This is a genomic window from Paenibacillus sp. FSL H3-0321, assembly GCF_038002865.1.
Classification (GTDB): domain Bacteria; phylum Bacillota; class Bacilli; order Paenibacillales; family Paenibacillaceae; genus Paenibacillus_AQ.
The window spans coordinates 692,057-807,399 of the sequence record NZ_JBBODH010000001.1 but is presented as its reverse complement, the minus strand read 5'-3'; the positions used below and the strand labels follow the sequence as shown (position 1 = coordinate 807,399).

117 protein-coding genes and 1 pseudogene (2 of these 118 running past the window's edge) are annotated in these 115,343 nt (G+C 48.0%); 84 read left to right on the top strand and 34 right to left on the bottom strand.

What is annotated here, in order from left to right:
• The 12 genes from mutL to glnA form a co-directional block, all read left to right on the top strand.
• A protein-coding gene (gene mutL, locus MHI45_RS03420; RefSeq protein ID WP_341118896.1) for a DNA mismatch repair endonuclease MutL crosses the window boundary here: on the top strand, positions 1–766 show its end. The gene continues 1,343 nt to the left of window position 1, outside the view; 766 of the gene's 2,109 nt are visible here — the last part of the coding sequence; the start codon falls outside the window, past its left edge; the stop codon is at positions 764–766.
• A 108-nt stretch (positions 767–874) separates the two neighbouring features.
• Positions 875–1,654: a class I SAM-dependent methyltransferase gene (locus MHI45_RS03415; RefSeq protein ID WP_340897906.1), complete on the top strand. Its 780-nt coding sequence runs from the start codon at positions 875–877 to the stop codon at positions 1,652–1,654.
• Positions 1,644–2,624 (top strand): tRNA (adenosine(37)-N6)-dimethylallyltransferase MiaA, encoded by a 981-nt coding sequence (gene miaA, locus MHI45_RS03410; RefSeq protein WP_340897907.1) that lies wholly within the window; start codon positions 1,644–1,646, stop codon positions 2,622–2,624. Before MHI45_RS03415 ends, miaA begins: the two co-directional genes overlap by 11 nt.
• Positions 2,625–2,643: 19 nt before the next feature.
• Entirely contained in the window at positions 2,644–2,883 is a 240-nt protein-coding gene (hfq, locus tag MHI45_RS03405; protein WP_019910673.1) for an RNA chaperone Hfq, read from the top strand.
• A 141-nt stretch (positions 2,884–3,024) separates the two neighbouring features.
• The gene (locus tag MHI45_RS03400) at positions 3,025–5,658 is read left to right on the top strand and encodes a transglycosylase domain-containing protein (protein WP_341118895.1); all 2,634 of its coding nucleotides are present in this window, start codon (positions 3,025–3,027) and stop codon (positions 5,656–5,658) included.
• A 218-nt stretch (positions 5,659–5,876) separates the two neighbouring features.
• Complete coding sequence (locus MHI45_RS03395; RefSeq protein ID WP_038593019.1) at positions 5,877–6,431, top strand: DUF402 domain-containing protein; 555 nt, start codon at positions 5,877–5,879, stop codon at positions 6,429–6,431.
• 3 nt (positions 6,432–6,434) lie between these two features.
• Complete coding sequence (locus MHI45_RS03390; protein WP_076109497.1) at positions 6,435–7,091, top strand: YdcF family protein; 657 nt, start codon at positions 6,435–6,437, stop codon at positions 7,089–7,091.
• Positions 7,092–7,192: 101 nt separating this feature from the next.
• On the top strand, positions 7,193–8,164 hold the full coding sequence (locus tag MHI45_RS03385; RefSeq protein WP_076109498.1) for an AAA family ATPase: 972 nt from the start codon (positions 7,193–7,195) through the stop codon (positions 8,162–8,164).
• A gap of 63 nt (positions 8,165–8,227) precedes the next feature.
• A complete protein-coding gene (gene hflX, locus MHI45_RS03380) occupies positions 8,228–9,514 on the top strand; it encodes a GTPase HflX (RefSeq protein WP_076109499.1) in 1,287 nt (428 codons plus the stop codon).
• Positions 9,515–9,670: 156 nt separating this feature from the next.
• On the top strand, positions 9,671–10,924 hold the full coding sequence (locus MHI45_RS03375; RefSeq protein WP_076109500.1) for a methionine gamma-lyase family protein: 1,254 nt from the start codon (positions 9,671–9,673) through the stop codon (positions 10,922–10,924).
• An 83-nt stretch (positions 10,925–11,007) separates the two neighbouring features.
• Positions 11,008–11,418: a MerR family transcriptional regulator gene (locus MHI45_RS03370; protein ID WP_036656080.1), complete on the top strand. Its 411-nt coding sequence runs from the start codon at positions 11,008–11,010 to the stop codon at positions 11,416–11,418.
• Between the two features lie 30 nt (positions 11,419–11,448).
• Positions 11,449–12,777 (top strand): type I glutamate--ammonia ligase, encoded by a 1,329-nt coding sequence (gene glnA, locus MHI45_RS03365; RefSeq protein ID WP_038593006.1) that lies wholly within the window; start codon positions 11,449–11,451, stop codon positions 12,775–12,777.
• A gap of 135 nt (positions 12,778–12,912) precedes the next feature.
• On the opposite strand, the pseudogene MHI45_RS03360 reads toward glnA, so the two are convergent.
• From MHI45_RS03360 to MHI45_RS03350, 3 genes and pseudogenes are all read right to left on the bottom strand, one after another.
• Positions 12,913–13,641 (bottom strand): annotated as a pseudogene (locus MHI45_RS03360) (tyrosine-type recombinase/integrase).
• Between the two features lie 230 nt (positions 13,642–13,871).
• The gene (locus MHI45_RS03355) at positions 13,872–14,189 is read right to left on the bottom strand and encodes a hypothetical protein (protein ID WP_076109501.1); all 318 of its coding nucleotides are present in this window, start codon (positions 14,187–14,189) and stop codon (positions 13,872–13,874) included.
• Between the two features lie 13 nt (positions 14,190–14,202).
• Entirely contained in the window at positions 14,203–14,421 is a 219-nt protein-coding gene (locus MHI45_RS03350; protein WP_083675496.1) for a helix-turn-helix domain-containing protein, read from the bottom strand.
• A gap of 126 nt (positions 14,422–14,547) precedes the next feature.
• On the opposite strand from MHI45_RS03350, the gene MHI45_RS03345 reads away from it, so the two are divergent.
• From MHI45_RS03345 to MHI45_RS03335, 3 genes are all read left to right on the top strand, one after another.
• Positions 14,548–14,751, top strand: coding sequence for a hypothetical protein (locus tag MHI45_RS03345; protein ID WP_076109502.1), 204 nt, complete (start codon positions 14,548–14,550; stop codon positions 14,749–14,751).
• A gap of 20 nt (positions 14,752–14,771) precedes the next feature.
• Positions 14,772–14,945, top strand: coding sequence for a hypothetical protein (locus MHI45_RS03340; protein ID WP_179091688.1), 174 nt, complete (start codon positions 14,772–14,774; stop codon positions 14,943–14,945).
• Positions 14,946–15,007: 62 nt separating this feature from the next.
• A complete protein-coding gene (locus MHI45_RS03335) occupies positions 15,008–15,685 on the top strand; it encodes an HNH endonuclease signature motif containing protein (RefSeq protein WP_076109503.1) in 678 nt (225 codons plus the stop codon).
• A 939-nt stretch (positions 15,686–16,624) separates the two neighbouring features.
• On the opposite strand, the gene MHI45_RS03330 is transcribed toward MHI45_RS03335, so the two are convergent.
• Together MHI45_RS03330 and MHI45_RS03325 are read right to left on the bottom strand one after the other, a co-directional pair.
• Complete coding sequence (locus MHI45_RS03330; protein ID WP_076109505.1) at positions 16,625–16,825, bottom strand: DUF6199 family natural product biosynthesis protein; 201 nt, start codon at positions 16,823–16,825, stop codon at positions 16,625–16,627.
• 88 nt (positions 16,826–16,913) lie between these two features.
• The gene (locus MHI45_RS03325; RefSeq protein WP_179091689.1) at positions 16,914–17,054 is read right to left on the bottom strand and encodes a hypothetical protein; all 141 of its coding nucleotides are present in this window, start codon (positions 17,052–17,054) and stop codon (positions 16,914–16,916) included.
• Positions 17,055–17,152: 98 nt separating this feature from the next.
• On the opposite strand from MHI45_RS03325, the gene MHI45_RS03320 reads away from it, so the two are divergent.
• A complete protein-coding gene (locus MHI45_RS03320) occupies positions 17,153–17,284 on the top strand; it encodes a hypothetical protein (protein WP_256718041.1) in 132 nt (43 codons plus the stop codon).
• A gap of 16 nt (positions 17,285–17,300) precedes the next feature.
• On the opposite strand, the gene MHI45_RS03315 is transcribed toward MHI45_RS03320, so the two are convergent.
• Complete coding sequence (locus tag MHI45_RS03315) at positions 17,301–17,501, bottom strand: hypothetical protein (protein WP_144024247.1); 201 nt, start codon at positions 17,499–17,501, stop codon at positions 17,301–17,303.
• Positions 17,502–17,613: 112 nt separating this feature from the next.
• On the opposite strand from MHI45_RS03315, the gene MHI45_RS03310 reads away from it, so the two are divergent.
• From MHI45_RS03310 to MHI45_RS03295, 4 genes are all read left to right on the top strand, one after another.
• Entirely contained in the window at positions 17,614–18,420 is an 807-nt protein-coding gene (locus tag MHI45_RS03310; protein ID WP_076109506.1) for a hypothetical protein, read from the top strand.
• 121 nt (positions 18,421–18,541) lie between these two features.
• Positions 18,542–18,961, top strand: coding sequence for a hypothetical protein (locus MHI45_RS03305; protein WP_076109507.1), 420 nt, complete (start codon positions 18,542–18,544; stop codon positions 18,959–18,961).
• Positions 18,962–18,964: 3 nt separating this feature from the next.
• Positions 18,965–19,297, top strand: coding sequence for a hypothetical protein (locus tag MHI45_RS03300; protein ID WP_076109508.1), 333 nt, complete (start codon positions 18,965–18,967; stop codon positions 19,295–19,297).
• Positions 19,281–19,514: a hypothetical protein gene (locus tag MHI45_RS03295; protein WP_076109509.1), complete on the top strand. Its 234-nt coding sequence runs from the start codon at positions 19,281–19,283 to the stop codon at positions 19,512–19,514. Before MHI45_RS03300 ends, MHI45_RS03295 begins: the two co-directional genes overlap by 17 nt.
• A gap of 113 nt (positions 19,515–19,627) precedes the next feature.
• Here the strand turns inward: MHI45_RS03295 and MHI45_RS03290 are convergent, their stop codons facing one another.
• Positions 19,628–19,819: a hypothetical protein gene (locus tag MHI45_RS03290; RefSeq protein WP_076109510.1), complete on the bottom strand. Its 192-nt coding sequence runs from the start codon at positions 19,817–19,819 to the stop codon at positions 19,628–19,630.
• A gap of 422 nt (positions 19,820–20,241) precedes the next feature.
• Here MHI45_RS03290 and MHI45_RS03285 point away from each other — a divergent pair, with 422 nt between their 5' ends.
• Positions 20,242–20,454, top strand: a complete 213-nt coding sequence (locus MHI45_RS03285) for a YopX family protein (protein ID WP_083675497.1) — start codon at positions 20,242–20,244, stop codon at positions 20,452–20,454.
• Between the two features lie 335 nt (positions 20,455–20,789).
• Here MHI45_RS03285 and MHI45_RS03280 read toward each other — a convergent pair whose 3' ends face one another.
• Entirely contained in the window at positions 20,790–21,551 is a 762-nt protein-coding gene (locus tag MHI45_RS03280; protein WP_083675498.1) for a hypothetical protein, read from the bottom strand.
• 382 nt (positions 21,552–21,933) lie between these two features.
• On the opposite strand from MHI45_RS03280, the gene MHI45_RS03275 reads away from it, so the two are divergent.
• Both MHI45_RS03275 and MHI45_RS03270 read left to right on the top strand, forming a co-directional pair.
• Positions 21,934–22,341: a hypothetical protein gene (locus tag MHI45_RS03275; protein ID WP_076109512.1), complete on the top strand. Its 408-nt coding sequence runs from the start codon at positions 21,934–21,936 to the stop codon at positions 22,339–22,341.
• A 194-nt stretch (positions 22,342–22,535) separates the two neighbouring features.
• Positions 22,536–22,670 carry a YjcZ family sporulation protein gene (locus MHI45_RS03270; RefSeq protein ID WP_218642517.1) on the top strand — a complete coding sequence of 45 codons (135 nt, stop codon included), beginning with the start codon at positions 22,536–22,538 and terminating at the stop codon, positions 22,668–22,670.
• 457 nt (positions 22,671–23,127) lie between these two features.
• Here MHI45_RS03270 and MHI45_RS03260 read toward each other — a convergent pair whose 3' ends face one another.
• Positions 23,128–24,486, bottom strand: a complete 1,359-nt coding sequence (locus MHI45_RS03260; RefSeq protein WP_179091691.1) for a hypothetical protein — start codon at positions 24,484–24,486, stop codon at positions 23,128–23,130.
• Between the two features lie 272 nt (positions 24,487–24,758).
• Between MHI45_RS03260 and MHI45_RS03255 the strand changes: the two genes are divergently transcribed.
• The 3 genes from MHI45_RS03255 (at position 24,759) to MHI45_RS03245 (ending at position 25,652) form a co-directional block, all read left to right on the top strand.
• Positions 24,759–24,956, top strand: a complete 198-nt coding sequence (locus tag MHI45_RS03255) for a hypothetical protein (RefSeq protein ID WP_179091692.1) — start codon at positions 24,759–24,761, stop codon at positions 24,954–24,956.
• A gap of 85 nt (positions 24,957–25,041) precedes the next feature.
• The gene (locus MHI45_RS03250) at positions 25,042–25,248 is read left to right on the top strand and encodes a hypothetical protein (RefSeq protein ID WP_144024248.1); all 207 of its coding nucleotides are present in this window, start codon (positions 25,042–25,044) and stop codon (positions 25,246–25,248) included.
• Positions 25,249–25,262: 14 nt separating this feature from the next.
• Positions 25,263–25,652: a hypothetical protein gene (locus MHI45_RS03245; RefSeq protein ID WP_083675499.1), complete on the top strand. Its 390-nt coding sequence runs from the start codon at positions 25,263–25,265 to the stop codon at positions 25,650–25,652.
• A 746-nt stretch (positions 25,653–26,398) separates the two neighbouring features.
• Here MHI45_RS03245 and MHI45_RS03240 read toward each other — a convergent pair.
• The gene (locus MHI45_RS03240) at positions 26,399–26,866 is read right to left on the bottom strand and encodes a hypothetical protein (RefSeq protein WP_076109514.1); all 468 of its coding nucleotides are present in this window, start codon (positions 26,864–26,866) and stop codon (positions 26,399–26,401) included.
• Positions 26,867–27,718: 852 nt separating this feature from the next.
• Here MHI45_RS03240 and MHI45_RS03235 point away from each other — a divergent pair.
• Positions 27,719–28,225: a hypothetical protein gene (locus tag MHI45_RS03235; protein WP_076109515.1), complete on the top strand. Its 507-nt coding sequence runs from the start codon at positions 27,719–27,721 to the stop codon at positions 28,223–28,225.
• A 233-nt stretch (positions 28,226–28,458) separates the two neighbouring features.
• On the opposite strand, the gene MHI45_RS03230 is transcribed toward MHI45_RS03235, so the two are convergent.
• The 6 genes from MHI45_RS03230 to MHI45_RS03205 all read right to left on the bottom strand — a co-directional run bounded on the left by MHI45_RS03230 (position 28,459) and on the right by MHI45_RS03205 (position 35,260).
• On the bottom strand, positions 28,459–28,911 hold the full coding sequence (locus MHI45_RS03230) for a hypothetical protein (RefSeq protein WP_144024249.1): 453 nt from the start codon (positions 28,909–28,911) through the stop codon (positions 28,459–28,461).
• A 96-nt stretch (positions 28,912–29,007) separates the two neighbouring features.
• Complete coding sequence (locus tag MHI45_RS03225; RefSeq protein WP_076109516.1) at positions 29,008–31,548, bottom strand: ABC transporter permease; 2,541 nt, start codon at positions 31,546–31,548, stop codon at positions 29,008–29,010.
• Positions 31,545–32,222, bottom strand: coding sequence for an ABC transporter ATP-binding protein (locus MHI45_RS03220; protein ID WP_076109517.1), 678 nt, complete (start codon positions 32,220–32,222; stop codon positions 31,545–31,547). The genes MHI45_RS03225 and MHI45_RS03220 overlap by 4 nt, the downstream gene beginning before the upstream one ends.
• Positions 32,223–32,331: 109 nt before the next feature.
• Positions 32,332–33,249: a sensor histidine kinase gene (locus MHI45_RS03215; RefSeq protein ID WP_076109582.1), complete on the bottom strand. Its 918-nt coding sequence runs from the start codon at positions 33,247–33,249 to the stop codon at positions 32,332–32,334.
• On the bottom strand, positions 33,246–33,923 hold the full coding sequence (locus tag MHI45_RS03210) for a response regulator transcription factor (protein WP_076109518.1): 678 nt from the start codon (positions 33,921–33,923) through the stop codon (positions 33,246–33,248). Before MHI45_RS03210 ends, MHI45_RS03215 begins: the two co-directional genes overlap by 4 nt.
• 596 nt (positions 33,924–34,519) lie before the next feature.
• Entirely contained in the window at positions 34,520–35,260 is a 741-nt protein-coding gene (locus MHI45_RS03205) for a hypothetical protein (protein ID WP_076109520.1), read from the bottom strand.
• Between the two features lie 301 nt (positions 35,261–35,561).
• On the opposite strand from MHI45_RS03205, the gene MHI45_RS03200 reads away from it, so the two are divergent.
• Together MHI45_RS03200 and MHI45_RS03195 are read left to right on the top strand one after the other, a co-directional pair.
• A complete protein-coding gene (locus MHI45_RS03200) occupies positions 35,562–36,113 on the top strand; it encodes a TetR/AcrR family transcriptional regulator (protein ID WP_256718042.1) in 552 nt (183 codons plus the stop codon).
• A complete protein-coding gene (locus MHI45_RS03195; RefSeq protein WP_076109522.1) occupies positions 36,114–36,491 on the top strand; it encodes a DMT family transporter in 378 nt (125 codons plus the stop codon).
• A gap of 416 nt (positions 36,492–36,907) precedes the next feature.
• Here MHI45_RS03195 and MHI45_RS03190 read toward each other — a convergent pair whose 3' ends face one another.
• On the bottom strand, positions 36,908–37,246 hold the full coding sequence (locus MHI45_RS03190; RefSeq protein ID WP_076109523.1) for a L,D-transpeptidase: 339 nt from the start codon (positions 37,244–37,246) through the stop codon (positions 36,908–36,910).
• 174 nt (positions 37,247–37,420) lie between these two features.
• The gene (gene lexA, locus MHI45_RS03185; protein ID WP_038592979.1) at positions 37,421–38,047 is read right to left on the bottom strand and encodes a transcriptional repressor LexA; all 627 of its coding nucleotides are present in this window, start codon (positions 38,045–38,047) and stop codon (positions 37,421–37,423) included.
• 293 nt (positions 38,048–38,340) lie between these two features.
• Here lexA and MHI45_RS03180 point away from each other — a divergent pair, with 293 nt between their 5' ends.
• The 19 genes from MHI45_RS03180 to MHI45_RS03090 all read left to right on the top strand — a co-directional run bounded on the left by MHI45_RS03180 (position 38,341) and on the right by MHI45_RS03090 (position 56,848).
• The gene (locus MHI45_RS03180; RefSeq protein WP_076109524.1) at positions 38,341–38,754 is read left to right on the top strand and encodes a LysM peptidoglycan-binding domain-containing protein; all 414 of its coding nucleotides are present in this window, start codon (positions 38,341–38,343) and stop codon (positions 38,752–38,754) included.
• 110 nt (positions 38,755–38,864) lie between these two features.
• Positions 38,865–39,074, top strand: a complete 210-nt coding sequence (locus MHI45_RS03175) for a DUF896 domain-containing protein (RefSeq protein ID WP_038592973.1) — start codon at positions 38,865–38,867, stop codon at positions 39,072–39,074.
• A 50-nt stretch (positions 39,075–39,124) separates the two neighbouring features.
• A complete protein-coding gene (locus MHI45_RS03170) occupies positions 39,125–39,652 on the top strand; it encodes a hypothetical protein (RefSeq protein WP_076109525.1) in 528 nt (175 codons plus the stop codon).
• A gap of 35 nt (positions 39,653–39,687) precedes the next feature.
• Positions 39,688–40,473, top strand: a complete 786-nt coding sequence (locus MHI45_RS03165; RefSeq protein WP_076109526.1) for an HAD family hydrolase — start codon at positions 39,688–39,690, stop codon at positions 40,471–40,473.
• Positions 40,474–40,709: 236 nt separating this feature from the next.
• Entirely contained in the window at positions 40,710–41,132 is a 423-nt protein-coding gene (locus MHI45_RS03160; protein WP_052092139.1) for a FixH family protein, read from the top strand.
• A gap of 179 nt (positions 41,133–41,311) precedes the next feature.
• Entirely contained in the window at positions 41,312–44,689 is a 3,378-nt protein-coding gene (gene metH, locus MHI45_RS03155) for a methionine synthase (RefSeq protein ID WP_439823155.1), read from the top strand.
• Positions 44,690–44,894: 205 nt separating this feature from the next.
• Positions 44,895–45,857, top strand: coding sequence for a ribonuclease Z (gene rnz, locus MHI45_RS03150; RefSeq protein WP_076109528.1), 963 nt, complete (start codon positions 44,895–44,897; stop codon positions 45,855–45,857).
• Positions 45,858–46,107: 250 nt separating this feature from the next.
• Positions 46,108–46,896, top strand: a complete 789-nt coding sequence (locus MHI45_RS03145; protein WP_076109529.1) for an HAD-IIA family hydrolase — start codon at positions 46,108–46,110, stop codon at positions 46,894–46,896.
• Positions 46,897–46,943: 47 nt separating this feature from the next.
• Positions 46,944–47,759 carry an Fpg/Nei family DNA glycosylase gene (locus MHI45_RS03140; RefSeq protein ID WP_038592956.1) on the top strand — a complete coding sequence of 272 codons (816 nt, stop codon included), beginning with the start codon at positions 46,944–46,946 and terminating at the stop codon, positions 47,757–47,759.
• Positions 47,749–48,612: a deoxyribonuclease IV gene (locus tag MHI45_RS03135; protein ID WP_076109531.1), complete on the top strand. Its 864-nt coding sequence runs from the start codon at positions 47,749–47,751 to the stop codon at positions 48,610–48,612. The genes MHI45_RS03140 and MHI45_RS03135 overlap by 11 nt, the downstream gene beginning before the upstream one ends.
• Positions 48,612–48,953 carry a cyclic-phosphate processing receiver domain-containing protein gene (locus MHI45_RS03130; protein WP_076109583.1) on the top strand — a complete coding sequence of 114 codons (342 nt, stop codon included), beginning with the start codon at positions 48,612–48,614 and terminating at the stop codon, positions 48,951–48,953. The genes MHI45_RS03135 and MHI45_RS03130 overlap by 1 nt, the downstream gene beginning before the upstream one ends.
• The gene (locus tag MHI45_RS03125) at positions 48,950–49,282 is read left to right on the top strand and encodes a thioredoxin family protein (RefSeq protein ID WP_256718043.1); all 333 of its coding nucleotides are present in this window, start codon (positions 48,950–48,952) and stop codon (positions 49,280–49,282) included. The genes MHI45_RS03130 and MHI45_RS03125 overlap by 4 nt, the downstream gene beginning before the upstream one ends.
• Positions 49,283–50,059, top strand: coding sequence for an ABC transporter ATP-binding protein (locus MHI45_RS03120; protein WP_038592948.1), 777 nt, complete (start codon positions 49,283–49,285; stop codon positions 50,057–50,059).
• 1 nt (position 50,060) lies between these two features.
• Complete coding sequence (locus tag MHI45_RS03115) at positions 50,061–51,128, top strand: SAM-dependent methyltransferase (protein ID WP_076109532.1); 1,068 nt, start codon at positions 50,061–50,063, stop codon at positions 51,126–51,128.
• Positions 51,129–51,299: 171 nt separating this feature from the next.
• Positions 51,300–52,805 carry a serine/threonine-protein kinase gene (locus MHI45_RS03110; protein WP_076109533.1) on the top strand — a complete coding sequence of 502 codons (1,506 nt, stop codon included), beginning with the start codon at positions 51,300–51,302 and terminating at the stop codon, positions 52,803–52,805.
• 144 nt (positions 52,806–52,949) lie between these two features.
• Positions 52,950–54,503, top strand: a complete 1,554-nt coding sequence (locus MHI45_RS03105) for an ABC-F family ATP-binding cassette domain-containing protein (RefSeq protein WP_076109534.1) — start codon at positions 52,950–52,952, stop codon at positions 54,501–54,503.
• A gap of 81 nt (positions 54,504–54,584) precedes the next feature.
• Positions 54,585–55,655 carry a ThiF family adenylyltransferase gene (locus MHI45_RS03100; RefSeq protein WP_076109535.1) on the top strand — a complete coding sequence of 357 codons (1,071 nt, stop codon included), beginning with the start codon at positions 54,585–54,587 and terminating at the stop codon, positions 55,653–55,655.
• Positions 55,656–55,673: 18 nt separating this feature from the next.
• Positions 55,674–55,976: a Dabb family protein gene (locus MHI45_RS03095; RefSeq protein ID WP_038592937.1), complete on the top strand. Its 303-nt coding sequence runs from the start codon at positions 55,674–55,676 to the stop codon at positions 55,974–55,976.
• 122 nt (positions 55,977–56,098) lie between these two features.
• Positions 56,099–56,848, top strand: coding sequence for a winged helix-turn-helix domain-containing protein (locus MHI45_RS03090; protein ID WP_076109536.1), 750 nt, complete (start codon positions 56,099–56,101; stop codon positions 56,846–56,848).
• A gap of 141 nt (positions 56,849–56,989) precedes the next feature.
• Here MHI45_RS03090 and MHI45_RS03085 read toward each other — a convergent pair whose 3' ends face one another.
• The gene (locus MHI45_RS03085; protein ID WP_076109537.1) at positions 56,990–57,499 is read right to left on the bottom strand and encodes a C40 family peptidase; all 510 of its coding nucleotides are present in this window, start codon (positions 57,497–57,499) and stop codon (positions 56,990–56,992) included.
• Between the two features lie 282 nt (positions 57,500–57,781).
• Positions 57,782–58,423, bottom strand: coding sequence for a thiamine diphosphokinase (locus tag MHI45_RS03080; RefSeq protein WP_144024252.1), 642 nt, complete (start codon positions 58,421–58,423; stop codon positions 57,782–57,784).
• A 170-nt stretch (positions 58,424–58,593) separates the two neighbouring features.
• On the opposite strand from MHI45_RS03080, the gene MHI45_RS03075 reads away from it, so the two are divergent.
• Positions 58,594–59,058 (top strand): low molecular weight protein-tyrosine-phosphatase, encoded by a 465-nt coding sequence (locus MHI45_RS03075; protein WP_076109585.1) that lies wholly within the window; start codon positions 58,594–58,596, stop codon positions 59,056–59,058.
• Positions 59,059–59,205: 147 nt separating this feature from the next.
• On the opposite strand, the gene MHI45_RS03070 is transcribed toward MHI45_RS03075, so the two are convergent.
• Complete coding sequence (locus tag MHI45_RS03070) at positions 59,206–59,937, bottom strand: alpha/beta hydrolase (RefSeq protein WP_076109539.1); 732 nt, start codon at positions 59,935–59,937, stop codon at positions 59,206–59,208.
• Between the two features lie 276 nt (positions 59,938–60,213).
• Here MHI45_RS03070 and pdhA point away from each other — a divergent pair, with 276 nt between their 5' ends.
• The 9 genes from pdhA to MHI45_RS03025 all read left to right on the top strand — a co-directional run bounded on the left by pdhA (position 60,214) and on the right by MHI45_RS03025 (position 70,400).
• Complete coding sequence (gene pdhA, locus MHI45_RS03065; RefSeq protein WP_038592926.1) at positions 60,214–61,281, top strand: pyruvate dehydrogenase (acetyl-transferring) E1 component subunit alpha; 1,068 nt, start codon at positions 60,214–60,216, stop codon at positions 61,279–61,281.
• 15 nt (positions 61,282–61,296) lie between these two features.
• On the top strand, positions 61,297–62,274 hold the full coding sequence (locus MHI45_RS03060; RefSeq protein ID WP_038592923.1) for an alpha-ketoacid dehydrogenase subunit beta: 978 nt from the start codon (positions 61,297–61,299) through the stop codon (positions 62,272–62,274).
• A 152-nt stretch (positions 62,275–62,426) separates the two neighbouring features.
• Positions 62,427–64,067: a 2-oxo acid dehydrogenase subunit E2 gene (locus MHI45_RS03055; protein ID WP_076109540.1), complete on the top strand. Its 1,641-nt coding sequence runs from the start codon at positions 62,427–62,429 to the stop codon at positions 64,065–64,067.
• A gap of 3 nt (positions 64,068–64,070) precedes the next feature.
• On the top strand, positions 64,071–65,483 hold the full coding sequence (lpdA, locus tag MHI45_RS03050) for a dihydrolipoyl dehydrogenase (RefSeq protein ID WP_038592917.1): 1,413 nt from the start codon (positions 64,071–64,073) through the stop codon (positions 65,481–65,483).
• Between the two features lie 290 nt (positions 65,484–65,773).
• Positions 65,774–66,268, top strand: a complete 495-nt coding sequence (locus MHI45_RS03045) for a hypothetical protein (RefSeq protein WP_256718044.1) — start codon at positions 65,774–65,776, stop codon at positions 66,266–66,268.
• Positions 66,240–67,214, top strand: a complete 975-nt coding sequence (locus MHI45_RS03040) for a S66 family peptidase (protein ID WP_076109542.1) — start codon at positions 66,240–66,242, stop codon at positions 67,212–67,214. The genes MHI45_RS03045 and MHI45_RS03040 overlap by 29 nt, the downstream gene beginning before the upstream one ends.
• 130 nt (positions 67,215–67,344) lie before the next feature.
• Positions 67,345–68,139, top strand: a complete 795-nt coding sequence (locus tag MHI45_RS03035) for a thymidylate synthase (protein WP_076109543.1) — start codon at positions 67,345–67,347, stop codon at positions 68,137–68,139.
• Between the two features lie 48 nt (positions 68,140–68,187).
• Positions 68,188–68,679, top strand: a complete 492-nt coding sequence (locus MHI45_RS03030; protein ID WP_038592908.1) for a dihydrofolate reductase — start codon at positions 68,188–68,190, stop codon at positions 68,677–68,679.
• Positions 68,680–68,912: 233 nt separating this feature from the next.
• Positions 68,913–70,400, top strand: coding sequence for a glutamate synthase subunit beta (locus MHI45_RS03025; protein ID WP_076109544.1), 1,488 nt, complete (start codon positions 68,913–68,915; stop codon positions 70,398–70,400).
• A 118-nt stretch (positions 70,401–70,518) separates the two neighbouring features.
• Here MHI45_RS03025 and MHI45_RS03020 read toward each other — a convergent pair whose 3' ends face one another.
• Positions 70,519–72,522 carry a methyl-accepting chemotaxis protein gene (locus MHI45_RS03020; RefSeq protein ID WP_076109545.1) on the bottom strand — a complete coding sequence of 668 codons (2,004 nt, stop codon included), beginning with the start codon at positions 72,520–72,522 and terminating at the stop codon, positions 70,519–70,521.
• 573 nt (positions 72,523–73,095) lie between these two features.
• Here MHI45_RS03020 and MHI45_RS03015 point away from each other — a divergent pair.
• On the top strand, positions 73,096–74,811 hold the full coding sequence (locus tag MHI45_RS03015; RefSeq protein WP_076109546.1) for a proline--tRNA ligase: 1,716 nt from the start codon (positions 73,096–73,098) through the stop codon (positions 74,809–74,811).
• Between the two features lie 85 nt (positions 74,812–74,896).
• On the opposite strand, the gene MHI45_RS03010 is transcribed toward MHI45_RS03015, so the two are convergent.
• Entirely contained in the window at positions 74,897–75,346 is a 450-nt protein-coding gene (locus MHI45_RS03010; protein ID WP_076109547.1) for a hypothetical protein, read from the bottom strand.
• Positions 75,347–75,462: 116 nt separating this feature from the next.
• Positions 75,463–75,702 (bottom strand): tyrosine-type recombinase/integrase, encoded by a 240-nt coding sequence (locus MHI45_RS35095; protein ID WP_083675502.1) that lies wholly within the window; start codon positions 75,700–75,702, stop codon positions 75,463–75,465.
• Between the two features lie 177 nt (positions 75,703–75,879).
• On the opposite strand from MHI45_RS35095, the gene MHI45_RS35090 reads away from it, so the two are divergent.
• Positions 75,880–76,089: a DUF2577 family protein gene (locus MHI45_RS35090; RefSeq protein ID WP_368665124.1), complete on the top strand. Its 210-nt coding sequence runs from the start codon at positions 75,880–75,882 to the stop codon at positions 76,087–76,089.
• 338 nt (positions 76,090–76,427) lie between these two features.
• Here MHI45_RS35090 and MHI45_RS03005 read toward each other — a convergent pair whose 3' ends face one another.
• Positions 76,428–77,396 (bottom strand): helix-turn-helix transcriptional regulator, encoded by a 969-nt coding sequence (locus MHI45_RS03005; RefSeq protein ID WP_076109549.1) that lies wholly within the window; start codon positions 77,394–77,396, stop codon positions 76,428–76,430.
• A gap of 461 nt (positions 77,397–77,857) precedes the next feature.
• Between MHI45_RS03005 and MHI45_RS03000 the strand changes: the two genes are divergently transcribed.
• The 3 genes from MHI45_RS03000 (at position 77,858) to MHI45_RS02990 (ending at position 81,984) form a co-directional block, all read left to right on the top strand.
• Positions 77,858–79,117, top strand: coding sequence for a DNA polymerase IV (locus tag MHI45_RS03000; protein ID WP_076109550.1), 1,260 nt, complete (start codon positions 77,858–77,860; stop codon positions 79,115–79,117).
• On the top strand, positions 79,114–79,587 hold the full coding sequence (locus MHI45_RS02995; protein ID WP_076109551.1) for a hypothetical protein: 474 nt from the start codon (positions 79,114–79,116) through the stop codon (positions 79,585–79,587). Before MHI45_RS03000 ends, MHI45_RS02995 begins: the two co-directional genes overlap by 4 nt.
• 114 nt (positions 79,588–79,701) lie before the next feature.
• A complete protein-coding gene (locus MHI45_RS02990) occupies positions 79,702–81,984 on the top strand; it encodes a type IA DNA topoisomerase (protein WP_076109552.1) in 2,283 nt (760 codons plus the stop codon).
• Positions 81,985–82,080: 96 nt separating this feature from the next.
• Here the strand turns inward: MHI45_RS02990 and MHI45_RS02985 are convergent, their stop codons facing one another.
• From MHI45_RS02985 to MHI45_RS02975, 3 genes are all read right to left on the bottom strand, one after another.
• Positions 82,081–82,809, bottom strand: a complete 729-nt coding sequence (locus MHI45_RS02985; protein WP_076109553.1) for a DsbA family protein — start codon at positions 82,807–82,809, stop codon at positions 82,081–82,083.
• Between the two features lie 97 nt (positions 82,810–82,906).
• On the bottom strand, positions 82,907–83,659 hold the full coding sequence (locus MHI45_RS02980; RefSeq protein ID WP_038592873.1) for an HAD family hydrolase: 753 nt from the start codon (positions 83,657–83,659) through the stop codon (positions 82,907–82,909).
• 106 nt (positions 83,660–83,765) lie between these two features.
• Positions 83,766–84,689, bottom strand: coding sequence for an ArsR/SmtB family transcription factor (locus MHI45_RS02975; protein ID WP_076109554.1), 924 nt, complete (start codon positions 84,687–84,689; stop codon positions 83,766–83,768).
• A gap of 267 nt (positions 84,690–84,956) precedes the next feature.
• Here MHI45_RS02975 and MHI45_RS02970 point away from each other — a divergent pair, with 267 nt between their 5' ends.
• From MHI45_RS02970 to MHI45_RS02950, 5 genes are all read left to right on the top strand, one after another.
• Positions 84,957–86,135, top strand: a complete 1,179-nt coding sequence (locus tag MHI45_RS02970; protein WP_076109555.1) for an MFS transporter — start codon at positions 84,957–84,959, stop codon at positions 86,133–86,135.
• A gap of 90 nt (positions 86,136–86,225) precedes the next feature.
• A complete protein-coding gene (locus tag MHI45_RS02965) occupies positions 86,226–86,951 on the top strand; it encodes a phosphonate ABC transporter ATP-binding protein (RefSeq protein ID WP_076109556.1) in 726 nt (241 codons plus the stop codon).
• A 35-nt stretch (positions 86,952–86,986) separates the two neighbouring features.
• Positions 86,987–88,270: a hypothetical protein gene (locus MHI45_RS02960; RefSeq protein WP_144024253.1), complete on the top strand. Its 1,284-nt coding sequence runs from the start codon at positions 86,987–86,989 to the stop codon at positions 88,268–88,270.
• A complete protein-coding gene (locus MHI45_RS02955) occupies positions 88,263–88,961 on the top strand; it encodes a response regulator transcription factor (RefSeq protein ID WP_038592865.1) in 699 nt (232 codons plus the stop codon). The genes MHI45_RS02960 and MHI45_RS02955 overlap by 8 nt, the downstream gene beginning before the upstream one ends.
• Positions 88,958–90,394, top strand: a complete 1,437-nt coding sequence (locus tag MHI45_RS02950) for a sensor histidine kinase (protein WP_076109558.1) — start codon at positions 88,958–88,960, stop codon at positions 90,392–90,394. Before MHI45_RS02955 ends, MHI45_RS02950 begins: the two co-directional genes overlap by 4 nt.
• A 121-nt stretch (positions 90,395–90,515) precedes the next feature.
• Here MHI45_RS02950 and MHI45_RS02945 read toward each other — a convergent pair whose 3' ends face one another.
• On the bottom strand, positions 90,516–91,745 hold the full coding sequence (locus tag MHI45_RS02945) for a glucose-1-phosphate adenylyltransferase (protein ID WP_076109559.1): 1,230 nt from the start codon (positions 91,743–91,745) through the stop codon (positions 90,516–90,518).
• 216 nt (positions 91,746–91,961) lie between these two features.
• Here MHI45_RS02945 and glgB point away from each other — a divergent pair, with 216 nt between their 5' ends.
• Entirely contained in the window at positions 91,962–93,887 is a 1,926-nt protein-coding gene (gene glgB / locus MHI45_RS02940; protein ID WP_076109560.1) for a 1,4-alpha-glucan branching protein GlgB, read from the top strand.
• 35 nt (positions 93,888–93,922) lie between these two features.
• A complete protein-coding gene (gene glgA / locus MHI45_RS02935) occupies positions 93,923–95,350 on the top strand; it encodes a glycogen synthase GlgA (protein WP_076109561.1) in 1,428 nt (475 codons plus the stop codon).
• A gap of 146 nt (positions 95,351–95,496) precedes the next feature.
• Here the strand turns inward: glgA and MHI45_RS02930 are convergent, their stop codons facing one another.
• Complete coding sequence (locus MHI45_RS02930) at positions 95,497–97,242, bottom strand: alpha-glycosidase (protein ID WP_076109586.1); 1,746 nt, start codon at positions 97,240–97,242, stop codon at positions 95,497–95,499.
• 415 nt (positions 97,243–97,657) lie between these two features.
• Between MHI45_RS02930 and MHI45_RS02925 the strand changes: the two genes are divergently transcribed.
• The 4 genes from MHI45_RS02925 to MHI45_RS02910 all read left to right on the top strand — a co-directional run bounded on the left by MHI45_RS02925 (position 97,658) and on the right by MHI45_RS02910 (position 101,631).
• A complete protein-coding gene (locus MHI45_RS02925; RefSeq protein ID WP_076109562.1) occupies positions 97,658–98,479 on the top strand; it encodes a transporter substrate-binding domain-containing protein in 822 nt (273 codons plus the stop codon).
• 136 nt (positions 98,480–98,615) lie between these two features.
• Positions 98,616–99,275 (top strand): amino acid ABC transporter permease, encoded by a 660-nt coding sequence (locus MHI45_RS02920; RefSeq protein WP_038592845.1) that lies wholly within the window; start codon positions 98,616–98,618, stop codon positions 99,273–99,275.
• The gene (locus MHI45_RS02915) at positions 99,262–99,984 is read left to right on the top strand and encodes an amino acid ABC transporter ATP-binding protein (RefSeq protein ID WP_038592842.1); all 723 of its coding nucleotides are present in this window, start codon (positions 99,262–99,264) and stop codon (positions 99,982–99,984) included. Before MHI45_RS02920 ends, MHI45_RS02915 begins: the two co-directional genes overlap by 14 nt.
• 117 nt (positions 99,985–100,101) lie before the next feature.
• A complete protein-coding gene (locus MHI45_RS02910) occupies positions 100,102–101,631 on the top strand; it encodes a Ppx/GppA phosphatase family protein (protein WP_076109563.1) in 1,530 nt (509 codons plus the stop codon).
• On the opposite strand, the gene ppk1 is transcribed toward MHI45_RS02910, so the two are convergent.
• Positions 101,579–103,693: a polyphosphate kinase 1 gene (gene ppk1 / locus MHI45_RS02905; protein WP_076109564.1), complete on the bottom strand. Its 2,115-nt coding sequence runs from the start codon at positions 103,691–103,693 to the stop codon at positions 101,579–101,581. The genes MHI45_RS02910 and ppk1 overlap by 53 nt on opposite strands.
• 385 nt (positions 103,694–104,078) lie before the next feature.
• Here ppk1 and MHI45_RS02900 point away from each other — a divergent pair, with 385 nt between their 5' ends.
• Complete coding sequence (locus MHI45_RS02900; RefSeq protein ID WP_038592833.1) at positions 104,079–104,741, top strand: 3D domain-containing protein; 663 nt, start codon at positions 104,079–104,081, stop codon at positions 104,739–104,741.
• 146 nt (positions 104,742–104,887) lie between these two features.
• On the opposite strand, the gene MHI45_RS02895 is transcribed toward MHI45_RS02900, so the two are convergent.
• Positions 104,888–105,775, bottom strand: a complete 888-nt coding sequence (locus MHI45_RS02895; protein ID WP_076109565.1) for a polysaccharide deacetylase family protein — start codon at positions 105,773–105,775, stop codon at positions 104,888–104,890.
• Between the two features lie 189 nt (positions 105,776–105,964).
• On the opposite strand from MHI45_RS02895, the gene MHI45_RS02890 reads away from it, so the two are divergent.
• From MHI45_RS02890 to mobB, 9 genes are all read left to right on the top strand, one after another.
• Positions 105,965–107,005, top strand: coding sequence for an NADH:flavin oxidoreductase/NADH oxidase (locus MHI45_RS02890; protein WP_076109566.1), 1,041 nt, complete (start codon positions 105,965–105,967; stop codon positions 107,003–107,005).
• Positions 107,006–107,091: 86 nt separating this feature from the next.
• Positions 107,092–107,796, top strand: a complete 705-nt coding sequence (locus tag MHI45_RS02885; protein WP_076109567.1) for a dihydroorotate dehydrogenase electron transfer subunit — start codon at positions 107,092–107,094, stop codon at positions 107,794–107,796.
• On the top strand, positions 107,789–108,721 hold the full coding sequence (locus MHI45_RS02880; protein WP_038592824.1) for a dihydroorotate dehydrogenase: 933 nt from the start codon (positions 107,789–107,791) through the stop codon (positions 108,719–108,721). The genes MHI45_RS02885 and MHI45_RS02880 overlap by 8 nt, the downstream gene beginning before the upstream one ends.
• 88 nt (positions 108,722–108,809) lie before the next feature.
• Positions 108,810–109,142: a prenylated flavin chaperone LpdD gene (gene lpdD, locus MHI45_RS02875; protein ID WP_076109568.1), complete on the top strand. Its 333-nt coding sequence runs from the start codon at positions 108,810–108,812 to the stop codon at positions 109,140–109,142.
• Between the two features lie 76 nt (positions 109,143–109,218).
• Positions 109,219–109,887: a PspA/IM30 family protein gene (locus MHI45_RS02870; protein ID WP_038592818.1), complete on the top strand. Its 669-nt coding sequence runs from the start codon at positions 109,219–109,221 to the stop codon at positions 109,885–109,887.
• A 126-nt stretch (positions 109,888–110,013) separates the two neighbouring features.
• On the top strand, positions 110,014–110,424 hold the full coding sequence (locus tag MHI45_RS02865; RefSeq protein WP_076109569.1) for a DUF350 domain-containing protein: 411 nt from the start codon (positions 110,014–110,016) through the stop codon (positions 110,422–110,424).
• Positions 110,425–110,448: 24 nt separating this feature from the next.
• Positions 110,449–110,955, top strand: a complete 507-nt coding sequence (locus MHI45_RS02860; RefSeq protein ID WP_076109570.1) for a DUF4178 domain-containing protein — start codon at positions 110,449–110,451, stop codon at positions 110,953–110,955.
• Positions 110,956–111,178: 223 nt separating this feature from the next.
• The gene (locus MHI45_RS02855) at positions 111,179–112,459 is read left to right on the top strand and encodes a molybdopterin molybdotransferase MoeA (RefSeq protein ID WP_076109571.1); all 1,281 of its coding nucleotides are present in this window, start codon (positions 111,179–111,181) and stop codon (positions 112,457–112,459) included.
• Between the two features lie 64 nt (positions 112,460–112,523).
• Positions 112,524–113,237 (top strand): molybdopterin-guanine dinucleotide biosynthesis protein B, encoded by a 714-nt coding sequence (mobB, locus tag MHI45_RS02850; RefSeq protein WP_083675503.1) that lies wholly within the window; start codon positions 112,524–112,526, stop codon positions 113,235–113,237.
• Positions 113,238–113,378: 141 nt separating this feature from the next.
• Here mobB and MHI45_RS02845 read toward each other — a convergent pair whose 3' ends face one another.
• Together MHI45_RS02845 and xerS are read right to left on the bottom strand one after the other, a co-directional pair.
• Positions 113,379–114,251 (bottom strand): pentapeptide repeat-containing protein, encoded by an 873-nt coding sequence (locus MHI45_RS02845; RefSeq protein ID WP_076109572.1) that lies wholly within the window; start codon positions 114,249–114,251, stop codon positions 113,379–113,381.
• Positions 114,252–114,356: 105 nt separating this feature from the next.
• A protein-coding gene (gene xerS / locus MHI45_RS02840; RefSeq protein WP_340899802.1) for a tyrosine recombinase XerS crosses the window boundary here: on the bottom strand, positions 114,357–115,343 show its 3' portion. 96 nt of this gene lie beyond the right edge of the window; only the last 987 of its 1,083 coding nucleotides appear in the window; the start codon falls outside the window, past its right edge — the gene reads right to left on this strand; it ends in the stop codon at positions 114,357–114,359.

Below are 115,343 nucleotides of genomic sequence, written 5' to 3'. Positions count from 1 at the left end.
TCAGAGCGCAATGCCGGTGGCCCGGGAGTCTGCTGCGGCATACAGCGGCAGTACTTCTTCATTGCCGCGTGAAGGGACTGGCGGCAGCTACCGCCAGCCTGCCGGGGCAATGCCGCCCCGGGGAGGGATGCCTTCAGCAGAGGAGCTGTACGCTCCAACCGGCAGTGAAGATCCTGCGCTTCCTCAGTTCCCTGAGCTGAACTACATCGGCCAGCATCACGGGACATATCTTATTGCCCAGAATGACAGCGGGCTTTATCTGATTGACCAGCATGCGGCACATGAACGGATTAATTATGAATATTATTATGAGAAATTCGGGCGTCCCGAGGATGCTTCGCAGGAGCTTCTCCTGCCGATCACCCTGGAATTCACCCCTTCGGAGAGCCGCCAGCTCAGTGAAAGGCTGCATTGGTTCGAACAGGCAGGTGTATTTCTTGAGCATTTCGGAGGGCAGACTTTTCTGGTACGTTCCTTGCCGTACTGGTTCCCTGAGGGAGATGAGAAGGCGGTCATTGAGGAAATGGCGGAATGGGTGCTGAGCGAACGTTACATCGACCTGGCCAAACTGCGTGAGAAATCCTCCATTCTCTGCTCCTGCAAGGCGTCCATCAAGGCCAACCAGAAGCTTACAGAGCAGGAGGTAGAGGTTCTGCTGTCCAGGCTGGCAGCTTGCCGCCAGCCATATACATGTCCGCATGGACGACCGATCGTGGTTTCTTTCTCTTCTTATGACCTGGAGAAGCTGTTCAAACGTGTCATGTAAGTGCAGCTGCACTGCATATGAGGTAAGCCAGCTCACTTACAGCTCTTGATCTGCAATCTGTTCATTTCTATTTTTTAGCGCTCTAATGCGTACCAGATCGGAGGCATCATGATTATAACAACGGGTTTTGACCCGATACCGGAAATAGTGCTGCGGGCTGAGCAGCTTGCTGAACGCACGGGCGCATCTTATGTGCCGAGAGCTAGGTTCTCCATGCCAAAGCTGGCGGAACGTTACGGGGATGAGGAGATTCTGGTAGTTCTGCAGGAGGCGGTACGGCTGATCTCACCGGGTTTGCCACCGATGGAGTTTCATCCCAGTATGGGCTTTGTCCGGGCGAAACGCATCCTGAAGGGCGAATCTGATCCCATGCTGGAAGCTGCCGGAATGCTGCCGGGAGACAGTGTGCTGGATTGCACGGCGGGTCTTGGCAGCGATTCTCTGCTGTTTGCCGTCCACGGCGGAGAAGATTCCGTGGTGACTGCGCTGGAAAGCTCCTTGCCGCTGTATGCGCTGCTGCTTGAAGGCATGAGCCAGTACATTTCCGGCCAGCAGAAAGTAAACGAAGCGTTGCGCCGCATCCAGGTTGTGCACAGCGAACATCTGGGGTACTTGCGGGAACAGCCGGACAATAGTGTCGATATCGTCTACTTCGACCCGATGTTCCGGGTTCCCTTGACGGATTCTGCGGCGATATCCCCCTTGCGCCGTTTCGCTAACACAGCGGCCTTGACCGGGGAGAGTGTCGCTGAGGCAGTCAGAGTAGCACGCAAGGCTGTCCTGCTCAAAGAGAAGGCCTTAAGCGGCGAATTCTCACGGCTGGGCTTTACCGAACAGCTGCGCAGCAGCTCCAAAACATCGTACGGGGTGATACACATTGACAACTGAGATTAAACATAAGGTTCTGGTACTGCTGGGGCCGACCGCAGTCGGCAAAACAAGGCTTAGCCTGGAGCTCGCGGAGACGTACGGTGCAGAGATCATCTCCGGTGATTCCATGCAGGTCTACCGCGGTATGGATATCGGTACAGCCAAGATCACACCAGCGGAGATGAAGGGGATTCCACATCATTTAATTGATATCCATGATCCGCAGGATGCTTATTCTGCCGCTGAATTTCAGGTGCAGGGCGTCCGGCTGATCGAGGAGATCAGCGCCAGGGGTAAGCTTCCATTTATTGTGGGCGGAACGGGACTGTATATTGAATCCCTGTGTTATGGTTTCCGCTTCTCTGAGGCCGTGGCGGATGAGGCGTTCCGCAGCGAGCAGGACGCCTTTGCCGAAGAGCATGGAGCAGAAGCTCTGCACGCCAGACTGGCGGCTGTAGACCCTGCCAGCGCTTCCAGATTGCATCCGAATGACCGCCGCAGAATCATCCGTGCGCTGGAAATTCATCACCAGACAAAGGTTACGCTTTCGGCGTCCCATGAGGCTCAGAAGAAGGAGTCTCCATATGAGTTATGCCTCATAGGTTTGACAATGGACCGGAAAATACTATATAAACGTATTGAAGACCGAATCGATCAGATGCTGGCGGAAGGTCTCGTCGCCGAGGTGAAAGGACTGCTGGATCATGGCTACAGCAGAACTCTTGTGTCCATGCAGGGATTGGGCTACAAGGAAATTGCCGCTTATCTCGCGGGAGAAACGACGCTGGACGAGGCTGTGACACTGCTGAAGCGCGATACCCGCCGATTCGCCAAACGACAATTGTCATGGTTTCGCCACATGAAGGAAATCCAGTGGATCGACGATTTCAACGAGCAAAACTTTTCAGAGAATTTTGCAAAAATACGTGCTATAATAGCAGGAAAGTTTCTCTCAGGTCTTGAATATACTTCTGAACAATCTAATTGAACCATTGGGGGTACGTCATATGAACAAGTCCATTAACATCCAAGATACGTTCTTGAACCAGCTGCGTAAAGAGAATATCCCTGCCACAGTATATTTGACCAACGGCTTTCAAATCCGGGGAATCATCAAAGCATTTGACAATTTCACAATTGTCATCGACAGTGACGGACGCCAGCAAATGGTGTACAAGCATGCCATTTCCACCTTCACGCCACAGCGCAGCGTATCGCTGATGCAGGACAGCGGAAGCGAAGAATAACATTTTTTACAACTTTGTAGTGAAACCTTTTTGTTTATAAAGCGTTTGAATAGAGAGTGCGAGAGAGCAACCTGTGAAGGTTGTTCTTTTCATTCGTGTATACAATTTCAAGATGTTTCCGAAAGGGAGTCAGGAGGCAGCATGTCTAGAGACGATTTTTCCAGGACGAACCGCAATAGAGACAGGGGCACCACCCCTGCGAGTCCCAAAGGGAAGCCGAAGAAAAAGAAGAAGTTTCTAACCAAGAAACGCGTACTGTGGAGTTTGTTTTTTGCAACAGCGCTGGCGATTTTTTGTGCGCTTGGCGGTTACCTGTTTATTATGCTGAACGGGCAGAAGCTGCTGAATGAGAACAAGGATAAATTAACCGTGAACCCGCCGACACAGATTTTTGACCGCAATGCGAATTTGATCGGTGAACTGTCACTGGAAAAAAGTGACCCGGTAGAGTATGAAGATATTCCGAAACAACTGATCGAGGCTTTTGTTGCTACAGAAGATAAACGTTTTTTTGAACACTCAGGTGTGGATTTATGGTCGATCGGCCGCGCGGCCGTCAAGGATATCGCAGCACGCAGCATGGTTGAAGGCGGCAGCACGATCACCCAGCAGCTTGCGAAGAATATCTTCCTGACACGCGATAAGACGTTTTTCCGTAAAGCGACCGAGGTTTCCATTGCGGTTGCGCTGGAGAATGAGAACACCAAAAATGAGATTATTACGTTATACCTGAACCGGATTAACTTTGGCGGCACAGTCTATGGCATCAAGGCAGCGTCTATCCGTTATTTTGGTCAAGGCGATCTGAACAAACTTAAGCTGTGGCAAATCGCCACTTTGGCTGCAATGCCGAAAGGGCCGTCCCGTTACAATCCGCTGCGCAATCCAGAGCTGTCGAAGGAACGCCGCGGCGTAGTGCTACAGCTGATGTATGAACAGGGTAAAATCACTGAACAGGAGCGGGCTGAAGCCGCTGCGGTCAATTACAACTACAAGCCGCCGGAAAGCAAACAACGTTATCAGGCCTTTATTGATTATGCTATAGACGAGGCGGAAGATAAGTTTGGATTAACCGAAGATGATCTCAACATCGGCGGATACAAAATTTATACAACGATGGATAAAAACGCCCAGCAGACGGTAGAAGATGCTTTTGCCGACAGCGACAATTTCGAAAAAAGTGTGGATGAGGAGCTGGTGCAGGGTTCGATGACCATCATCAACCAGGAGAATGGCAGCATCGTTGCGCTGATGGGCGGACGGAATTATGAGAAGAAGGGCTACAGCCGTGTGAACGGCAGCCGGCGTTCTCCGGGTTCCTCCTTCAAACCGTTGGTTTCTTACGCTCCTGCTCTGGAGTCGGGGAAATTCTCAAGCTCCTCAATGCTCAGCAATGAAAAGCAGTGCTTCGGTAAATACTGTCCGAGAAATCTGCATGGCTACTCATCAACGATCAGCATGAGTCAGGCAATAACGAAGTCGGAGAACATCCCGGCGGTCTGGCTGCTGAATGAGATTGGTGTGGATACCGGCTTCCAGTTTGCGAAGAAGCTGGGGATCAGCCTCAGCGATGAAGACAAGAACCTGTCACTCGCCCTCGGCGGGATGAGCAAAGGAACCAATACGCTGGAAATGGCTCAGGCATACAGTGCTTTTGCCAGCGGTGGTGAACTGCGTGAGGCGTATTCGATTAAATCGATTGCCAACAGCGACGGGGACATGGTCTATAAGGCTAATACAAAGCCTGAGCGGGTGATGAGTGAGGATACAGCTTATCAAATGACCGAAATGATGCAGGACGTTGTACAGGACGGTACAGGTAAAAAAGCGAGAATCAACCGTCCGGTTGCCGGCAAGACCGGTACTACCCAGAGCGGGTACGACGGGATCAAATCCAACCGTGATGTGTGGTTTGTCGGTTATACACCGGAATGGACCGCAGCAGTGTGGATGGGATATGACAAGCCGAGCAAGACACATCTGCTCAAGAACAGCAGTCCGCTTGCAGCGGCGTTCTGGGGTAAAGTTATGGAGAAGGCTCTGGAGGGGATTCCAGAAAAGTCTTTCCCTAAACCGGAAGGTGCGAGTGCGCCTGAACCAACGGCTACTCCGGAAACGGTACAGCCTGTCACGGGTCTATCCGCTGAATATGATCCTTCAACATTGACAGTGAACCTTGGCTGGGAAGCGGCTCAGGTTGCAGGAGTGGAATACCGGATTTACCGCCGGGAAACCTCGGAGGCGGAGTTCACTTCACTTCTCAGCACAAAGTCTCTCACAATGGGTGATATTAGCGCCATGCCTGGACTGACTTACGAATATTATGTAACAGCTTATTATCCTGAACTGGATGTGGAGAGCGAGCCATCGGGCACCGTTACCGTAATGGTTCAGGATGAACTGCAGACACCAGAACCGGAAGCAACGCCTGATCCGAATCTTCCGACAGATGATCAAGGCAACGGACAGGGTAACGGAAACGGCGAAGGCAACGGCAATCCCGGTGGAAACAATGGGAATGGCAACGGCAATGGTAACGGGAATGGAAATGGGAACGGCAACGGCAATGGCAATGGCAATGGAGGAGGCAACGGCAATGGGGGTGGAGTTGTAACCCCGCCGGAAGCAACCACTACTCCGCCTCCGCCAACCCCGCTCCCAACTAGTTCACCTGTTGAAACCTCCGGTTCAGGAAACGCAGGTACGGATAACAGTACTGAGGCAGGAACGGTTCCGGAGAACGGATTTTCAAATGAGGGCCAATCTCCTCAATAACAATGGTGATTGTCTTTGATCCAAAGGACTATCCTTTACCCATCCAAGATGGGAAAGGATAGTCCTTTTTTTTGAATGGACCTTTAAATATTTCCTTTAATCCAGAAGCTGTAACCTTTGATTACGTTGCCGGCAGTTCTGTTTTTTTACGGGATGTTTTGAGTGTGTCTCTTAAATGTGTTAAGCTGAAGACACCATTTCTTGAGAGGGTAATTCATATGAAACGTAAATTCGGAGACCGGGCCAACTGGCGCCGGATTACGCGCCGACATTTCGCCTGCCGCTATGTGGAAACCCGGGAATTCAGCGGTTATATCACTCTTTATACGATTTACGGGCTGAAGGAACCACTGTGGAAGAGCTATGGAAGGCATACATACCGCATAGCGGACAAAGGATATTCTTGGCTGCAATATTTTCCCAAGGATAGCCACTATATTGTGACGGCTATGTTCGACGAACGACAGAATATCGTACAATGGTACATTGACACCTGCAAAGTTCAAGGCGTCACGGATCAAGGCGTTCCATGGTTTGATGATTTGTACCTGGACGTTGTGGTGCTTTGGAACGGAGAGGTGTTTTTGCTGGATGAGGATGAACTTGAGGAAGCGCTGGAAAGGGAAGACATTACGGACAGCGACTATAATCTGGCCTGGGCAACAGCCAAGAGCATTCTACGCAGTATTGACGCACATGCCTTTCCTTATTTCTCTCTCTCACTGAAGCATCGTGCCGAATTGTTCCATCACGGAGAATTCAGGAGGAAATAAAAAATGGAATGGTACGTTTACCAAAGAGGTTCATCTCCAATACGCAAAGTGTCCAGAAAACGCCGCTCCCGGCGTAAGCGCAACTTGCTTATTGCAGGTATAACGATTGTGGCAGCAGGCCTCCTATGGTGTGCAGTTGTGTTTAATAACATTAACAGTGCAGCTACAACATCACCCATGGCGAAAGCGGATGCAGGTATTATTCTCGGCATGTCCATGTGGGGGGATAAGCCAAGCCCCGGCCTGAAGGAACGGCTGGATTACGGGCTAAAGCTCTATCGGGAGGGAATGTTCAGCACCTTTATTGTTTCGGGGGGGCTGGACGATCCGGACTACAAATTTACCGAAGGTCAAGGAATGCGGAATTATCTGGTGGAGCAAGGTGTGCCGGAAGAAGATATCCTTATGGAGAACAAATCTACCAGCACGTACGAGAATCTGCTGTTCAGCCAGGAAATTATGAAGCGTGAGGGGATGACGTCTTCGGTTATTATTACGCATACTTTTCATGGACAGCGGGCGCAAGAAATTGCCAGAGAATTGGGCTATGCTGCACCTGAGCTGGGGCTTACCGAGTCAAAGGTGATGTCGATGGCCAAGTATAAATCCCGTGAAATCCTGGCCTACACCAAATGGAAGCTTCAGCAGTTATTTCTGTAATTCATCTGCCAAGTATAAAAATCCTGAAACTGCTAATAAGACCTCATGTACCGGAATAGACTTACTTAGAGCAGTCAGCCCTGGATAATGAGGTGAATAAGGTGAACGGACGCGTAGCGGCAGCAAGCGGGCGGGAGGAAGGCAGACCGTCAAGGCAAATCAATATTGTGCTGCGGAATCAAGATCCCCCTCCGATGAGCAGTGCGGTGAGCGACAGCAGCAGTGGAGCCGCGCTCCCCAAAAATCACGGCCATAGCGGACTGTTCCAGGAGTTAAGCCGGGAACTTGATGGTCTTGTTGGCTTGGATAATATCAAGGAGCTTGTATTTGAGATATATGCGCTTCTGCAGATCGCCCAGATGCGCAGCGAGGCAGGGCTTGCCAGTGGCGGCCAGGCTTACCATATGGTCTTCAAGGGTAATCCCGGAACCGGTAAAACGACGGTAGCGAGGATTGTTGCCAAGCTGTTCCAGCGGATGGGTGTATTAAGCAAGGGGCATCTGATCGAGGTAGAGCGAGCGGATCTCGTCGGCGAATATATTGGACATACCGCCCAGAAGACACGTGACCTGGTGAAAAAGGCGCTCGGAGGCATCCTATTTATTGATGAAGCCTACAGTCTTGCCCGCGGTGGAGATAAGGATTTTGGAAAGGAAGCCATCGATACGCTGGTAAAATCCATGGAGGATCACCGCAGCCAGTTTGTGCTGATCCTGGCCGGGTACTCCGGCGAGATCGATTATTTTCTGATGAGCAATCCGGGGCTGCCTTCTAGATTCCCCATACAGGTTGAATTTCCCGACTATACGATTGATCAGCTGCTGCAGATTGCCGAACTTATGGCCAAGGAACGCGATTATATTTTGATGCCGCAGGCGATACTCAAGTTAAAGCAGCATTTGCTGGTGGAGAAGACGGAGAGCCTTCATGCCTTTAGTAATGCGCGCTTTGTGCGCAATTCGATTGAGAAATCCGTGCGTGCACAAGCAGTACGCTTGCTGAACCAGTACGAGAGCAACAGCCCCGGCAAGCAGGAGCTGATGACACTGCGGGCTGAAGATTTTAAGCTGTAAAACAAAATATGATTAACGGATGATATACCTCAGTGGGGTATGGAGATAAGGAGCATTGAATGCATGACGACAACACATGATACACAAACAGATATCCAGGACCGGGCAATATTAGTCAGTTTGGTAACGGACAAAATTAAGCGCACCGGCATCGACCCGGAGCTTTCCCTGCAAGAATTGGTGCAGCTGGCGGAGACAGCCGGTGTCGAAGTGCTGGACGTGCTGCGCCAGAACAAGGAAACTCCTGATTCCAAATGGTTCATCGGCAAGGGGAAGGTAGAAGAGCTGCGGATGGCTGCAGATGGTTTCGGTGCGAATACGGCAATCTTTGACCAGGAGCTGTCCGGAGCGCAGGTGCGCAATCTGGAGGAAGCTCTGGATCTGAAAATTATCGACCGCACCCAGTTGATTCTGGATATCTTTGCCGGACGGGCGAAGACGCGGGAAGGTATTATTCAGGTAGAGCTGGCACAGCTCTCCTATCTGCTGCCGCGCCTCTCCGGGCAGGGTAAAAACCTGTCCAGACTCGGCGGCGGTATCGGCACAAGAGGACCAGGGGAAAGCAAGCTGGAGACGGACCGCCGGCACATCCGCAACCGGATTGATGAACTGAAACGCCAGCTCGACGAAGTGGTGAAGACCCGTGAGCTGCATCGTGAACGCCGCCGCAAGAGCGGTGCCGTACAGGTGGCCCTTGTCGGATATACAAATGCAGGCAAATCGACGCTGTTGAAGCAGCTCACGGATGCAGATGTATATATTGAGAATCAGTTGTTCGCTACACTTGACCCGACTTCACGTGTACTGCAGCTCCTGTCAGGCAAAGAGGTTGTGTTAACGGATACGGTTGGATTCATACAGAATCTGCCGCATGATCTGGTGGCATCCTTCCGTGCCACTCTGGAGGAAGTGAATGAAGCGAATCTGGTGCTGCATGTAGTCGACGCCTCTTCTCCAATGCGTGAGGAACAAATGGAGGTTGTCCAAGCCATTCTCACGGATCTGGGTGCTGCCGGGAAGCCGCAAATTACATTGTTCAACAAAAGCGATATCTGTCAGCCGGAACAGCTGGAGATGCTTCCTGCAGGTCCGGGATATTTAAAGATCAGTGCTTTTAACCCTGAAGATCTAACTCTGATCCGGGAGATCATCGAAGATTCGCTGGCAGGGGATACTCTGACCTTCCGGATTCCAGGTGACCGTGGTGACCTGTCTTCATTGCTCTACCGTGTAGGCGAGGTGTTGGAGCAGCAGTACGACGAGAATGATGTGCTCTACAATGTCCGCTTAAACAAAGAGGATTATGAGAAATGGGGCTACAAGTTAGCGGAGTTCGTAGTGCAGGAATAGACCATCATTTTGAGCAAGTCTCAAAATAAATTAAGGAATGCATTGAGTGTCCCCACAAAGCATGGATATCTCCTTCGGTCTTCGAAGCCGAATCCTACTGTGTGGGGCTAATTCTTGATGTTAAGTAAATGTAATGTAAGGGGAGAACAAGGGGAAATGGCTGTTTTTGCAGAGGATATTTTACATGCGGCAGAGGCTGCAGAACTTGAAATTGAAAGTGCGGTAAAAAAGCTGGACCGGATAGTGGACCACAATCAGTGGAAGGTTATTGAGGCGTTCCAGCGGCAGCAGGTGAGCGATTTTCACTTTGCGGGTTCTACCGGTTATGCTTATAATGACCGGGGCCGTGAAGTGCTGGATCTTGTATATGCCGAGGTATTCGGTGCGGAGGCGGCACTGGTTCGGCCTCATTTTGCTTCTGGTACGCATACCATCTCTACGGCGCTTTTTGGTGTACTGCGTCCAGGAGACGAATTGCTGTACATCACAGGACGCCCATACGATACGTTGCATAAAGTAGTTGGCAAGCCCGGTGACGGGACAGGCTCTTTGGCCGATTTTGGGATCGGCTACCGTGAGACCGCTTTAACCGGTGAAGGGAAAGTAGATTGGGACGAAGTAGCGCTCGCTATAAATGACCATACAAAAGTTATCGGAATCCAAAGATCGCGTGGCTATGATTGGCGTTCTTCCTTTACGGTCGCAGAAATCGGCGATATGGTAACAAAAGTGAAAAGGTTGAAACCGGATGTCATCGTGTTCGTAGACAACTGTTATGGAGAATTTACGGAAGAGCTTGAGCCTCCCCAGGTGGGAGCCGACCTCGTCGCAGGTTCACTGATCAAGAATCCGGGTGGGGGAATCGCTGAGACAGGCGGATATATTTGCGGACGCAGCGATCTTGTCGAGCTGGCGGCCTACAGGCTCACAGCACCGGGGATAGGCGGAGAAGTGGGCGCGATGCTGGGAACAACACGCGGACTCTACCAAGGGCTCTTTATGGCTCCACACACGGTGGGGCAAGCGCTCAAAGGCAGTATCTTTGCAGCTGCTGTCTTTCAGCGCTGCGGGTTTACGACCAAGCCAGCCTGGGAGGAACCGCGTACGGACCTGATCCAGGCGGTTGCTTTTGACGGGCCGGAGCATCTGATTGCCTTTGTGCAGGGGATTCAACGTGCTGCAGCCGTTGACAGCCATGTTGTGCCAGAGCCTTGGGATATGCCTGGTTATGAACATCCTGTCATTATGGCGGCAGGAACGTTCATCCAGGGTGGCAGCTTGGAGTTATCTGCGGATGCGCCGATCCGGGCGCCCTATATTGGCTATATGCAAGGCGGATTAACCTATTCTCATGTGAAGTACGGTGTGTTGATGGCGCTGCAAAGTATGCGGGATAGAAATCTTCTGTAAGAAAAACTCACACACCATTGACACGCGAAACCAGGAAATGTACAATGAGATGAGAAAAAGATCATTGGAAGGTTGGATGAGTCATGGGTGATGAAATCCGCAGAAATATGGCACTATTTCCTATAGGTATTGTAATGAAGCTAACCGATTTATCTGCCAGACAAATTCGTTATTATGAGCAGCACAGTCTGATTGTGCCCGCTCGTACCTCAGGCAATCAGCGTTTGTTCTCATTTAATGATGTGGAACGCCTGTTGGAAATCAAAGCATTAATCGAGAAGGGTGTTAACATTGCCGGCATCAAGCAGGTGATGAACCCAGTCACGAAGGAATCCGAAGAAGCTACGGTTATTACCCCTGATACAGAGGTTAGACGTAGAGAGTTGTCCGATTCACAGCTTCATCGTTTGCTGAAGCAGGAACTGGTTTCCGGTAAAAGACCGGGACAAGTCTCTCTTATTCAAGGCGAACTTTCCCGGTTTTTTAATAAATAACATAAAGAGACATGAAAGGGAGAGGGTATAGTGAGCTTTTCTAAAGAGGATATTATGCGCATCGCCAAGGAAGAAAACGTCCGTTTTATTCGCCTGCAATTTACCGACTTGCTCGGAACGATCAAAAATGTAGAGATTCCTGTTAGCCAGCTCGAAAAGGCGCTCGACAATAAAATGATGTTCGATGGTTCCTCCATTGAAGGTTATGTCCGGATTGAAGAATCCGACATGTATCTCTATCCCGACCTCAGCACATGGGTAATCTTCCCTTGGGTGACTGACAGCCGGGTTGCTCGTCTGATTTGTGATGTGTACATGCCTGACGGAACACCGTTTGCCGGAGACCCGCGTGGTATTCTGAAGCGTTGTCTGGAAGAAGCCGAAGAAATGGGTTATACCGCGATGAACGTTGGACCTGAACCTGAGTTTTTCCTCTTCAAAACTGATGAAAGAGGGAACCCAACTACGGAATTGAATGACCAAGGCGGATATTTCGATTTGGCGCCGATGGATCTTGGAGAGAACTGCCGCCGCGAAATCGTATTGACTCTTGAAGAGATGGGCTTTGAAATCGAAGCTTCCCACCATGAAGTTGCTTCCGGCCAGCATGAAATTGACTTCAAATATGCTGATGCCATCAAAGCTGCTGACCAAATTCAAACCTTTAAGCTTGTCGTGAAGACGGTAGCCCGCCAGCACGGCCTGCATGCTACTTTTATGCCTAAACCACTTTTTGGAATGAACGGATCCGGTATGCACGCTCACCAATCCCTGTTCAAAGGCAAAGAGAATGTGTTCTACGATGAGAGCGACACACTTGGCCTGAGCAAGACAGCCCGTTACTACATGGCAGGTATTCTGAAGCATGCCCGTGCGTTTGCTGCAATCACGAACCCGACAGTGAACTCTTACAAACGTCTGGTTCCCGGTTATGAAGCGCCTTGCTACGTAGCATGGTCCGCCAGCAACCGCAGCCCGATGATCCGTATCCCTGCTTCCAGAGGGCTGAGCACTCGCATCGAGGTCCGCAATCCGGATCCGGCTGCTAACCCTTACCTTGCACTTGCTGTAATGTTGAAGGCAGGTCTTGACGGCATCAAGCGCCAACTGGATCTTCCAGCTCCAATCGACCGTAACATCTATGTGATGTCAGAAGAAGAGCGGATTGAAGAAGGCATCCCTAGCTTGCCATCCGATCTGAAGGAAGCGTTGAACGAAATGATCCGCAGCCATGTCATCACCGAAGCCCTCGGCGAACATGCGCTGGCTCACTTCTATGAACTGAAAGAAATCGAGTGGGATATCTATCGCACCCAGGTTCACGAGTGGGAAAGAGACCAGTACATGACTCTTTACTAGAATACAGCAGCCCTTGGCGCTCTAAGCGCTGGGGGTTTTTCTTTTTGTGGGCGTGGGAGTAGTGAAGGACTCTTAAATTAATAGTGCCCACAAAATGCCCACAAATATTTTGAGGTGTCTATTCGAGGATGGATTTCATGTGGTTTCATACTTTTCCATACTGCTCGCTTCAATCTTTTTGGAAACGTGGGAATAGACGTCCGCAGTAATTCTCATGCTGCCGTGTCCCAATCGTTCTTGTACATACTTCATACCATTGCCTGCCTCTAGGAGTAGCACAGCATGGGTGTGTCTCAGAGAGTGGATCGGCATTGATGGAAGCTCTGCACGCTTAAGAATTCGCGAAAAGGAATTAAAGAGGGAAGACTTAGGGCCCCTCGCTTTAACTCTCCCTTTAATAGAAACCCCCCTGCATGGATTTTTATCCAATTTCCCGAGAGTAACTGCTTTTTCCAACGCACTGTTCATAGTGTTATGGGTAATTTCAACGGTGCTTTTGCTGTATTTTTCGCCAAGATGATTTAGAAATTTTTAATAACCAATCGGCTGTACTTTTCGGAACATGATAGCCTGAAAGTAAGGTTTGATATGGTTTTTGATATTGTTCTGATGCTGAATCAAAGTATTCTTCCGGACTGTACCAACCTTGTACTCCTGTACATATTGCTCCAGATAATCGACTAGAGGTAAATCTGTCTGTTCATAACCTTCTGATATTTTCCTCTCTGCGTTTGCCGCTGCAAGCTGGGCTTCCTTCTTGGTCTCAAAGCCGCGTTGCGACTTTTCTTTAAATTTCTGAGTTATGGGGTCTTTGTAACGAATACGATATTCCCAGCCTGTGCTTTGCTTCTTAAAACTTGCCATTTCACTCCTGCCAACAGAATGTTTGTTCGCTTTTTTGTGTATAGGAAATAGCCTTTCGGCTACGAATCCTCAAGATAAAGGTTTCATGCTGTGACCTATCCGACGAAGAACTGCAGAAATACCGTGAGATGCCGCAAGATACATTCTGGGATTATCATAGTAAGCCGCATATTACACCATCCAGAAAAACAAAAGGAGCATAGAGGATATATTCCTCTTGCTCCATAGAATTAACCTCTATTCCGAACTTTCCTAAAATGTCTTTTCACTATGGTTCTACCCGTTAATCTCTTAGATATTTTACGAACTTTTTCTCTATATTTTTCTTTTTCTTTTTCACTTATGGCATGCCTATTAATTTCATCAAAGAGATGGTCAAGACGAAGATTTATTTCCTCACCCAGGATCACTACAACATTGCTGAATTCATCATCAATCTGGGTTTCGAAATAATTAACTAACTCGTTCTTGTCTTCGAAATCCTTACAAATAACATCAAAGACTATTTTTTCTTTCTTGTAATTCCAAAAATGAGTTTGCTTAATCATTATTCATACTCTCCTAATCATTTTCTACATCAAGATGCATTAATTGTTCAATACTCGTGAGCCCTAAAGCTAAAACTATTTTTTCTAAATGTTCCCGATTTATTGAGGTACGCATGTTATTGCATATTTCGCTTATTGCAGCTTTGCGAATCCCAGTTTTCTCGGCCAAAGATTTTTGAGACATACCGCGTTCATCTAATAGTTCTTGGACTTTAATGGTTATCGACACCATGCGTTCTTCCACCTCCAATGAGTTGATTCTATCACAAGACACGAAATTACGCAATTTCGTAATTTATGTGTTGACGATACGGAATAACGGAATGTAGTAACCATTTAGTAAAGGGAGGGACAACTTGTGGATTTAATTACTCGACTTGAAGCCTATGTAAGAGATGAATTGCAGCCGAAGTATACATACCCTATTGGGCTGGTGCATACGAAGGCATTCGAAGAAGCAGGGAAGGGGCGATTGTATATTTGGATTGATAAGGGTGTGACGTTTGAGCACAAGTTCATTGAATTGCCAGAGAAACTATATACTTCAGGAAAAAACTCCTGACCCAGAGAAAGGAGATTCCTATGGATACAAAAACGGTCAACCTTGCAAAATTGGAGGATCAACCACAAGCAATTAGAGAAGCAATTGCCTTTTATGCAGCGCACAGTGTACTGCCAATTCACTTCACCGCAGCCGAACGTGAACGTCATTATTCAACATTAGAGAAGGCTGGTTACTTGGAACGAATTTCCTGAATCCCGTAGCGAAACCGGATAATTCAAGAAATAAAATTCATACATAGGAGGTGCAAAAGAGCATGGGAGAACACAAAACATTCTGGAAGCCCGAGAAGCAGATTAAAGAGAAAAAGACCTACGGCAGTCTGGGATCTAATAAACCAAAGACTAAGAAGGAAGTTCCAGAATGGAAGAAAGGTCTCCTTGCTCATCATCAAAAAGGCCAAAGTTCTAAAGATCGAGGCGAGTTTAATGACGATGTACTTGCTGAAATCATTGCCGAATCCAGTGGTACTTGTCCTATATGCAAATGCGCTCCATCAGACACAACTCATCATGTTATGCCCAAAGGACGGAAAGGTCGCGGTGTGAAGACCAATGGATTAAGACTGTGCTGGCCTTGTCATGATGCCATCCAAACGAATGAAGAAGCCTTGCAATACTGGATATCGGTATTCCGTGACAAATACGGGGATCACTTCTGGTTTGATGAAAAAGATTGGGACGAATACAATCATAAGCTTGCTGTTCAGCAACAGAAGGAACAAGAAAAGCAGCAACGTGAAAATCAGATACAACCAGTAGTAGATCTCTTATCTGCAGCAGCTGGCCGGAACTTGAAGGGGAAAGAGGTTTGCTTGCTCCAATTATTTGAGGATAAGGATATGGCAGTATTTGCAACGCTAATGGCGGATGTATTCGGCAGACCACTAGAAGAACCGAAGGTTTATAGCTATGGTGAACGCTTTGAAGATTAGGAGTTGATCGAAATGGCTAATGTTCGAGATACTGCTTATCGGCAGAATCTTACCAATAAAAGAGAAATGGGACCGATATTCGAATCCCATGAACTACAACTTTACAGAAAGTTAGAAGAGGTTGATTATCTCATCGCATGTATCTCCAGCGAAGCGACAACGTGTTGTGTAAGTTCAGACTATTGCAGAGAGTTCATTCGAACACAGGTAACAGACATGATCGATCAGATAGCTTAAAAACGGGAAAAGGAATGGAAGTCCAGATCTCGAAAAGCGAAGTGAAATTACAAATATTTCATATAACAACGAGAAAGAGTGCTAAATATGACTGAACTCAGCCCAGCAGCTAAGGAATTATGCGAGGACAATTACGCATCGAATTGCGGGCGTTGCCCACTCCGGCTTGCATGTGTACAGAATGTAGGTCCGGGGAGAGAGAGGCATATGACCGCTGTCAGGGAGAGGTGAACACCGAGGAAGAGATTTTAGTAAATAAATAAGCGCCGTATTTTCGGCGCCATTCAATAAATTTCATATCACTTGCGAGAATTTCTGCTCTTCACTGACATGAACGCTAAACCAGTAACAAGAATGATGAAAAATATGGTTAAATATTCCATGAATAGCACCTCACTATTCTGTTTTCTAATTCCAGATAAATTATACCATAATATGGATTATTCATTATTGCGAATAAATAAAGAGGCATAACACCGCCAGGAAGGAGATAACCCATTGATCCTACAAGGTGACAACATACAGAGAGGAGGATGCTTGTGATTCTTCAAGGCGACTGCTTGGAGATAATACCCACCATCGAAAGCAAAACAATCGACATGATTCTCTATCGGTATTGAGAAAGAACCGGAGTACGTCGAACTGTCTAAGCGGCGGACGGCAATTATACAGCAGCAGTTAATTTAAGGGATCAGCAAGCCCCTAACTAAAAATTAAAGGCACAAAGAATATGAGAAAGACAATAAGTACGATAACACTGCTTATTCTACTCATGATGAGATAGGCATCACTGGGTTCGGAGTCACCCTTTACCATCCATCCATAACGCATGTACCAACCCATTGCCGGAAAGAAAATATTCAGTATCGCAAGCAACATGAAAAGTATAGCGAAGACCACCATTTTTACCAGCTCCTTTATTAATATTACTCAGACTGAGCAAATGAGGTTGCACATTTAGGGGCTGTCATAGCCCCAGGGAGGGGGAAACTTACTTATCTTTAGGGGGCTTAGGTTTTTCCGCCTGATACATGGCTACTCCAAATACAATTCCTAATCCGCCACTTATTACAATGTTGTCGAAAACAATGGCAAAAGATAAAAAGTGCAGATAGCATTCTTTTCTTTCCATTCAACATACAACACCCTTTTTCAATTATTTAACAATTGTACGTGACTTATCAAGATTAGTTTCGAGAGGGCATAGGCTCATAAGGAGAGATGAACGATATGACAAAACAACCAAAGATGAAGAAATCTGGACTGAAGCCGGGCGACAAGGTGATCATGCACAACTGTTACGAGGTAGTGAGGCTTGAGGGATACGGCGGCGGCTTTGCTACTGAATATCTGAAGAAGTAGTCCGATCAACCTAAATCTAAAAAATGGATTTCAAAAAATTAGCAGTATCTTTGTCTACTTTTATTCTGACTGGTTCGCCATACCAAGAAAAAACTCTTTCATATTTCTTACCCGTCATACCTAAGCTTAACATTGCTCGTTCCATCAAATTAATACAGTCTTCATCACATGTTCTATTTCGGTGTAGATCACTACAGACAATCACTATTTTTTTCATAACGATCACCTCAGGACTAGGATTAACTCATTTTAGATTATACAACAGTTCATTAAATAAGTTAGTGTTTCAAAAAAAAATACATCATCTAACAACGAAGGAGACTTATATCATGACACCAGAACGGCAAGAAGAGAACAAGCTCAAGAAGGGTGACCTGGTTGTAATGCACACTTGCATTGAATCCGAGGAACACCCCGGAAAGATATGGACGTGCAAAACAGATCAGTTTACGCGAGGGAAGGGAGTAATCGCACAGGATTCTGTATTCCTCGAAGGCTACAGCGGATCGTTCGCACCTGAATTTCTGCAGAAGGTAATACTGCCGGCTGAGGACGAGCGCGCGCTGGCTACTCTAGAAGAGGCAGAGCAACAGAACAAGCGTCTGGAAGTTAAGCTTCAGGCGAGCCGGGACAGTGTATATCCCCTATCCGTTGAATGGGACGAATGCAAGGTTGAGTTGGCAGAGTCACAAACGAATTACAAATGCGTCCAGGAAACATTGGAATTTACAGCAGGAGCATTAAGCATTGTAACTGAGCAAAAGTTAGATCTGGAGAAGGCGCTGGCAGAGGCACAGCAGACCATTGATGCTTATAGGATCGCCGTAGGCAACTGCTACTCTGTAATGTCCAGACGGCACAAAGAGGTTTGGGAGGCACAACAGACCATAGCCCGGCAACGGGAGGAACTGACATGGCATGGGGATATTGGGAACTACGAGGTGGGAAATTACACGCTGATTGCAGATGACAGCCTTGATGAATGGGAATCATTTGTACTGCAGGATGTGGGGAAACGCGGTCGGGCAGCACTGGAAATTGAGCAATCGTCCTGCTGTTCCAACCCAAATGTGCAGACCGTTAATAATGAATTTGTGATTAACACCACCTGCTGCATGAATTGCGGACAACACTGAGGGATGAATTGTCTCGCCTCTGGTGTGGATGTGGGCAACCGGCTGTACATCAAGTACCAGATGAACCAACACACCATAGATTTCAGTGTGTTAAATGTAACGAAGGGTGGGAGACGCAGCCGTGACACAGATACAGACAATGACCAACCCGGAGCTTAACCGGGCGCTGGCGGAGTTGATGGGATGTAAGGTAGTCAAAGTCTCTGAGGGTGAATTTGCCTATGAGTTACAGGATTCATCGGGACATTGTATTAATACGGACGGAAGAGGCTGGGAAAGCGAACAATACGCATGGGCAGGCGCTTCTGACTACTGCACTGACCCTGCTGCCTCTCTAGAGGTACAGTCAGCAGCCATAGCTAAAGATGCTGATGCCTATGTGCAGAACCTTGCAATCGTCAAATGGGGACAGCCTGATGAAGACGTTGAGGACACAGCGGTTTGGAATAAAACGATGAGATATTCAATTGCCGAACTGCTTACCGCAAGACCCCGAGAGAGGGCAGAGGCGGCATATATCACGATGCAGGGGGTGAAATAGCATATGTACTATTTACGCAAGGAGCCGGAGGAAAAGACGATTCCGCCCATTCCTCTAACTAACGGTAACATCATACCGGAGCGGAAATTCATGAGCGAAGATCGGGCAGTATACAAGGCCCGCGAGTTCTCTCGCTTCTATCGCGGCGGATTTAAAGGAATTGTTGGGCGCTACCAAGGCATGAAGGTGTACACCTGCAAGACGCTTAAGCGAATCATTGAGCTGAGGGAAACCACGCTTAAGGCCTGCGGCGAGTTGTTTGATGTGTACGACGAGAACGGGAAGGTTGAGCTTCCAGATTATGAAGGAGGGTCACAGAATGAGCAGAATAGTTGAACCTAGATACGACACAGCAGGCAAGCTTATACAGGAGCATGACGTGCTGAAAGACGAAGAAACTGGAGAAATGGCGTTAGTCGTCCAAACGGAAAATAAAGCGGGCGTAAGAGGACTGGCAGTTCAGAATACGATTATTGGACTCGGGGACTGGCTGGACGTTTATCCAGATGGTGTCTGGACTGTCGTGGGTAACGCTGGAACTTTGATAGTATGATGCGCCGTACGAAACACCAGATCATTAAGGGAGTAGGAGTATCCCTCCTCTCCCAAAGGCAGAGTAGACGCAAACTGCTCACTGGCGATTTCCAAAAGAGCTCGTTTTAGGGTTTAAAATTTATCGGGATTTTTAATTCTAATTGAGGCTACTTCTCCGCACTTTTTACAAAATGTATACATAACCGGGGAGCCAAAAGAAAAAGTTTTACCGATTGGCATTACTCTAGCATCCACAGCGTTCACTTCACCTTTAGCAAAGGTAGTACTTCCACAAGCTTTACAAGTTAAGTTTTCTTGATTCATAATAACCATCCTCAATAAAATATTTAACAATTAATACGAATTGTACCAAAGGCAGGTTTCATTATTAAAAGTGCTATGTGACTTTCGGAAGACATAACGCAATAAACACAAATACGAAAGACGTAGTGAAAACGGCTTCTGAAAATGGTTCCATTAGATGATGCACAGTTCGAAGATACATGACATAAGGGGATAGAGGAGGTTACAGCCCTCCTCTCCCACCAAGGGAGGATAAGTAAGATGGACGTTCTACTTGACAAGGTAGTTAAAACACGGAAGCCTCATAAATGTTTGGGATGCAACGAAGTTATTCCTGAAAAAACGGAAGGCGTTAGGTTTGCAAATATGGCAAATAAAGGCAGTGTTTATTCCACTTATACGAGGCATTCGGAAACTTAGTAAAGACGCCATACGGACTATATATCATTCCAATAAATCTATTCTCAAATAGTTTACCGCAGTATTCGATTGATCCAAAGACAGTCGGTCAACACACCGGATTGAAGGACAATAATGATCGGGAAATTTATGAAGGAGACATCGTACAGATTCCGGATCTTTACGAGACTTCTGAGAACACCAGCACGACTTACCACACGGAAGTTATTGATTTCGAAGAACATGGATGGAGATAGGGCGGAAAGCGCATCATCGAAGATTACATCTACATCTCTGTTGAAGGTGAGATTGTTGGTAACAAGTATGATAATCTGGAATTGCTTGAACAGTCAGAGGTATAAGCGGGAGAAGAGGATATGAGCACCGATATTAAGTTTTTGCAGGATCTGCAGTCTGAACTGAACAGTCAGGACAATGATTCCCAGGCAGCCCAAGGTTTTGGACAGCGGGAGATTACCGTTGGGTAGAGTGTAACAATGGCAATCGGATTAGCGGTAGCCGCATGTTATAAATTACCGCCAATCAAAAGTAACAACCACGTCGTTAATGTGACCAAAAACTCATTATCGCGTTAATACCAGGTCAAGAATGCATCAACTTCAGCAATGGATAGATCATATTCCTTTTCGACTCCATTAATAAGGGTAATCGTGAGAATAGCTCTATCACCAGTCGGTTGTTCTGGTGTTGTTGTTGGTTTCGGAGTTATCGTGGCTGTAGGAGTTGGAGATGGTGTAGTAGTTGGTGTAACCGTTGGTGTTGGTGTAACTGTTGGTTCTGGTGTAGCCGTAGGTGTAGGAGACGGCGCTGTTGTCGGTGTTGCTGTAGGTGTTTCTGTTGGTTCAGGGGTAGAGGGAACTACCGAACCAAAAAAGTCAATTTCATAAACGCTAGCTCCACTCGTTGTTGTTACAACAATAGATTTTACCTCGGAATATGTAGTTCCTAAACTAGTCAAAACACCAATTGTAACAATATCAGAGTGTGTTGCTATAATTTTATTTTTACTATCCAAAAACTTGATTTCAAACTTATCAGAAGCTGCGAAAGATTTTAAGAAATATCCATTTATATTCGCTGTCTCTCGAGTTCCTAAGTCAAATTGAAAAGAGTTAAGTGTACCACCATTTGATAACCCCTTGCCAGTATTTAAATAATTATCAGTAATAGAGTTAATGGTTTCTCGGAAAGCATAAGTTTGAGTACGATAATCCCAATCTCCATGAGTCACAGCATAACCATTAAAAATACCACCAGTTTGAGCAAAGGCACCGTTTAAAGGAATTACAGTGAAAATTAGTAGAAACATAAGAACGATCTTCTTTCTTTTCATTTGTTTAGTTGCACTCCTTAGTATGTATTATAGTCACCTACTTTACAAAAATAACAAGGGTTGTCTAAACATATATGTATATATCTGCAATAAAGTGAGTGGATGAAGACATTTTCTTTTTTATTCCAGTTGGTGAATAAGTTACTTGCGAACTCGGCCCGGTAGGGGGCCATAAATTTTATTGATATAAAGAAGTGTATCCAACAAACACTAACATCAGGATATATTCCGAAATCGATTATGATTGCAGGCACCCATTTTGTGCGAGAACGATTTGAATTTAGAGCATACATAAAATAGGTTGAAGTTATCATCGTCTGTCCAATCAAAATTCCTCTCTTTGCATACTCTATGAGTATAAATAAAGAGGAGGTAGTTTAACATGGCACAAATCATAGATGTAGGAAGTAGTACTGCGACAACAGGAAGCCAAACGGTATCCATTCCCATTCTCGCGCCGGCTCAAAATTTAATCTTAGCTGAGTTTGGACTAGCTACCGTAGCAAGTGGAAGTGTTCAACTGGATACAACTATTGGTTTTCAAACGACATTGGGTGTTCCAAGTGTGATTTTCACTTTGTACAGAGATGGACAACCTATTTTCAATGTGGGAGCTAGTGGACTTTCGATTTCAGCAATTCAACCTATTACTATTTCATATTTGGATAGAAGCGTTCCAGAAGGGTATCATGCATATTCTTTAGGCGTGGCCAATAACAGTCTCAATATTTTACTGAATACTGCCAGTGTTACTGGACCGGTTACCTATTCTGGAATATCGATTGGATGAGTTTCAAAAGCCCGTCAACCTTAACTGGTCGGCGAGCTTTTTTTCTGTTTATATAAAAATACTCAGTAAACACTGGACTCCGCAACAAGCCAGTTTTGTGTTCATTCCCCCATAATTCGATTCCTATTTACCCAAGCACAGATAAAAATCCCACATATTCTAAGTTGTATCCAATTGCAGAGGAGGAATAACGAATGAGTGGAGTTGTTGGAGGATATGGCTGTGGACATGAAAAAGAAGTTAAATGTATTAGTCCTTTTACGTCGACAGGTGCAATCTTGGTACTCTTTATCTTGTTGGTCATCATTACAAAAGCCTGTATATTCTAAATTTTATTCAATTACAAAGGGGAGACTGTAATGGGTGAATTTGCTGGGGGATATGGTGGCTTTACTTCTACCACTGCAATTCTGGTTCTGTTTATCTTGTTGGTTATTATTCTTAGTACGTGCTTTATCTAAATGCATATCGTTTGGGAAAGTGAAAGCTTGTCAACCTAAACTGGTCGGCGGGCTTTTTCTATTTATACGATAAATTCTGTAAATACCGGACTCCGCAGCATGCCGGATTTGGTTCAGTTCCTCATAGCCGGGGCTCCGGATTTTCCCGGCCTCCTAGGAGAAAGTCAGCCGGTGTCCGTCTATCTTTGGTTCAAAATATAATCATTGTGGCTGAATGGACCAGCAGTAGTTTGTAATAACATTGGGAAAATAAACATAAAAAACCTCCTCTATCCAATTATAGCGCTTGGCTAAAAGGGAAAGAGGAGGTAAGTCCTGGGAAAGATTATTCGGAAGTTGTATACTCACTTACTTCATAGGTTAGTATTTTATCAAATACGACATAATCTTTACGCTTTTTGAAGGGGCCTTTGTTGTTGCTATGTTTATCAATTGCATACATCCCAGGGCCTCTACCTGCATCACGGGCATCATACCAGGTTAAAAATGCATCTACTTCAGCGATGGGGAGATCGTACTCCTTTTCTACTCCATTTGTCATCGTAATCACCAGTATAGCTCGATCACCTGGTTGTTCTGGTGTCGGAGTTGGTGCTGGAGTAACAGTTGGCTTTGGAGTCGTGGTTGGTGTAGGTGTAGCCGTTGGAACTGGCGTACTCGTAGCTGTAGCAGTTGGTGTAGGTGTCACAGTTGGCGTCGGGTTAGGCGTAGTAGTAGGTGTTGGGTCCGGTGTAGCTGTCGGAGACGGAGTTGTTGTCGGAGAAGCCGTCGGCGAAGGACTAGGTGTTGGAGAAACTGTTGGTTCAGGTGTAGCGGTTGGTAACGGTGTTGGCGTAGGTTGGTTTGTTAAATAACCATATACTTTAAAATCATATACTTTTAGATCATTACCCGCATTACCTAAAAAGATATAACGTACTTTGTCTACGTTTACGGAAAGTTCTTGTTTAGTTAATATTTCTCCTCCAATAACGCGTTGAGATAGTTTGATTTCAGTACCCTTTTCATCATAAAAATAGGCACTGAAAGCTTGATTTCCCCCATTTGCAAATTCTACTTTGAATTTCGAAATATAGTATTCTTCAGGTAACTTAATCCAGAATCCTGTAGTAGATGATTTGTAATTTCCAACTTGTCCAAATGTAGCCACATTTTCGTCTGTTAGTTTATCTGTAGTTATATTTCCTGTATTTATTCCACTACCAAGTGTGAATAATTTACCGAGTACGATATCGGTTGGTGTTGGTGTCACTGTCGGTGACGGCTCAACAGTAGGAGTTGGAGTGTTGGTTGGTTGTGGCACTTCAGTATTACTACTACTAACTGCTACGGATGCACCGGTTTTATCTCTTCCCGCATAAAGATACGGACCTGCAGACCATGACATTTTATCGGCTTGGTAATAAGTTTCTATCTTTGTGATTAATGTTGAAGGAATATTGAAATAGTGTGGATCTGTGGTTTTGAATACAGAATACTCCACATACTCAGTATCAGAAGTGTAGACCAGCATTTTATCAATCCCCCAGCTAGATATAAGGAAGATAGATTGAGTATTAAATGCTGGATTGAAAATTGATGTTCGTACCATTGCTTTCGATGCTGTTGCTGATGCAGCAGATCCTACAGATAAGGATGAGAAAACAAGTAGAATAATCAGAGCGAAAGTCCGTAATCTTTTCATTTGTTGTACCCCTTATTATGTATATTTTCTTCTTATAGAAATTTCATTCTGGTGTCTTAGCAACCCTGCCTTTCCTATAATTTACATGAGTGAATTTTAACGTTCATGGATGAATATGTCTAAACAAAAATACTTATATTTGGAATAATTAGATCATGTTCTATTAATGTACATAATTGTGGGAGCTGTGGAATATACTCATTATTGTTTAACGAACATTTGTTTGGTTATAATACAAACAAATGTTCTTATTTTATCGGAGGCGATCAATCATGAAGATGAGCATCGGCCAAACCATCGAAATCATATATCTGGACAAAGCGGGGAAGATCACTCAGCGCAAGATCGAAGTAAACGGCATTCGTGACGGACGTATTCGGGCTACATGCCTGACCACAGGCGCACCGCGAGTGTTCCTGGCAGCCAGTGTCTTATCATGGCAACCTGCGCAGGAACGGCGGCATGCTTGATGATACTCCGCGTAAGTTGCTGAGGATCATATTTCAGTTCCGGTATCATTTTAGACGGATGCCCAACATTAAGGAGCTGCGACGATTGAGCGGGCGGCGGCCTGCGGAGATAATCAAGGGGTTCAAAGCGCTGGCAGCGGAGCAATATATACTATGGGAGTCGTCTGCACCTATTGAGACGGCCGTAATAATTGAGGGGTGGGAACGTAACGTACCGTACGATACATCACCGCAGGGAGGCGCACAGAGCGCCGGGCGTGGACCTAACATAGATTACTGGATGAATCACTAAGGGGGCAGTACATAATGAGTAAATTGGATAGCAATGAGCGGTGGAAAACTAAGATGCTACTTACCGATCATGTGGATCAGTACGATCAGAGGGATAAGGACGAGGGAGCCGGTAGTAAGATGCTCACGAATGATGAGCGCGAGATGATCCGGGATCTCATTTTACTGCCACATATAGATACAATGGTGAGTAAGAGCCTTAAGGAGATCGAGCATTCCGGCAATGTCCTTCTAATGGCCGGGAAGGCAATACAGCGCCGGATCATGCAGGATACCTATCGACTGCAAAAAGAGCTGAAGCAGCGGAATATTAAATTTTTCGCGGATGAGCAAGATGAATTTATCTCTTATCACAAAATATTTTGCCGGGATACCAGGAACGATTCAGACTTACTCGCGATGTAATGCGACCTGAGATTAGCCTGCGGCTGACCAAGTATACAACTGAGCTCGGAGAAGTGTTAAAGGATCATCTTAAATAATGTGATAAAAAATAATCCCCGAAGTTTCCGGGGACACTACTTTGAACGATCATTATCCATTACCTGCTACTGCAATTCCACTGAAACTTCTTGCTCTTAGAGTTGCAGTCCTAATGGCTGATGCTAGAATGGTATATGAATTTGGCCTGTAAAGCACATCACTAGCCGGCGGGAAGTCAACAGCGGTTATTCCTACCATTTTGTATTGGGTCCCTTGTTTATTGATGTTTCCCGGGTACGTTGTACTAAAGATTAATGTATTATTGCGGTAGATGCTAAAAGTAACATCATTCTGAACTATAACGCTAACATCAACACTAAGCCTTACATAAGCATTTAAAGTGACCCTTACCAAGCTTGCATTTGCAGGTGTAACATTTGAGGTTTGAAGTCCAATGACACCAAACTAAATTAATACCTGGTGTATCAACTACACTATCCTGTGAGATGCGCATATCCAAAAACTGAATACTCATCATATTCACCTGACCTCTCTTAGTAGATGCCATATTTTGTGAGAGGAAGGGTCGATTGCTTGTGCATATTTAAAAAGAGTTAGTCGGTCTGCATAAACAAAGCCCCGTCAGTAATACTGGCGGGACCTTCAGTATTGGCCTGGGATAGGGCAGTCATTATTGAGGGCTGCCCTAGTTTCATTTTCTATATTTTTCAAGGATAATAAACAGCATAGAATGTGTAATCAAATGGGCTTCCAAAGCCTACCGGATACGCTCTCACACAATATAATTCCCCCTGGACTGGTACGAATCCAATCTTTTCGCTTGAGCTCGGTGCAATAATCTTTTCAACAATAGGGGGCTTTCCATTTATTAAATCAAAATAACGATAAACACTAAAGTTTAAGTAATTCATAGGGCTTGGCGAATCGTTCAAGATTGTAAGAGTTTGTTTGTAGTTCGACAAACCTGGAAAGACATAAAAATCATTATCGGCCGATGAAGAAATGGAGCCATGCAAAAAGAATTGCCCCTCAAGTTCGCCAACTTTCATGTTGGTTATAGCGCTAGCTTGAGCAGGGATGTTATTGGGTTCTGCTTCATCTTGCGCAAAGGCAGCGGTTGCGAAAGAAAGTGATACTACTACCGACAAAAGCGCGGACACAAACTTTTTTTTCATTTTCCTCTTCCTCCTATTTAATAAAAATGGGATACTTTACTATTTTAAAACAAATACGTGATAGGTGGAACTGTATTTATAAGGATAAATATGGCAAAATGATAAAATATTTGGTTATGACTTGATCAAAAAAGAATTGATTATAGATATGACTACATAATCAAAGCCCCGTCAGTTTACTGGCGGGGTATGGTATCTATAGTTCAGCCTCCTCATAATGGGAAGTGACAACATAATATATGCCCACAATAGCGCCCCCAAAACGCCCACATATAATAGAAAGAATGAAATACATTCTAAAAAACCTTTATTAGCAAGGTATTAAGTGGTGTTCAGACCATTATAAGCGACCTAAGTCATAAATCGCACCCAGGTTCACGAGTGGGAAAAAGATCAGTAAGTGACTCTTTACTAGAATGAAGGAGCTCTGCTTTAGGATCAAAGTTGCAGCAGCTACGATGATTATTATCATAATGGATATCCATGTAGTAGTAGTCAAGTAAACACCTCCATACTCCAAATACTACCATCTTAAGATTATATAACATGTGCTTTACTTAATAAGAAGGGGGATAGCCAGTATGAGCTGAAAACCGAAATACCGCGCGTGGAGAAAACGCATATGACATCTCCTTTGTAGATATGCATGTCTGGACCGTACTACGAATGCTTATTATTGAAGTAACCAGCAGGGGGATCTAATACATTTTCAGTAGAACGTCTTACATTCATTTGATGAAAATGTTATGATTATTAAATCAGTGTGTAGAGATATCGGTTTTTTTATTGACCGAAAATATATGTCTCATGATACGTCTGCCATCTGAAATATTATTCACGGAGATGACAAACATGCATGGAGACACAAGACTGCCTAGAAACGCAAAAGAAGGTATATTATTTTTATTGATTATTTCAATTATTTCAGTAAATACTATTGCTCCTATTATTGTGGGATTGGAACTTGGTTTCAGTAAGGAAGTGTATATAGATACACTAAAGATTATTCCGTTCATGTGGATAATCGTAGTTTTATTGGTAAGATTAGTTGCAGGACCGTTGGTTGGGAAAGTAATGCCAATATTCATGGGACAAACCGATGGATTTAATGCTAGGGTTCTATTGAATACTTTATTGAATGTCACAGTGTTATCTATTTTATTATCGATTATCGGTACATGGGTTGGGACCAAACAAATAAGCCTAGAACCGTTTAAAAACTTCCTTCACATCTGGCCAAGAAACTTTGGGATAGCATTTTGGATTGAACTGTTGGTTGCGCAGCCGATAGCAAGATTTGCAATGAAAACATTACATGCAAGTAAGGATCGTAAAACAGAAAGTGTAATGCCTAACTAGCTGAAATGGCGTAGACAAATAAAGAAATTTAGGGAACGTCCATGGCGGACGTTCTTTTTTTGCACATTTGGACCATGCTGCGCAGAAGCCACTCGTATCAGACGATTATTCTAAAGGGGAAATATGTTATCAATGTACCGGGGGGATTGGGGATTGGATCAAGATAGATGAGATTATAGATGTGACTAAATAAAATATCCCCATAGTCTCCGGGGATACACACTAAAAGATTATTACCCATTACCTGCTACTGCGCTCCCACTGAAGCATCTTGCTCCTAAAGTGATGCCATAATTAGTGACTACATAAATGGTATATCTGATTTGACCTGAAAGTACATCTGCAGCAGGAGAGTAGTCAACGGCGGTCAGTCCGCTCATTTCATAGATAGTCTCAAATTGCGTAGCTGGCTTTTGGTAGACGGTGGAAAAGACCGGAGTACCGTTTCGCAGTATGGTATAGGTAGCATTAGGGACGACAGTTGAACTTGAAGAAGCTGATAACGTTAGACGGGCATATGCATTTGATGTCACCCGGACCAAGCCAACATTTTCAGGGGAAACACTTGTTGTCTGTAATCCGATATCTCCAAACGTGTAGGGAAAAGAAGATGAACTTAACCCTAACGCTGGTGTATCAGACGTGCTATCTTGAGCAATACGCATATCTAAAAATTGAATACTCATATGATTCACCTATCCTCTCATAGCTAATACAGCTTATGAGACTGAATGATAGATTGTTTGTATCAAGATAAAAAAATAATAAGAGAAATTAGATATTTATTCAGCTGTCCGAAGCCGTTCCACAATACTTTTCCTGCCGCTCAGAGAATAGCTGGTGAGTGGAATACAGATTCCAAGTGCCAATAGAATAGGTAGCACAGCGAGCAAGGGCCAGATAATGAATTTATAACTCATGAACCACATTAAATGAGTGAAGGGTTTTGCAATCAAGAGTGAGGATAGACTTCCTAATAGGATGGAACATACACTGGTACCAAGCACGAAGTATAGCCCTTCATAGATAAGCATTGTTTTCAATTGTTTATTGGTCATACCAATACTTTGCAGGATGGCGAATTCCTGGCGTCGGGTCAAAATACTAGTTAATATCGCATTTGCAAAATTCAGCACTCCAATTAAACCAATAATTAAGCTAAGTGTTCCACCAATCACTACTACTGTATTTTGCATACCTGTGAATTCATTCTTTACAATAGATTTGGATTTGTAATGCATCGTCAGTTCAGTTGTTTCAGTGTACTTCTTCAAAAAGCTTTCCATCGAGTCCTCCTGACCGGTGGACACATTAAAGGCGTAACTCATCACAGCTGGCTGATGCACAAGTGATTTATAGATATCCGCAGGCAGGTAGAAGCTAGCGAAGTATGCGGCACTTGTACCGGAATTCGTGCTATTAATGCTTACATGACCAAGAATGGTGAATTCATGACTGGTATATTCTTGAGCCTGGGGATTATTGATTGAACCCATATAGTTATGAAGGGTTACCTTATCACCCACTTGATATTTAGTGTATTCCATCTGAGGGTTGTTATGATCATCCACTGGCGCTCCTTCCAGAATGTACTTTCCTGAAGCAAGCTTGTTAAAATCCAGCTCACCATCAATCAACTGCAGCCGGTGAAGAGGTAATTCTTCCAATCCATAAGTCACTGTAGGTAAATTGCCGCGAGCATCTGCTTCATACCCCTCACTATTGTCCTTATGCTCGATAGTGAGTAGATCCCTGCCACTATACAAGCGGCCGCCTTCTTCAAAACCTGGTTGTGCCTGTACGGCTTGAATATAGCTTTCCGTGGTCGCGTTATCAGAACCGGTGAAGTGTTCTTGAAAATATTCAGCATGACCAATAAGAAAGTCAGTATCATTAAATTTTGACAAGTATTTGTCCATGTCCATACTCTGAGATAACGTGAATGCAGTATTCAGGAGGATCAGACTTAAAGAAAGGCTGATCACCACCAGAGCTGTCCGCTTCTTATTGCGCCCCAGGTTGGCACGAGCCATGAGGGGCATTTTAGCGCCATTGGTTGACTTCCTCAGGTGGGCGCCACCCGTTCTCTTCGCACCTCCATCTGTGTATCTTGCAGCCTCGACAGGAGAAACGTTCGCGGCAATTCTGCCTGGTTTTAACGTACTGATAATGACGGTAATAACTGCAAATATAGCAGAACCGATAAAAATCCACGGGCTCGGGGATACGGATATCTCAGCATTTGCGTGCATGGATCTGTCCATTAGTAAAGGGACAAGTGATTTTCCGACAACAAAACCTATGAGTAAGCCGATGGGGACTCCAAGCACGGAGAGGAATAATGCCTGCCTGCGAATGATCCGGCGGATTTGCCTACTGCTTGTTCCGATAGTCTTTAGAAGTCCGTAAAAACGGATATCGCGCATGACTGATATTTGGAATATGTTATAGATAATCAAGTATCCGGTCAACATTATCAACAGGAGAGCGGCAGTTAGTGCAAGGATGGTTCCCGTATCCATAGCAAAATTGGTGGAGAGATATGACCAGTTAACATTACCGTCGAGATAGTTCGATGCTTTTTTATCCAGGGAATAACCGCTTTCCGTTATTACTTTATCAAGTTTTCCCCGGAGGTCAAAGCTGTTATCGAATTTTAAAAGAGCATTTATGACTCCGGTTTGATCAAAGTCCTGCTTATATGTGCTGCGCAATTCTTCGGCATTGGCATCTATATAAGCTCTGGAAGCAAAGATTTGCCCCACGTTAAACACGGGGTCACTTTTCCACCAGCCTGAGAGCACAAAGTCACGCTGAACCTCTTTGCCATGTATCTCAAGCTTCAGGTTAAATGGTGTCCCCTCTTTCAGGGGAACGTCTAGTAACTCCGCAGTCTTGGAGTCCATGATGACTTCATTTTCTGCAACAGGTTTATGCCCGCCTTCAAGCTCAATAAATCCGAATTTCAGACCAATATCGTCATAATACCAAAACTCCGCATGACGTTTTAACAATTCCTCGTTTGTTACTTTTTTGCTTAGTAAGCGGTCATAAGCCAGTTCCTTAATAAGAGGGTGGTCCTTGATGTGATTAAATTCCTCCTCGTTTAGATATTTGAGTGAGGCATGACCATCTCCACCTGCCTGCCGCATCATTGCCCGCTGCAGGCTTTCCGCCGTGCCGAGTCCCATAGTGAACAGGGTGGTAAATAACAACGAAGTTAAGGCGATAGCGATAATAGCTATGATATTGCGGGTTTTATTAGCCTTCAAAATATTAGTCGATAGATTACGGATTGCTTTATTGCTATTGACCTTGATCATCTGGCGCCACCGCTGACCATTTTGCCGTCCTCAATGCGGATAATCCGGTCGGCCATTTGGGCAATTTCCTCGTTGTGGGTTATCATTACGATCGTTTGGCCGAACTGTTGGCTGGAAACCTTTATAAGTCCAATAACATCAAGGCTAGTTTTGCTGTCGAGGTTGCCGGTTGGTTCGTCGGCCAAAATAATAGCCGGTTTCGACGCCAGCGCTCTGGCAATGGCTACCCGCTGCTGCTGTCCCCCGGAGAGATTACTTGGCAGATTGTATAATTTGTTTTCAAGCCCCAACGTATTCACAATTTTCGACAAGTAGGCTTGGTCTGGTTGTTTTCCGTCCAGTTCAATAGGCAGCACAATATTCTCGGATACGTTCAGGACCGGTACCAAATTATAATTCTGGAATACAAAGCCCATCTTCCGTCTGCGGAAAATGGTCAATTCCTCATCTTTCAACAAGGTAATATTTTTGCCATCGACCGTGACTTCTCCGCTGGTTGGCCGGTCTAGTCCTCCAAGCATATGCAGCAGGGTAGACTTACCGCTGCCGGATGTACCTATAATCGCGACAAACTCCCCATTTTCCACCTTTAGGTTTACCCCATCTAATGCATGAACCGCAGTATCTCCGCTGCCATAAGTTTTTTTTAGATCCTTGGTTTCTAATACTTGCAAGTTGTTCTCCTCCCACACCCCAAAATGTATGTACTTAATCCTCTACAGTACATACAATAGCTTAATAATCTTTCTACATTCTTTCTGAAATCTAACAGTGTTGAAAGAATTATTGATCCATAGGAAGAAAAATAGAGAAAGTAGAACCTCTTTCCTGTTGCGAAGATACCTTGATGTAACCTCCTTCGGCCGCGATGATTTCCCTTGCCAAAAAGAGGCCAATGCCCACACCTTCTTGCGTGTTAACAGCAGGGGAACGATAAAAACGCGTGAATATTTTACCCTGCTCTTCTTCCGCAATGCCTATACCGTTATCGGTAATATTAATTCGGCAAAATAATTCAAAAACATCTACACTAATGGAAATGCCTCCGTTGGTTTTTGTATACTTCACAGCATTATCCAAGATATTGTAGACAGCTTCGACCGTCCATTTTAGATCAAACCATGCCAGCGCTGCTGTACATTTTCTAGCAACCGTGATTTCTTTGCCCTTCGCCTTCGGCATAATTTGCTCCAATGCAAGATCCACCAGCTCTTGGACGGAGCCTTGTCTTGGGATTAGCTTGATAATCCCCGTTTCCAGGCGCGAAGTCTTCATCAAGGCGTGAATCAGGAAATGAAGCTTCTCAGCTTGTGTTGACAGGGCCTTTACACAAGTTGAACCATCTTGAGGTAATTCGTATTCACTGAGAATTTGAGAATATAGCAAGATATTCGAGATAGGTGTTTTCGTTTGATGCGCAATATCGGATATGAGTTCGCTAATTTTATTCTTTTCAGCAAGTGAATTTTTAGAAGATACTGAACAAAGAGCTAGAAAATGGGCGAGCTTTGCCTCTAACGCAGATATAACGGATTCGTCAAAAACCTTCTCTGAAAAGTTGCCGTCAATCGCAGTATCAATCATGTTCTCAAATGTTTTTATAGTTTTGTCGATGTTTTTGCGGTATAGCATAATCGCAGCAGCTGCTGCTATAAGTGCAATAACGGCAATTCCAATACATATATAGTTCGAGATTGTCATTTTATAGCCCATGTATAACCGATCCCATAGACGGTTTTGATGTACTGGGGGGCAGAGGGGCGCTTTTCGAGTTTATCACGCAGCCTTTTTATCGTCACAGACAGGGCATTTTCACCTACATATTCGGCTCCAACTGTCCAGATGCTGTCCACCAGACGATCACGGGAAACAGTAATCCCCCGATTGTCAATCAAGATACGAAGTAGTCTTTGCTCGGTTTTACTAAGCTCGACTGGATTACCATTGTTCAAAAATTTCATTTTATCAAATGAAAAGTAGAAATCGTCAACTTGAATGGTGTCGGGGTGCGGGTGTCTGGCTTTTTTTAGTTGAACTCCTACTCTTGCCCTTAATACCATAAGACTAAAAGGTTTAGTGATATAATCATCGGCACCCAGCTCAAAGCCAGTGACAATATCCGTTTCCAGATCATGAACAGTTAGAACAATAACTGGCACCGTTGTTGTTTGGCGTATGTAAGTTAAAAGATCCAGCCCGCTTCCATCCGGCAAATTAACATCTAGAATTACTAAATCAAAGGCAGTAGTATTTAATTGTTCTTTTGCAGAGGCAAAGTCATGCTTTTGCATGATGGTTATATGGGGCCCTTTGAGTGCAATGACAATACCATCGCTCAAGGCGATATCATCTTCAACTATTAATATGTTATTCATTATTTTTACTCCGATCCTGTCAGTTTTACTTAGCGCGATAACTAAAAAGATGTTTAGCCGGGTGTTATTAATCTACGCATTAACATCTCCCAAAAATAGTATAAAACAGAACTGGGAGGAGATGATGAAATGGCAGAAACATAGGGTGGAATTGAGGGCCATAATTGGTGTCTGGTAACTAATGTCTTTGATAATAATATAACACTTGAAGAATTGTTTGTTGAAACAGCGCCACTGGGTGTGCAAAACTATCAATTGATCCTTGAGAATCAGACTCCGGCTACTGTAACTGGAAAATAGTTCACCATCCTTTGACGAACAATACCCCGTCAGTGATTATAATGACGGGGTATTGATGTCTATGGTTTAAACTTTTCCCAGACAAGTGCCGAAAGTAAATATGGATTTTATGGAGCAAATGAAACATTCTGTACAATATATCGAATTACGAAGAACGCAATAATGAACAGGGAGGCGAATCCAAGTAAAAAGGAAATGATAGCTTTATCTGAACGCGTGAGTTTACTCATTGCGATCACTCCTAGTTAATATTTAGTAGATTATACAATTAATCGGTGCACATCACAAACTCCTTGTTAATTTACTTGGACGAACTGCTCAACGAATTGTTGCCGGTCTCTTTTGTTGAAGTGTGGCTTGCTAACATTCTCTCTCCACATTCCATTGGAAGCCAGTGTACTGAAGTCCACGTTATAAAATCGCTCAATTTCTCCTTGCGTGAGAGCTACGGAATAGATTTTCCCATCGTATGGAATCACCATGTCAATCGAAGCAGCTCCGTGGAATTGCGCGAATAATTGGCTTGTTTCTTCCATAAGAAGTTTGTTTATTTGGTCGCCTGTAGAAAAGTAATCGATGTAATCTTCGTTCGTAATGCCGGAGGTTGGGTTCGCTTCTTTATATGCTTGGTAGGTCTCAAAAAAAGTAACGGTTATATTGTCTGTCCCGACGATTACATCTTTTATAAAAGTTTTACCTGTAAGGTTGGCAGTAAAAGCTAGCACCTCGTCAGCAGATAAAGGTACTTGATCAGCAGACGTTGATTGAGTGGGGTTGGCAGTTCGTTCAGCTGAAGGTGAAGGGGTTGGGGCAGTTGCAGGTTCTGCTGTAGACTTAGTCGTTGGTTTTGTTGCTGGAGATGGACTTGATTCGGTTGTTGGCTTGGCAGTAACCATCGCTGTTGCTAGCGCCGTAATCGAAGCAGTATGATCATCTGACTTGTCCTCGTTCCCGGTGGTAACCAGCCCTATGATGCCGGCGGCTATTAAGACCACCCAGAACCACCAAATATTATAGAATGGTTTGTTCTTTTTCATCTTTTTCCTCCCGCCTGTAAGGGTGAATTCCTGTATAACTCTAGGATAGCCCATTCAGTCACCTTACATAAGTATGGATAAGACATATGCGCGTAACCAAACTTAAAGAGAACGGCCAATAGCGGAACGAATAGCTGATCTTCAAACTATATGGTATTTATTACCCATTTTGTGGGCATTGCAAGCGTATGGTGTATGCTCTTTATTTTATATTCTGCTTGCGGAAAAGCCAGGTTATTTATACTTATATTGGTTTGACAAAAAACCGTCCAGACGGTATAGTTGGGATCGGGGTGATAAGGTGACTATACATAACAACAGCTCCAAGAAAAAAATGATTTTGCAAGCGGCCTCCTCCATTGTTCGTGATCAAGGGGTGGAACACTTAACTCTGGAAGCTGTGGCTAAAGCGGCCAACGTGAGCAAAGGCGGTTTACTGTATCACTTTCCTAACAAGGAACAACTGGTTTCCGGTATGGTGGATGAGCTGACCCGAAACTTTACGGAAGATGTTCAGAGCCGTGTAGAGCATGACCAGCAACAAGCTGGTAAATGGAGCAGGGCATACATTGAATCTACTTTTTATGGTTTTGGAGAAGGCAGTGACATGAACTCGGTGCTGGCAGCAGCTTTATTTACGAATCCCGGCTTGTTGACAAACATGCAGGAGAAATATGCTGAATGGCAACATAATTTTGAAAATGACGGTGTGGATCCACTGCGGGCAACCATTGCCCGACTGGCGACCGACGGACTCTGGTTTGCGGAAAAGTTTGGACTGGCACCGCCAGATCTGGAGTTAAAAGAACGTATTTACAAAGAATTGATGGACGGAGTAAAGGAGGAGAAGTAAGTGCCGTATCTGTTTTTGGCGATATCCATTGCCAGCGAACTTGTAGGAACTTCGATGCTCAAAGCATCGCAAGGATTCACCAAAATAATCCCGGTAATCGTAATGCTGATTAGTTTCATTTGCTCGTTCTTCTTTTTGTCGTTGTCACTGAAGACTATTCCATTAAATGCGGCCTATGCAATTTGGTCTGGAATCGGAGTGGTAGCTACAGTTCTGATCTCGGTACTGATCTGGAAAGAAAAAATAAATACAGGCAGCGTAATAGGAATAACCTTAATCGTCATTGGTGTGATTGTGCTGAATTTGCTGGGTCCCGGTCATAGTTCTTCTGAAGAAGCTGCCGAAACACAACAAACCAGCCTTTCCGATAGAGCCTAAGACGAAGCTGTTGAAATAAAGATCATATACAATTTGTTCCATACAACAGTATAATGACGAAATAACAGTACCCTGCCAGAACGGTGGGGTATTTTCATATTCAAAAATACAGGGGAGTGAGTAAAAGTTGTCTGTGCATCGGGAGAATTTCTTCATTAATGGAATTGGCGTATTTAGCGTATTGATGTGGCTCATATCGGCTGTAGCTTGTATTTACGCATTCGTACTGTTGGTTAAACTTGCCCGTAGAGGAATAGTAGCTTTGGATTTGTACATATATGCTAAAAACCGTGAAATACGCGACCGTTATGAATCAGCAGACAGGAAGGACCCATATTAAGCACAATGAAAAACACCCTCAATCATTTTTTTGTGATCCTTTGGGTGTTTTTGCTTTTTGTCTGACCACCATACTGTTACTCCCTTATTGTAACCCGTGTTCCAATAGGTACGATTGCTGCAAGGGCCAGCACATCCTCATTGTACATGCGGATACAGCCATGGGAGACCATATGTCCGATGGAGGAAGGGTCATTCGTTCCATGAATGCCGTAATGTGGTTTGGATAGACCCATCCAGAATGCACCGAAGGGTCCGCCAGGCTTAGGCTGTTTGTTAATGATAGTGTATTCTCCCGCCGGTGAAACGGTAAGCATGGTGCCAATACCGACAGGGAACCCTCGGGTAACGATGTTATTGTCAAGCAAATAAAGCATGCGCTGCGACAGATCAACAATAATCCGATAATTAGGCATAGGTTCAGCACTCCTTTGATATCAGAATATGTGCGGAGTGCTGTTGCTGTTCGAAGGAAATGTTATTTAAGAGGAATAGAACAAATGTTCGCAATGAGTAAAATGACCATTTGAAAAGGGGAAAGGGCTGCTTCACTTGAAAAAGTGAAGCAGCCCTTAAATATGAACAAAATATTAATGGATATCGCGGAAGAGACCGATAACTCGTCCCAAAATCGTAACGCGGTTAAGACGGAGGGGTTCATAAGCCGGATTCTCCGGCTGTAGACGAATGTGGTCACGTTCTTTGTAGAATGTCTTGACGGTAGCTTCGTCTTCTTCAGTCATGGCAACGACGATATCGCCATTGTCAGCAGTCTGCTGCTGGCGGACGATTACGTAGTCACCATTCATAATACCTGCTTCCACCATGCTGTCACCGAGAACGGAGAGCATAAATACCTTGTTGTCTCCCACGTAGTGGGAAGGTAGTGGGAAGTAATCTTCGATATTCTCCGTTGCGGTAATCGGCACCCCGGCGGTGACCTTACCTACGACAGGAATACGGGTAACCGTCTGTACGAACTGATGTACATTCTCGGAATCTTCCTGGCCGAGCAGTTCAATTGCACGCGGTTTCGTAGGGTCGCGGCGGATAAGGCCTTTCTTCTCAAGCCGGTCCAGATGGCCGTGCACTGTGGAGCTTGAGGCTAGGCCTACAGCTTCACCGATTTCCCGGACGGACGGAGGATAACCCTTGCTACGGACTTCGTTACGTATAAATTCCAGGATCGCCAGTTGACGACTCGAAATCTTTGACATCGGAATCAACCCCATATAGTATGTTTGGGAAAATTATAACATAGAACTTCCGTTCGTACAAACATAAGTTCTAACAATCTGAGATTAATAGTGGAAATAGTAGCTTTTTACCATATTAGTATCTAATAACGGCTTGGAAATGGCGGGAAAAGGCAAAGCCGGTGCTGGAAACTGGCACATTTATGGATACGGAAAAAAAGCGAACAATTGTTCTAAAAAATCTATTGATCAAAACACATGTTCGTGTTATATTATTTTCGAAAGTAAGAACAAGTGTTTGGAGGACGATAACAATGTTAAAATACAGTACATACCGCAGCATCTACGAAGAGGCCGGTGATGTTAATACTACTAGAGGACAATCTGCTTCTAATCATATGAATGAAATGAAACAATCCGCCGCCGCTTTATTTGCAGAGATCTTAGGATTATGCCGTAAAGAATATCTGGTGAAGCTTGTGCTGGTTTTTATGCTTGTTGTATCCGGATTTACAGTTGTTGGAAATGTTTTTGCGAGTTCAGCATCATTAGTGAAGCAGGAGAAACGGGTAGTAGTTGAACGCGGAGACACGCTATGGAGTATCGCCCTTAAGAACAAACCAGCGGGTATGAAGACGGTCGTATATATAGAAGGAATTAAAAAAACAAGCGGTTTGAAGAACGGGAACATTCAGGCCGGAGATATACTGACATTGCCTGTGTATTAACTTCATCATAAGCAGTATAGACTGACGTAAAGAGCTTTCAGGGGGTAGACCTTGACAAGCTCTTTTTCTCATGGCAAAGTTAGAATGAATTTATAGGGGAGGGGAAAGCATTGAATATTGACGAATTGGTCGCACGCATCAATGAACTGGCACGCAAACAGAAGAATGGCGGCCTGAGTGAAGAGGAATTGGCTGAACGGGCCAAGCTCCGCGAGATTTATCTGGGCAACATCCGCAGCAACTTCCGGGCCCAGCTCGACACCATTGAAATCGTGGATAATGATGAGCATGAACAAGGCAACAAGGGACTCAAACATTAGTCCAGTGTGTCTTTTTCATAGATATTACAGGATGACTAGGGGGAACTGACATGGCCCGTTCTTGGGAAAGAATGGTTCAACGCAACACACAGCAGGTCAACAAGCAAAGAAAGAAGCAGGGCAAGGATTCCATTTATGCTTCTTCGTCAAAATCAGCTGCGAAAAACAGTGATATCTTTAAGGGCCGCAACATTGCATTTCCAGTTGTTCTAATGTTGCTTGGAATTATGTTCTGGGTGGTAGGCTCGATCGACGAGGCCAGAGGCAGCGGCATCCTTGCCAATTGGCTAGGCGTCGTTCTTTACTTTGCGCTGGCGGCACTTCTATTCTTCCGGCGTCCGTATCTGAAGGTTGAGCGCAACAGAGTGTCTACGATTAAGTATAACCGTGAACGCTGGCTGCAGGCTGGAGATATTGAGAAGATCACTTTGTCCCGTGGAGTGGTTGTGCTTAAATATAAGGGCAAGCGCAAACAGTGGATTTTCTCCAAGCTGATTAACCGTTATAACACTGAGGCTATGGGTGTACGCCTGGAGGAGTTCGGCAAAGCCAATAACATCGAAGTAGTACACGAGTAGGAAGATACAACAGCATAGGGAGAGGGAGAAATCTAATGCCAATTACCGCCGTACTATTTGATCTTGACGATACATTGCTCTGGGATGAACGGAGTGTTGAAGAAGCCTTCCGCAATGCATGTGAAGCTGCAGGTGACTCCATTGATCCTAAAGAGCTTGAAGTTGCCGTTCGCAGGGAAGCCAGGAATCTTTATGAGACTTATGAGACGTTCCCTTTCACAAAGATGATCGGGATTAATCCTTATGAAGCACTTTGGTCCAATTTCTCAGCTGGAGAACAGCCGGAGTTCCGTAAGCTCCAACAGTTGGCTCCAGTATACCGTAAAGAATCATGGCGGCGTGGTCTGGCCTCCCTCGGTGTCGAAGATGAGGTGCTTGCCGAAACGCTGGCAGACAGGTTTGCTGCCGAGCGCCGTAGCCTGCCTTACATGTATGAAGAGACGTTACAGGTGCTTGATGCGCTCCGTGGTAAAGTGAAGCTGCTGCTCCTCACGAATGGTTGCCCGTCACTGCAGCAGGAGAAGCTCGACGGAGTGCCTGAGCTTATCCCCTATTTTGATCATGTAGTCATCTCAGGCAGCTTTGGCAAAGGAAAGCCGGACAAGGATATCTTCCTGCATGCTCTTTCGCTGCTGGATGTAACCCCTGAACAAGGGATCATGGTCGGCGACAAACTCACGACGGATATTAAGGGCGGCTTGGCCGCTGGCTTGACTACTGTCTGGATCAACCGTACTGGCAAATTACCAAATCCTGAGATTCAGCCGGATTATAGAATCGGCCATCTCTCTGAGCTCCTCCCCCTGGTACAATCGCTATAGTGTAACCTTTGTGAAGCCGGTATCCCCTAATGGGATGCTGGCTTTTTTGCGCTCAAAGCAAGAGGTTGGTCAATTATAGGGAGAGAATCCATCTGTAAATGACTAACTTCACGAAAAAGGCGTGAAAGTTTAAGCAATCTTCTAAAATTGCGAATATGTTGTGTATAATAGTAAAAGAATGCAACCGCAAGCTGGAAATATCATTATAAATTCTACCTTGGTCGGGAGGACTCCGGATGATGAAACCCAAGAAGCTGATTGCTCTTTTTACGATTGCGGCGATGTCAATGATTGTAAGCTGTTCAGGTAATAATGGAGAATCAAGCCATATGCATGACGGATCAGAGCACTCTATGGAACCGATTCACGTCGAGCTGAGCTGGAATCCGGGGGACGTGTCGGTAAATCAAAAGGTAGTTTTTGAGGCTGTGGTTACCCAGGGCAGTGAAGCTGTGGATGATGCGAAGGCGGTGCTTTTTGAGATTGTGAATAAAAATAATGAAGAAGACAAGCAGGAGCTTGAAGGCAAGCTCTCCGGCAACGGTACATATAAAGCTGAGTCGATCCTGATGAAGGAAGGCAACTATGATGTGACTTCGCATGTAACAGCTAGAACACAGCACTCTATGCCGACTAAAGAACTTACAGTGCAGCCATAATGAAATAGAGATAGAGGCTGGCTATAAAGAAAAACTATTATGCAGAGTGGAAAGGAAGGCTTTTCGATTCCGCTTTATTCTGCTAAACTTACTCTAATGTTTTACTGGGGGGATATGAAGTGGATAAATACACACTTGCTGAAAGCTTGCAGCAGCGGATACTGATTTTAGACGGAGCAATGGGCACGATGATTCAACAGGTGCCACTTACCGGTGAAGATTTTGGCGGGGATGAGCTGGATGGCTGTAATGAGATGCTTGTGCTCACCCGTCCGGAGGTTATACAGACTATTCATGAACAATATCTTGAAGCAGGCGCAGATCTGATCGAGACGAATACCTTCGGCGCAACCTCGGTTGTGCTTGCCGAATACGATATCCCTCAGCGGGCCCGGGAGATTAACCTGGAAGCTGCGAGGCTGGCCAGAAATGCTGTTGACAAGATTGAGACGCCCGATCACCCGCGTTACGTAATTGGGGCGATGGGTCCGACAACAAAAACGCTTTCGGTCACCGGAGGCGTAACATTCCAGGAGCTGGTGGATAGCTACGAGGAGCAGGCTATAGCGCTGATTGACGGCAAAGTGGATGCCCTGCTGCTGGAAACTTCCCAGGATACTTTGAATGTGAAAGCCGGAAGCATCGGCATCCGCAACGCCTTTGAGAAGGCAGGCATCACTTTGCCAGTCATGATCTCGGGTACTATCGAACCGATGGGTACGACGCTCGCTGGACAGAATATTGAGGCGTTCTATATCTCGCTGGAGCATCTGAAGCCGATCTCCATCGGGCTGAACTGTGCAACCGGACCCGAGTTTATGCGCGATCATATCCGGTCGCTCTCGGCAATTTCTTCGGCAGCAGTTAGCTGCTATCCCAATGCCGGGTTACCGGATGAGAACGGGAACTATCATGAGTCACCGGATTCGCTTGCCCGCAAGCTGGCAGGTTTTGCCGAGAAGGGCTGGCTGAATATTGCCGGCGGGTGCTGCGGAACGACACCGGATCATATCCGGGCGATGGCTGAGACATTAGCGGTTTATCCGCCGCGCCAGCTGGAGGGAAGTCATCCGCCGGCATTGTCAGGCATTGAGCCTGTTTACGTTGAGAGTGACAACCGTCCTTATATGGTAGGTGAGCGTACGAATGTGCTCGGCTCACGGAAATTCAAGCGGCTGATCGTGGAAGGGAAATACGAGGAAGCCTCGGAGATTGCCCGGGCACAGGTCAAAAGTGGAGCTCAGGTCATTGACGTCTGCGTACAGGATCCGGACCGCGATGAGATCGAGGACATCAAGCTGTTTCTGGAGCTGGTAGTCAAAAAAGTGAAGGTTCCATTGATGATCGATACAACCGATCCCAAGGTTATTGATCTGGCGCTGCAATATTGCCAGGGCAAAGCGATTATTAACTCCATTAACCTTGAAGATGGTGAAGAAAAATTCGAACTGGTTACACCGCTGATTCATAAATACGGGGCTGCGATTGTCGTAGGCACGATTGATGAATCCGGACAGGCCATTAAAGCGGAAGACAAGCTGGAGGTTGCCAAACGCTCCTATGATCTACTGGTGAACAAATATGGGCTGGCGGCAGAGGATTTGATTTTTGATACACTGGTGTTCCCTGTTGGTACAGGGGATGAGCAGTATATCGGCTCTGCTAAGGAGACCATTGATGGCATCCGCATGATTAAGGAAGCCTTGCCTTCCGTGCATACGATACTGGGAATCAGTAATGTTTCTTTTGGACTGCCGGAAGCGGGCCGTGAGGTGCTGAACTCGGTCTTTCTGTATGAATGCACGAAGGCCGGACTGGATTATGCCATTGTGAATACAGAGAAGGTAGAGCGTTATGCTTCCATACCGGAAGAAGAGCGCCATCTGGCTGAGCAGCTGATTTACAATACGAATGATGAGACTCTGTCTGCCTTCGTTGCCGCTTTCCGTGAGAAAAAGGTTGAGAAGAAAGAGAAGATCTCCAATCTTTCGCTGGAAGAACGGCTCGCTTCCTATGTAGTTGAAGGAACGAAGGAAGGGCTAATACCTGACCTTAACGAAGCGCTGACCAAAAGTGGCCCGCTGGAGATTATCAATGGGCCGCTTATGGCTGGAATGTCCGAGGTGGGCCGGTTATTTAACAACAATGAGCTGATTGTTGCTGAAGTGCTGCAAAGCGCTGAAGTAATGAAGGCCTCTGTCGGCCATCTGGAGCAGTTTATGCAGAAGGATGAGACATCGGTGAAAGGCAAGATTATGCTGGCCACCGTCAAAGGGGATGTCCATGATATCGGTAAGAACCTTGTGGAGATCATTCTCTCCAACAATGGTTACCAGATCGTTAATCTGGGTATAAAAGTACCACCTGAAAATATCATTGAAGCCTTCCGCCGGGAGAAGGCCGATGCGATCGGCCTGTCTGGCCTGCTTGTCAAGTCGGCGCAGCAGATGGTCCTGACTGCCCAGGATTTGCGCTCAGCAGGTATTGATGTGCCGATCATGGTAGGCGGTGCCGCGTTGACCCGTAAATTCACTAAAAATCGTATCCGGCCTGAATATGACGGCTTGGTACTGTACGCTAAAGATGCGATGGATGGTCTGGATATCGCTAACCGGCTGATGAATCCGCTGGAGCGGGCCAAGATCGAAGAAGAGGTCCGCCTTGAAGCGGAGGCGGCAGTTGCGGTGGCTCCGCAGCAGGAGCTTCCGGTGCTGACCCGGGCCGTCCGGTCCAAGATTTCAGCAGATGCACCTGTATTCACTCCGCCGGATGTAGAGCGCCATGTATTGCGCAACTACCCGCTTGGTCATATCATTCCATATGTGAATATGCAGATGCTGCTGGGCCATCACCTGGGATTACGCGGTTCGGTGGAAGCACAGCTTGCCGCCGGGGATGCCCGCACAGTGGAATTGAAGGAGACAGTGGATGACATCCTGCATCACGCGATGCTGGAGGGCACCATTAAGCCTCATGCCATGTATCAATTTTTCCCGGCACAGTCCCAGGGCAACGATATACTGATCTATAACCCGCAGAACACCGCAGAGATTCTGCATACCTTTACTTTCCCGCGGCAGAATGTCGAGCCGTTTCTCTGTCTTGCCGACTTCCTGAAGCCAGTGGAGAGCGGAATTATGGATTATGTCGGGTTCCTGGTCGTTACCGCCGGTCACGGTGTCCGTGAATTGTCGACCGAACTGAAAGACAAGGGGGATTACCTCCGTTCCCATGCTTTGCAGGCAGTGGCGCTTGAGGTTGCTGAAGGGCTTGCTGAGCGTGTTCATCACATGATGCGGGATACCTGGGGCTTCCCGGACCCTGCAGATATGACGATGAAGCAGAGACATGGTGCGCGGTACCAAGGGATCCGCGTTTCCTTCGGATATCCGGCCTGCCCGGATCTGGAGGATCAAGGGCCGCTGTTCAAGCTGCTTATGCCTGAGGATATCGGTGTCCATCTTACCGAAGGCTTCATGATGGAGCCGGAGGCGTCAGTATCAGCGATGGTCTTCGCCCATCCAGAAGCGCAGTATTTCAACGTAGAGAAGCTGTAAGCTTCCCAATCCCCATGGACTGGTCTGAAGGTGGAAATCCTTCTAAGCGGAACCTCCCGTAATCGGGAGGTTTTTTGCTGGGAACGAAGCTGGAGCGGAAGAAATGCAGAGAAAGATGATTTCATTTCGTAAAAGAGGTAGAATGCATTTCATAGGTGTAAGGAAGATGTTTTTGTCTTTACAGAAAAAAGAGAGGAGGATTATTATGGAGGTTTATTTTCTGGGCACTAATGCAGGTGTGCCGACCCTACAGCGCAATGTTACCTCAATTGCCCTAAGGCTGCTTGAGGAACGGCGCAGTTTCTGGATGTTTGACTGTGGAGAAGCCACTCAGCACCAGGTCTTGCGTTCCCCACTGCGGCTGGGCAAGCTGGAGAAGCTGTTTATTACCCATCTGCACGGTGATCACCTGTTTGGCTTGCCAGGGCTGCTGTCGAGCCGCGGATATCAGGGTGGAACTGCTCCGCTGACCGTATATGGTCCGCCGGGCCTGAAGGCTTTTCTGGACATTTCATTATCCGTCAGCCAGTCCCGTATTCCATATAAGCTTGATATTGTCGAGCATACCGGAGGTCTCGTGTTTGAAGACGACAGCTTTAAGGTGGAGGCTGGCCTGCTGGAGCACCGGATTGACAGCTATGGTTACAGGGTAACAGAGAAAGACAGTCCGGGAAGTCTCAATACAGAACTGCTTCGAAGCTATGGGCTGAAGCCGGGGCCGCTTTACGGCAAGCTGAAGAAAGGTGAAGATGTCGTTACCAATGAAGGGACGCTCATTCGCGCTGCAGATGTGGTCAACGAGCCGAAAAAAGGACGCATCGTGACTATTTTGGGCGACACACGGCCCTGTAAGGGAAGTCTGCCGCTGGCACAGGGTGCTGATCTTATCGTCCACGAGGCAACCTTCGCCCATGACCTGGCGGATATGGCCTATCAATATCATCACAGCACTGCCCGGCAGGCGGCTATGCTTGCCCATGAAGCGGAAGGACGGGAACTGTTACTGACACACTTCAGCTCACGTTATATTTCGCAGGAAGAGCTTGCTCCACTGCTGAAAGAGGCGCAGGCGATCTTCCCGAATACACTGCTCGCAGAAGAGTTCTGCACCTTTCCGGTGTATCGGCGAAACTCCCTGAAGCCAGCGGGAAATGGCCCGGGGAATTGAATTATTTTCCGGGAAAGCGCAGGAAATGACACTGCACTGCCATAAAAAGACTAACAGGACAGCGGTTCGCTATCGTTCGACGATGTATGTTAAATTTTAAAGATTAGACTCGTTAAAACAGCACGAAGCAGTAGAGAAAATGCCGAACAGTTGCGGGTTTGTATGCTAATGCTGCGGTTCATTTGTTATTGATTAATTAAGTGATTTATTAATTGCATTAATTAATATTCAGGGGGTGGAGGGAGCGGTAATGAAAGATATCGGAGGTTTGCTGATTGATCTTGACGGGACATTATTTCACGGAGGGGTGATGATTCCCGGCGCTGACAGGCTGATAGCAGGACTGCGCTCAGCGGGAATCCCCTTTCTGTTCGTAACAAACAATTCGTCACGGACAGCGGCAGCTGTCGCCGCACATCTGAACGGGATGGGCATTGAAGCCAAGGCGGAAGAGGTCTGCACTTCCTCAATGGCTGCAGCACGTTATGTTGCCGAGGAATCACCGAAGGCAAGGGTGGCGATACTTGGGGAAGAGGGATTGATTGAAGCCTGTACAGCTGCAGGATTGTTAATTGTGACGGAGAAACCGGAGTATGTGGTGCAAGGGATTTACCGCTCTTTTACATATGATTCACTGGCGCAGGCTTCCCGCTGGATTCAGGAAGGTGCGAAATTTGTGCTGACGAACCCGGATTTGATGCTGCCTTCCGATGATGGGGTCATGCCGGGAGCGGGATCACTGGGGGCGGCGATCGAAGCCGCAAGCGGTGTGTCCCCTGTAGTCATCGGCAAACCGGAATCGCACCTGGTGACCTATGCAACTGCACTGCTGGGAATTAAACCGGAGACGGCTGTAGTTGTCGGGGATAATATGCGGACTGACATTTCGGCCGGGGTAAAAGCCGGCTGCCGGACGATATTGGTGCTTACCGGCCTGACTACAGCGGACAATTTTGAACATTATCAACAGATAACAGGCGTAACGCCAGATGAAATTTATGCTGATTTAGCTGAACTTATGGTAAGGCTCGGTGTATAATGTCAATGTTGTGATTGCTTTACCAACCTAGAAGGGACGATGTGAATATGCCGGAACTGCCGGAAATGGAGAATTACCGAAAGCTGCTTAGCCAGCATCTTATAAATGTTCCAATTACGGGTGTAACTGTGAATAGAGAAAAAACAATAAATATGGACACTGAAGCCTTTGTCAACGCACTGGTAGGTGCGCGCATTGTGTTTGTAGAACGACGTGCCAAGCATATTCTGTTCCACCTTCACGATGGCCGCAGGCTGCTGCTGCATTTAATGCTCGGCGGATTGCTTTACTATGGAACAGAGGAAGAACGTCCGGATCGCAGTACACAGGTGGAATTGGCCTTCGGCGAGCACATCCTTTACTTTATGGGTCTTCGGCTCGGATACCTTCATCTGTTGTCGGTTAAGGAAAGCGAAGCGGCAATGGGTAAGCTGGGCCCTGAGCTTCTGGACCGCAGAATGACCGCGGAGCGTTTCGCAGGACTGCTGAAGGGACGCCGCGGCGCACTTAAGAGCCTGCTCGTGAACCAGCAGGTTATGGCTGGCATCGGCAACTGCTACGCCGATGAAATTGCTTTTGAGGCAAGGCTGCTGCCCTCGGTATTGGTTCAGAATCTATCGCCTGAGGCGATTACACGCTTGTACGACAGTATCCGCAAGGTACTGACGGAGGCAACGGAAATCGGCGGCTATATGGAGATGCCGTTTATGGCCGGCGATACAGTTACCGGCTCTTACAATGACCAGTGCAAGGTATATGACCGGGAAGGCGAACCATGCCTGCGCGGCGGGGGAACGATAATTAAGACGGAGCAATCCGGGCGCAAAGTATTCTATTGCCCGGATTGCCAGCATGAAGAATAGCCCCAAAATCGGGGCTCATGTCAGCATTCGCGGCGGATACGGGCGTGCGGCCCGGTTCGCCTGGGAGAGCGGTGCGGCATGTTTTCAATATTTTCCGAAGAATCCGCGCAGTCTGAAGCTGAAGCCGGTGGACAGGCGGGATGCCGCGGACTGCGCTGCCTTCTGCAGGGAGAAGGGAATCGTGTCTATCGCGCATACTCCTTACCCGACGAATATGGCGGCCGGTACCAAAGGTGCGGCTTCCCGGGAGATCATGGTGGCGTCGCTGCTGAATGATCTGGAAATCGCGGAGGCCTGCGGTTCGCTGGGGATAGTCGTGCATTTCGGACATTTTGCCGGAATAGAGCCGTTACAAGGCTATCAAAATATTATACAATGTATGAATGACACGCTGGTCGCCTGGAATGGCCGGACCAAACTGCTGATTGAGAATCAGGCTGGGAATCATGGCAATGAAGGCATGACGCTGGAAGAGCTGGTTAAGGTACGCGAGCTTAGCCGCTTTCCGGAGAAGATCGGATTTTGTTTTGATACCTGTCATGCTTTTGCATCTGGGATCTGGAATCCGCAGCATACGGAGGAACTGCTGGAACGGGGGGCTGCGCTGAATTACTGGCCGCATCTCGTTGCCGTACATCTGAATGATTCCCTTTATCCCTATGGGCTGCGCCGGGACAGGCACGCGCCGATCGGACAAGGCCATATTGGTGCAGAGAATCTGCGGAGGCTGCTGACCTCAGAGCATTTCCGTCATCTGGCAGTCGCCTTGGAAACCGGAAAGGGGCCGGACGGTACCCACCGCCAGGAGATTGCTGCCGTGCTGGACTGGTATGAAGCGGAGGACAGACCGTGATAAATATTTATATGGATGATCTAAGGAAGCTGCCTACCGGCTTCACGCTGGCCCGGACAACGGAAGAATGTCTGCTGCTCTTGCGTGAATGCGAGGTCGGTATCCTGTCGCTGGATTATGACATGGGGCCGGAAGATTACAAAGGGGCTGAAGTGGCCAGGCGAATCGTGCTGGAGGGCTTGTATCCCCGGGAGATCTATCTGCATACCTCAAGTGCAGCTGGCCGCAAAGAGATGTATGAGCTGTTGTATGCTGCAAGACCTGAGGGAAGCGTACTGCATCATGGCCCGATCACAGCTGAGAAGCTAATGGAAATTACTGCAGGAGCGGGATGCGTATGACTGAAATTACTGAAATGAATCAATCCGAGCTGCTGGGTTTGCTGGAGCAGAGGCGTGAGCCGCTTGCTGTTTTTCTGTATACCCCGCTTTGCGGGACCTGTAAGGCTGCCCGGCGGATGCTGGAGGTAGCGGCTCATCTGCTGCCCCGGGATTTGATAATGGCTGGCGGGAATGTGAACATGCTTCCGGAGCTCGTGAACCTCTACCGTATTTCAAGTGTCCCTGCACTGCTGGTGGTCCCGGCGGACCGCTGCTCTGAACCGGAGATTCATTATGCAATGGGTTCTGTAGAACAAGTGCTGGAATACATAAGGAGAGTGACCTCATAAATGATATCTTTACAACATCTTACCCTTAGACGGGAGCAAAGCCAGATTCTTGATGATGTGTCGCTGGAAATGAAGCAAGGCGAAAACTGGGTTATTCTTGGACGGAACGGTTCCGGTAAAACAACGATTCTGGAGATGATGACTGGTTATTTATTTCCAAGCAGCGGATCCGTTGAGGTTCTGGGCTATAAATACGGCCAGTGCGATCTGCGGGAAGTGCGCAAGGAAATTGGATATATCGGCCCGTCGCTGATGGAAAAGCTGTCGCTTACCGACCCCGTGTGGGAAGTGGTAGCTACCGGTGCTTATGCTTATCTGCGATTTTATCAGGCGATTCCACAATCTGTTCAGGATCAGGCGAAAAGGCTGCTTGAAGAGATGAATCTCGGAGACATGGCCTATCATCCATTTGGCACCTTGTCTCAAGGAGAACGCAAAAAGGCGATGCTGGCCCGCTGCCTAATGGCCGAACCGAAGCTGCTGATTATGGATGAGCCCTGCGCCGGCCTTGATCTTTACGAGCGGGAGAAAATGCTCGCCGAGATCGACAAGCTGAAGCAGCGTGATGTATCCGTAGTTTACGTTACACATCATGTGGAAGAGATTGTGCCGCTCTTTACCCATGTGGCGCTGATCCGTGACGGGAAGCTGGCAGGCTCCGGTCCCAAAGAAGAAGTATTAACCAAAGAAATGATCTTGGCTACTTTTGATATTCCCGTAGAAGTTGAATGGGATAGCGGTCGTCCCTGGATTAAAATCAGACCTGGAGGCAAATGATTTGAACGATAGTATACAAGAGAACGGTGAGCAGACAGCTGCTCCGGAAGAAAAGACCCTTTCACGTTATATCTGCACCGCCAATCACGGCTTTGCACCTTATGCCCAGGAAGAACTCCGCCGCCTGTTCGGCGCGGTGAAGAGTACGCTGCTGCTGCCGGGTGAGATCTTCTTGGCGACACTGGAAGCGGAGCCGGAAGAGGTATCCAGCCTGCTGGCGCAGAACCTGCCGATCTTTCTGCGGCATATTCAGCCCGTGCAGTTCCAGGATCAGGGCAACCCGTCTGCCCTGGAACGGCTGGTTGCCTATCTGAGCCGGCGCAAAGAATTGGAAGGCGAGAAGGTTTCGCTGCATGTGCGCAAAGGCGGAAGCTCCTTCTGGCAGGACAGCCCCGGCGAGCTTCGGGAATGGCTGCAGGAGCAGCTCGTGAGTCTGGGTGCGGAATTCACCGTACAGGAGCCTGCGTGGGTTATATCTGTATATGCAGACGGAGAGGCGCTGTATGCCGGAGTATCCCGGCCTGAGGACAACCTGTCCAGCTGGAACGGCGGAATGATCCGTTTCCGCAAGGAGGATGGGCAAATTTCACGGGCGAAGTTTAAGCTGATGGAAGCGGAGAAGGAATTTGCCATTCCGTTCTCCAGCTTTCGCAATGCGGTTGATATTGGCGCTTCTCCGGGCGGCTGGACATCATTCCTGCTGGAGCGCGGCCTCAAGGTGACGGCCGTTGACCCGGCACTGATGCATGAATCGCTGCGCAATCAGCCAGGGCTGAAGATTCTGCGCAAAAATGCGGGTGAAGTGAAATTCCGCGAGAACGAGTTTGATCTGCTGGTCTGTGATATGAGCTGGAGCCCCAAGCTGATGGCGAAGCTGGTTACGGGGCTGCTGCATAGTCTCACGCCGGGTGGAACAGCGGTTGTTACAGTGAAGCTAATGCATAAGAAGCCACTGGCGATGATTAAGGAAATTATCAGTATGTTTGAAGGTGAACGGATGCAGATTCAGCGGGCGAAGCAGCTGTTTCATAACCGTGACGAGATTACACTGTATATGATCAAGTATTAAGTGAATCTTTGTTAGGTAACAGCATTAGTTCATTCTATAAATAGTTTAGTTTTTAGAGGGAAAGCATCCCGTTATCTACGCTTCCGGCGAATCGCCGGGTTAAGCTTGTATAACGGTGGCTCTCCCTCTTTTTTGTATTTGTATCCGGCTAGGGATAAGGAGGAAATGAGGATGAATTACGAATCGAAGCTTGCTGTGGGGCAGGTTCTTGGAGACAGGTACCAAATTACTGCTTTAATCGGTACGGGCGGAATGAGTTATGTATATCTGGCGGAGGATATACGGCTGGCGGGTAAACGCTGGGCCGTGAAGGAAAGCATGTGCTTTGAAGGCGAAGGGAATTACGGATCCGTTCTGGCGGAAGCAGATCTGCTCATCTCGCTGAACCACAAGCTATTCCCGAGAGTTGCCGACTTCTACCCTCCGGATGAAGAAGGGTATTGTTATCTGGTTATGGATTATATCGAAGGGGTGAACCTTAGCCAATATATGGCCGGGCATCCTGTACCGATGCAGGCTGAACGGCTGATCAGCTATGTCAAACAGCTGCTGGAGGTATTATGTTATTTGCACGGGCATCAACCGCCGATTATTTACCGTGATTTGAAGCCCTCTAATATTATGCTGACCGGGACGAATTCGCTGATGCTGATTGATTTTGGCATTGCCCGCAGCTACAGAAGCGGTGCAGGTGAAGATACCGAGAAGCTGGGGACTGTCGGCTTCGCCGCCCCGGAACAATACGGCAGCGGACAGAGCGGGCCTTTCTCGGACCTCTATGGTTTGGGAGCGCTAATATTGTATATGGCTTCTGCCGGTCAATACAGCCGCTGGCAACCGGGCATGGAGGCCAAGCTGCGCCGGGTAATTCCGGATAAACTGATTCCTGTCATCAGACGTTTGCTGCGCCATCATCCCGAAGAAAGATATCAAAGCGCTGAGGAGGTGCTACGTGCGCTGGAGCCGATTGAAGCAGCGGCTGAGAATTACACATTCCGGGAGATGCGGGTTTCCGGCCCGGAGACGAAACGGAAAATAACCATTGTGGCGCTGCTCGGGACAGCTTCGGGCCTCGGCACGACACATACTTCTCTGGCAGTGGCCAGCAGCCTTTCCAGGTGGGGGATGACGGCCTGGGTGGATTTCAGCCCGGATTCATCCGTTTATGATCGTATCCGCAGCCTGTTTGATTTTCCGGTGGCCGGGGGATTCCCCACCAGTAAAGTTCTTCCTCTGGAATGGAAAGAGCTGCATTTCTGGCAGCGTCCAGAACATGGGAATATGACAGAAATACTGGAGAGGGGATATCAGTTTGTAGTACTTGACCTTGGAACAGGCGGATATGAGGGTGCATTTGAGGCGTTCACGGCCAGCGATGTTCCGATGCTGATTACATCGGGAGCCGAATGGAGACTGGAAGATACTCTTCACTGGCTGCGCCGCAGCGGGCTTGCACCACAGCCGCAGTGGCGGATTTGTCTGCCGTTTGCTGGGAAATCTGCAGCGCTGCTGCTGGAATCGGCGCTTTGTATTGGGAGGGTATACAGTTTGCCGCTCCAGCAGGATCCTTTTCAACGGAAAGGGAAGCTGCTGGAGGTTCTGGATGAACTGCTAAGTGAAAGCGTGAAGAAGAAGAATTCTGAAAAACGCTATGGTTTCTTTCAGAAAAAAACATAAATGAATGGAATTATATTGCAATAGATCTTTCATTCAGTTAAATTCCTATTTCAGGCTGGCGCTTACTTGTGCTAAAATAGTCGTTGTATGTATTGACAGAATACTGCTTATTTTTAAATATAGATAGGAGCTTACGGAGAATTTATGAGTTTACTTACTGTAGAAGACGTTTCCCACAACTTCGGAGACCGGCAGCTCTTCAAGAATGTGAATTTCCGGCTGCTCGACGGAGAGCATGTTGGACTGGTGGGGGCGAATGGCGTCGGCAAATCGACGCTGATGAATATTTTGACCGGAACTTTGCTGAAGGATAGCGGGAGAGTGGAATGGACTCCCAAGGTGCGTTATGGCTATCTGGATCAACATACCAATCTTACGCCGGGTAAAACCGTGCGCGATGTGCTGAAGGATGCTTTCCTGCCGCTGCTTGAGCTGGAGAATGATATGATGGCGATTACCGAGAAAATGGGCGATGCCTCTCCGGAAGAGCTGGAACTGCTGCTGGAACAGATGGGTGAAATCCAGGAACAGCTGGATATCGGAGACTTCTATTTGATTGATGTGAAGGTTGAGGAAATGGGCAACGGACTGGGATTGACGGCGATTGGCCTGGACCGTGATGTCGCTTCGCTCAGCGGGGGACAGCGGACTAAGGTGCTGCTGGCCAAGCTGCTGCTGGAGAAACCGAATGTGCTGCTGCTCGATGAGCCTACCAACTATCTGGACGTAGAGCATATTGACTGGCTTACCAACTACCTGAAGCAGTATCCTTATGCCTTTTTGCTGATTTCCCATGATACAGAATTTATGAACAAGGTCGTTAATGTCGTATACCATCTTGAATTTGCCAAGCTGACCCGCTATACGGCCAACTATGAGCAATTCCTTGATATGGCTGACATGAACAAGAACCAGCATATTGATGCTTATGAGAAGCAGCAGGAGTTCATTAAGAAGCAAGAGGATTTCATTCAGCGAAACAAGGCTCGTGCTTCCACCTCGGGACGGGCGAAGAGCCGTGAGAAGCAGCTCGACCGTCTGGAACGGATTGAACGTCCAGAAGAAGCGGCCAAGCCGACGTTTTCGTTCAAGGAGAGCCGGGCCAGCGGCAAGACTGTATTCGAAGGCATCGACTTCGAGATCGGCTACGACCGTCCGCTGCTGCCAAAGCTGAATATGACGATTGAACGCGGGGAAAAGATTGCAATTGTCGGCTGCAACGGTGTAGGTAAATCCACTCTGCTGAAGACGATTCTCGGCGTGATTCCCGCATACAGCGGAAAAACTTACTTGGGCGATTTCCTGAGTTCCGCCTACTTCCAGCAGGAGGTTAAGGCTGCTAACATTACACCGATTGATGATGTCTGGAATGAATTTTCCAGTCTTAACCAGCATGAAGTGCGCGCCCATCTGGCCCGTTGCGGATTGAAAAATGAGCATATTACCCGTCCGCTGAGCATGTTGAGCGGTGGGGAACAGGCGAAGGTGCGTATATGTAAGCTGATGATGCGCGAAAGCAATTGGATTTTATTCGACGAGCCTACAAATCACCTTGATATCGTCGCCAAAGCAGAGCTGAAGCGTGCCCTGCAGGAATACAAAGGTACCATTCTGCTCGTATCTCATGAACCTGATTTCTACGAAGATTGGGTGACAAAGACTTGGGATGTTGAGCAGTGGTCGGCGCAATCTGTATAGTTGAATTTCAAAGTCCGGGGAAGAGCAATGTTATTGGTGCTGTTTCCCGGCTTTTAAATATGGGGGGGGGCTGTTTCTGGGATGAGCCATAATGAACATGAAAAAGAGTCTGCTGTCCATTCTTCAGGCCGGGATGGACGATATTCACGCCAGGTACGCTTTACACCTTTCGGGATAGAGGGGCAGCAGGGGCTAGCACGTTCCAGTGTACTTATTGTTGGAGCTGGAGCGCTTGGCACGGGGATTGCCGAGACACTGGCGCGCTGCGGAGTGGGACGCCTGATTCTTGCCGACCGTGATTATGTGGAGTGGAGCAATCTGCAGCGCCAGCAGCTGTACACCGAGGAGGACGCTATCGGGCGTATGCCCAAAGCGGAAGCGGCCAAAGCCAGACTGGAGAACATCAATTCGGAAATTAAGGTTGAAGCGCATGTGCTGGATGTGCGTGCCGAAGAACTGGAAAGCCTGCTTCCCGGCGTGGACCTCATTATGGATGGCACTGATAACTTTGATACCCGGTTAATTATAAATGATATGGCGATGAAGTACGGCATTCCCTGGATCTATGGGGGCTGCGTAGGCAGCTATGGTATTACCTATACGATTCTGCCTGGAGAAACACCATGTCTGAACTGCCTGCTGGGGACTATACCTCTGGGTGGGGATACCTGTGATACAGCGGGGATTCTGCCGCAGGCAGTGCAGCTCGTTACTGCTAATGCTACAGCAGAGGCGCTGAAGCTGCTCGGAGGACGGAAGGAACAGCTTCGCAACAAGCTGCTGACCTTTGATGTGTGGCGCAATGAACATCAGGAGATCGGTGTCAAAGCTGCCAAGAAGAGTGATTGTCCGTCTTGCGGTAGCCAGCCGGTTTATCCTTATCTGACAGCGGCGAATACGGAACGGAGCGATGTGCTCTGTGGCCGGGACACCGTGCAGATCCGTCCGGCGCGGCGGCAGAAGCTGAATCTGCAGGAAACGGCAGACCGGCTGTCCAGACTGGGGGCCGGCAAGGTAGAGAGCAATCCTTATCTTGTCTCCTATACGGATGGGCCTTACCGCATGGTCATTTTCACTGATGGACGAGCTTTGATTCATGGAACCAGTGATATTGCAGCAGCCCGCAGCTTTTATCACCGGTATTTCGGATAATGAAGGGGAGAGGATAGAATGAACAATGGAACGATCCGTCACATGGCAATCTTTACGTTAAAACATCCGGTAAATTCTGAGGAAACAGCGGCATTTCTGAGAGCCGGAGAGGATATTCTCAGCGCTATTCCGGTGGTGCGCAATTTTGAGGTGCTGCGCCAGGTGAGTGCCAAATGTGAATATGACTTTGGCTTCTCGATGGAGTTCGATAATCAGGAGGCTTACGAGGCCTATAATAATCACCCCAGTCATCAGGCTTTTGTGCGTGAACGCTGGGACACTGAGGTGGCGGGCTTTCAGGAGATTGATTTTGTGAAATAATTGTTTATAGAAGTCAGCAAAGAGACCATTTCTTAGGAATGGTCTCTTTGCTTTGCGGGAAATCTAATGAATATCTGCGGCCGCGCGGCCGCTATCGAACGATGAGTGAGGCGGGGATGTCCATGAATGAGGTAGTCGTATGGTTTGCGCCCGGGGCAGTCCTTGGCAGTAAAGAATCTGCGGAAGACAGAACCAGGAGAGAAGAGGAGCATCAATTCATTGAGCTCACTCTGCATGAGCTCGGACTGCAAACAGCATTAAGCGAAGATCTTGAGGATCTTCGCTTAATGCTGTCCAAAGTGGAGCCCGTACTGCTCTTAACGGAGCTGTACGATGCCGGAGGATGGGAGGGGTGGGAAATTATTGCGGATCTTAGAGAACGGGGCGTGTTTCTGCCAGTAGTAGTCATATCCGGCGGCAATTCGGAAGGAGAGGTAGTTGCGGCTTTTGAGGCGGGCGGCAATGAATACTTGAAGAAGCCGCTTCATGCAGGCGAGTTCAAATGCAGGGTAATGAATCTGTTATGGCTCACCGGACACCGGAGGGGCCATGAGACACGGCTTAAGGTCGATGGACTGGTGCTGGACCCCAGCCGCAGGCTGGTTAGCCGGGACGGGAATTCCCTTACACTGACCCCCAAAGAATTTGATCTGCTGTATTACCTCGCCGTGCATTTGGGGGAAATTTGTCCCCGCGGCGAAATTCTAAAGCATGTCTGGGGATACCATTTTCAAGCGGATACGAATGTAGTAGATGTCTACATCCGGCATATCCGGTTGAAAGTGGACAAGGGCCATCGCAATAAGCTGATTCATACCGTACGTGGAACCGGATATGTATTGCGCGCACCGGAAGGGGTAGAGACGGACTGACTTCCGGTGCATGGTAAGCGCTGAAAACTATTTTAAAAGATAAGAATTTATATGTTTCACGCGTTAAGTTATCCTTCTATTTCTCGCTGAAACGGATACCGTCCTTTTGAGGACGGCGAAGCCGTTTCCACTTGTAGAAAACTACAGTACGCGACGGGCTTTAAGATAGGTTCTTTTCCAGTTTCCGGAGTTCAAATCCGAAATAGTTACACCCGGTGAGCCATAAGTGTGAAGGATTTTGCCATTTCCTGCATATACTGCTACGTGAGTTACATTTCTGCCGTTAGCTCTGCTGCCGCTGGAGAAAAATACCAGATCGCCTACACGAAGGTTAGCTTTGGAGACATAGGTTCCGACTTTCGATTGCGCTGCAGATGTGCGCGGCAGATTGACGCCATATTTGGCGAAAATGTATTTGGTAAAGGAAGAGCAGTCAAAATATCTGGTAGTAGAAGTGGATGCGCCGAACTGATAACGGGTACCCAGATAGTTTTTGCCGAAATTAACAACCTTTTGTCCAGTAGAGGACGACGTCACGGATGCAGCAGCAACGGGTGCTGTGCCGGCTCCTGTAACCATCAGTGTACTCAGGCCAATTGTGGTGCACATTCCTACGACGATTGCTTGCTTAAACCATTGTTGCTTTTTCATGTTGTAATACCTCCCAGGTTTGTATCTATCTTTCATTCGTCTTTCTCTGTTTCGTAGTATAGCAGGTTATACATGCCCTAAAATATGGAACAGAGGGTTCAAAACCAAGCTGGATATGGGTTGTAAGCGTTTTATTAAAATCGCATTAAAAGTTACAAAATATTAATATTTGACGGTTATTTCGATACGAAAAAAGCCGGAAACCCTTTTGTGACAAGGGTTATCCCGGCTTTTTTGTTTTGAAACAAAGGTTACAACGATGTCTCCGAATCCATATGTAAATTAATCTTTACTCTGAATAATCAGCAGCAGACCGCTCTCAATAGTAACTGTTCCGCGATCCTCTATCAGACGGTTGCTTACGGCAAGAGACTGGCCAAGCTTAAGCGTGGCATCGGTAAGCGGGTATTGGAAACCTTGAAGTGTGATCCCTGTAACTTCAGGAGTCAGAGGGAGTAAAGAGACATAAGTATACCCCCGCTCATGCACCAGCGCCTGCGAACCGGTCAGGGTAATATAATTATGAGTATCCATTACAGAGCAGCTTACCTGCCGCTGCAGTGCTCTTGTCATCATCTGGATCCCGGCCAGAGTATGGTCCATCCGCGTGCCTGTCACACCGATCAGCAGAATCGACTCGGGCTGGGTGTTGAGTGCAAGTTCAAGCGCCATCTCGCTGTCGGTCAAATCCTTGTCCACAGGGTCGCAGGTGATGGTTTTTTTGCTTCCTGCCTCAATCTGCTGCAGTGCTTCTGGGGAGACAGAGTCGAAATCGCCAACGGCAATGTCGGGTGTATACCCATGGGATATTAGAAACAAGGCGCCACGGTCAGCACCGATAATAAAATCTTCTTCATCTAATAGAAGTAAAAACTCCTCTGACAGCTCACCGCCGGCAAAAATAACAACACGTTTGGATGGCAATACAATCCCCTCCTTTAAATCTGCTATATAGTTTGTCATCCTGACCAAGTATAATGCAGATTGAAAAGTTGTACAATTGATGCGGACAACGCTAAAATGAATAGAGTACGTTTCGTTTATGAAATGTGCAGATTAAATAACTGAGGAAACAATTGCAGGAGGTGAGAGAAATCGTAAGTGTGTTATTCGTTTGTCTGGGCAATATTTGCCGCTCGCCTATGGCAGAAGCGGTGCTCCGCCATAAAATTGGTGAACGCAAGCTATCCGATAGAATCTCGGTGGATTCTGCCGGTACTGGTGACTGGCATATCGGCAAAGCACCGCATGAAGGAACCCGCCGTATTCTCGATCAGTGGGGAATCAGCTATGAGAATATGACAGCTCGCCTGGTTAGCAGCGGTGATTTTGAAAAGTTTCAATATATAGTGTGCATGGACAAGTCAAATGGGGAGAATGTCCGCAAGCTTCCCGGGGGGAAGGACGCGGAGCTGCTGTTCTTCATGGATTTGCTGCCGGATGAAGAGCTGCGTGAGGTACCAGACCCTTATTTCACCGGTAACTTCGAGCAGGTCTATGATCTGATCAGTGCCGGCTGCGATGTACTGCTGGAGCGGGTTATTGCGGAGAAGCTCTAGACAGGGCGCGACATTCCAGAATATCGGTTGCCGTCCTTGCAAGAAAAGGACGGGCACCGTAATGCCCGTCATGATTTGAAAGCGTAAACAGTTGGGAAACATACATACGTTCGCTGTATGTTCACTATTTTGCCCATTTCAGCTGTTTCATGAGTTAAAGAAATAGAGTAATGATTCTGGGAGCTCTTTTTGCCAAAATCCCCAGAGATGACGCCCGTCTTTTTCACGGTAGGATACTGTAGCGCCCCGCGATTCCAGCAAAGCCTTGGTATCCCTGTTCATCTGCACGAAATCGTAAACTCCGGTATCCGTCTGGTATTCAGTTTCTTGCAGTCCTACTACCATATTAATAGTAAGCCAGGAGAGGTCCTCTTCCTGCGCAATGATTTCACGTGTCTCCGGATAATATGCACCGGAAAGACTAAGGACACGGGTGAAAAGCCCGGGATATGCCAGTGCCAAATGCAGAGAAACACTGCCGCCCAAGGAGTCTCCGGCGATGATACGCTCATCAGGGGTGCGCCGAACCGGATAATTATGTTCAATGAAGGGAATAATCTCTTCGGCAAAGCAAGACAGATATTGCTTGAACCTGGTGCCAAAGGGAGCGTACTCCTGTGTCCGCACTGGGACATTTACTTCCACGCCAACAATAATGAAAGGTTCCACATCTTCTTCCACAATCAGCTGCCCGGCAAGAGTAGCGATGCGGCCGAAGTTGAAGAACTCCTCACCATCCTGGCAGTACACTACCGGATAACTGAGAACTTCGTTATAACCGGGGGGGAGATAAATGCGCAGCCTGCGTTCTTCCTGGAGAAATTCACTCCATAATGTTTGCTTAACAATTGTACGTTTCAGAAAAACAGGTTCGCTCATAGCTGAATCGTCACCTTTCTTGTCGAATTTTGCATTAAACGTAGCGGTGCGTTAAAATTACCCAAGCGGTAAATGTGGCATTAATCATTTACTTGCTTAAAAAACTCTAATCTGTTATAGGATATTTATCAACCTGTTATACATACAAAATTTATGGAAACATAAATTTTATGCGTATTTCTTTGACGAAACAGATAAAACAGGTGTATAATAATTCTATAACAGAGGCCACTGATATTCAAATGGTATTCAAATTTTTTTATTGAGGTGAAAATGATGACTAGAGTTCCTTATGAAGTGTATACAGAGGACGTAGAGGCCCTTTCGGTACTTTCCCCGGATGGAGAAGTTATCAACAAGGATAAGATGCCTACACTTACCGATGATCAACTGAAAGAAATCATGTATCGTATGGTATTTACCCGTACTTGGGATGACCGTGCGGTCAACTTGGGTCGTCAAGGCCGCCTGGGATTCTACGCGCCGGTATCCGGACAAGAAGCAACCATGGTGGGCAGTGAATACGCCCTGCAGAAAGAAGATTTCGTATGCCCTGGCTACCGTGACATTCCGCAGCTGGTATGGCATGGACTTCCATTATACCAGGCTTTCCTATATTCCCGCGGCCATCAACATGGCGGTGAGATTCCTGAAGGTGTAAATGTTCTTATGCCTCAGATTATCATCGGTGCACAAATTCTGCACGCTACCGGAATTGCAATGGGCTTCAAATTGAAGAAACAACAAAACGTTGCTATTACTTACACTGGTGACGGCGGTTCTTCCGAAGGCGACTTCTATGAAGGTCTTAACTTTGCCGGACGCTTCAAATTGCCGGTAATCTTCTTTGTTCAAAATAACGGCTATGCGATTACGACTCCGTTCGCGAAGCAAACGGCTGCCAAATCCATTGCACATAAAGCAGTAGCAGCTGGTATTCCCGGTATTAAGATCGACGGCATGGACGTCTTTGCAGTAATCTCCGCGGTGCAGGAAGCTGCAGAACGCGCACGCAAAGGCGAAGGAGCTACGCTGATTGAAGCTGTGACTTACCGTTTCCGTCCGCATTCCCTTTCCGATGACGCCAGCAAATACCGTTCCAAAGAAGAAGAAGGACAATGGAACGAGAAGGATCCGATTGCCCGTCTTGCCAAGTATTTGGAGAAGAAAGGCCTCTGGACCGAAGAAGATACGCTGCGCGTAAGAGAAGAAGCGAAAGCGACTGTTAACGAGCAGATTAAAAAAGCAGAGCAAACCGAAAAAATGACCGTTCCTGGCTTGATCGACAGCATGTTCGAGGTAACTCCGAAACATCTGGAAGAACAAAAAGCCGATTTTGAATAAGGGGGATATCAGGCAATGGCACAAATGAATATGAAAGAAGCAATTCGTGACGCAATGCGCGTTGAACTGAACCGTGACCCTAACGTTCTTATCTTCGGTGAGGATGTAGGGAATGTAGGGGGCGTCTTCCGTGTAACGGAAGGGCTGCAAAAAGAATTTGGCGAAGATCGTGTTTTTGATACTCCGCTTGCCGAATCCGCCATCGGCGGTCTGGCTTTTGGTCTGGGCGTGCAAGGATTCCGTCCGATCGCTGAAATCCAGTTTGTTGGTTTCATCTTTGAAGCACTCGATCAAATCGTCGTTCAGGCTGCACGCCTGCGCTGGCGTTCCGGGGGCAGATTCAATGCTCCTGTAGTATTCCGTACTCCATTTGGCGGCGGCGTAAAAGCGGCTGAACTGCATACCGATTCCCTCGAAGGCCTGATCGCTCAAAGCCCGGGGATTAAAGTGGTTATTCCTTCCAATCCGTACGATGCAAAGGGACTTCTGATTGCCTCGATCCGTGACAATGACCCGGTATTCTTCATGGAGCACTTGAACCTGTACCATGCATTCCGTGCAGAAGTGCCTGAAGGTGAATATACCGTCGAGCTGGGCAAAGCAAATGTTGTCCGCGAAGGTTCGGATGTTACAATTATCTCTTACGGTCTAATGGTACATACTGCTACCAAAGCGGCCGATCAGCTGGAAAAGGAAGGCATCAAGGCTGAAATTATCGATCTGCGTACGGTTAGCCCGATTGATATTGATACCATCGTTGCTTCTGTGAAGAAGACAAACCGTGCGATCGTTGTGCAAGAAGCGCAAAAGAGCTCCGGTGTGGCTGCAGAGGTAATCGCACAAATCAATGAAAAAGCTATTCTTCATCTGGAAGCGCCAGTGCTTCGTGTTGCCGGTCCGGACACCATTTATCCGTTCGCGCAAATCGAGGATAGTTGGATTCCTACACCAGCACGCGTAGTTGCAGCTGTTAAGAAAGTTATGGAATTCTAAGAAGAAACGTCCTTGCCGTCCTTGTAAAAGGGCGGCACCCGTTTCTGATTTGCTTTTGAGGTATTCACAAACTAAGCGGATGCTTTCGAAGCGAGTTTCTGAGAAGTTAGTTGAAGAAGCATCGGCTATATAACTATTAGGAGGTTATCAAGGTGGCAAAATTTGAGTACCGGTTCCCTGAGCTGGGCGAAGGTCTGCATGAAGGCGAAATTATCAAAATGCATATCAAAGCCGGCGATAAAGTAACCGATGACGATATCGTAATGGAAGTACAGAATGACAAGGCGGTTGTAGAAGTTCCTTGTCCGGTCAACGGTACAGTGCTTGAAGTCTTCACCAAAGACGGTCAAGTCTGCCGCGTAGGCGAAGTAGTGGCAATTATTGATGCAGAAGGCGATGTTCCTGAGCAGGAGGGCGGTCATGCGGAAGCACAGGCTACTCAAGAAGCAGATGCAGCCAAAGGCGGAGCTGACACTAAGTCTTCTCCGGCAACCAGCAGCCCTGCAGCTGGCGGCGCTGTAAACTTTGAATACCGGTTCCCTGAACTGGGCGAAGGTCTGCATGAAGGCGAAATTATCAAAATGCATATCAAAGTCGGCGACAAAGTAACCGATGACGATATCGTAATGGAAGTACAGAATGACAAAGCTGTAGTAGAAGTGCCTTGCCCGGTTAACGGCACAGTGCTTGAAGTACGCGTGAAGGACGGACAGGTATGCCGTGTGGGCGAAGTTGTAGCGATCATTGCTGCAGAAGGCGAAGTTCCACAGCAGGAAGGCGGCCACGCTGAAGCACCGGCTGCTCAAGAAACTGCACCGGCAGCAGCTGCACCAGCAGCGGTTCCTGCTCCAAACCGCGATGTACTTGCTACGCCAAGTGTGCGCAAGTTTGCCCGTGAGCAGAGTGTTGACATCTCCAAGGTGAACGGCTCCGGCAAGAACGGCAAGATCACTCATGAAGATGTTGAAGCCTTCCTGAAAGGCGGCTCCGCTGCACCGGCAGCAGTTGCGCCTGCTGCTGCACCAGCAGCATCGGAAGCACCAAAAGCCAAGGCCAAAGAAGCTGCACCAGCAGCATCCGGCAATGTAAGCCTTGAAGAAGAACGTGTTCCATTCAAGGGTATCCGTAAAGCGATCTCCAATGCGATGGTTAAATCCGCATACACTGCGCCGCACGTTACCATCATGGACGAAGTGGATGTTACCGAGCTGGTAGCTTTCCGTGCCCGCATGAAACCAGTAGCTGAGAAGAAGGGCGTGAAGGTGACTTATCTTCCGTTTATCGTCAAAGCACTCGTGGCCGCTTCCCGTCAATTCCCGGCGCTTAACGCCATGATTGATGAAGAGTCCAATGAAATTGTCTACAAGAAATACTACAATATCGGTATCGCTACAGATACAGACAACGGTTTGATCGTTCCGGTTATCAAGGATGCTGACCGTAAGAGCATCTGGATGATTGCCAGCAGCATTACCGATCTGGCTGTGCGCGGACGCGACGGTAAGTTGGCAGCTAACGAAATGAGAGGCAGCACAATCTCCATCAGCAACATCGGTTCCGCTGGCGGTATGTTCTTTACACCGATCATCAACTTCCCTGAAGTGGCGATCCTCGGTACTGGACGTATCACTGAGAAACCAGTTGTGAAGAACGGCGAAATCGTAGCCGCTCCTGTTATGGCGCTGTCCCTGAGCTTTGACCACCGCATCATCGACGGTGCAACAGCACAGAACTTCATGAATTATATTAAGACCCTGCTCGCAAATCCTGATATGTTAGTTATGGAGGTGTAATTAATGGTAGTCGGAGACGCTTCAATCGAAATCGACACATTGGTAATTGGTGCAGGTCCCGGCGGGTATGTGGCGGCAATTCGTGCCGCCCAGCTCGGCCAGAAAGTTCTGATTGTGGATAAATCGGAACTCGGCGGTGTATGTTTGAACCGCGGATGTATTCCTTCCAAGGCTCTGATCTCTGCAGCCCATCAATTCGAAGCTGCACAGCATGGTGAAGTTTTCGGTGTCACTGCCGAGAACGTCAAAGTGGACTGGGCAAAAACACAGGAATTCAAAAACGGCGTTGTCAAAAGAATGACAACCGGCGTAACCGGTTTGATGAAGGGCAACAAAATTGAAGTATTCAGCGGTGAAGCTATGTTCATCAATACAAACGAAGCCCGTTTGTTCAATGAACATGAATCCCCCCGCTACAAATTCAACAACTGTATCATTGCTACAGGTTCCCGTCCGATCGAACTGAAGCCTTTCCCATTTGGCGGACGTATTCTGTCTTCGACCGAAGCGCTTGATCTTCCGGAAATTCCGAAGAGCATGATCGTTATCGGCGGCGGCTACATCGGAGCCGAGCTTGGCCAAATGTACTCCAAATTTGGCACTAAAGTAACCATCATTGAAGGTCTGGATACAGTTCTGCCTGGCTTTGACAAGGATATGACCCGTCTGGTTGCCAAGAACATGGCGAAGACTGGGATTGAGATTGTTACCAATGCCAAAGCGGAAAGTGCTGTACAGAACGACAAGGAAGTAACCGTGAAATACTCCGTGGGCGGCGAGTCCAAGGAAATTACTGCGGATTACCTGCTTGTAACTGTAGGACGTCGTCCAAATACGGATGGCGAGCTGGGATTGGATCTGATCGGTATGGAACTTGATGAGCGCGGCTTGATCAAAGTTGACCACCAGGGCCGTACCAACATTCCTAACATCTATGCAATCGGCGATATTGTTCCAGGCCTTGCTCTGGCACACAAAGCTTCTTACGAAGGCAAAATCGCTGCTGAAGCGATCTCCGGACACAAATCCGTTGTTGACTACAAAGTCATCCCGGCTGTTGTGTTCACCGATCCAGAATGCTCCAGTGTTGGTCTGACCGAGAAAGAAGCGAAGGACAAGGGCTACAAAGTAAAAGCCGGCAAATTCCCGTTCGCAGGAAATGGCCGTGCAGTTTCCTTGAACGCTCCGGATGGCTTCATCAAGATTGTGGCAAACAGCGAGAACAACCTCGTATTGGGCGCACAAATTGTGGGTATCGAAGCTTCCAACCTGATTGCTGAACTGGGTCTGGCGATTGAAATGGGCGCTACGCTCGAAGATATCGCATTGACAATCCACGCGCATCCAACCCTTGGCGAAATCGTCATGGAAGCGGCTGAGCTTGTGGAAGGCCACCCAATTCACGTAATTAAATAATAAATTATAGACTGCTTCGGCAGACAACAATAAGAGGATGTCCGCCGAGCCATGCAAATGGCTTGGTAGACATCCTCTTTTTTAACACATTACATAATAGTTATTCAGATGGCAGCCGAAACTACTTGTGGTAAGATCAAGAAAGAAACGGGCCTATACAGCTGTCCTTTCATCGTAAGCGGGTATAAAAGGAGGAGAGGAACATTACACTCAGAACTTGTGTTATCGCCATAGCAGCCGTCTCAGGCGGCGGCAAAACGACTGCCGTCAGAAACTTACAGGAGCGGCTGGTGAACTCGGCTGCTTTGTTTTTTGATGACTATGATTTCCCTTGGCCTGATGAGTTTGAACGGTGGATGGAACGGGGTGCTGACTATAACGAGTGGAAGCTTGAACCCCTGGTGGCAGACCTGAAAGGGCTGCTTGCCCGAGCGGACCGGCCGGAGTATATTTTACTCGATTATCCTTTCGCCTATGTACATAACGAACTAAGCCGGTTTATTGATTATGCCATATTTATCGACACTCCGCTTGATGTGGCTATGGCCAGAAGATTCATCCGAGATGATAAAGATTCCGCAAGCAGCGATGTGACCCGGGAAATGGAAGGATATTTGCGTGGAGGCCGGGAGGCATACTTGGCAATGCTTCATACCGTTCTTCCCTCATCCGACTATGTGGCAGATGGTACGCTGCCTGTAAATGACCTTACAGACCTGCTGTTGGAGCAAATCAAGCACAAAGGGAGTGAAGACAATGAAGCCAGCAAAACTGCAAGCCGGTGATGAAATCCGGATTATTTCACCTTCCATGAGCTTAGGGGTTATAGCGGAAGAGCAAATCGTGGCAGCAACAAAGAAACTGGAGGCTTTTGGGTTTACCGTTTCTTTTTCCAAGCATGCTTATGAAAGAGATGGCTTCGATTCGTCTTCGGTGGACTCCAGACTTGAGGATCTCCACAGCGCGTTCAGCGATCCTAAGGTAAAAGGGATATTGACGACGCTTGGTGGTTTCAATTGCAACCAGCTGCTGCGGGGGCTGGATTTCGGCTTGATTGCAGCGAATCCCAAACGGTTATGCGGCTATTCTGACATTACGGTACTGCAGAATGCCATTTATGCCAAAACAGGACTGATCACCTACTCCGGTCCTCATTTCTCTACACTGTCCATGCGTCACGGGAATGAATATACTTCCGATTATTTTGTCAAAATGATGATGGAAGATGAAGAAGTGGATGTATTGCCTTCGGAGCAGTGGAGCGATGATGCCTGGTTCTTGGATCAGGAAAATCGTGTATTCGAAGCAAACGCCGGGCCTTATGCCATTCACGAAGGTTACGCAGAAGGCACTATAATTGGTGGTAATCTATGCACACTGAATCTGCTGCAGGGGACAGAGTTTATGCCCAGCCTGAGGGACGCGATTCTTTTTGTGGAAGATGACTATGAATCCCGCCCGGGGAACTTTGACCGCGACCTGCAGTCGCTGCTTCATCAGCCCGGCTTCGCACAAGTAAAGGCTCTGGTCATCGGGAGATTTCAGCGTGCTTCACAGATGACCCCGGAAATATTACGCTCCATCATTAAGAGTAAAAAAGAGCTGCAGCACCTCCCGGTAATTGCCGATGTCAATTTTGGGCATGTCTCGCCGATCTTTACCTTCCCTGTTGGCGGACGTGCTGTGGTGAAGGCCTCTAAGCAAAAAGTTGAGCTGCGGATCTCAGAGTAGCCGGTATATAGCCATCACTGGCATTCGAACAATATTCGCGAAAAAAATTTCCTGTTCTTTGCTAAGTTACAAGGGCGGTCAGGTCATGGTAAACTAGGATAAGAAAAAAAGAGGAGAGGAGCGCTGACTGTTGCGTAAATATTTGGATTTACTTCAGGATATATTGGATCATGGCACGGAAAAAAGCGACCGGACAGGTACCGGTACGATATCCGTATTTGGGCGCCAGCTCCGCTTTGATCTGCAAGAGGGTTTTCCGCTGGTGACAACTAAGCGCATTCACTTGAAATCGGTAGTTTATGAACTGCTGTGGTTTCTTAGAGGAGAGACGAACACTTCCTATCTGAAGGAGCACGGTGTTTCAATCTGGGACGAATGGGCAGATGAGAACGGGGAGCTGGGACCCGTATACGGTTCCCAATGGCGGGCCTGGGAGAGCGCCGACGGCCGGATTATTGATCAGATTTCGAATGTGATCGAGTCGATCAAACATAATCCCGATTCCCGCCGTCATATCGTCAGTGCCTGGAATGTGGGCGAGATTGAGCAGATGAAGCTGCCGCCTTGCCATTTTGTGTTCCAATTCTATGTAGCGGACGGCAAGTTGTCCTGCATGCTGACGATGCGTTCAGTGGACACTTTCCTGGGATTGCCTTTTAACATTGCCAGCTACGCTCTGCTAACACATATGGTTGCCCAGCAGACCGGCCTTGAGGTTGGTGATTTCATCTGGTCCGGAGGCGATGTGCACATTTATACAAACCATCTGGAGCAGGTCGCCAAGCAGTTGTTCAGAGAGCCTTATGCGCTGCCTACACTGAAGATTCTCACAAAGCCGGACAGTATTTTTGATTATACCTTTGAAGATTTTGAGTTTACTGATTATGTTCATCATCCGGGAATTAAAGCACCAGTGGCTATATAGTCTTTGTTGGAAACATTTCTGATGATTCCTTGAAAAGGGGGCTAAAATATGAGTATAAGCATGATATGGGCAATGGGTGCTAACGGTGTAATCGGCAAGGACAATGATATGCCCTGGCATTTGCCGCGTGATTTTGCCTTTTTCAAATCCGAAACTTTTGGTAAACGAATGCTAATGGGCCGTAAGACGTGGGAGTCGCTCGGGGGCAAACCCCTCAAGGACAGAACGAGTATTATTATTACCCGGGACCGCAGCTATGCTCCGGAGGGAGCAAAGGTCGTGCACACCGTGGAGGAAGCGCTGGCTGAAGGCGGCAAGGGTGATGAACTGATGATTATTGGCGGTGCGGAGATCTACCGGATGTTCCTGCCGTATGCCGATAAGCTGATTGTGACCCGGATTGAACATGAGTTTGAAGGCGATACGAAATTTCCTGAGGTAGAGTGGAGTGAGTGGACAGAGATTTCCAACACCCCAGGAATTCGCGACGAAAAAAATCCGTATGATTACCGATTCTATGTTTATGAACGTACGGTTTGAAGAAAAAGCGTTTTCTCTGACACAACATGTGAAATAGTACAAATAATCAGCAGATTAATCCATTACAGTGCGAAAGTATAGAATGCTACTATAATTAAAATTAGAAATGCTAAACTTAAAAGTAGTATAGAATGTGCAGGTACTTCATTGCGCTGAAACGACATGAGTCTGCCGCAATATGTTACAATGTACTATACATCAACACGAAGAGAACGGATGGGGGAAACGTAAATATGTCTACACCTACTGGATTTATGGAGTATAAGCGCCAGCTCCCAGGAGACCGGGATCCTGAACAGCGCGTGAAAGACTGGGAAGAATTCCACCATCATTTAACCGAGGACGAGCTTCGGACACAAGGCGCCCGTTGTATGGATTGCGGAACCCCTTATTGTCATACAGGTATTGATATGGCCGGCGGAACTTCAGGATGCCCTGTCCACAATCTCATTCCTGAATGGAATAATCTGGTGTACCGGGGACTGTGGAAGGAAGCACTCGAACGTTTGCATAAGACGAACAATTTCCCTGAATTTACGGGCAGCATCTGTCCGGCGCCTTGCGAAGGCTCCTGTACCGTCGGTCTGATCGGCCAGCCGGTTACGATCAAGACGATAGAGCTTGCCATCATCGATAAGGGCTTTGAGGAAGGCTGGGTGGTGCCTTGTCCGCCGGAGAAGCGTACCGGCAAGAAAGTAGCCATCGTCGGCTCCGGACCCGCTGGTCTGGCTGCAGCGGCCCAGCTTAACAAGGCAGGACATACTGTAACTGTATTTGAACGCAGTGACCGCGTAGGCGGCCTGTTGACATATGGAATTCCGACCATGAAGCTGGACAAACGTGTCGTGCAGCGCCGTGTTGACTTACTGGCTGCCGAAGGCGTGAACTTCGTAGTGAATACAGAGATCGGCAAAGATATTCCGACACAGCAGCTGGTTGATGAATTTGATGCGGTTGTCCTCTGCGGCGGTGCGACCAAGGCGCGCCGTTTCAACGTCCCGGGAGCTGAGCTTAAGGGTGTCATGTATGCGATGGATTATTTGAACGGCACGATTAAGAGCTACTTGAACTCCAATCTGCAGGATGGCAACTTTGTCTCTGCTGCAGGTAAGGATGTTATTGTGCTTGGCGGCGGTGACACCGGTTCTGACTGTGTGGCAACTTCGCTCCGCCATGGCTGCAACAGCATTACCCAGTTTGGTACGCATGACAAAGCTCCGCTTGAGCGTGATCCGATTGCCAATCCTTGGCCGCAGTTTCCGAATGTGTATACGCTTGACTATGCACAGCAGGAAGCCAAGGCAATCTTCGGCGATGATCCGCGTGAATTCTCAATCATGACTACGAAATTCGTAGGTGATGATGAAGGCAACCTCAAGGAACTTCATACCGTGCAAATCCGCCGGATGGTAGATGAGACCGGACGTAAGATTTATCAGCCGGTTCCAGGTACGGAGGCTGTATATCCGGCTCAGCTTGCGCTGATTGCGATTGGGTTCGACGGACCGGAGCAGGAGATGATCGAGGAGTTGAACCTTGAGACAGACCGCCGCAGCAATGTGAAGGCTCGTTACGGCAAGTTCAACACGAACGTGGATAAAGTATTTGCCGCCGGTGATATGCGCCGTGGGCAAAGTCTTGTGGTCTGGGCGATCAATGAAGGACGCGAAGCTGCACGTGAAGTCGATAAATATCTGATGGGATCGACAGTTCTCGTCTAATCTATAATGAATATCTGAACATGAAACCTTAAAAGCCGTCTTTCACAGTATAAGCTGTGGAAGACGGCTTCTTTAAATTGGAGCTGATTTAGCTGACAGGTGAAGATTAGGCGGTTGCCTAATCTTCCAGCTTGAAGTGTTCGACTTTTTGCTGCAAATCTCCGGCCATTTTGGACAGCTCACCCGATGAAGAGGTGATCTCTTCCATCGAAGCAAGCTGCTGCTGGGTAGCAGCTGTTACATTCTGGAAGGCATCGGAAGCGGAACGCGAGATGTTCGAGATCTCCTGGACAGATGCTGCGACTTCTTCTGCACCTGCTGACATTTGTTCAGTGATCGCAGAGATGTCATGGATCTGTCCATTGATCTTGGCTGTGGAATGTTCAATGCTCGTGAAGGCCTCTTTGGCTTCTTCGGTTACTTGCATACCAAGCTCGACATCTGCCGACACTCTATTCTGGATGGTTTCATAGGTCTGATCGATCAGTTCGGTCATCTGAACAATAGTGTCTTGGATATTGCCGGCGGTCATTTTAGACTGATCAGCCAGCTTGCGCACCTCGGCGGCAACTACTGCGAATCCTTTGCCATGTTCCCCGGCGCGTGCGGCTTCGATTCCTGCATTCAATGAGAGCAGATTAGTCTGTACGGCGATAGTGGAAATGGCGCTGCTCATTTCCGAGACCTCGCTGTTTAGGCCATTTAATTGTCCAATAAGCTCAGCCGACAGTTGCGTAGATTCCCGGATGGCGTTCATCTGCTTGCTGACCTGCTCGATCTTGCGGCTCCCGACGAGCACATCTGCTCCTGTATCGGTCGAGGAATCAACGATGGATGAGGCGGCTTCGGCTATTTTTTGAATGCCGGAGGACATTTCTTCCATCGCCCGCGACGTTTCAATCATCGCAGCGGTTTGAGTTTCGGCACCATTCGAAGACTCCTCTGCCAGCCCGGCTACGTAGGCTGTTGCTTTGGAGTTCTCCTCGGTAGTCGCTGTCAGCTGCTGGCTCGAAGCAGCCAAGAGGCCGGACGTATCCGAGATGTCAATCACGATATTCCGCAAGGAATCGACCATGAGATTGTAGTTCTCAGCTAATTGGCCAATCTCGTCTGTACGGTCAATCACAATTCGTTCATTCAGATAGCCCTCGCTTACACGGCGTGCCGAGTTGTTGAGGTTGGCGATTGGACGGGAGATTGCCCGGACAATAAAGTACATTATTACCAATGCAACAATCAGGGCTGCTCCGAGAACCATTAAGCCGGTATAGAGTATAGGCAGGGAGGCATCTGAGAATTCTTGTGTGGTTAAGACACCGACAATCGTGAAGCCGGTAATTGGATCAGTGGTGTAATATCCCCGCATATCAAGACCCGAATCCGGATTGGTATAGGACAGCGCTCCGCCCTCATTTGAAAGCAGCTTCACCACATAGTCGTCGATCTCTTCTCCTGCTGTTTTGACAGGATGGGACACAAATTTATGATTGCGGTCAACGACATAAAAGTAGCCTTTATCTCCCAGCTTAACCTGGTTGATTCGTTCGCTCATCGCTTTAAGGCTTAGGCTAGTGGTTAGAGCTCCTTTGCCATCCTTCAGTGTTTCCGAGATAAACAGGTTATAGTTGCCCGTAGTGGCGGAAACGAAGGGATCCACAATGGTAACTTTGCCTGCATTTTTCATGGCTGCCTTATACCAGTCTCTGGTACGCGGATCGTAATCCTGTTGCTTGCCGGGATCCGGTGCCTTCATCCAGGAGCCTTTTTCATTACCCACCGTAAGGATCTCCAGCTCTGGATGTTCTTTCATGAACAATTCAATGAGTTCACGGGCTTCCGGTGTTTGAGCATCAATGTCGGCGGAAGTGAGCTGCTGGCTGAGCTGCTGAACATTTTTCATAGCTGCATTTACCGTTTCATTGATTGTAGTTTTCAGCAAATCCACACTGGCATGTGTCGATTCCTGCATCTTCAGCTCCAATTGTTTGCTTGCACTGGAGTAGGAGAAATAACTCACGAGGAGGACTGGGATAACCAGCATAATCGTAAAGATCAACATCATCTTCCTCTGAAGTGAACGGGATGTGAGTTTGCGGATGATTTTTCTAATATTTGTGTACATTGTTATGACTCCCCCTTGGTTGCATAGAAGCAGATTAGCTTGTAAGCAGCTGCTCCTTGTGAAATGTTATAATGATATATTCGGTTTATTGACACAATAATTTCATATGTCTATATTTGAATATGAAAGAATTAACATACATCCTGATATAATTTTACATTGTAAAGGATTAATTGCACTGAAATTGGAGAGAGTGGAAACTGGTGGATCTCTCAGCGGGCTTGACGAATTTTGCATTATCCTTTAAATTGAATACCATATTAATAGCGTAATAGCGTTGATCAAGGATCTACGTTTCTGGAATCGCTTGGATCAGAGAGAGGACTCACCGGCTGAAAGGTCCTTCATGAAGCGAGAGAAGTGTACCCTGCCTTGAAAGCTGCTGCACTTTGGAAAGACATTAAGGTGCTGCCGGCCCCGGCCGTTATCCGGAATTGAGGACTGTCAGGCACAGCTTGGCGGTTGAAATAGGGTGGTATCACGACGCATTCGTCCCTGACGGATGTGTCTTTTTGCGTTTTCTTAAGAAAACTTGAGAAATTGTGCTAACCAAACCAGAGAGGGCTGAACCTTATGCGTCAAAGTCAACTACTTGCTACAACCCTTCGCGAAGCTCCGGCTGAAGCCGAGACTGCAAACCACCAGCTGCTGCTGCGTGCAGGATACATCCGTCAGCTGGCGGCCGGAATCTATACCTATTTGCCTCTTGGCCGCCGTGTGCTGCGCAAGATTGAACAGATTGTCCACGAGGAAATGGGTGCCGCGGGTGCACAGGAGATCCTGATGCCCGCGATGCAGCCTGCTGAGCTGTGGAAAGAGTCGGAGCGATATGAGGTCTACGGCAAGGAGCTGATCAAGCTTCAAGACCGTCATGACCGTGAGTTTGTACTGGGGCCAACCCATGAGGAAGTAATAACTTCACTGGTACGGGGGGAGATCAATTCCTACCGGAGGCTGCCGCTGACTGTGTTCCAGATTCAGACCAAGTTTCGTGATGAACGCCGGCCGCGTTCCGGGCTGCTGCGGGGCAGGGAGTTCCTGATGAAGGATGCCTATTCCTTCGATACCAGTTGGGATGGGCTGGACGAATCTTATGTTCGAATGTATAACGCCTATCAAAGGATTTTTGAACGCTGCGGTCTGCTGTACCGGGCAGTGCATGCCGATTCCGGGGCCATAGGCGGCGAAGGCGGGAGCCACGAGTTTATGGCGCTTTCCGAAATCGGAGAAGATACCATTGGTGTCTGCTCCGTCTGCGATTATGCTGCAAATCTGGAATTGGCTGAAGTTCGGTCTCCTGAGGGAGAGCAAGAAGTACGCACGATAAGAGGGGACCAACCTGCTGCCGAGAAGTTCCATACACCGGACATCCGGACGATTGAACAACTCGAACAGGAATTGCACATCCAGCCTGAGGAAATCATCAAGACGCTGATATATGAAGCCAACGGTCAATTTTATGCCGTACTGGTTCGCGGTGATCATGAGGTCAACGAACATAAGGTGACCAAAATGATCGGGGCTAGCAACATCTCCCTGGCGGATTATCAAGCTGTGCAGCATGCCGCCGGAGTAGAGAGCGGTTATGTCGGTCCAGTCGGTCTTTCGCTGACCGTGCTGGTTGATTCGGCAGTCGCGGCCATGGAGTCGGGTATAGCGGGTGCCGGAGAGAAAGATTACCATCTCCGCGGTGTCGTACCCGGACGGGATTTCAGCCTCAAGCATGTGGGTGATCTCCGAAATGTCTTGGAGGGGGAGGCTTGTCCGAATTGCGGACAAGGGGTACTGCACTTTCATCAGGGAATTGAAATCGGCCATGTTTTCAAGCTGGGTACCAAGTACAGTGAGAAGCTGGGAGCCACGTATTTGAACGATTCAGGCAAAAGTGCTCCAATGATTATGGGCTGCTACGGGATTGGCATCTCGCGGTTGCTGGCTGCTGTAGCCGAGCAAAATCATGATGAACAGGGTCTTATCTGGCCCCAAGCTCTCGCGCCTTACAATGTTCATATTCTGCTGATGTCAACCAAGGACAAAGAGCAGACAGCGGTGGCTGAACGACTGTATGCACAGCTTACCTCTCTAGGGATTGACACGCTTTATGATGACAGGGATGAGCGTGCCGGGGTGAAATTCAAGGATTCCGGACTGATCGGTATTCCGGTTGCGATTATTGTAGGCAAGGATGCTGCAGCGCAGAGCGTTGAATATATGGACCGCAAAGCCAGCACTAAGGAAGTACTGGATATTACAGAAGCGGTTATGCGGATTGCCGGGACTTTGAAATGAAGTGAAAGTTTAATAGCAGCTTGCGGCGTTTTTGATTATGTATTTGAATCCCCTGCCAATCTTAAGATTGGCAGGGGATGATTGTTTAGCCGGAGAAATTGCCTGCAGCGGCAATTCCGCTGAAGTTTCTCGCCTGGACGTTATTAAATGGATCTGTGACAGCTGCATTGGTGAAGATTTCAACCGTATACTGAATTTGCCCGGTTGCCACAATGGCAGCAGGGGGGACATCTACAGCAGAGAAACCAAAAGCTTCATTTTCCCTGCTGATCGCCACCCCAAATGTTGTCGTAAAAATAATGGTTCCATTTCTGCGAACTCTAAGGGTATTCGTATTGAACAAGGGATTGTTTTCCGTCTTTACATATCCAGCCAGCAGCACGCGGACGTTGCTCTGATTCTCAGGCAGTACCCCTGCGGTCTGAATCCCGATATCTCCGAATACCAAAGGGGTAGCCGCTAATGGAATCACAACTGGAGTTGCATCGGAAGCTGCCTGGTTCGATAAACGTAAATCTACAAATTGAATGGTCATAGGATATTCACCTCCTTAAAATTAATATATGAGAAAACCGTCGTGTTGCTTGGACTAACTAACGGATATATATGAAATTATTAAAAAAACGAAACCTACTCGACTTATGATAGTTTTTAAATCAATTGGAGATCCAGATTCAGACTTGCCTCGATTAGCATTGTGATGTGTGTATGGCGGAAAATATGAGGTGTTGTATGCTTTTTTACATTCGTTAGCTTCAAGAACCTTGCCATACGTCTGACGAGTTTTTCAGGACAGAACGGAGTCCCATTATGGTTTGTAAGTATAAAAAGGGTTTCTATAAAATTGTTATGTGTCTCTTGATAGTGCTTATATCTTTCCTCCTGTTTGATTTTGAGCTAAAACGAGGAAAGTACATGGAAGCCCTGAGGGAATTCCGCCTGTGAGTTGGGTGCTCTGTGAATTTATACATCAAGAAAATGGGTATTAATAAAAAAATCTGATGGTGTGCATCTTATGACTTAGAATTGAGGCTGTGTAAATATGCTGGAAGCCATTAAGTGTGGGCCATGGGCGCAGTAGGCGCGGCGGGGCCTGTAGGAGTGCAGTTGGGATCCGTAACAAAGATAAATCCTCTAAGCGTTTTAGTCGATAGCCGGCTGGAGCTTTCAGAGGATTTTTTGATTGTCCCAGAAACGCAGGCAAAGCTGAGGGGCACTATAGGGGTTCAGGAAATTGTAATCCGAAAAGCACTTGTTGCAGGCATAGGTTGCTGCTGATCCGACAAACTAGAATTTGATGATTATGAGATGATATTTATTCTATTGGAATATCTGGGCTCAGTACAACTTATGATTCTTATCTTTGTTCCTGCAAAAACAATACGAACACTATCATCAATAGACGAGGAACTCGATTTGTATCTTGCTTTTTGATAGTCGAACTCGTTATCTGAGAGAATATTTCATAATCCAACTAATCATGCGCTATATGGTTGCGGAGACAACACTACAGTTTGCTTATTTTCTTCATCAGCACATTATCTGTGAAGGAGCGGTGTCAGGACGTTATCATAAACAACAGCACCTACCGCATTTGGGCAGGTGCTGTTTATTGATTATGACTTCCACACTGGCCTGATATACTTCAAAAACCGCTCCGGATCGTGATAAACGTAAATGATTCTCCCAAGGGAAGTATCAAAGCAGTAACCAGTGCCTGCAAAATCAAAAGTTGCCATTGCCCTTTCCATCTTTTCCTCTACACTACGATTTTCCTGCTCATAATTGAATGGCCCATGATCAAAAACAATATACTCGGCTTCGGGAACATCAATCATAAGCATTTGAGGTGGTACTTCACCTTTATAATCAAAAGGAAGACGTACACCAAAACACTCTGTACGCGGAATACCCCAATCGCAGAGTCTGCCGTCCGGGTCATTAATGTAAGCCATAATCTGACCGCTGCCGCCGTTAGATTCACTCCCGCCATCGTCATCCAATTTGCCCTTGATACTATCGAGTAAGCCGCAAATTGTTTCGCAGTCCTGTCCCGGAATAAGACTTTGCTTTTGCCAAAAATCCCAATACCCATTACTCTCATAGTTTTTAATGTGCAAAAATTTGTGTGCGGGAATGGTTACAAAATAAATGTTAACATCATCTGTAGATTTGATCATACCAATCTCTCCAAATCTGAAAAAGTAGCGGTCGAAAGGGTTTATTTTTGTACGAAGGGCGACAGGCATAGGCTTTTTTCGGTATTCACTTGGAGTTACACCATATGTTCCCTTGAAAGCCCTGGTAAAAGCTTCATGTGATGAAAAACCATAATCAAAAGCAATATCCAAAATGCTTTTTTCACTATCCCGAACCTCTTTTAGTGCAAAGGCTAATTTTCTGTGCCGCAGATAATCCCTAAATTGCATGCCCGATATTTCCTTGAATTTTCTCGTAGTATGAAATTCGGAATAACCCAACTTGCGAGAAAGAAATTGTAGCGTTATTGCTTCACCGTTACGATTTTTAATACACTCGTCGATTTCATCAACGATTATTTGGATTTGCTTGTGCCACTTGTACATTCGGCTGTTCACCTCGTTTCAACCACTCTATAGTCATCATAGAGTAATGGAAATTGGATTGCTTGATTTTACTTGCGGAAAAGAGAGGATATATTTTATTCCTTAACTAGCCTAATATAAATTTTCAGCGCTTACACAACATCAAACACTAAGCGCAGATAAGGATACTACTCTGCCTTGGATAATATCAACGTTATCATTCAATGACAATTCAAACGTTTTGGTCCTAACCAAATACCAGCCCCACCTTATCGTATATATTTAATTAATTTCTTTTTTATCCCATTCGAAGAATATCTTACTTATTGTATAAGGAACGTATGTTTGGTTATAATACAAACAAATGTTCTTATTTTATCGGAGGCGATCAATCATGAAAATGAGCATCGGCCAAACCATCGAAATCATATACCTGGAGCTCTCTAATATCCTCGCGTGGCATCCGACACGGGTGCAGCGATATGCCTAAGGACCGAATCATTTTACTTTCAGATTGCCAAGCGTTTTACGCAAGCGTCGAAAAGGCTGCCCACCCTGAATACAAAGATAAGCCTGTCGCAGTCGGAGATCCAACCAGGATGAATGGCATTATATTGGCAGCATGCCCCATCGCCAAAGCCTATGGCGTAACCACCGCGTCACGCGTGGGTGAAGCAATGACTAAATGCCGGGATCTCGTGGTCATCCGGCCACGGATGAGTACGTATATAAAGGTCTCTCTGCTGATTTCAGAAATCTATCACTGTTATACCGACCTTGTTGAAGCCTTCAGTATCGACGAGCAATTTTTGGATGTGACAGGCTCATTGAGCTTTTTTGGAGGAGATTTGCAGGAGGTAATTCACTCCATTCAGCAGCATGTCATGTTATCAACTGGTGTTTGGACCAGAGTGGGGATCGGACCGACAAAAATACTGGCTAAGATGGCAAACAACTTTGCCAAGAAGAAGGACGGCGGAATTTTCAGGCTTGATTACGACAATTTAGATAAAGAGCTCTGGCCGTTGCCAGTGCATGAAATGTTTATGGTGGCTGGCCGAATGAGCAAAAATTTTTACCGCATGGGTATTACTACAATTGGAGATATTGCCCGTATGGAGTTAGGCGAGTTTAAGCGGAGAATGCGTACGACTATGGGCAAGCAAAGCGATATTCAGGCGGAGTATTACTGGCAGACTGCCCGTGGCATAGATCCCAGTCCAGTAGTTACCGGGATACGCCATCAAATCAAATCAGTAGGACACGGTAAGGCTCTACGCTGGAATTTGTATACCCGGCTACCTGAAATCGAGGTTGTCTTGCTTGAATTGGTAATTGAGGTTTGCCAACGAGCGCGGAGATACCGGTATATGGGAGCAACGGTGTCTATAGCGGTATCAGAAACCGATGGTGATAAATCAAATTCATACAGCCGACAAATGACACTGCCGGAGCCATCGTCTTTAACTCATGAGGTGGCAGCAGCAGCATATCGCTTATTCGTTGATAATTGGACCGGTATGCCTTTAAGCCGTTTAGCGATATCTATATCGCATTTGACCGATGACAGTGTCATGCAACTTACGTTATTTGATGACCGTATCCGCACATACAACAGAGAACGGGCAATTGATCAAATCAAAACCCGGTACGGTAGCCGAGCGCTCATACGTGCTTCCTCGTTGCTCGAATCTGGAGTTGCCCTGGAACGGGCCGAACAGATTGGAGGACATTATAAATGAGTAAATTAAACGGGAATGAGAGATGGAAAACCAAAATGTTAATGACCGAACACGTGGAGCAGTATGAGCAGAAGCAAGATAATGAGGTAAGAAAAATGATAACCGTTGATGAACGGACAATGGTTCGTGACCTCATATTGCTTCCTTACATAGATACTATGGTTAGCAAGAGCCTGAAGGAGATCGAACATTCAGGCAACATCCTTAAACGCGCCTATTTAATGGCCGGTCAAGCCATACAGCGTAGAATTATTCAGGATACCTATCAGTTGCAAAAAGAGCTGAAGCAGCGGAATATCAGGATGCTGGCGGATGAACAGGAGGAATTTTTGGTATATTATAAAATCTTTTGCCGGGGGTACCAGGAACGCTTTGGACTAACTCGTGATGTTATGCGTACAGAGATAAGCTTAAGGTTGACCAAGTATACCGCCGACCTTGGGACAGTATTAAAAGACCTGCAAAAATAAGACCAAACCCCGTCAGTTCAATTTGAACTGGCGGGTATTTTTTATTCACATCATAATGGTATAATAGACTACTGGACGTAATTTGGAACAATGAAGGTTAAGGAGCGATACTTTTTGAAGACACTTATTATTGCGGAGAAACCGGATATGGGGCGGAATATCGCCGCCGCAATAGAACCAAAGGCCAAAAATTACCGTTCCTATCTGGAAGGGGAGCAGTACATCATCACATGGGCGATTGGACATCTTATCGGGTTGGCCGAGCCTGAAGCCTATGACGACAAATATAAAAAATGGAATATCAATGATTTGCCGATCATCCCCGAGCAGTTCAAGCTGGTACCCAATGCGCGTACCATTGACCAGCTGAAAGTTATTGGTGAACTGGCCAAACGCAGCGACCTATTGGTCAATTCCTGCGACGCCGGGCGGGAGGGACAGCATATCTTTTCGCTGATACAGCGGCATCTGAAGCTGAATCAGCCGGTGAAACGGCTGTGGATTTCCGATTTGACTCCGGAGACGATCCGTAAAGGGTTCCAGGAGCTGCGGGACGGTTCAGAGTACGAAAACCTGACCAAAGCCGCCAGAGCACGCAGTGAAGCGGATTGGCTGATTGGCATGAACGGCTCGCGTGCGTTTACGACCAAACATAATGTGCTGCTGTCCGTCGGGCGGGTGCAGACTCCAGTACTTGCGCTGATCTATGACCGCCAGAAGACGATAGAAGCTTTTTCATCGCTTAAGTTTTTTGAAGTGGAGGGACATTTCGCTCAGAACGAGATGACCTACAAAGGGATGTGGCAAGGGGAACGTTTGACGGATGGAGCCAAAGCTGAAGCGTTGGCCGCCAAGGTCAAGGGCAAGCCGGGCAGGATAGCTTCTTATGAGGTCAAAGAGACGAAAGAGTATCCGAATAAGTTATATGATTTGACGCTGCTGCAGCGTGAGGCGAACGGTAAGCATGCTTTTTCCGCCAAAAAAACGCTCGATATTGCTCAGGCATTATATGAAAAGCATAAGGTGATCTCCTATCCCCGGACCAACTCCAACTATGTGACCGAGCAGAACATCCCGGAGATGCACAAGACGCTTTCCGCCCTGCAAGGAACATCGTACGACGAATGGGTTAAAGGTGCCAACCGGAATCTGGTCCATAAAGGCAATAAGTTTATCTGCAATCCCTCGAAGGTTGAAGATCACCATGCCATTCTGCCGACTAACCGCAAAGCATCGGGACTTAGCACGGATGAGGCCAAGCTGTACGACTTGATTGTGCGCCGTTTCCTATCGCAATTTTATCCGGCTGCTGAATATAAGGTTCATACCGTCCTTACCGAGGTGGAGAACGAAAATTTCAAAACTACGGTTAAGGAGCTGCTGTCCCTCGGCTGGAAAGTGATTTACGGCGATCAGAAGAAGGACAAGGCCAAGCCGTCCAAGGGCAAAGGCAAGGAAGAGGAAGAGGAAGAAGAAATTGAAGTGAATGAACCCTTCTCAGTGGTTCCTGCCGATGGGGTGCTGTGCAGTGATGCGCTCGTCAAAGAGAAGGACACCCAGCCGCCTAAGCACTACACGGAGGGCACGCTGCTGAAAGCGATGGAAAGTGCGGGCAAGCAGATCGAGGATGAGGAGCTGCGCGACGCGATGAAGGACTCCGGCCTTGGCACACCAGCTACCCGCGCGGCGACGATTGAACGGCTTAAGAACGTGGGTTATGTGGAAATGCAGGGCAAAAAAATCGCCATCACGCAAAAGGGCAGGACTGCCATTGAGCTTATTCGCGGTGCAGGCGTCGAACTGCTAACGTCCCCGGAAATGACCGGCCAGTGGGAGCGGCGGTTGAATGAAATCGCCAGAGGTACGGCGGCGGACGGGCAGTTTATGGAGAACGTCAAGCGTTTCGCCTCGATGATTGTGGACAAAGTCCGGGTACAGTCCCGGGCAGCCAAAACCTCCTTTGAAGGGGAGACGCCATCCTTGAAAGGCGGAGCCAAAGGACGAAGCGGAGCCGGTGCGGCACGCAAGCCGGCAGGTAAACCGGCTGAGGCGAAGCCCCGCAAGGCGGCTGGCGAGTCAGGGGCGGAAGCTGCCGGAAAAGCGGCTGCGGCCAAAGGGGATGACGGACCAAAAATCATCGGGAAGTGTCCGCGGCCCGGCTGCGGTGGAACGATTTTTATGGGGCGCAAAGGGTATGGCTGTTCCCATTACAAGGAAGGCTGTAAATTTGTCATCTGGAAGGAAAATCACGGCCGCACCCTTAGTGATGCCCAGGTCAAGGCGCTGATTGAGAAAGGCAAAACAGGCAAGCTGAAGCTTGCCTGCGAGGACGGCTCACCGCAGGAGGGCAAGCTGGTACTCTCAGATGTAAGTACAGGTCAACTGACTGTAGAATAAAGGCAAAGTTTAAATCTTACGAGCAATCAAAGAGGATGCACCCTGGCCTAATGATTTCCGGCCGGAGCACATCCTCTTTTTAAATGCATTACTTTCTTATTTGAGCAGTTCGGCTTCGATTGCAGCGGCCAGTGTTTCATATGAAGAGTTCGGCAGGAGAACGCCGTTCACCATGAATTTAGGTGTGCCATTCACTCCATAAGAGCCGGCAATCTTAAAGTCTTCCTTCACATCATACATGTAGGTGTGATTCTGGACATCCTGCTCAAATTGAGCGTAGTCCAGGCCATCAATATTGTTCTTCACGAAGTCTAGGATGAACTTTTGGGTAATCCAGATCTTGCTTTCGTCACCCTGATTCTCATATAGCTTGTGAAGATACTCCCAGAATTTCTCGTTACTCTGCTTATAGATGGCTTCGCCGGCACTTGCGCCAAGATAAGAATCCCGGTCAATAAATGCAAAGTTCATGAAATAAAATTGTACCTTGCCACTGTCTACATAATCTTTAATGAACGTATCCAGATAAGTTGCCGTCCATTTCTTGCAGGCAGGGCATTTGAAATCGGCGAATTCAATGACCTTGACCTTGGCATCTTTGCTTCCGAGATGCGGCTGCTTCTCATACTTCAGCCCGTCCACCACGATGGTGCCTTTTACATCCGTATAGTTGGGCAGATTGTCGAATACTATGGCCTCATCGTCTTTGTTGCTCGTCGTGATATAGACAAGCACACCAAGGAGGATAACCACAACTACAGCCAGCAGCATGGGGAGTAAGCGTCTGCTGTCTGGAGCGTTCTTAGGGTTCGTCTTCTTGTTCATTCCTACCTCCTGCAATGAGATGAAAATCTTCTCAAACAGTATAATCACACTGCCAGGAGGTTGCCTATGTCATTTGTAACAAGGACTTGTCTTTTCGTCACCCGTGATTTTGCCGCAAAGACGCTGTCCGGATAACCGGGGTTACTTCGTGAATGGAAGAAATGGTTACTACAGATTGCTGCATTTCACGTTGAAGCTCGATCAGGTTATAGAGCCATTCGTTCTGCTGCTTCAGGTAAATGCTGTTGATGCCTGCGGTCACGGCAGGGAGTACATCGGTACGCAGAGAGTTGCCGATCATCCAGGTGCGCTGGCGCTCGAACGGGTAAGTGCTCAGAATATTTTCCAGTGATTCTACATTTTTGTGCTGGCGGATAAAGATCCGGTCGTTGAAATATACATCCAGCTTCATCTGTTCAATCTTGCGCTGTTGAATCGTATCGTCGCCGCCGGTGTACAGATATAAATCATGACCGTCCTGTTTCAATGAATCAAGCGTCTCGACCATGCCCGGATAAGCTTCGATTTCCTGATCGTAGACACTGAGTCCAAGCTTCATCAGCTGCTGCTCCTGATAGGGATCGGTTGACCGGTTGAATTTGGCGCAAAAATAGTGGTAGGTTGCGATGAGGGACTTGGGGAAGTTTTCACTGGCCAGTCCGCTGGTGCTTACCGTCTCTACATCAATCTCGGCCTGTTTGGTGCGGACTTCACTCGTAGTAGGACCAATGCCGCTGAACCAGTCGGACATGAGTTCGAAATACTGCCCCAGAATGAGGTCAAAATATTTGTTGCAGTGCACCAGGGTGTCGTCCAAATCGAAAATTACTTGCTGTGTTGAATATTTCATAACGCTCACTCCTAAAAGTTTTGTTAGCTGATACTTATGGGCAGGGCTTCGTACAAAACTCGCTTCGTAAGCATTCGCTTGTCTCTGTCTCTGTTTGGTACTGTTATTATAAACGAATATAAGATTCCAGGAACATCTGAAGATCCGATGCGCCGTCCGCGCGGATGCTGAAACGTTCATTGCCTTCTCCCTCACTGCCCAGATGGACGCGCAGGAGACCAGCGACCCGTAGGATAAGCAAATGATGCATAAGCATTTCACTGGACTGGCTCAAATCGGACTGCATGTCCCATATGGTCTTGGGCTCATTAGCCACATAGCGCAGCAGTCTTAGACGCGTCGGGTCCGACAGCGCCTTGGTCAGGCGCAGTAGTACGGTAGGCGGCTCGTCTTCGTCTTCAGAAGGCACATCTACAGGGTACTGAATGATCATTAAGGTATTATAGAAGCAATACGTATTAATCGGCCGGTTGTGCACCGTAGGCAGCAGCACAATAGTCTGCAAATCCGGGATGTCACCGACTACCACTCCGCCTGAGGCGTATTCAATCAGCGCTCCAGGGTCCATTTTGCTCTCCAGCAGCTTCTTCTCCGAGGCATCCTCAATCAGCAGCGGCAGAATCTTCTGCTCCACATGGCGGAAGTACTGATCATACCAAAGGCGAAGAAGCGGAGCATAGCTGTCCTTGATCCGTTTACATTCTTCAATCGTAAAATCGGGAAACAGGGGAGACAAGCGCTCGAAGCGCTCCTCCAGTGAGGAAGACTCCAGTTCGTCCAGGAACTGCAGCACTTTGGAGCCTGGCCCGCGGTTGTAAGCCCAGGCATACAGCACATCATAGTCAGTAAAAGGCCATTCGGCAGCCTGCTTCAGAGCGGATACCTGCTGCGGCGGTATGCGGCCGTCGAGATCACGGACCCAGTCGGGACCTATATCCAGATTGGAGATCCATTTACCGGTAACATATATCATGAAACTGTCCAGCAGTTCATATACAGGCGAGACATCAATTTTCAGTTCATAGCTCATGAAGCATACACCCCCAGGGAAATCCGTCACTTCTATATATTATCTCTTGTTTTGAAGAGGGTTGTCCACTATAATGTTCGGTGTTTGCCGTTTCACGTCCGTTTGCTTAACTATTGTATTACATAGCCCTGAGCTTTCGAAGCCAGTTTTGTTCGAAGCGACTCAGGAAGTAAATGCTCACAAAACTAAGCGTATGCTTTCGAAGCCAGTTTTGTTCGAAGCGACTCAGGAAGTAAATGCTCACAAAACTTTTAGGAGGATTCATCCGTGTCAGACAGGCTCACCGCAACAAGCAAACTGAACAACAAATGGAATTATATGATTCTGATTACCGTTATTATCGCTGCCGGGCTCAGCCAAGGGCTGCTGCTTCCGGTGCTCTCCATTCTGCTGGAGCAAAAAGGGGTCTCTTCCTCGCTCAACGGCCTTAATGCCGCTGCTTTATATGTAGGCTCTTTTGCGATGACGCTGGTAGCCGAGCGGGTTCTTGGCGCCATCGGCTTCAAGAAGCTGATCGCTGCCGGGCTTAGCCTTGTGCTGGTAGCGCTGCTCTTGTTCCCGCTGCTGCCGGGCATTAAAGTCTGGTTTGTCTTGCGCCTGTTTGTAGGCATAGGAGACTCAGCCATTAACTATGCTGCGCAGCTATGGGTGCTGTTAATGACACCTGCGGAGCACCGGGGGCGCAATCTCTCGCTGTATGGGATGTCCTACGGACTCGGATTTAGTCTCGGCCCGATAGGCATCAGCCTGCTGCGATATGGCCAGGCTGCACCGTTTTTGATTATTGCTGCGCTTTTTGTGCTGGTGCTGCTGCTGGTACTCATCAAGCTGCCGGATTCCCTTCCGGATAAAGTCGAGCATGGGGAGGGACAAGCGCGGCGTTTCGGGCGAAGCTACAGCCTCGCTTGGTATGCCCTGATACCTGCACTTCTTTACGGCTATATGGAAGCTAGTCTGAACAGTAATTTCCCTGTGTACGGACTGCGCATTGGCTACAGCACGGATCAGATTGCTGCGCTGCTGCCATTCGCCGGTATTGGCGGTCTGCTGCTTCAACTGCCGCTGGGGATATGGAGCGACCGCTACGGCCGAAAGAAGATTCTGATCTTTTCCGGTGTGAGTGGCGGTCTGGCCTTTACCTTGCTGCCGCTGTCCGGTAATCATTTCCTGCTGACGCTGGTTGTGCTGATGGTGGCAGGCGGTCTGGTAGGTTCTTTCTTCTCGCTGGGTCTAAGTTACGCTGCAGATATTCTTCCGCGTAATTTGCTGCCTGCGGCAAATGTGGTTTCCTCCTTTCATTTTAGTATAGGCAGCATTGTGGGACCGGGCATCGGCGGACTGCTGCTACAATTTGGCTGGGGAGGCGGTGTTTTTGTCCTGCTGGGCGCTTTTTATATATTGTTCGGTTTGGCAGGGTTATTATTCTCGCCACGCCAGCTGAATTGAGGTAAGATAAGAACGGATGCTCGCATGGAAATCGATCACGCTTTCAGAGTACACTATAGAGTAGAGTCAAAGACAGGGAGAGGCTGAACTATGATCACAGTTGAACATTTAGCCAAAGCAGTCGGGGAAGAAAAGATGCCTGTTCTGCAGGACATTGGCTTTCAATTAGAACCAGGTGAGCTTGTTGTACTGCTGGGAGCCAGCGGGAGCGGTAAGTCAACGCTGCTGCGCTGCCTTGCGCTGAAAGAGAAATGGGACAGAGGGAACTTCAGGGTGGATGGAGTCAATATTCTCGGAAATGTATTTACCGGCAAACGGAAGATCCGCCGGGAGTGGGCTTATCTGGAACAAAATGCAGAGCTCAATCCGAACCGGACTGCGCTTAAGAATGTGCTGATAGGCCAGTCCTCGCAAACACCGCTCTGGCGGATGGTGACAGGAATGGTCCGTTCAGACGACTACATGGGCGCGATGGACGAGCTGGATTTATTGGGTCTGCTGGATAAGGCCAAGATGAAGACAAACCAGCTAAGCGGCGGAGAACGTCAGCGGGTGGCGATTGCCCGGGCACTGGTTCACGGAGCCAAGGTGATTCTGGCGGATGAACCGGTTACCGGTCTTGATCCGCGTACAGCGGAGGGAGTGCTGGAAACCCTGCGCAAGCTCTGCAAAGAGACAGGGCTGACGGTAGTGACGGTGTTGCCCCTAGAACTGGCGGAACGTTATGCTACACGGCTGTGGGTGCTTGAAGACGGCCGGATCAAACATGATGTAAAGGGCCGCCGTCTGACATCACAAGAACGCCTGCATCTGTAATCATTACACCACGAAACAAGGAAAGAGTGATGAAGTTGAATAATCGAGTTCTGAGACGTCTGGCGGCGGTATCTCTTTCTCTGTCCATACTGTCGGGCTGCACCTTCATCAGCGATCCTGTTTTGCGGATGAAGGCGCCGGAGCTGTCTGCCGACAAGGCTTCGCTGATGACGGCAATCACGTCCCACATGCCAGCCGGAGCTTCGCTGATCCGTCCGGTTAGTGATGATGACAGCTCTATTTTCACTGAGGATCTGGACAAGGACGGAACGATGGAGACACTCGTCTTCTATTCGACGAAGAACGAGGCCGTACTGATTCACGGCATGATCCTGGAGAAGCGGGACGATGTCTGGGAGAAGAAGCTGGTATTTGACGGTGGCGGAACGGAATTGGATTCCGTTGATTTAAGGGATGTAACCGGTGAGGGGAAGCTGAATATCATTGCCGGTTATTCACGAGGTGTAGAGAAAGGGATGGTGGTCTACTCCTATTCCGGCGGGGAACTGGAGGAAGTGCTCTCCCAGCCCTACACGAAATATATGGTCGATGATCTCAATGAGGATGGGATTGAAGACATCACGGTTGTGTATTTTAAACGCAATGAGTTTGCGACAATTACTACCTATCAGTACAACGACGGCTTTAAGGTTTTGGATGAGCTTGACGATCTGGATCCTTATTTCAGTAATTATTACAATATTGTCTCAGGAAAAGTGGCAGAGAATAAAGAAGGTATAATTCTGGATTCAGCAGTGGATTCACGCTCAGCATACACGACGGTGGTAGTGATGGAGAATAATAAGCTGCGTGTGGTGATCCCCGGAGATGCCCGGACCTTTAAGGACAGAAAGATTGTCAGCGAGGATATCGACGGCGACGGCGTTATCGAAATCGGATTGCTGGAGCCGCCGAAGGGCTGGGAATATTTTGATCCTGAGACGATTCCCTATTTCAATTCTTATTACAAATGGGACGGCAAAAACGGCTTAACCTTTTCCGCGCTGCAATACCGTGATCCTTCGGACCGCTTCAGGATTGATCTTTTACCGGAATGGCATGAGAATGTTACAGTGGATACCAAGTCGGTCCAGGACAAATCACTTAAGTTTATTTTATCGAATACCGGTGAGACGGTAGCAGAAATCTCATTCTTTTCTCCGGCAGAATGGGAGCGCGTAAAGAGTAGCGGATGGAAAATATTAGGGTTTGATCTTGATAAGTTTATCGGCTATCGGGGAGAAGTTGAGCAGAACACAAGCGGGGGCGACAACAATAAAATTACCTCGCCTATAGAAAGGAAGGGAATCGATGAGTAAGGTATTAATCCTGGAGGATGAAGAATCCATCCGCAGTTTTATAGTTATTAATCTCAAGCGCAACGGATTTGAGGTACTGGAAGCCGCTGACGGCAATGAAGCACTGCACAAGCTGACTACGGTTCCTGATATTGATATTGCACTCCTGGACGTAATGGTTCCCGGCATCGACGGATTTGAGGTATGCAGACGCATCCGGGAAACGAATGAACGGCTCGGGATTATCTTTCTTACCGCAAAAGTCCAGGAGCAGGATAAGGTATACGCCCTTTCGGTCGGTGCGGATGACCATGTCAGCAAACCATTCAGTCCTACGGAGCTGATCGCCCGTATACAATCACTGCTGCGCCGTGTCAATGTTCACCGGGAGCAGTCTGCAAAGGTCTCATTTCATTCGGGGCCGTTTACGCTCGATCTGATTTCCAAACAGTTTAAGCGCAGCGGGGAAGGCATCGAACTGACGCCAACCGAGTTTTCATTGGTACAATTTTTCCTGGAAAAAGAAAACACACCGCTCAGCCGCGACTCGCTCTTGGATCATGTCTGGGGCAAGGAGTACATGGGCGACCCGAAAATTGTTGATGTGAATATCCGCCGGCTGCGCCAAAAGATTGAGAATAATCCCTCAGAACCCGAATACCTACAGACCGTATGGGGACACGGCTATAAATGGAAGGGTCAAGGACAATGATCAAGAAGGGGATGCGCAGACAGATTGTACTGCACTATATTCTTGTAGTCTTCGTGGCGCTCCTCCTCGTTGAGGTTATTTTTCTGCTGGCCATCCGGACGTATTATTACGATAGTGTTTATAATAAAATTACGACCCAGATCGGAATATCGGAAAACTTCTATAAATTTACATTTTCCAACGAGGGTTCGCCCGTTCATTTTCAGAAGCTGCTTGAATACTTCGATATGGATAATACAGAATTGGAAATACTGACCCTTAACGGTGATATCCTTACCGGATCTACGCCATTTCAGCCTGACCGTACGATTACTACCAGCGATGTTTCAGAAGCGGTTGGCGGAAGTATCGGACGCTGGGTAGGCAGACAAGCAGGGACGAATGAGAGCGTTATGGCTGTATCCAAAATGCTGCACATTAACGGCCGCGATTCTTTTATTGTAAGATACCTTACGTCCATGGAGAGAATCAACTCAGATTTGCTGAACCTTACCTTGGTATCCATCGGTATCGGTGCAGCAGTAATGGCTATTGTTATGCTCTTCAGCTTCGGTCTCGCCAATTCCATTGTAAAGCCGCTCAATAATATTACGGCAGTGTCCGCGCAGATGGCCAAAGGCAGATTTACGACCCGGATCAAAGGTGACTACAAATATGAGATTGGTGATTTGGCAACCACACTCAACTATATGGCAGATGAAATTATCCGCAGCAATCAGATTAAGGATGATTTCATTTCCTCGATTTCCCATGAGTTGCGGACGCCGCTGACCAGCATCAAGGGCTGGAGCGAAACACTGATTTCAGGTGGCTACGATCCGGAGGAAACCAAGCTGGGTATGGGGATTATATCCAAGGAAAGCGACCGGCTGATCGGGCTGGTGGAGGAAATCCTCGACTTCTCCAAGCTGCAGCAGAATGAGATGAAGCTATCCATCGCTCTTATCGATATCAAAGTGGTGCTTCAGGAGACGATACTGAATGTATGGGCCAAAGCGGAGAAGAAACGTATACATCTGCTGCTGGAATGTGAAGGGACGATCTATATCAAGGGAGACGCCAACCGGCTGAAACAGGTATTCCTGAATTTGGTGGACAACGCCGTGAAGTTCTCCCCTGAAGATTCCAGCATTGTCTTGTCCACCCACCGTCTCTCCAAGGAGGAGATGGCTGTCATTGTCAGGGACAGCGGAATTGGCATCAGCGAAGCCCACCTCTCCAGAGTCCGCGATCGTTTCTTCCAGGTCGACGCGCTGAACGGAGGAACCGGACTGGGGCTTGCCATTTCCCAGCAAATTGTGGAGCTTCATCACGGAAAGCTGGAATTGGATAGTGAGCTGGGCAAAGGAACGCAGGTTACTGTTATTTTGCCGCTGACCGAGGAACAGCCTCCGGTTGCAGCAGAGGGTGGAAACGGACCCGAATTACTGTAACAGGCTCTTTATGAGAGTAAAGCGACAGAAAGTAAATATACAAGAAAAAGCAGCAGCTCCGGTTATCAGAGACTGCTGCTTTTTTCTTGTATAGATTGGAGACTGACGGGAAGCTGATATCTTAAGAAGGAAGTCCTTCGGCCCGCAGACGTCCGGTTTTTTCGTACACTTCCTGCAGTAGGCGGGAAGGCTGAGTACGAATGACAGGTTTGGCGGCCACAATTTCATTAGGACCGACAACGACAATGTTGTCAACACTGCCCTTAATTACAGCACCGTCTTTGATAACAGCTCCTTCACCGATAATTGCATTTTCAATTACTACGCCCCGGCCGATACGTGCACCCGGCATAATAACGCTTTGCTTAATCATGGTCATTTTGCCGATTTCCACACCGCCGAACACTACAGAGCGCTGCAGGCTGCCTTCCAGCAGGCAAGTTTCATTTACGAGGCAATCTGCTGTTTTGATCTGCAACTGCATACGTGGTTTAACTGCAGCGGGTTTGGTCCGGCGGGCCCGGCTATACATTGGCCACTTCGAGTTGTCGAGCTTGAAGCCGTTATCGGCTTGCAGAAGATCCATATGCGCTTCCCAGAGGCTGCCCACTGTACCTACATCTCTCCAGTAGCCTTCAAAACGGAAGGCAAACAATTCATCATTAGCCTCCAGCATCGTCGGGATCACATCTTTGCCGAAGTCATGGCTGGAAGCCTGATTTGCGGCATCACGGAGAAGATGTTCTTTCAGGTATTTCCACTCGAATAGATAAATCCCCATCGAAGCGAGGTTGCTTTTAGGTACTTTTGGTTTTTCGGCAAATTCTGAAATTTGGAGTTCCTCATTTACGTTCATCACACCGAAGCGGCTTGCTTCATCCCAAGGCACTTCCATTACCGAGATGGTGGCTTTGGCGGATTTGCCGATATGGTAATCCAGCATTTTTCGATAGTCCATATGGTAAATATGATCTGCCGAGAGGATCAGTACATGCTCAGGATTTTGACTGTCAATAAACTCAATGTTCTTATAAATGGCATCGGCTGTTCCAGAATAACTTTCACGGCCTTCAACTCCCGAAGGTAGCAGTCTGACACCCTGATCAGTTGTGCTGTGAAGCCCCCAGGGCTCCCCTTCACCAATGTGTTGATGCAAGGAATTAGCTTCGTACTGCGTCAGTACGCCTACAGTGTCGATATTGGAATTCACACAATTGCTGAGGGGAAAGTCAATGATTCTATACTGTCCTCCGAAAGGGACTGCAGGCTTTGCCATTGTGCTGGTCAGGGGGGCCAATCTGCGGCCTTCACCACCCGCCAGGAGCATGGCGATACATTCTTTTTTACTCATTTGTTATCCCTCCCATTTTTTTGTCAATGCTTGTAATATAAACTCCCCACAAGCGCTTGAAACGACATAGGTGAAATATATTGCGTTACCGCAAGAAAAATTACATGAATATTTTCTTTATTCTGTGAAAGCTTATTTTGCTTGTAAAATCATTTTCAAACGCCCAACATTCGGGTAATGTTATAGGTGCATCCTATATAATAAGGTGGTGATGATTTGCCTGACATACAAGAAGCAGAAAACCTCCCGTCATTTGAAGATATTTACCTGTTCCATGAGGGCACGAATTATCGCAGCTATACGATGCTGGGCGCGCACATTGCCGCTGAAGAAGGAATGACCGGCGTACGCTTTACCGTGTGGGCTCCTCATGCGACATATGTAGGACTGGCTGGTAATCATAACGGCTGGGATGGAACGCAGGACGTGGACTCGTTATATAAGATACCCGATTCAGGATTTTGGAGTCGTTTTTTTCCGGGCATAGAGCCGGGAACTTTTTACAAATACAGGATTGCCGCAGCGAATGGCGACAGCTTCCTTAAAGCTGATCCCTATGCATTCAAGGCTGAAGTGCGTCCGGCGACGGCATCAGTGGTGGCGGATCTTAGCGGCTACAGCTGGGGAGACGCTTCCTGGAGGCGGCGGAATAAAGCACCGTACAACGCGCCGATGAACATTTATGAAATGCATTTCGGCACATGGCGTCAGAAGGAAGACGGAGAATTCTACACGTACCGGGAAATAAGCGATCTGCTGATCCCTTATCTGCTGGAGATGAGTTATACCCATGTCGAGTTTATGCCGCTGGCTGAACATCCTTATGATTTATCCTGGGGTTATCAGGGAACCGGATATTTTGCCGCAACGAGCCGTTACGGAGAGCCGCATGAGCTGATGTATTTAATTGACCAGCTGCATCAGGCAGGCATTGGGGTCATTCTTGACTGGGTTCCGGCCCATTTTGCCAAAGATGCGCATGGCCTGAGAATGTTTGACGGTTCACCGCTGTATGAGTATGCGGATCCCATGCTGGCCGAGAAGCCGGGCTGGGGCACGCTTTCCTTTGATTTCAGCAAGCCGGAAATATCCTCCTTTCTGATTTCAAATGCCTTGTTCTGGTTCGAGCAGTATCATATAGATGGCATGAGAGTTGATGCGGTTACAAGCATGCTGCGGCTCGATTTTGAGAAGCAAGGCCATCAGTTCAGACGCAATCAAAACGGCGGTCTTGAGAATCTTGAAGCCATCCGTTTCATACAGCAGCTGAATAAAGCAATCTTCCAGTATTATCCGAAAGCACTGATGATGGCGGAGGAATCCAGCGCCTGGCCTGGCGTTACGTCTCCAGCTCATCAAGGGGGACTCGGTTTCAACTACAAATGGAATATGGGCTGGATGAATGACACACTGGGCTACATAGAACATGATTTCGGGGCACGGCCCTATCATCATAATTTGTTGACCTTCCCAATTTGTTATGCCTATGCCGAGAACTACACACTGCCGCTCTCTCATGATGAAGTGGTGCACGGCAAGAAATCACTGCTGGACAAGATGCCAGGCTCTTATGAACAGAAATTTGCCGGTCTCCGGTTGCTGCTGGGCTACCAGATTACCCATCCCGGCAAAAAGCTGCTGTTCATGGGTGGAGAATTTGGACAATTTATCGAGTGGAAGGACCAGGAGCAGCTCGATTGGCTGCTGCTGGATTATGAAAGCCACCGCGGAATACTGGCCTATACCGCTGCGCTGAACAAGCTGTATTTGGCGGAAAAAGCATTGTGGGAGCTTGATCATGATATGGAAGGCTATCAGTGGATTGATGCCGACGATAATGGCCAAAGTATTGTGTCCTATATCCGCAGAGGCAAGAGGCCCGTAGATACCTTGCTTGTAATTATCAATTTTCAGCCGGTGGAACGGCGTCAGTACCGGATTGGCGTACCCCGCCCGGGAACTTATGAAGAGATATTCAGCTCTGAGGACATTCGGTTTGGCGGCTCGGGTGCCAGCAATGAGCCTATGAAGAGCAGCAAGAAAGAATGGCATAACCAGTTGAACAGCATAGAGCTGACCATTCCTGCACTTGGATTTCTGGTGCTCAAGAAATCCGGCCGCAAGGTGGTCAAACAAGCTTGAAATAGAGGAATTCGTACATTTAAGGGGGAATCTGAATGAAAGTTTTATTTGCTGCAGCCGAAGCCCATCCTTTTGTTAAGACAGGTGGTTTGGCTGATGTCATTGGAGCTCTACCCAAGGCGCTAAAGGGCGCAGGAGTGGATGTACGGGTGATTTTGCCCAAATACCGGGGAATTCCGGAGAAGTTCACTTCGCAAATGGAGCATGTAGCCGTAGTGGATGTTCCTGTTGGCTGGCGCAATCAGTATTGCGGCATAGAACAGATTATTTACGATGGTATTCCGGTCTATTTTATCGACAATGAATATTATTTTGGCCGTGACGGCATTTATGGATATCTGGATGATGGTGAACGGTTTGCGTTCTATAACCGGGCGGTTCTGGAATGCCTGCCGGCCATTAACTTTCAGCCGGATGTGCTGCATTGCCATGATTGGCATGCTGCTGTCATTCCGATGCTGCTTCAGGGCCATTACCGGCATGATCCGTTCTACAGCGACATGCGCACTGTCCTTACCATTCACAATCTGCTATATCAAGGCGTGTTTCCTTATTCCGTGCTGGGTGAGCTGCTTGGCCTGGATAACAGCTACTTCAGCGGTGTAGAGTATTACGGCAACGTGAACTATATGAAGGGCGGGATCGTCCATAGTGATCATGTGACTACGGTCAGTCCTACTTATGCGGAAGAAATTCGTACGGCCTATTATGGATATGGTCTGGATGGCTTGCTCTCTTCCCGGGCGGACAGTCTCAGCGGGATTGTTAACGGCATTGATACCAAGAGCTACAATCCCAACAGCGATCCGCAAATCTTTACACGTTACCGTTCAAATCTGGCGAAGAAGGCTGAGAATAAGCTGGGCCTGCAGCAGGAGTTAGGGTTGCCCGTAGCCCCGTATATTCCGATGGTCGCAATGGTTACGCGGCTGGTTGATTCCAAGGGTCTTGATCTCCTGACACGCGTGCTGGATGAGCTGCTGTATTACGATGATATTCAATTTGTACTGCTTGGCACAGGGGACGAATCCTATGAACGCTGGTTCCGTGAAGCGGCATGGCGGTACCCGACCAAGCTGTCTTCGCAGATTCTGTTCAATGACGCTTTGTCGCGCAAAATTTATGCGGCCAGCGATCTGTTCCTGATGCCATCAAAGTTCGAGCCTTGCGGAATCAGCCAACTGCTGGCGCTGCGTTATGGAAGTATTCCTGTAGTCCGTGAGACAGGCGGGCTTAATGATACCGTTCATGCCTATAACGAGGAAACTGGCGAAGGCAACGGCTTCACATTTAAGGATTACAACGCGCATGACATGATGCATACTCTGCGCCGGGCTGTATCGTTCTACCGCAAGCCGGAACACTGGAAAAAAATCACGAAAAACGCTTTTGCCGGTGACTACAGCTGGAACGTTTCCGCGCAGCAGTATATCGACATCTACAACAAAATCACACATAAATAAAGCACAAAGAGGCATTCCTACAAGTCTTTAAGACTTTAGGAGTGCCTTTTTTTGATATAAGGATATTCGAGAGGGTATAGCATTATAAACCAGTCAGACACTTTATCGTGTTTGACTGGTTTCAATAGGTCACAAACTTGTTGCCTTCAGCTTAAATTACGGCACAGAATCCGGTAACCATAAGGATCAAGCGAAATATGCATAATCCCCTCTTTCGGGGCAACCGGTTCGCCGGTAAGCGCATCCTGCCAGTCATCGGTTTCCATCGGATGTCTAAGCGTGCGAGGCTCCGGGGAATTGTTCATCCAGACAGTGAAATGAATGATTTCATCCGCACGTTCGTACACGATGCAGGGGTCATTTTCACAGGCCACCAGAATGCGGAATCTGCCTTCTCGAAGGGCTTTGTGCCCTTTGCGCAGGAAGATCATCATCTGGTAAAAATCATACAGCTCGCGGTCCTGCTTCTTTTCATCCCACTCCATGCATTTACGGCAGTCGGGATCTTCTGTGCCGGTCAGGCCGATCTCATCCCCGTAATAAATACAGGGTGTCCCCATAAAGGTGAAGAGGAAAACAACCGCCAGCTTGAGGCGCCGTTTATCTTCTCCGACCACCGTCAGCAAACGGGGAGTGTCATGGCTGCCGAGCAAATTGAAGACCACCTCGTTTGTCTGCTGCGGATATCTCATTAACAGAGCGCCGATCCGTTGTCCGAAGGTGATGCCATCCATACCGCCATTAAAGAATTCCAGCACCGTACCTGAGAACGGGTAGTTCATCACCGAGTCGAACTGATCGCCCAGCAGCCATGTAAGGGAGTCACTCCACACCTCACCAACGATATAGGCCTCCGGGTTGGCGGATTTCACCACTTTGCGGAAGTCGCGCCAGAAATGATGATCCACCTCATTGGCAACGTCCAGCCGCCATCCGTCTACTTTGATCTCCTTGATCCAATATTCGGCGACTTCCAGCAGGTAGGCTCTGACCTCGTAGTTTGCTGTGTTGAATTTGGGCATATTGCCAAAAAAGCCGAAAGTGTCATACGTAGGAATACCGTCGGCCACCTCAGCCGGGAAGGAGTTGATATGGAACCAATCTTTATAAACCGAATATTCACCCTTCTCCAGCACGTCCTGAAAAGGCGGGAACTTGTCGCTGCAATGATTGAAGACGGCGTCCAGCATCACCCGTATTCCTCTTAGGTGGCATTCCTCGACTACATGTTTCAGCAGCTCATTATCTCCAAAATGGGGGTCGATTTTTTTATAGTCCACGATGTCATATTTATTGTTGGAAGGGGAGAGGAATAGCGGAGTGAAATATACAGCATTGATACCCAGTTCATGCAGATCATCAAGATGATCCAGCACTCCCTGCAAGTCTCCGCCGAAAAAATTGTCCAGCTTCGGAGTTCCGCCCCAGGCTTCGGTTCCTTCCGGGTCATTGGCGGGATCGCCATTAGCGAAACGTTCGGTCATAATTTGATAAAACACCGCATCCTTGGCCCAGTTGGGAACCTTGAACAGATCAATTTGATGTATATAGGGAAACTCGTAGAAGTGGTTAGGCGGCTGAGGGCATTCCGAACGGATGCCGTTATCAAGCAAATATACATTTTCCTGTCCTTTGCTGACGCGAAAAGTATAGCTGAGCCGTTTATATTTAGGCCGGACCGCAGCCTCCCAATAATCGAATCTGTCGTCGGAGGCGGCTTTTTCCATTATGATTTCATAAAAGGTATGCTTCCAATCATATTTATCACCTGTAAGGGCTGCTACACAGTCCACATCGTCACGTTTGGTGCGAACACGCAGATGTATAGTTTTTGTATCGTAGGCATAAGCCCACTTGTCACGGGGAACATGGTACATCGCTTCCAGCAGCATGGCCTGCACCTCCTTAATGTTTGTGAGCATTCTCATCACTGAAACCACTTCGAACAAACTGACTTCGAAAGCATAGCCTATGTTTGTGAGCATTCTCATCATTGCAACCACTTCGAACAACTGACCTCGCAGGCATCCTTTTCATACAGTTTGCATGTTATTACCACTCTAGAGGTCATTGTGAACCAATTCCGTTTATTCCAGGAAGCAGCTGGAGATAGTAAATAGTATATACTTCAAGTCAGGGCGTGTGCAAAATGAGGGAACGTAATGCAAGCTTACACCATATTTTTCTAACGTTGATTTAACGGGCTTTGTCACAAATTTGTCTTTGCATATTCATGCGGAGTGATTTATAATAAATCGGTCAAAGGCACAACTTAGAGTACTAAAACAGGATAGGGGAGATATACAGATGAAAAAATGGGGTAAACTTTCTTTAGGCATGCTGATAGCGGTAGGACTTATGACCGGCTGTGGTACCAATAACAATGATGATAATAAAAATGCAGCATCGAATGGCAACGCGGGCAGCGAAACTGCAGCCAAAACACTGACGCTGGGAACCAGCGCAGAATTTCCGCCCTACGAATTCCATAAAATGATAGATGGCAAGGATACGATCGTAGGCTTTGACATCGAGATTGCCAAGGATATCGCTGCTGATATGGGTGCTGAGCTGGTTATCAGGGATCTTCCTTTTGATTCCCTGCTGAACGAGCTATCGAGCGGAAGAGTGGATATTGTTATCTCCGGACTGAGCTATACACCGAAACGTGCAGAAGCAGTCGGCCTCTCCGATGTTTACTTTAAAGCAGAGCAAGCGGTTGTCGTTCGTGAAGCTGATAAAGATAAATTTGCTACTATGGATGCCCTGAAGAACACCAAGATCGGCATTCAGACAGGTTCGATTCAGGAAGAAATCGCCAAAGAAATTGAAGGGGCGAAGCTGACCTCGCTGACCAAAATGACTGAGATTGTTATGCAGCTGCAATCTAACCGTGTAGATGCTTCTATTATGGAAGGGCCTGTTGCCGAATCGTTCGTGAAGAATGTGAAGGGCCTCGTCATTACTGACGCCAAACCTGTGGTAGAGGATGACGGATACGTTATCGGAGTGAAGAAAGGCAATAAAGAATTGCTGGATCAAGTGAATACAACCTTGAAACGTTTGACGGCAGACGGCAAGATTGAAGAGTACGTATCGGCTGCAAGCGACCTTTCCATAAGCAAATAAAGGAAGCCCAGATTCCGGCACTTTCAGAAGTAAGGACAGTTATGCAGAGTACAGTTACACTATTCAGAAAATGGCGGTGATCCGCTGTTTTCTATTTTTTTGAAATCCTACAAGAAGACAGGAGGTTAGGCCTGCAATGAATCTATTCGATATGGCATATGAATACCGCAATCTTTTTTTCTCCGGCTTAAAATACACCTTGCTGCTGGCATTGATTGGGGTACTCTGCGGCTTTGTACTGGGAATTATAGTTTCTCTGCTGCGCATGTCCAAGTGGAGCGTACTGCGGTTTATCGCTACCGCGTGGGTTGAATTTCTGCGCGGTACGCCAATGCTGGTACAGCTCTTTCTCATCCATTACGGCTTAGTAGAATTAGGTCTGGAATTTTCGGCGATTCAGTCGGGTGCGATTACACTCACGATTAACAGTTCGGCTTATCTGGCCGAGATCTTCCGTGCCGGTATTCAAGGCGTGGACCGCGGCCAAATGGAAGCAGCCCGTTCTCTCGGGATGAAACAAGGGATGACCATGCGCTACATCGTGCTTCCCCAGGCGCTGAAGAATGTGCTGCCGGCTATCGGCAATGAGTTCATTACGATCATTAAGGAGTCGTCCATTGTGTCGATGATCGGGGTGGCGGATCTTCTTTTCCAGGCCAGAAATATTACAGCCATTACTTATGAGGGGCTTACACCGCTGATCATCATTTCCATTATGTATTTCATCCTTACATTCACTTTATCTAAGCTGCTTGGCATTCTCGAAAGGAGGCTGAATACGGATGATCGCCGTTAACAACCTGCAAAAACATTTTGGCAAGCTGGAAATCCTGAAGGGCATTGACCTCGAAATTCAAAAAGGCGAAGTTGTGGTGGTCATCGGACCCAGCGGCTCCGGCAAAAGTACCTTTTTGCGCTGTCTGAATCTGCTGGAGCAGCCCACTGGGGGAGAAATCACCTTTGAAGGCGAATCCATCACAGCGAAGAAACATGATATTAATGTGACCCGTGAAAAAATGGGCATGGTGTTCCAGCAGTTTAACCTGTTCCCGCATAAATCGGTGCTGCAGAATATCATGCTGGCTCCGCTCAAAGTAAAAAAGCAGCAGCCGGCGGAAGCTGAAAAAATTGCTATGGAGCTGCTGCGGACGGTAGGGCTAGAAGATAAACGCGATGCTTACCCGGCTCAACTCTCCGGCGGGCAGAAACAACGGATCGCCATCGCCCGTGCATTGGCCATGCAGCCGCATGTGATGCTCTTCGATGAGCCGACATCGGCGCTTGACCCTGAAATGGTCGGCGAGGTGCTGGAAGTGATGAAGAAGCTGGCCGAAGACGGGATGACGATGGTTATTGTCACTCATGAAATGGGCTTTGCCCGTGAAGTGGGCGACCGGATTCTTTTTATGGACGGCGGCTATATCGTAGAGCAGGGGACACCCGCGGAAGTCTTCGGCCATCCGAAGCATGACCGGACCCGCGATTTCCTCAGCAAAGTCTTATAGAAACGCACTAAACGGCCCTTGGAAATAACTCCGGCGGCCGTTTTGTTTTTGGTTAAGACCTAAATGGGTGATATAGTATATAAATATGCTCGATCAACTTGAAGGGGGTACATACAGATGAGCGATGATCTATGCCGGATAGGCATCATTGATATTGGTTCCAACTCCATTCGTCTTGTGATTTATGATACAACGCGGCAAGGAGGTTACAAAATCATCAAGGAGTGCAAATACTCTGCCCGGCTAAGTGAGAAGATTACAAAAGAGGGCAGGCTTGAGCGGGAAGATATGGACACCATTATTCCTGTCTTGCGCCAGTTCAAGGAGATTTGCAGTGCCTTTGAGGTGGAGAGGATCCGTGCAGGAGCGACAGCGGCCATCCGCAACGCCGCAAATTCTTTCGAGATTATTACATATCTTTCAGAGGCTTCCTCTATTCCAATTGAGGTGATCAGCGGCTATCAGGAAGCTTACTTTGGATTTCTTGGCGTCATTAATGCCTTTGATGTGCAGGACGGATTCGTGATTGATATTGGCGGCGGCAGTACGGAGGTTACCCTGTTCCGCGGACGGCGCTATCAGCACAGCATCTCCTTTCCATTCGGTGCGGTCAACACCAACCTCATGTTCAGCCACCAAGGCAACTGGAACAGCGAACAAGTGAAGAAGCTCCAGGCTTATGTGACCGGCAGGCTAGTCGAGCATGAGTGGCTGGGCACCAGTGCTGGTCTGCCGTTATACGGCCTCGGGGGAACGCTCCGTTCATTAGGCAAGCTGGACCAGAAGATGAGGGAGTATTCCTTGCCGAATTCTCATGGTTATGTACTCTCCAGTGAAACGATAGACCGGTTTATGGAGATACTGCCTGATACGCCTTATGAGAAACGGAAAGATATGGAAGGGTTGTCCAAGAGCCGGGCGGACATCATTGTGTCGGGGCTGGTCATTTTCCATACAGTTTACAACTATATCCGAGCCAGTCAGGCACTCATCAGCGGGGAAGGTTTGCGGGAAGGCATGCTGCATGACCTCTTAAATCCTGAGCAGCCGGTGTGTGACAGTGCGTTGGAGTTCAGTCTGGATACGATTATCCGCTTCGATATCCGCACTTCTAAAGGGCATCTGGAACATATCTGCAAGCTTGCGATGAGTCTGTTTGGCGCTTTGGGACATGAAGGTGACCGCGAAGAGCAGAAGATGCTGATCTATGTCTCCATCATGCTGCACCGTACAGGATCGAATATTAACTACTACCAGTCGAAACGGCATACACGCTACTGGCTGATGAATTCACCGATCCGCGGTCTTACTCACCGGGAATTGATTCTCAGTGCGCTTATTGCTTCCTACAGCACAAAAAGCCGGAAGCAGAAATTGTCCCAGACCCATAAGGACATTTTACTGGCTTCCGACGAGGAGTGGATTCATAAGCTGGGTACGCTCGTACAGCTTAGCATTGCTCTGGACAGCACCGAGATCGGTGTAATCCGTGGATTGAATGCTGAGCTGCACGGCAATACTCTTCATCTGGAGCTTGAGGGTGTAGGTGAGGTGCATATCGGACAGGAAGACATTGAGAACGCCCTAAAAGCATTTAAGAATGCTTGGTCGGTGAAGGTAAAGCTCGGCTCCCTTTCCAATGACTGACCTCCAAAGCGGCTAATTGGCTCCGGAAGGGAGCCTTTTTGTCGTCCGGCCGTTCGTAATATCCATTCGGCTGAAGGAAGCTGGCTTTCACGTTATCCTTCAGCGACAGATCAAGGATCTTGACGATCTGCTTGCGGATGCCGCTGTCCAGCACCGGACACATCAGTTCTATCCGCCGGGTCAAATTGCGTGTCATCCAGTCGGCGCTGGATAAATACACTTCCGGCTTGCCGCCATTCTCGAAATAATAGATGCGTGAATGCTCAAGAAAACGGTCAACGATGCTGCGGACTGTGATCCGCTCACTCAGGCCTTCAATGCCCGGGCGCAGGCAGCAGACGCCGCGTACAATCAAATCGATGGATACACCGGCCTGGGCTGCGCTGTACAGGCTGTCGATGACCTCCTGATTGGATAAAGAGTTCATCTTGGCTATAATTCGTGCCGGTCTGCCGGCTGCTGCGTGCTCGGCTTCGCGGAGAATCAGCTTTTGCAGCGACAGGCTCATGTTGGTCGGAGCAACGATGAAGGCATTCCAGTCATAATTGGCGGAATAACCGGTCATTTGGTTGAACAGCTCTGAGGCATCCAGCCCAATTTCATTATTGGCAGTGAACAGGCTGAGGTCGGTGTAGGCTTTGGCTGTGCTGTCATTGTAGTTCCCGGTACCGACATGTACATAGCGGCGCAGCTCGTTCCCTTCCTGGCGGACGATCAGTGTTACTTTAGCATGCGTTTTGAGCCCGACCAGGCCATAGACGACATGGCAGCCGGATTGTTCCAGCTTGCGTGCCCAGGCAATGTTCCGCTCTTCGTCAAACCGGGCTTTCAGCTCTACTACCACGGTAACCTGTTTGCCCGATTCTGCGGCATTGGCCAGGGCGGTAATCAACGGCGAGTTGCCGCTGACCCGGTACAGGGTCATCTTGATGGCCATGACATGCTCATCCTCGGAAGCCTGAATAATAAAGTCGCTCATCGCATCAAAGGATTCGTATGGATGGTACACTAGCACATCTCGCTCGCGCAGCACTTCGAAGAAATCCTCATTCTCCTCAAATTCCGCCGGATATTGCGGCACTATCGGAGCATCAAACAGGTAACTGAAGCCCTTCAGGCTACCTGCGAATCCCCGCAGAAACCCTAGGTCAAGGGGCCCGTCAATTTCAAAGACAAAATCCTCAAGCTCGAATTCGGCCTGCAGCTGTTCAAGGGCATACGGATGAATCCCTTTTTGCACCTCAAGCCGGGCGGGAACACCCCGGCGGCGTTTGCGCAGCTCCTTTTCAATCTCCTCGAGCAAATCCTCTGCGCCTTCCTCATCAATCGTCAGATCAGAGTTGCGGGTTAGACGGAACTCGCTGACTGCTACCGGCTCATAGCCGCTGAATAACGTTTGAATATGATGGCGGATAACATCCTCAATAAAGACGAACTGCCGTTTTTTGCTGTTGGAACGGTGAGGGAGCGGAATGCATCGCGGCAGGTTGGAAGGGATCTGCAGGATGGCGAAATAAGGCTCTTCTTCCTGGCTGTTCTTACGGGTCAGTACCACGGCCAGATAGATGAACTGGCTGTGAACAAGCGGAAACGGACGGCTCTGGTCAACGGCCATCGGAGTCAGAACAGGGAAAATAATGTCGCGGTAATACTGCTCAATCGACAACTCCTGAGCATGAGTCAGATCCTCGTAGTTAACAAAGACAATGCCTTCTTTATGCAAATGCCGGGAGATATCGCGGAAGGTGCGGTATTGGTCGGCAATAATTTTGGTGACCCGCTTGATCAGACGTTTGTACAATCCGGAGGGGGTATAGCCGGTAAAATCTTTTTTCGTATAGCCGGCTCTAATCTGATCCTGAATTCCGGCTACACGCACACTGATGAACTCATCCAGGTTGCTGGATACGATCGCTAGAAATTTAGCCCGTTCCATCAGCGGATTATCCAGATCCTGCGCTTCAAGCAGTACGCGGCGGTTAAATTCGATCCAGCTTAAGTCCCGGTTGAGGTAAGCAGTAGCTGGACTGCTATGGTTGTTTTTTTTCTCTTCTGCGTTCATAGACCCTCCAAGTGTGCTTCAATGTCTTAATTACTTTATCGTATTCTACCATTCTACTATTTGCCGAAGGGGGAATTGTTAAATCTGTGTAAAATTTTCGCGGATAATATCCGAATATCTTAAAAAATCTCTTAATATATTGGGAATATATAATTACTAAGTAATAGTATTCCTTTTGTGGTGTGGAGGAAAAGTAAATTCTATCAGAATGGTAACAATTTCTTAGGCATTGGTTACAAAATTGTGATATATTCAATACTGTTAGTTTACAAACTACTGCACTGGATATGCCGGTAAAGAAGAAGGTACATACGTCCAGAGTTATCTTGGCGCGAGATATTCCCTCACGGGAATCCTCTTGCACCCACTAATGAAGGAGGCAAATATGAAGATCAGATTCAGAGCCATTACAGCCCTTGCTGCTGCCGTTGGCATCAGTACACTGCTGCATGCAGTCCCCGCCAAGGCGGACAGCGTACATATTGCAGGAGAAACTACCACCTATTATACACTATCGAACTATTACGGTATCGGTGTCGATGAACTCATGAATGCCAACAAGTCGGTTGCGAGCGTGAATATTTATCCGGGGCTTAAGCTCACCATTCCACGTGAGAATAAACTAATTGCCGCTGCAGACACCTCGTCCCCAGCTTCCGTCATTTCGACCAGCCTGAACGTGGAGAAGGAATCCAATACAGTTCAAGCGTGGGGTAAAGAATTCAACTATGCCAAAATTATTCAGGCCAAAGCTACAGCCTACTCCTCGGCAGCCAGTGAGAACGGCAAATGGGGGGCGGTCGATTATTTCGGCGATGCGCTTAAGCTGGGCACGATTGCTGTAGATCCGAATGTGATTCCGCTCGGCACGAAGGTGCTGGTGACCGGACATTCGCATCCCGGGCTGCCGAAGCAGGCATTTCTGGCCACGGCCACGGATATGGGAAGTGCGATCAAAGGCAACCGTATAGATATCTTTATTCCCGGAAGCCAAAGCTTCGTATCGGATTTTGGATTTCAGTACGTGAATTTGTACATTATTGAATAGTCTGCTTTAACGGCTCCATGCCGCTATTAAGCCACACTCAAAAGGAAACGATGAATGCCGGAGATCATGGCAGCTCGTTTCCTTTTTTAATTTCAATAAACGGACACCGGTTCTAGAGGGAAGGCGAAGCTGGTTTGCGCTATAAGTCATTTATTTTTATCAACCTGAAGCATTTGGGGGACAGTTACAAAAGTATAGCCCCGCTTGCGCAAGATATTGATAACTTCCGGGAGCGCCTGGATCGTCCCCCGAAGATTGCTTCCCTGGCCGCCGCCGCCGTGCTGCAGCACAATCGCCCCCTTGCCCGCATGGGACAAAATGTTGTTTCTTACCTGCGATTTAGACAACCCCCGCCAGTCCAAAGAATCAACATTCCAATTGATCAGCTTGTAGCCGTGACTTTTTGCCCATTTGAGCTGTTGCTCACTGACATCCCCATACGGCGGGCGAATTAATCGTGGCTTGTACCCGGCAAGGGCAGCAATAATATTTTCGGTGCGCATAATTTGTGTCCGGAATTCATTTACACTTAGCTTCCCGAATTCCGGATGATTATAAGAGTGGTTGCCGACAACATGGCCTTCCCTGATCATCCGCTGCACCAGCGCAGGATGTTTCTCCGCCCGGCTTCCGACGACAAAAAAGGTCGCTTTCACATGATATTTGCGGAGAACATCCAGCAGCTGCGGTGTGAAACGCGGATCAGGAACATCATCAAACGTCAGGGCGATCATCCTGTTCCGGGGGCCCTGGGTCATGATCGTCTCCGGATATTTGCGCATCAGCTGGCTTAGAGACAGAGTTCTGCTGCGTTTTTGCCGCCGGGCAGCCGCTGCGGAAGAAGAAGAACCGGGTGCGATAGCCTCTACTTCGTCTTCGGCAGCATTCTGTGGCGGAGGGGTTCCGTTCTCTTCCGGTTGCTGCAGAAGGGGAGGAGAGGCTGAAACAAGCTCTGCAGAGGTCACGGGGCTAAACAGAACCATTGTAATCGCTAAGAGAATGAGCAGTTTCCGCCCTTTTAGCAGCTTATCCATTCATCCACACCTCCTATATAACTTCGCTCACTGCGGTTTCTCCCTTGTTATCCCCAAGTGAAGGCTAATTTATGCTGAACTTCCATCCTCGCAGGTTGAGATTTATTGCCGTGAAATTTACGTGTATACTAATGAAATGGGAGAATCGCTTCCACTATAAATCGGATAACCGGAAAGGTTGGAATCGAAATGACTGATTTATTCAAGCCTTATGAATTGAAGGCCTTGGTTCTAAAGAATCGGATAGTTATGCCCCCGATGTGCCAGTATGCGGTGCACAAGCAGGACGGAATCCCAAATGATTGGCATTTCGTGCATTATGTCAGCCGCGCCGTTGGCGGAACCGGCTTTATTATTGTAGAGATGAGCGGTGTGCATCCGGACGGGCGCATCACTAACCACGACACCGGGATCTGGAGCGATGACCAGATAGCGGCCTACCGCAAGATTACGGATGGGGTCCATACGTACGGCGCAAAAATTGCTATTCAGTTAGGTCATGCAGGCCGCAAGGCGCTGGATGCGGAGCCGCCGGTTGCTCCCTCGGCAATTCCGTTCGATGAGAAGTCCAAAATACCTCAGGCACTCTCCAAAGAAGAGATCGCAGAGCTTGTCTTGGCTTACCGTGAGGGCGCGCGCAGAGCAGTGGAAGCCGGTTTTGACACGGTAGAGATTCACGGTGCCCATGGATACCTGATTCATCAGTTCCATTCCCCGCTCACTAACGTCAGAGAGGATGAGTACGGAGCTGATTTGGCACTGTTCGGTGAACAAGTGGTCCAAGCAGTTAGAGAAGTATTGCCCGCAGAGATGCCGCTGCTGATGAGAGTATCGGCCAAAGAATATGTCGAAGGCGGCTATGATGAAGCCTACGCTCTGGACATTTGCCGCCGGTATAAAGACGCTGGCGTAGATATGTTCCATGTATCTTCTGGCGGAGAAGGACCGGTCGGCTCTAATGGCGGACCTAACGCAGGTCCGGCGTATCAGGTGGATCTCGCTGAATATATCAGAAGCGGCCTGCAGGTTCCGGTTATAGCGGTAGGACGTCTCGAGAACTACGCAGAAGCCCAGTCCGTAGTTGCCGAAGAGAAGGCGGAACTCGTGGCTATTGGCCGGGCAATGCTCAGTGACCCTTACTGGGCGCTGCATGCTGAGGAAGCACTTGGCGGGGTAGACCAAGCGAATGTGCCGAAACCCTATGAGCGCGGGGTATGGAACAGAAAATAGCATTCTACCAATGTGAAATATGTCACAGATTTTAAACTCCTTCTAGGGCATGGTTAATAAGATTAAATTTGAAGGAGCTTGATAACGTGGCGACAGTTATAACTAACGAGCGGCTGGCTGATGGAGTGTACCACCTTCGGGTTGAAGGGAATTACGGCGGTGAAATGGGTCAATTCTACATGTTGCGGGCATGGGGAGCCTATCCGCTGTTGTCCAGACCGCTTAGCATACATCAAGTAAACGATGACGGTGTCGAATTTCTCTATCATGTGGTCGGGGAAGGAACTGAAATCTTTGCCGGTCTGACACCCGGAGATAACATTGATCTTGAAGGGCCGTTTGGCAATGGCTTTCCCGAAGTTAAGGGGAAGGTTGCTCTGGTAGGCGGGGGGATTGGCATTGCTCCGCTTTATTACTGTGCCCAGAAGCTTCCGGGCAGTGACATTTATTTGGGATTCAGCCGGGAAGCCTTCCGTACGGAAGCATTTCGTCCCTTGGCGGCGGAGCTGACGGTCAATGTCGGCGGCCTGATTCTCGACAGTGTTGATTTTACCAGCTATGATCATATTTTTGTCTGTGGACCGCATCCCATGCTGAAAGCAGCGCAATTAAAAGGCTTCGCAGCCGACACAGCAGGCAAAAAAACCGGCGTGTATCTTTCACTGGAGAACCGGATGGCCTGCGGGATAGGCGCATGTCTCGTATGCAGTGTGTCCTGCCGTGACGGGCAGCGCAAGGCATGTGCGGACGGGCCGGTCTTTTTGGCGGAGGAGGTGCTCTTCCATGATTAATTTAACTGCAAATATAGCAGGCGTACATTTCAAGAATCCAATCGTCATGGCCTCCGGCACTTTCGGCTTCGGCCGCGAGTATGGCAAGCTTTATGATGTATCCATGCTGGGAGGAATCTCCGGCAAAGGTCTTACTCTTAACGCCAAGGCCGGAAACCCCGGTGTTCGCGTCTATGAGACGGCTTCCGGCATGCTGAACAGTGTCGGTCTGGAGAACCCTGGAGTGGAAGGGTTTCTGGCCAAGGAACTTCCATATTGGGAGACACTGGACACTGCACGGATCGTGAATCTTGGCGGCAATACATTGCATGATTATGTGCTTGGCGCCGAGCTGATCCAGCGGGATGCCGAAGCCCGGAGTCTAGCCGGCACAACTGCGGTGGACATGATAGAGCTTAATATTTCCTGCCCCAACGTAAAAGAAGGAGGCATCGCTTTCGGTGTCAAGACTCCTGCTGCACAGGAGGTCGTGCGTGCGGTCAGAGCAGCAACGAAACTTCCGCTCGCCGTGAAGCTGTCACCGAACGCCGAGGATATCGCCGAAATGGCAGAGATGTGCCAGGAAGAGGGGGCAGATGCGGTTTCGCTGATTAACACGATCTCAGGGATGAAGATCGATGTCCGCCGCCGCCGCAGCGTGTTTAATAATCTGTATGCCGGACTATCCGGTCCGGCGATCAAGCCGGTGGCGCTGCGTATGGTGCATCAGGTAGCCAAACGGGTGTCTATTCCGGTAATCGGTATGGGCGGGATTACCTCGGCAACGGATATTATAGAATTCATTATGGCCGGAGCAACGGTTATCCAGGTTGGAACCTATAATTTCATGAACCTGCGGGCAGGCAGTACGCTAGTGGAGGAACTGCAGCAGTTCATGCTAGCAGAGAACATCTCTTCCCTGGACGAGATCCGCGGTATTGTGTGAGCTCTCCCAAGTTTTGCGCGTACTATTTTTCGCTGACCTGAGATATCTTCATGCTTCAAGGTTAATATAATGGGAAGGGGAGATCGGGTTGGTTGCTTATGAGTTCCATCCAGAGGACATTGAACTGTCTGCAATAGCTGTAGGCCGTGATTTACTGCTGCTCATTACCGGAGGGGGCCGCCATATCGGTGCGGCAAGCACCGCATATGTTGATGGTGATAACATCAGCGTCTCCACCTCTGCCGTCCCCCATCACAAAGAGCATACAATCAGTGAAGCCATCGCGCTCAAGGTATCGGCTGCACTGGGCAAGACGGTCACGGTGGTTATGGGCATTCATTATGATGATTTGAGCAAAGAGGGCATCACTAAAGTTGTAGAAATCGTAAACAGCAAGGTGGATCAATATTTAACGCAATAAATTTGAAACGATTCTCGACACTCTGCGTAAAAGATACCAAATGAGCAATTAACTTTTATTTTGGAGGAATGAACCGATGTCTATATTTAAAAGATTGCGTGATTTGACCATGTCCAATGTGAATGCGATTATTGACAAGGCGGAAGACCCGGTCAAAATGACGGACCAATATATCCGTGACATGACCGAGGATTTGGAGGATGCCGAGAAAGCGGTAGCTGCCCAGATCGCCATCGAGAAGAAATTCAAACAGCTGTATGAAGAGCAGGAAGCACTTGTAGCCAAGCGCAACCAGCAGGCGCATACGGCAGCCCAAGCCGGCAATGCCGATCTGGCCCGCCGCGCGCTGGAAGAGAAGAAATCTGCTGAAGTCAAGCTGGTGGAGTACAAAACAAGCTTCGATCAGAATAAAGCTTCGGCCGACAACCTGCGTGCCAAACTGGAGGAAATGCGCAAACAGCTCACCGAGATGAAGAACAAACGTGAGACTTTGGTAGCCCGCTTCAATGCCGCCAAGGCGCAAACTGAAATCAATAAGGCAATGAGCGGTTTCAGCTCTGACTCGGCTTCCGCCGGACTGAAGCGCATGGAAGAAAAGATGCTGCAAGCTGAAGCTCAGGCAGAAGCCAGCAATGAGATGAGCTCGGGCAATAAATCACTTGACGATGAATTCGAGAAGCTGGGTAAGGATCAAGCTGTAGAAGATGAGCTGGCTGCGCTGATGAAGCAATACGACAAACAATAGGATATGGACTTACCGGTCCTAAAGCCGGTGTTCACAGGCGAAGGGGAGACGGAACTAGCAGTTTCTCCTTCGCCTTCTCTATGTGGTCGGATAGAGCAGCAATCTGAATAAGCGGGGGCTAAAGCAATGGATTTCCAAACTCTGGTGTCCATGGTTGTATGGACGGTGAGCGGCGCAGTGCTTCTATGTGTACTGATGTTCGTGGATTCGCTGTTTACCCGTTATAATGATTTGGAGGAACTGAAGGCAGGCAATATGGCGGTCACAACGCGTTTCGTACTGAAACTGCTGGCACAAGCCTACATATTATCGGCTTCCATTTCCACTTCAAAGGGTCTGGGAGATGCGCTTATTGTCTCCGTAGTTTCCTTTGTTCTTTTGTTTTTCCTTGAAAGGGCAGTCCGCCTGCTGCTGAGCCGCTGGGGTAAGCTTAATCTTGATTATGGCACCCAGCTGGGCAAAATCGGTTATGGATTATTAGCTGGCTCGCTGCATGTAACAGGGGCATTAATTATTGCGGCTTTCATAAGAGGTTAAATATAACAGGAGGAATGATGGAGTTTGAGTATATGGAAACGTATTGGTAATCTTTTTTCCAAAACAGAAGCACCGGCTGCACCAAAAAGTATGCTGAATCTCTCCCCGGGGGATATTTGCGAAGTGTCACTGGTTACTTATGAAGTAACGGGCCGGACGAAAACCAGCGGCCGCAATGCGGTTGTCTTGACACTCCGCGACGGAAGCAAGATCTCCTATCTGTATATCGAGGAGCGTGAACAGCTGCAATACAGTCTGTATCAACCGATTGACGGGCGGCTGGATGATCCTGCCGAGGTACCTTCTACGCTGGAGCTGGATGGTTACACGTTCCACCTGGAGGAAGAATACGAAGGGTTCGCAGCGGTAACAGGACAGACGCCGTATACCAATGGCGGAGAGCAGCATGTCTGGCAGTACCAGTCCGATGATTACCGGCTACTGCGGGTGGAATGGCAGAATGGGCGGTTTATGCTTTATGAAGGCGAAAAAGTCATTCCGGGAGATGTCAAAGTGATCCGGGCTTCGTAATTCAACACCTGTTTTCTGCATCCCAAATGGGGATTAGAGGATACCTTCGCTTCTATAGCGGGTATCCTTTTTGCTTTGTCTCACAAAGCTATGCGGAACGTACCGTGAGCAGACACTCATATCCAAATATCACTTTCCCGGGTCTCATGTTAAAATAGTTCTGTGCCGGAGCAGCAAACAGTAGGCACATGATGCCACATGAGACAATGGACGGAGGGTTCTTATGAATAGCAGACAGGATACGCCGGATCATAAATTTCATCGAAAAGCACTCCAGGTTAAAGAAGCGCAAGCCCGGGTGATTGAATATGCAAAATTGCTGGATGGTGAGGAAGTGCCGCTGAATCAGAGCTGCGGGCGTTTTTTGGCCGAGCCGGTGATTGCGCCGCATCCTTTTCCGGCATTTAACCGGTCAGGGATGGACGGGTATGCGCTGATCGCCGGGGATACCAAGGATTGCGGGCAGGACCGCGTGGTCTGGCTGGAAGTCGTGGATGATATTCCTTGCGGAGCTGTACCCGCTGTAAGTATAACGTCCGGAACAGCCGCGCGAATTATGACAGGGGCGCAGGTGCCCGAAGGTGCGGATACGGTTGTGATGCTGGAGATCACGGAAACCCGGGAAGAGGGTGGCAAAAGTTTTGTCGGACTCCGCAAGCCGCAGCAGGCTGGCCGCAATATCACTCAGGAGGGTTTTGAACTGAAGGAAGGAGAGCTTGTACTTTCTGCAGGGTGGAAGATTGCTGCAGGTGAGATCGCTGCGCTGGCAGCGCTTGGAGTTCATACCGTCAAAGTACTTAGACGGCCTAAGATCGGGATTTTTGCTACGGGTACTGAGCTTTTGGAGGTAGATGAGCCACTTCAACCCGGCAAAATCCGCAATAGCAACTCACCGATGCTGGAAGCGCTGGTGCGGGAGACCGGGGGTGAGCCTGTCATGCTGGGTGCGATCATAGATGATTTGGAGCTGGCCCGGAGCAAAGTGCAAATGGCTCTGGATAGTTATGACATGGTAATTACTACTGGCGGGGTATCGGTGGGGGATTACGATATTATGGGTGATCTGGTCCGGGAGAACAGCGGCGACATGCTTTTTAATAAAGTTACGATGCGCCCGGGCAGCGTCACAACAGCCGCTGTTCGCGGAGGCAAGCTGCTGCTGGCACTATCCGGCAATCCCGGAGCCTGCTTCGTGGGTTTTCAGCTGTTTGCGCGGCCGGTCATTTCTCTGATGCAGGGGGCTACGCTGCCTTTTTTGCCGGAATGGACGGCTGTGCTTGGCGCAGATTATTCGAAGGTGAACAATTATACACGTTATGTGCGTGCAAGGCTGGAATTCCGTGACGGCTGCTTGTATGCCTATCCGGCAGCAATCGACGAATCTTCGGTCATGGTAACGATCAAGGACAGCGACTGTCTGATTGTCGTTCCGCCGGAAGAGCGCGGCTTAAGCACCGGCGCCAAGGTAAGAGTGCTAAAGCTGCCGGGAGAACTTCAGGGCTGAATGGACTCTGACAGCAATGCGGGAGCGTGCGGGAATTAGAGATCAGGGGTGAAGCAGAAACGTGATGAAACGGGGCAAGAAAAGAAGTCAAACGGATCTTGACTTTGCACGGCTGAATATTGGCAACTCATGGCTAGAACGAGGCAGGAATGGAAAGGGCAAGAACAGCCATAGCTGCAGCAGAAATTCAGGCAGGACAAGCCGTTATCGCGCGGGAAGTCCTCGAACGGGTGAGGAATCGACTGGTGGAGGACGCAAGAGTCAACCTGCCGTATGCCAGATTGTCGGCTATAAAAACAGCGGCAAAACTACTCTGATCTGTGACTTGATTCCGCAGCTGCAGCGGCACGGCTGCACAGTGGCGGTGATTAAACATGATGCCCATGACTATGATATGGATCATCCGGGGACAGATACCTGGCAGCAACGGCAGGCCGGAGCATCCGCAATTGCCATCACCAGCGGCAGAAAAACATCGGTGATCGAGGACCGCAGCAGCAGTTTGCCTGAGCTGATTTCAGCTTTTTCCAGCTATGATTATGTGCTCGTTGAGGGCTTCAAACATGAAGCTTATCCTAAAATAGTACTGGTTCATAACGAAGAAGACCTGAGCCTGCTGAACAATGCGCAGAATAAGGTCGCTGCCGCATTTTGGGAGGAAATGAAGGACAAAATGCGGATTGAGCCGGGAATCCGGCAATTCGGCATCAACGACAGTGCGGCAATTGCTGATTTTTTGTGGCAGCAACGAACTTATTTTCAAAATTTCAACATATGAAAAATTCACAATAGAAAACCCAAAAAATTCAGTCCGCGCTTCATTGAACTGTCTCTTCAAAATCAGGTCACAAGGAGCAGCAGCCCCAGTTCTCCATGGTAATGGAAGACTGGGGCTGCTGCATTGCTTATGCTGTTGATTCTATGTCCAGTGACCAGGTCGGACAAGCGCTGGAGGCAGCTTGGTTAAGGTATTGCCCTTGGCTGCATTAAGCTGTGCCTGTGTAAGAAACAAGCTGCCGGTCAGATCAGCTCCGCTTAGGTTAGTATCCCGGAAATCTGCGCCAATGAGGTCAGCAGCCTGCAGATTTGCACCGCTGAGATCAGCAGCAATGAGATAGGCCCCCCGCAGGCTTACGCACCGCAGATCCGCACCCCTCAGTTTGGCGCCGATCAGATCCGCGCCGCGGCCATATTTTGCTTGTCGTTTGGGAACCGACTTCAGCTCCCGGCGGGCCGCATCACGCACAATTTCACTGGTACGCAGGAGCAGCTCGTTGACTTCCCCACGGTGTGCAGCAACATCCAACTCCAGCAGCGCCTCGGCCTTCAGGTTCGTGAGCTGTTCGGTCTTCTCCAGAGCGGTTGACAGTGCACTATGAAGCGGGGCGGCCGACTGGAAATGGAGTGCTTCGGTGAGATACCACAGCAGTTCATGTAGCTGACGCATTACCGGGAATACCTCGAACATCTGTGATGATGTTTTGGGAGCCTGCCGCCAGTCCTTGCCGCCATAGGTGATTTGGGATACCTTTTGGCCTGCCCCAAAGCAGTCATACACTGTGCAGCCCCGAAACCCCTTGTCTCTGAGAGCAGTATGAATACCACAGCGGAAGTCCGTCTGCAGATTGGGACAGGGCTGTCCAGCGTCCTTGTTCATCGCGAAGTCTACCGAAACCGCGAAGGGCAGTGCCGCACAGCACAAGCCATAACAGTTCTCGCAGTCCGATTGCAAAACGAGAGAAGCTCCGGCTGGGCCGGACGGTAAATAATTGTAATTGTAATTCTCTGACATGGGTATGCTCCTTACAATAATAAAAATTAAATACTCTTCAGCATTAGAACAAAACTCCGCTCGAATGCAGCTTCACATGTTTCCTTCAGAGCAGCAGTGATGCCATCAGCTTTCCACGCGCCGCTCAATCGCTTCGGACATGGTTTTGTCCGTAAGATGGGCATAGACTTCGGTAGTTTCGGTCGAAGCGTGTCCGAGCTGCTCCTTGGTTTTGTAGATATCATTTTGCAGATAATAGTCAGTGGCGAAAGAGTGCCTCAGCTTGTGCACAGTCAAATACGGCTTCCCGAAACGTTTGGCGTATTTGATAATCATCTCTTGAATCGCCCGTTTTGTCATCCGTTTCCCTTCCTGGCTGCCATTGGGCAATGCAATGAACAACGCCTTTTCCCTCTTTGGCGTCTTGTAGCGGGCCTGGCGGAGACTTAGATACAGCGAGAGATCATCCTTGGCCTGCTCACGGAAATACACAGGTGTCTTGAAGGTCTCGTCATTGTTGCCCTTGCGGTATACATAGAGCAGCTTGTTGTTCACATCCAGATCATCCACGTTGAGATTAACCACCTCGGATACACGCAGGCCGGAGTTCAAGATCAGACTGGCGATGCAGGCATCCCGTTCCCGGTTCAACTGAAAGGAGTAATATGCCTGCTTATTAGCCTCAACGTCCCGGCCATAACCTTCATAGATGTAACCCACAAATTCCAGCAGTTCCTCGTCTTCGAGAATTTTCCCCTTTAGCTTAGCAGCGGTATCTTTCGGTTTATGAATACGTTTGATTTCCACCTTGGCCATAATATTGCGCTTCAGCAGCGGGTAGAAATTCTCATCTTCGGCAATCTGGCTCAGGTAATGGAAGAGGGAGCGCAGAGCGGACAGCTTGCGGGATACCGTCACCCGGGTGTTCGTTCCTTCGGCGCGGGTAGTTAAATGCAGCCGGTAGCCGACAATACTGTCCATATGGAGTGTTTCCAGATCAAGCAGAGTGATTTCAGCATTGCTGCCTGCCGTTGACAGACCTTCCACACGCAGCCACCCAAAAAAAGATTCATAATCACGGATATACTCCAGTAGGGTTGAAGGCGACAGATC

Excerpts from the sequence above, each read along its gene's own strand:
- MHI45_RS03140 (WP_038592956.1), top strand. The coding sequence starts at position 46,944 with ATGCCGGAACTGCCGGAAATGGAGAATTACCGAAAGCTGCTTAGCCAG.
- MHI45_RS03090 (WP_076109536.1), top strand. The coding sequence starts at position 56,099 with ATGAATGAGGTAGTCGTATGGTTTGCGCCCGGGGCAGTCCTTGGCAGT.
- MHI45_RS03165 (WP_076109526.1), top strand. The coding sequence starts at position 39,688 with ATGCCAATTACCGCCGTACTATTTGATCTTGACGATACATTGCTCTGG.
- MHI45_RS03100 (WP_076109535.1), top strand. The coding sequence starts at position 54,585 with ATGAGCCATAATGAACATGAAAAAGAGTCTGCTGTCCATTCTTCAGGC.
- MHI45_RS03030 (WP_038592908.1), top strand. The coding sequence starts at position 68,188 with ATGAGTATAAGCATGATATGGGCAATGGGTGCTAACGGTGTAATCGGC.
- MHI45_RS03260 (WP_179091691.1), bottom strand. The coding sequence starts at position 24,486 with ATGAAAAGATTACGGACTTTCGCTCTGATTATTCTACTTGTTTTCTCA.
- MHI45_RS02920 (WP_038592845.1), top strand. The coding sequence starts at position 98,616 with ATGAATCTATTCGATATGGCATATGAATACCGCAATCTTTTTTTCTCC.
- MHI45_RS03335 (WP_076109503.1), top strand. The coding sequence starts at position 15,008 with ATGGGAGAACACAAAACATTCTGGAAGCCCGAGAAGCAGATTAAAGAG.
- MHI45_RS02945 (WP_076109559.1), bottom strand. The coding sequence starts at position 91,745 with ATGAGTAAAAAAGAATGTATCGCCATGCTCCTGGCGGGTGGTGAAGGC.
- MHI45_RS02900 (WP_038592833.1), top strand. The coding sequence starts at position 104,079 with ATGAAGATCAGATTCAGAGCCATTACAGCCCTTGCTGCTGCCGTTGGC.
- MHI45_RS03205 (WP_076109520.1), bottom strand. The coding sequence starts at position 35,260 with ATGAAAAAGAACAAACCATTCTATAATATTTGGTGGTTCTGGGTGGTC.
- MHI45_RS03390 (WP_076109497.1), top strand. The coding sequence starts at position 6,435 with ATGGAATGGTACGTTTACCAAAGAGGTTCATCTCCAATACGCAAAGTG.
- ppk1 (WP_076109564.1), bottom strand. The coding sequence starts at position 103,693 with ATGAACGCAGAAGAGAAAAAAAACAACCATAGCAGTCCAGCTACTGCT.
- MHI45_RS02880 (WP_038592824.1), top strand. The coding sequence starts at position 107,789 with ATGATTAATTTAACTGCAAATATAGCAGGCGTACATTTCAAGAATCCA.
- rnz (WP_076109528.1), top strand. The coding sequence starts at position 44,895 with ATGGAGGTTTATTTTCTGGGCACTAATGCAGGTGTGCCGACCCTACAG.
- MHI45_RS03300 (WP_076109508.1), top strand. The coding sequence starts at position 18,965 with ATGTACTATTTACGCAAGGAGCCGGAGGAAAAGACGATTCCGCCCATT.
- lexA (WP_038592979.1), bottom strand. The coding sequence starts at position 38,047 with ATGTCAAAGATTTCGAGTCGTCAACTGGCGATCCTGGAATTTATACGT.
- MHI45_RS03135 (WP_076109531.1), top strand. The coding sequence starts at position 47,749 with ATGAAGAATAGCCCCAAAATCGGGGCTCATGTCAGCATTCGCGGCGGA.
- MHI45_RS03225 (WP_076109516.1), bottom strand. The coding sequence starts at position 31,548 with ATGATCAAGGTCAATAGCAATAAAGCAATCCGTAATCTATCGACTAAT.
- MHI45_RS02890 (WP_076109566.1), top strand. The coding sequence starts at position 105,965 with ATGACTGATTTATTCAAGCCTTATGAATTGAAGGCCTTGGTTCTAAAG.
- MHI45_RS03180 (WP_076109524.1), top strand. The coding sequence starts at position 38,341 with ATGTTAAAATACAGTACATACCGCAGCATCTACGAAGAGGCCGGTGAT.
- MHI45_RS03375 (WP_076109500.1), top strand. The coding sequence starts at position 9,671 with ATGGCTGTTTTTGCAGAGGATATTTTACATGCGGCAGAGGCTGCAGAA.
- hfq (WP_019910673.1), top strand. The coding sequence starts at position 2,644 with ATGAACAAGTCCATTAACATCCAAGATACGTTCTTGAACCAGCTGCGT.
- MHI45_RS02950 (WP_076109558.1), top strand. The coding sequence starts at position 88,958 with ATGATCAAGAAGGGGATGCGCAGACAGATTGTACTGCACTATATTCTT.
- MHI45_RS02980 (WP_038592873.1), bottom strand. The coding sequence starts at position 83,659 with ATGAAATATTCAACACAGCAAGTAATTTTCGATTTGGACGACACCCTG.
- MHI45_RS02870 (WP_038592818.1), top strand. The coding sequence starts at position 109,219 with ATGTCTATATTTAAAAGATTGCGTGATTTGACCATGTCCAATGTGAAT.
- MHI45_RS03060 (WP_038592923.1), top strand. The coding sequence starts at position 61,297 with ATGGCACAAATGAATATGAAAGAAGCAATTCGTGACGCAATGCGCGTT.
- MHI45_RS03210 (WP_076109518.1), bottom strand. The coding sequence starts at position 33,923 with ATGAATAACATATTAATAGTTGAAGATGATATCGCCTTGAGCGATGGT.
- MHI45_RS03370 (WP_036656080.1), top strand. The coding sequence starts at position 11,008 with ATGGGTGATGAAATCCGCAGAAATATGGCACTATTTCCTATAGGTATT.
- MHI45_RS03085 (WP_076109537.1), bottom strand. The coding sequence starts at position 57,499 with ATGAAAAAGCAACAATGGTTTAAGCAAGCAATCGTCGTAGGAATGTGC.
- MHI45_RS03280 (WP_083675498.1), bottom strand. The coding sequence starts at position 21,551 with ATGAAAAGAAAGAAGATCGTTCTTATGTTTCTACTAATTTTCACTGTA.
- MHI45_RS03120 (WP_038592948.1), top strand. The coding sequence starts at position 49,283 with ATGATATCTTTACAACATCTTACCCTTAGACGGGAGCAAAGCCAGATT.
- mobB (WP_083675503.1), top strand. The coding sequence starts at position 112,524 with ATGAAACGGGGCAAGAAAAGAAGTCAAACGGATCTTGACTTTGCACGG.
- hflX (WP_076109499.1), top strand. The coding sequence starts at position 8,228 with ATGACGACAACACATGATACACAAACAGATATCCAGGACCGGGCAATA.
- MHI45_RS03040 (WP_076109542.1), top strand. The coding sequence starts at position 66,240 with ATGAAGCCAGCAAAACTGCAAGCCGGTGATGAAATCCGGATTATTTCA.
- MHI45_RS03105 (WP_076109534.1), top strand. The coding sequence starts at position 52,950 with ATGAGTTTACTTACTGTAGAAGACGTTTCCCACAACTTCGGAGACCGG.
- MHI45_RS03010 (WP_076109547.1), bottom strand. The coding sequence starts at position 75,346 with ATGACCATTCAATTTGTAGATTTACGTTTATCGAACCAGGCAGCTTCC.
- MHI45_RS02985 (WP_076109553.1), bottom strand. The coding sequence starts at position 82,809 with ATGAACAAGAAGACGAACCCTAAGAACGCTCCAGACAGCAGACGCTTA.
- MHI45_RS03020 (WP_076109545.1), bottom strand. The coding sequence starts at position 72,522 with ATGTACACAAATATTAGAAAAATCATCCGCAAACTCACATCCCGTTCA.
- MHI45_RS03355 (WP_076109501.1), bottom strand. The coding sequence starts at position 14,189 with ATGATTAAGCAAACTCATTTTTGGAATTACAAGAAAGAAAAAATAGTC.
- MHI45_RS03095 (WP_038592937.1), top strand. The coding sequence starts at position 55,674 with ATGAACAATGGAACGATCCGTCACATGGCAATCTTTACGTTAAAACAT.
- glgA (WP_076109561.1), top strand. The coding sequence starts at position 93,923 with ATGAAAGTTTTATTTGCTGCAGCCGAAGCCCATCCTTTTGTTAAGACA.
- MHI45_RS03395 (WP_038593019.1), top strand. The coding sequence starts at position 5,877 with ATGAAACGTAAATTCGGAGACCGGGCCAACTGGCGCCGGATTACGCGC.
- MHI45_RS03215 (WP_076109582.1), bottom strand. The coding sequence starts at position 33,249 with ATGACAATCTCGAACTATATATGTATTGGAATTGCCGTTATTGCACTT.
- MHI45_RS03240 (WP_076109514.1), bottom strand. The coding sequence starts at position 26,866 with ATGAAAAAAAAGTTTGTGTCCGCGCTTTTGTCGGTAGTAGTATCACTT.
- MHI45_RS03400 (WP_341118895.1), top strand. The coding sequence starts at position 3,025 with ATGTCTAGAGACGATTTTTCCAGGACGAACCGCAATAGAGACAGGGGC.
- MHI45_RS03170 (WP_076109525.1), top strand. The coding sequence starts at position 39,125 with ATGGCCCGTTCTTGGGAAAGAATGGTTCAACGCAACACACAGCAGGTC.
- lpdA (WP_038592917.1), top strand. The coding sequence starts at position 64,071 with ATGGTAGTCGGAGACGCTTCAATCGAAATCGACACATTGGTAATTGGT.
- MHI45_RS03255 (WP_179091692.1), top strand. The coding sequence starts at position 24,759 with ATGAAGATGAGCATCGGCCAAACCATCGAAATCATATATCTGGACAAA.
- MHI45_RS02995 (WP_076109551.1), top strand. The coding sequence starts at position 79,114 with ATGAGTAAATTAAACGGGAATGAGAGATGGAAAACCAAAATGTTAATG.
- MHI45_RS03290 (WP_076109510.1), bottom strand. The coding sequence starts at position 19,819 with ATGAATCAAGAAAACTTAACTTGTAAAGCTTGTGGAAGTACTACCTTT.
- MHI45_RS03275 (WP_076109512.1), top strand. The coding sequence starts at position 21,934 with ATGGCACAAATCATAGATGTAGGAAGTAGTACTGCGACAACAGGAAGC.
- MHI45_RS02925 (WP_076109562.1), top strand. The coding sequence starts at position 97,658 with ATGAAAAAATGGGGTAAACTTTCTTTAGGCATGCTGATAGCGGTAGGA.
- MHI45_RS03295 (WP_076109509.1), top strand. The coding sequence starts at position 19,281 with ATGAGCAGAATAGTTGAACCTAGATACGACACAGCAGGCAAGCTTATA.
- MHI45_RS03340 (WP_179091688.1), top strand. The coding sequence starts at position 14,772 with ATGGATACAAAAACGGTCAACCTTGCAAAATTGGAGGATCAACCACAA.
- MHI45_RS02915 (WP_038592842.1), top strand. The coding sequence starts at position 99,262 with ATGATCGCCGTTAACAACCTGCAAAAACATTTTGGCAAGCTGGAAATC.
- MHI45_RS03320 (WP_256718041.1), top strand. The coding sequence starts at position 17,153 with ATGACAAAACAACCAAAGATGAAGAAATCTGGACTGAAGCCGGGCGAC.
- MHI45_RS03235 (WP_076109515.1), top strand. The coding sequence starts at position 27,719 with ATGCATGGAGACACAAGACTGCCTAGAAACGCAAAAGAAGGTATATTA.
- MHI45_RS03015 (WP_076109546.1), top strand. The coding sequence starts at position 73,096 with ATGCGTCAAAGTCAACTACTTGCTACAACCCTTCGCGAAGCTCCGGCT.
- MHI45_RS02895 (WP_076109565.1), bottom strand. The coding sequence starts at position 105,775 with ATGGATAAGCTGCTAAAAGGGCGGAAACTGCTCATTCTCTTAGCGATT.
- MHI45_RS03415 (WP_340897906.1), top strand. The coding sequence starts at position 875 with ATGATTATAACAACGGGTTTTGACCCGATACCGGAAATAGTGCTGCGG.
- metH (WP_439823155.1), top strand. The coding sequence starts at position 41,312 with ATGGGCACGATGATTCAACAGGTGCCACTTACCGGTGAAGATTTTGGC.
- MHI45_RS02965 (WP_076109556.1), top strand. The coding sequence starts at position 86,226 with ATGATCACAGTTGAACATTTAGCCAAAGCAGTCGGGGAAGAAAAGATG.
- MHI45_RS35090 (WP_368665124.1), top strand. The coding sequence starts at position 75,880 with ATGGGCGCAGTAGGCGCGGCGGGGCCTGTAGGAGTGCAGTTGGGATCC.
- MHI45_RS02855 (WP_076109571.1), top strand. The coding sequence starts at position 111,179 with ATGAATAGCAGACAGGATACGCCGGATCATAAATTTCATCGAAAAGCA.
- MHI45_RS03025 (WP_076109544.1), top strand. The coding sequence starts at position 68,913 with ATGTCTACACCTACTGGATTTATGGAGTATAAGCGCCAGCTCCCAGGA.
- MHI45_RS03325 (WP_179091689.1), bottom strand. The coding sequence starts at position 17,054 with ATGGAAAGAAAAGAATGCTATCTGCACTTTTTATCTTTTGCCATTGTT.
- MHI45_RS03245 (WP_083675499.1), top strand. The coding sequence starts at position 25,263 with ATGAGTAAATTGGATAGCAATGAGCGGTGGAAAACTAAGATGCTACTT.
- MHI45_RS02930 (WP_076109586.1), bottom strand. The coding sequence starts at position 97,242 with ATGCTGCTGGAAGCGATGTACCATGTTCCCCGTGACAAGTGGGCTTAT.
- MHI45_RS03110 (WP_076109533.1), top strand. The coding sequence starts at position 51,300 with ATGAATTACGAATCGAAGCTTGCTGTGGGGCAGGTTCTTGGAGACAGG.
- MHI45_RS03190 (WP_076109523.1), bottom strand. The coding sequence starts at position 37,246 with ATGCCTAATTATCGGATTATTGTTGATCTGTCGCAGCGCATGCTTTAT.
- MHI45_RS02845 (WP_076109572.1), bottom strand. The coding sequence starts at position 114,251 with ATGTCAGAGAATTACAATTACAATTATTTACCGTCCGGCCCAGCCGGA.
- MHI45_RS03005 (WP_076109549.1), bottom strand. The coding sequence starts at position 77,396 with ATGTACAAGTGGCACAAGCAAATCCAAATAATCGTTGATGAAATCGAC.
- MHI45_RS03145 (WP_076109529.1), top strand. The coding sequence starts at position 46,108 with ATGAAAGATATCGGAGGTTTGCTGATTGATCTTGACGGGACATTATTT.
- MHI45_RS03160 (WP_052092139.1), top strand. The coding sequence starts at position 40,710 with ATGATGAAACCCAAGAAGCTGATTGCTCTTTTTACGATTGCGGCGATG.
- MHI45_RS03000 (WP_076109550.1), top strand. The coding sequence starts at position 77,858 with ATGCCTAAGGACCGAATCATTTTACTTTCAGATTGCCAAGCGTTTTAC.
- MHI45_RS03270 (WP_218642517.1), top strand. The coding sequence starts at position 22,536 with ATGAGTGGAGTTGTTGGAGGATATGGCTGTGGACATGAAAAAGAAGTT.
- MHI45_RS03125 (WP_256718043.1), top strand. The coding sequence starts at position 48,950 with ATGACTGAAATTACTGAAATGAATCAATCCGAGCTGCTGGGTTTGCTG.
- MHI45_RS03070 (WP_076109539.1), bottom strand. The coding sequence starts at position 59,937 with ATGAGCGAACCTGTTTTTCTGAAACGTACAATTGTTAAGCAAACATTA.
- MHI45_RS03350 (WP_083675496.1), bottom strand. The coding sequence starts at position 14,421 with ATGGTGTCGATAACCATTAAAGTCCAAGAACTATTAGATGAACGCGGT.
- MHI45_RS03330 (WP_076109505.1), bottom strand. The coding sequence starts at position 16,825 with ATGGTGGTCTTCGCTATACTTTTCATGTTGCTTGCGATACTGAATATT.
- MHI45_RS02975 (WP_076109554.1), bottom strand. The coding sequence starts at position 84,689 with ATGAGCTATGAACTGAAAATTGATGTCTCGCCTGTATATGAACTGCTG.
- MHI45_RS03230 (WP_144024249.1), bottom strand. The coding sequence starts at position 28,911 with ATGAGTATTCAATTTTTAGATATGCGTATTGCTCAAGATAGCACGTCT.
- MHI45_RS03315 (WP_144024247.1), bottom strand. The coding sequence starts at position 17,501 with ATGAAAAAAATAGTGATTGTCTGTAGTGATCTACACCGAAATAGAACA.
- pdhA (WP_038592926.1), top strand. The coding sequence starts at position 60,214 with ATGACTAGAGTTCCTTATGAAGTGTATACAGAGGACGTAGAGGCCCTT.
- MHI45_RS02865 (WP_076109569.1), top strand. The coding sequence starts at position 110,014 with ATGGATTTCCAAACTCTGGTGTCCATGGTTGTATGGACGGTGAGCGGC.
- MHI45_RS03310 (WP_076109506.1), top strand. The coding sequence starts at position 17,614 with ATGACACCAGAACGGCAAGAAGAGAACAAGCTCAAGAAGGGTGACCTG.
- MHI45_RS02910 (WP_076109563.1), top strand. The coding sequence starts at position 100,102 with ATGAGCGATGATCTATGCCGGATAGGCATCATTGATATTGGTTCCAAC.
- MHI45_RS02955 (WP_038592865.1), top strand. The coding sequence starts at position 88,263 with ATGAGTAAGGTATTAATCCTGGAGGATGAAGAATCCATCCGCAGTTTT.